The following is a 115,343-nucleotide window of genomic DNA, read 5'->3' as shown; positions in this document are numbered from 1 at the left end:
CCGAAAATACACCTGAATTCAAATCAACTTGGGCACAGATTGAAAGCCTGTGCCGGGAAAAGTTCGAAGTGTGACACGCCAAAAGCCGGCCCCTTAGACAGCTACTATTGTGAGCGAGCCGGGGGCCGATGCGACCGTCAACGCAGCTGAGGTCGACGCGCGTGTCGATCTGTCATCGGGAACGTTCGATCCGGACAACGTGAACAGCTAGCCCGCAAAAAACGGCTTTTGTCTGCCCATGCAAAATTCCGAGGGCTAAATTTCACAAATCAGTTACATCTTTTTGGGTTTAAAATGATCCAAGTCAAAGTCCTGTTTGATTTTGCTTTGCACATTTCACGCAACAGCTTGCAACGAACCTGGCCGGACTGAACGGAAGATCATCGGGCACGCAGGCAGCTTAGCTTTCATTCTCGGTATTTTCAGAGGATCGTTCAAATGAAGTTCAAGTTCCCTACTGCATACACCATTCTCTTTGCTTTGATCGCAGTGGTTGCGATCGCCACTTGGTTCGTGCCCGCCGGTCAGTATGACCGAGTCGCAAATGAACAGCTGGGCAAGGATGTCCCGGTTCCAGGCAGCTATCAGGTAGTTGACCCGCAGCCGCAGGGCTTTTTCGACGTGGTTCTGGCACCGATTGCGGGGTTCTACAATCCCGCCACCTATGAGGCTCAGGCCATCGACGTTGCGCTGTTTGTTCTTGTGATTGGAGGCTTTCTGGGGATCGTGGCCCATACCGGAGCCATTGACGCAGGCATCGCCAAAGCGATGGCAAGGATGGAGGGGCATGAAAAGTGGATGATCCCCATCCTGATGGCGTTGTTTGCTGCAGGCGGCACCATCTATGGCATGGCTGAGGAGTCGCTGGCCTTCTACACCCTGATCATTCCGGTGATGATTGCGGCGGGTTATGACGCCGCAGTAGGTGTGGCGATCATCATGCTGGGCGCGGGCGTGGGTACGCTGGGGTCCACCATCAACCCCTTTGCCACCGTGATCGCTTCGGACGCGGCGGGGGTGCCGTTCACCAATGGGATCATGCTGCGCTTTGGACTGCTTGCGGTCTGCTGGCTGGCCTGTGTCGCGTTTGTCATGCGCTACGCGGCGCGGGTCAAAGCCGACCCTCAGCTGTCGATCGTCGCCGACAAACGCGAAAGCAATGAAACACATTTCCTCAAAGGCAAACGCGAGGGCGATGCGCCTGTCACCTTTACGGGCACCCATGGTGTAATCCTTGTGATCTTTGCAGCCAGCTTCGGCGTGATGATCTGGGGCGTATCCGTCGGAGGTTGGTGGATGGCCGAGATGTCGGGCCTGTTTCTTGTGGCCGCCATCGTCGTCGGGCTGATCGCACGGATGGGAGAAGAAGAGTTCACTTCGACTTTCGTGGATGGCGCGCGTGATCTGTTGGGCGTGGCGCTGGTGATCGGGATTGCACGTGGCATCGTTATCGTGATGGATGCTGGCAGTATAACCGACACGATCCTGTATTGGGCCGAGGGTGCAGTGAACGGGTTGGGTCAGGTGGCTTTCATCAATACCATGTTCGGGCTGCAGGGGCTGTTGTCTTTCTTGGTGCCGTCCTCATCGGGTCTGGCGGTTCTGACCATGCCGATCATGGCGCCACTGGCGGATTTTTCGAACGTGGACCGTTCTTTGGTCGTCACGGCCTATCAGTCCGCTAGCGGTCTGGTGAACCTGATCACGCCGACCTCGGCTGTGGTGATGGGTGGCTTGGCGTTGGGACGTGTGCCCTATGAACGGTGGTTGAAATTCACCCTTCCGCTGCTGGGTGTACTGATCGTGATCATCATGGTCGGTCTCAGCCTGTCGGCAATTGCGTAAGGCTGTCCGATGACCTCTTCTGATACCCCACACGCTCTTGGGTTTTGGATGTGTACCGCCTTGGTGGTGGGCAATATGATCGGGTCGGGAATTTTCCTGCTGCCGTCGTCTCTTGCAGCGTTTGGGCCGATCTCGATGGCGGGATGGGTTCTGACCGCCGGAGGAGCCATCGTCCTAGCGCTGATCTTCGGACGGCTGGCGCGCCTGTCTTCTGATACCGGTGGGCCATATGCCTATGCCCGCGAAGGCTTTGGGGATTTTGCAGGGTTCATCATCGCGTGGGGCTATTGGATCGCCCTTTGGTCGGGAAATGCCGCCGTGGCCGTGGCCTTTGCTGGATATCTCAGCGTTATGGTCCCTGCCGTGGGCCAAAGCGCATTGGCCGGGTTGGCCGCGGCACTGGGGTCGATGTGGTTGCTGACTTGGATCAACGTGCGCGGCGTGCGTGAAGCGGGGATCATTCAGGTCGTGACCACCGTGATGAAACTGGCTCCGCTGCTGGTGCTGATCGTTTTGGGCTTTGCATATGTAGACAGCGCTAATTTCAAACCGGTGAATGTCAGCGGAATGTCCAACATCTCGGCGATTTCAACTTGTGCTGCGCTGACACTGTGGGCCTTTGTGGGGCTGGAATCGGCGACCGTCCCGGCAGGTGAGGTCAAAGATCCCAAGCGCACCATTCCCCGCGCCACGATCCTTGGCACATGCGTGGCGGCTTTGATCTATATCGCGACAACCTATGTGGCGCTCGGTGTCGTGTCCTCGTCACTTTTGGCGGGAAGCAATGCGCCGCTTGCCGATGTCGCCACGGTCATGTGGGGCTTCGGTGGCGCTGTCTTTATCGCCATCGGGGCCTGTATCTCAACCTTTGGGACGCTGAACGGTTTTGTTCTTCTGACTGGGCAGGTGCCCCTAGGCGCGGCCCGCGACGGGTTGTTCCCGGCCTATTTCGCGCGCCTGTCCCGCTCAGGTACACCGGCCTTTGGGTTGATCGTGTCCAGCCTTCTGGCCAGTGCCCTCATTGCCATGAATTACACACGGTCGCTGGCCGAGCAGTTCGAATTCATCATCCTGCTGGCCACGCTGTCGACCCTGATCCCCTATCTGCTATGTGCCATGGCCGAGATCATGATCCGTGCGCGTCGGGGCGATCACATCCGGCTGTCACCCAACATCCTTATCCTTGCCACGTTGGGCTTTGCCTACGCGCTCTGGGCGATCTACGGCGCGGGTGAGGATGTGGTTTTCTGGGGCGTTCTGCTGCTTTTGGCAGGTCTGCCCATCCATGTCTGGCTGCGCTGGCAGTCCGGCAAAGCAACACCGAAGGAGACATCATGACTGGATTTGGAGCCCATTCCGAGATTGGCAAACTTCGCAAGGTGATGGTGTGCGAACCGGGCCTTGCCCATTCCCGCCTGACCCCGGGCAACGCAGCCGAGCTTTTGTATGATGACGTTCTATGGGTGCACAAAGCCCGTGCCGATCACGCTGATTTCCGCATGAAAATGGAAGAGCGCGGGGTCGAAGTGCTGGAATTCCACGCTTTGCTAGAGACGACACTCAAGGACAAAGATGCCCGCAACTGGGTGCTGGAACGGCGGATCACGGAAAATCAGGTTGGCGTCGGCATGCTGACTGAGTTGCGCGGATGGCTTGATGAAATGCCGGCCAAAGAACTGGCCAGGTACCTGATCGGCGGCATCGCGGTCGAGGATATGCCCTTCAAGCCCTCGGGCATGTTCGGCAGCTACCTTGGCCCTCTGGGATTTGTGATCCCCCCAATCCCCAACACGCAGTTCACCCGCGACAACAGCTGCTGGATCTACGGCGGTGTGACGGTGAACCCGATGTATTGGCCCGCGCGGCGGCCTGAAACGCTGCTGGTCACCGCGATTTACAAGTTCCACCCTGATTTCAAGAACGGGGATTTCGAAATCTGGTGGGGCGACCCCGACGAAGATCATGGCGCGGCCACGGTCGAGGGCGGCGATGTCATGCCCTGGGGCAATGGCAGCGTGTTGATCGGTATGGGCGAACGCACCAGCCCGCAGGCGGTGGGTCAGGTGGCACGCGCGCTGTTCGCCAAGGGAGCGGCGGAACGGGTTGTGGCCTGCCAGATGCCACGCAGCCGGGCGGCCATGCATCTGGATACGGTGTTTAGCCATTGCGACCGCGAAACCGCGACCGCTTTTGTGGATGTCTGTAACGAGATCCAGTGTATCAGCCTGCATCCGGGCAACAAAGAGGGCTCGATCGAGTTCCGGCGTGAGGACAAACACCTGTTTGATGTCGCGGCAGAGTGCCTTGGCATCAAATCGCTAAACATCGTGCAGACCGGTGGTGATGCGTTCAATCAGGAGCGCGAGCAATGGGACGATGGCAACAACGTGGTCGCGCTAGAGCCCGGCGTGGTCGTGGCCTATGACCGCAACACCTATACCAACACGCTGCTGCGTAAGGCGGGTGTCGAGGTGATCACCATTTCCGGGTCCGAACTGGGCCGTGGACGTGGCGGAGGGCATTGCATGACCTGCCCGATCTGGCGCGACCCCGTAGATTATTGAGACTGATGACGAAAAGGAGACGAAGACGATGGCATTTAACCTCAAGGGCCGCAGCTTCCTCAAACTGCTCGACTTCAACCAGCGCGAACTGCGCTATCTTTTGGACCTGTCACGCGACCTGAAACGTGCGAAATACGCCGGATCCGAGATTCAGCACCTGAAGGGCAAGAATATCTGCCTGATCTTCGAGAAAACCTCGACCCGGACCATGTGCGCCTTTGAAGTGGCGGCGATGGATCAGGGCGCTGGCGTCACCTACCTCGGCCCCTCGGGGTCGCAGATCGGGCATAAGGAAAGCATGAAAGACACCGCCCGCGTTTTGGGTCGGATGTTCGACGGGATCGAATACCGTGGCTTTGGTCAGAATCTGGCTGAGACGCTGGCCGACTATGCGGGCGTGCCGGTTTACAACGGTCTGACGGATGAATTCCACCCGACCCAGATGCTGGCCGACCTTTTGACCATGCAGGAATATGGCGAAAAACCCTTGCATGACATCAAATATGCCTATGTTGGTGACGGGCGCTCGAACATGGGTCATTCGCTGATGATCGCGGGCTGCATGATGGGTATGGACGTGCGCATCGGCGCCCCGAAAGAGCTGTGGCCCTCGGACGAATTCCGAGGTCCTGCCGAAGAGGCCGCCGCGCGCTATGGCGCCAAGCTGACCATCACCGACGATCCGAAAGAGGCGGTGGACGGCGTGGACTTTATCCATACCGATGTCTGGGTCTCGATGGGTGAGGCAGCCGAGGTCTGGGAAAGCCGGATCAAGGAGCTGACACCTTATCAGGTCAACAGCGATCTGATGGCGGCGGCGAACAATCCGAACGTCAAATTCATGCATTGCCTGCCCGCTTTCCACAACACGGAAACCAAGGTGGGCGAGGACATTCATCAGAAATTCGGCATCACCGAAATGGAAGTGACCGAAGAGGTGTTCGAAAGCCCCGCCGGGATCCAGTTCGAGCAGGCGGAAAACCGGATGCACACCATCAAGGCGGTTCTGGTCGCCACATTAGGGAGCTGAGCCATGCGCATTGTCGTCGCCCTTGGGGGCAATGCGCTGCTGCGCCGCGGTCAGGCCTTGACCGCGGAGAACCAGCGCGAAAACACCGCCATCGCCGCCGAGGCGCTGGCCACCATCGCCGAAGGCAACGAGCTGATCGTGACCCATGGCAATGGCCCACAGGTCGGCCTGCTGGCGCTGCAAGGCAATGCTTACAAACCGGACGAAGCCTACCCGCTGGACGTGTTGGGGGCCGAGACCGAAGGCATGATCGGGTACATGGTCGAACAGGAGCTGGGCAACCGCCTGCCGCAGGAAACCCCTCTGGCCACGCTGCTGACCATGATCGAGGTCGACGCCAAGGACCCCGCCTTTGACAACCCGACCAAGTTCATCGGGCCTGTTTATGAAAAGGCCGAGGCCGAACGGCTGGCCTCTGACAAGGGTTGGGACATCCGCGCCGATGGCGACAAATGGCGGCGGGTGGTCGCCTCACCCCTGCCCAAGCGGATTTTCCAGATCCGGCCGATCAAATGGTTGTTGGAGAAACAGACCGTGGTGATCTGCGCCGGTGGCGGCGGAATCCCCACCGTCTATAACGACGCGGGTACGCTGGAGGGGATCGAAGCGGTGATCGACAAGGATCTGGCCTCGGAACTGCTGGCTCGCGAAGTGGGGGCGGACCTGTTCATTTCAGCCACCGATGCGGACAGCGTCTATTTGGACTGGGGCACAGATGATCAACGTGGCATCAAGACGGCAACACCTGATGCGATCGACGCCTATGATTTCGCCGCAGGCTCAATGGGTCCAAAGGTGGATGCAGCGGTTCAGTTCGCCCGCTTGACCGGCAAATCCGCCGCCATCGGCGCCCTGGCTGATCTGGCTGGGATCGTGGCCGGTACCAAGGGAACGACCATCCGCGACGACGCTGGTGAAACCGTGTTTCACTAACAGGGAGACGTCGCAAGCAAAGCAGAACGGGCCGTCGTGCCCGTCAATTGGCGTCCGAGTGTTTCGGCACATTCGGGTTTTCTTGCCAACCCGCGGCTTTCAATTGCGACAGCACAGCGCTCGCGTGATCGGAATTGATGTATAGCCTGTTCAGCGCGACAGAAGGATGAAAATCGGGCCAAATCTGTGCCAGTTCTGAAAGAAGCACTTTTGCCATATCTGTCTGACCATCAGCTTGATAGGAGGCGGCTTTGAAAAGCAGTGTCAACTCACTGACGGGACCTCCGGAAGCAATGGCCGTATCAAAGGCGGAGATAGCGGCTTCGTAGTTGCCCAAATGGAAACTCGCGACGCCAAAAATGTTTTGATGTGCGTGATGCAATCCCGCAGCTCTGCGTGGCTGTTCCGGGTCAGAAATCATCTGAGCGGATTTAAAATCACCTGTCAGTAAAAAGATCACCGCGCTGAAATCCAAAACCCGCGCATCCATGTCGCTGAGTTTGAAAGCCCGATCCGCTAATTCTTTTGCGGTTTCCAAGTCGCCCGAAGCAAAAGCCAGCCATGCTTGAGACGAGATTGACCAACCATTCGTCGGGTCAAGATCGACCGCCTTTTGTGACATCTGCGACGCTTCGCGAAGCATCGCCTGCCGCCGGGTTTCTTCCGGGGACAGAATAGCCAGAGTTGGCAGGCTGTGCGCAGCACCTGCATAGCCGCCTGAATACTCGGGATCGATGCGGATGGCCTCTTTGAACATTTGCGTGGCCGAATTCTGATGATCTGTATCCGCTATGGGAAACAAAAGTTCGCTGGCCTTTTGCGACATGTTGGCAGCCTGCAATGTTGCCATTGATTTTGCCGCCAGAGCCAGCCGTTCCTGCGCAGCATTGCTTGCGTTTTCTGTTTCTGAGGGTTGCGGCGTTTCCTTAAAAGACATCCAGAATACAACTGCCAAACTGACGATCGCGCCGACCATCAGAATGGGCCAGAGCGCTGACATTCGTCTTCCCTGAGCACGCGCATGTTGTGGTCCTGGCCGATCTGCCTGCGACCGTGCTTCGAACCGCGGCGTATAGTGGCCTTTGTCGATATGGATATGCACTGGGTCATCCGCACCATCCGCGCCATAATATTCCGCGAGCGCCCGTCGCAACCTACGCGCATCAACCCGAACAACGTTGTCGCTGCCCTTGGTGGGGTCGCGCCCATAAACATCCTGCGCGATAATTTTGCCGACAATGGCTTGCCCCCGACCGTGCAGGCTTTCGTCGACAACGTAAGTCAGAAAGTCCTGCAACCGCGCCGAGGCTGACAACTGCGGGCTGTTGAGAACTCTGGCCAACGCCCCTCGGATCTGGGCTTCGGTCAAAGGCTCGTCACGCTTTTCCATATTCGATGCGCCGCTCATCTCAGAGTCGCTTAAGTCAACAAAAACAAGTTTCTAAACCGGTATGAAGTCACGGTTTCACGTCGTATTTCACCGTATAACCCCTATCGGGTCCTTTCAACCGCGCTCATGCTGCCATGCATGGCTCTGCATATTGACAGATCGGAACTATACCCTTCGACGGTCGAATTGTACCTGCCGGACCGGCAGGTGCTTATCACGCAGCTTCGGCAATCCAACGTAGTCTTCGCCGAAATCTGCCGCGACTACGAGCTGCTGGCCGGTGACCTGAACGCTCTGATCCGATGCCGTCCCAGCTCGCATCCGGGAACACAGGCCGAACGCGACCTTCTGCTTGAAAGCCTGCAGGGGCTGGTCCGCGAAATCGAAACCGTACTTGAACGCAATCTTGGGGGCTGAACGCCAGCCGCGCGTATCCGATCAACTTATTGGAAACAGCACAGAGGAAAGGGAAACTGAAATGAAATTTAGTCTGGCAATCTGTGGCGCAGCGGTAACTGTGCTTTCGTCGGATGTGGCGGCTCAGCCCATCATCCACGACGCCGAACATTACATCCTTCATGCTCAGCACGGCGAGCGGTGGGCGACCGAAGATGCCGCGCTTCAGGAAAAACTCGATGCGCTTGCGGCTGAACACGGCACCAAACCCAACATCATCCACATCATGTGGGACGACACCGCCGTGGGCGAGGTTGGCATCCCCGAAATTCAGGCCGTGCGTGGGTTCGAGACCCCCAATATGAACCAGATGGCGGATGAAGGGATCAACTTCATGCGCATGTATACCGAACCCGCTTGCACCCCCACGCGGGCAGCATTTCAGACCGGCCGCTACGCCGTGCGCAGCGGGATGCACACAGTGTCCTTCCCCGTTGAATATTCAGGCATGGATGCTGAGGAGGTGACCATTGCCGAGGTTCTCTCGGGTGCCGGGTACAACACCGCGTTTTACGGCAAGTGGCACCTGGGGGATACCGAGTTCTCATACGCCCACAACCAGGGTTATGACGAGGCCTTGTTTACCCCCTACAATCAGGTTCCGTCGATGTGGATACCGCAGGCCGAGGTCGGCAACGTGATCACCGGCCTCTATCCGGACTTCTATGGTGAAGACAAATATGACATCGACAACTCCTGGCAGCCGTTGGGTCAGGTCTGGACGCTTGAGGGAACCAAAGGCGGCGAGACGCTGGAATGGGGCCCGCCGCCCAATATCGAGAATTATTGGGATATCGAAACAGAAGCGCAGCGCCGGACACTGGCGTTCATCGACAAGAGTGTCGAGGAGCAAAAGCCTTTTTTCATCGCTTATCACCCGATCCTGGCGGCATTTTTTCCTGATCCGCGCAAGACGCAGAAAGACACGGCCAACAAGAACCTTGCGCAAGAAGGTCTGGTTGCAATCGATCAATTCGTGGGAGAGTTGTTTGACTATCTCGAGGCCAAGGGCATCGCTGAAAACACGCTGGTGATCGTGATGGCCGACAATGGCCCATTCATTCACTACGGGCCGCGTGGCATGGTCGAGACGCTGTATACAGGCGGTAAGGGTGACTTTACCGAAGGCGGTGTGCGGGTTCCGGCAATCGCGAAGTGGCCGGGTGTGATTGAGCCCGATCAGATCGTGGGGGACATCTTGCATGTCAGCGACCTTTTCACCACCTTCGCGCGCCTTGGAGGTGCGATGGATGCCATCCCAACCGACCGGGTGATCGACGGTGTCGATCAGACCTCGCTGTTGCTGAACGGAGACGGCTTCAGCCGCCGCGACTATGTCATGATCTATCAGGGTCCCAACCTGTCGGCTGGCGTCAAGGGCCGGTTCAAGCGGGATTGGAAAAACGCAACTCCCGGCCTGTCGAAGAACGAGTTCTATGATCTCTATACCGACCCGCGCGAGAAAACCGGCGAGATGATCGAGCAGTTCCACATCAAGTCGATGTTCAATCGCCAACGCGCTCGGCACGAGCTGTGGATGGACCAATATCCGAACCGTCCCGATCCAACTCCGGGGCCTGCCCTGACGGGTATCGCAAACGAACGGCCCGAGACGCGGCAGCTTTATACCGCTCCAGTCGAGGTCGAGAATTTGCCCTTCACGCCCGAGCAGATCAACAACTATCCGCGTCCGTTCTCGGATAGTGACATGTAACGCCGCTGGTACGGGTCAGAGCCCCTTGGGGCTCTGACCTTTTCAAGCTGGAAACAGGTTTCTCAACGTGATTTTGCAACTCAGCACCCCTGGAGTTCTATCGCTTTTTATAAACGATCATCCGGCGCTTGCTGAAATCAGTCATCAGTTTCATCGAGTGAGATTTTGCAGGCATGTTGCAGGGCACCTTTGTGCTGACCCAGTACTTTTTGTATCCCACCCGGCTATTTCCAACTTAACTCTGGTGAATTTGTATTTGTGTGTCCGTCGATATGGATTTTGAAAACCCTGACGTCGTGCCCGTTGCTTGCAGCGGGCCTCGACAATTCGAGATTGAACCCATCGCTGGGTGATCGAAAACGTCAGATCCTCAAGGATTTTCATCTGGTTGCGGTCGGCTGGACCAGAGGATCAACAGCAGGAAGGAAATGTTGAGGGCAACGTTTAAGGGCGCTCCGACCAAGACCGAGCCAGTGCTGTCGGTGCAAAACCAGACCCATGCGGTGATCTGTGCCACTTTGGCTGCGGCGGCAGGGGATATCGGCACAACGTAGGTTCCCAACGCCCATTGCATCGCGCCTAGCCCGGCCGTCAGACCGCCAACAATTGCAAGCAACAATGGCGCTGGGACGGTGATATCGGCTGCAACCGAGTGGATCGGCCAATACGCCACTGTCAGAAAGATATGCGCCAGACTGTGCAAGGCAGGCAGTGCGGTCAATGTAAATAGAACTCCGGTGGCGACCAATGCCGTGCCCGACCGTCGCATTGCGATGTGTTGTGGGGTCATGACGCCCTCCTTTCGATGGTGTCCTTCATGCGGTCGGGGCGGGTCGAGATCAATTACGTCAGAGGTAAGTGATTTCTACCTGCAGGGTCACTAAGGTGGCACCATGACCCCGTATTCCAGTTTGCTGAAAGAATGGCGGAAGCTTCGGCGGATGAGCCAGCTTGACCTGGCGACCGAAGCCAATGTCAGTGCGCGACATATATCCTTTCTCGAAACCGGTCGGTCCCGGCCCAGCCCAGATATGATCCTTCATCTTTCGGACGTTATGGATGTACCTGTCGACGCCAGAAACCAGATGCTGCAGGCAGAAGGTTTCGCCGCCCGTTTTGCCAAAACTCCCTTTGATGACGCCGCCATGGCCCCGATCCGCGATGCTGTTGAATGGACACTGAAACAGCATGACCCCTACCCGGGGATTGTGTTGGATCGGGTTTGGAGGATCGTCAGATTGAACAAAGCGGCCGAGCTTCTGTTTACACCGCTTGGGATCGAAACCGGGCAAAGCCTGTTGGCGCTTGTTACAAGCCCGGTCATGGCCGAGCTAGTAGAAAACTGGCCCGAGGTTGCGCATCATACAATGCTGCGTTTGCGCTCGGAAAGCGCGAATGCCGGCGGGTTGCCCGAATTGGACGCTGCGACCAAGGCGCTTGCGCCCTATGCAAGCATCCACAGGGATATGGTTCCCGGTCCAACGGTTCCGGCGATCTATCGTTTTGGGGAGCAACGGGTGTCGATGTTTGGGACTGTTGCGCAATTCAGCACCGTGACGGATGTCACTCTGGATGACTTGAAGATCGAACTGTTCTTTCCATCCGACGAAGCAAGCGCAAGTTTTCTGAGGGAAATCTCAAGTCCGAGACATGGCGGGTAGAATACGGTCGAGCGTCTTGACGGCGCACCCCTGATCAAATGATCATCGGTTCACTGTCATGGGGTGCCCTGAAGGAAAACCGATGGAAGTGTTTGGTAGTGAAGCCCAGCGACATATGTCCACCACGGGCGAGCATCTTTTGCATCTGCTGGGGGACGACCCTCGGTTCTGTAGCCATGGGCGGGGTATTCAGGTTTCCAATGAGTATAGCGGGGCATTGGATGATGCCTATGCAATGGCCCGGATCCTTGGCGTGACCGCGATAGAGAGCATACCACGTCCTGAGGTTGCGAAAACGCTGGCAAAAATTGAAAGCCAGGGTTTCAAAACAGATACGATAGCCTGCTATCTGGGAGGTCTGAATTGCGTTGACGTCGCGCGCCACGTTGTCGAGACGCGGGCGCTGCCCGAAGATTTGACCGTGCGCGTGATTGATCGCGACTCTCCGCCGGAATGGCTGGAAGCTTTTGCCGAAGTTGCATTGAGCCACGGAGTTTTGCCGCCGATCGGACCGGTTATGCGTGGAGTGTCCCGGCCCGGGTTTGCCATGGTCGCCGTTGACAGGTCGGGTGCACCGGTTGCAACTGCGGGCTCGGTTCTGTGTCATCCACCCAGCAGCCCGTTGCATCGTCGCGCGCAATGGGGTCAGCTTTCGACCAAACCCCAGCGTATGGGCGAGGGGATTGCGACAATCTTGGGTGCAATGGCTCTGATACACTCTCATGATCAGCTTGGCGCCACCGGGTTCAAGACGGGCATTGCGCCCGGCAATGTTGCGTCTGCCTATTTGTGTGAAAGGCTTGGATTGCAGGACAGCGGCAGCGACATTGTCGCGATCATTGACCCTAAGCTTTTCGCAGAAGACCGGTTGACCAAATGAGCCGTGCAAAAGGGAAATGCCGTATTCTGTCACCAACACGTGAAAGGGCCCGGCTGAAACGTTTTTGAAAAACAATGTGGGGCGCAAAATTGTTGCACTGGCAAAGCTTATGAACCTTGGGCCCGCACCTGTGATGCCGCAGAAATCAAACCCGACAGGTCAGGCCTGAGTGTACGAACCCCGGAGTCGCAAAATGTCAAAGTCCAATCAGATTAAGAAAATTCAAACGCAGGGTGTGCACCACATCACGATCAACGGAGCGGACCGACAGACGTCGATTGATTTCTGGGAAGGGGTTCTGGGAATGCCGTTCATTTTTGATCAGCCGAATCTCGACAATCCTAACGAGGGGCATCTGTATTTTGACCCCGGCGATGGGCGCCTCATCACAATTTTTACCAATGAAGACCGGAAACCGGATGCGACCCCTGTACCAGAGGCCATCGGGTCTTTGCATCATCTCGCTTTCAACGTCAGCCAAGCCACATTCTGGCAAGTGGCAGCGCGTTTGGATGCGCGGGGCGTTGATAACACGGGTCCCGTCGATCGGGGCTTCATGGATTCGATCTATTTCCGCGATCCGCTGGGGCTCCGGCTTGAAATCGCAAGCTATAGGTTCGAACCGCCCGAAGGCTGTCGCCATGCCGATGTACTGCTAAAAGCGCATAAACTTCGCGTCGCGCGCGGGGATCATCACATCAACCGGGAGCATCTGGCAGATGCAATCGAAATGCTGGTTGAACAGAGTCAAAATTCGCTGTCGGCGGATCGCTCTGTGCGCAAGGGATACTGAAGATCTTTGGCCTTTCGCACTAAAGAGTGAGGCGGTGATCCGGTAGGGTTCTGAAGCCGCCAGAATTGGAAAGAAAAGACCGGGCTTGCGTTGAAGCCCGGTCTTTTCTTTGGTGCCGCGGGGTCAGATCCTGCCCGATAAGGTCAGGAAATCTCGCCCATGCAGAGGTATTTGATCTCGAGGAAATCCTCGGTCCCGTATTTCGAGCCTTCGCGGCCCAGACCGGATTGTTTGACACCGCCGAAGGGCGCGACCTCGGTCGAGATCAGACCGGTGTTGATGCCCACCATGCCCGATTCCAGCCCTTCGGCCACGCGCCAGACGCGCGCCAGATCACGGCTGTAGAAATACGAGGCCAGACCGAATTCGCTGTCGTTGGCCATGGCGACGACGTCGTCCTCGTCCTCGAACTTGAACAGGGGCGCGACAGGGCCGAAGGTTTCATCCTTTGCGACCACCATGTCGCGGGTCACACCGGTCAGAACGGTGGGTTCAAAGAACGTGCCGCCAAGGTCCGAGCGTTTGCCGCCCAGCGTGACCGTTGCGCCCTTGGACACCGCGTCCGAGATATGTTCCTCGACCTTGGCGACGGCCGCGTCATTGATCAGCGGGCCGGTGGTGACACCGTCACCGAAACCGTCGCCCACGTTCAGGGCTTTGGTCTTCTCGGCCAGCTTGGCGGCGAATTCGTCATAGACGCCCGCCTGCACATAGATGCGGTTGGCGCAGACGCAGGTTTGGCCGTTGTTGCGGAATTTGGCGATCATTGCACCATCCACGGCAGCGTCCACGTCGGCGTCGTCGAACACGATGAACGGCGCGTTGCCACCCAGTTCGAGGCTCATCTTTTTGATCGTGCCTGCCGCCTGACGCATCAGGATCTGGCCAACACGGGTCGACCCGGTGAAGGTGATCTTGGCCACCTTGTCATTGGTGCACATCTCATTGCCCACGCCCGAGCTGTCTGTGCCGGGGATGACGTTGAACACACCTGCCGGGATGCCCGCACGTTCGCCCAGAACAGCCATCGCCAGCGCAGACAGAGGCGTCAGCGTTGCCGGACGGGCCACAAAGGTACAGCCTACAGCCAGTGCCGGACCAACCTTGCGGGCAATCATGGCGTTGGGAAAGTTCCACGGGGTGATCGAACCGACCACGCCCACAGGCTGTTTCAGAACGACAATGCGTTTGTCACGCTGATGGCCGGGGATGACGTCGCCGTAGACCCGCTTGGCCTCTTCCGAGAACCACTCGATGAAAGACGCCCCGTACAGGATCTCGCCCCGCGCTTCGGCCCAGGGTTTGCCCATCTCGGCGGTCAGGATCGTGGCTAGATCGTCGGCGTTTTCCACCATCAGATCGAACCATTTGCGCAGGATTGCGGCGCGCTCCTTGCCGGTTTGCGCGGCCCATTCTTTCTTTGCCGCATAGGCCGCGTCCACGGTTCGCGCGGTGCCTTCGATGCTGACATCGGTCACATTGGCGATCAGATCGCCGGTTGCAGGGTTGTAAACGGGAAAGGTCGCTTCACCCTCAACCCATGTGCCGTTGATATAGGCGCGGGTTTCCAGAAGGCTGGGATCTTTCAGCTCCAGCTTGGTCACTTTGGTATCCAGCATGTTCAGGCTCCTTTGGCAGCGTCGACCGAGGCTTCGAGGATATCCATCGCCTCGGCGAAGATCTCATCCTGCACCGTCAGCGGTGCGAGGAAGCGGATTACGTTCCCATATACGCCACATGTCAGCAGGATCAATCCGCGCTTAAGCGCCTCGGCCCGCACGGCGTTGGCCATCTCGGGGTTTGGTGCGCTACCGTCGGTGGTGTTGAACTCGGTCGCGATCATGAAACCGGGGCCACGAATGTCGACGATCTCGGGTGTACGGGCGCGGATCGATTCCAGACGTTGTTTCAGACGCGAGCCCAGCTCGTTTGCGCGGGCGCACAGGTCCTCTTCTTCGATCACGTCCATCACCGCATGGGCGGCGGCGATGCCCAGCGGGTTGCCGCCATAGGTGCCGCCCAGACCGCCGGGTTGCGCCGCATCCATCAGGTCGGCGCGACCCGTGACCGCGGCCAACGGCAGACCGCCCGCCAGACCTTTGGCCATGGTGGTGATGTCGGCGGCCACGTCATAGGCTTCCATCGCGAACAAATTGCCGGTGCGGGCAAAACCCGTCTGCACTTCGTCTGCGATCATAACGATGCCGTGTTCGTCGCACAGGGCGCGCAAGCCGCGCATCAGTTCGGCCGGGGCGGGGTAAAAGCCACCTTCACCCTGAACCGGCTCGATGATGATGGCAGCAACGCGGCCCGGGTCCAGATCGGCCTTGAACAGTTTGGTCAGCGCGCCCAGCGAATCCTCGGTCGAGGTGCCGTGCAGTTCAACCGGGAAAGGGACGTGATAGGTGTCGGGCATCATCGCGCCGAAGCCGGCCTTGTAGGGCTGCACCTTGCCGGTCAGCGACATGCCCATGAAGGTGCGGCCATGGAAGCCGCCACCAAAGGCGATCACGGCGGGGCGGCCGGTGGCTGCACGGGCGATTTTGACGGCGTTCTCCACCGCTTCGGCACCGGTGGTCACAAAGACGGTCTTCTTGGTGAAATCACCCGGCACCTTTTCGTTCAGACGCTCGGCCAGACGGATGTAGTTTTCGTAAGGCAGAACCTGATGGCAGGTATGAGTAAAGTTCGCGGCCTGCGTCGTGACCGCCTCCATAACCTTGGGGTGGCAATGCCCGGTATTCACAACGGCTATGCCTGCGGCGAAATCGATGTAACGCTTGCCTTCGACGTCCCACACCTCGGAGTTCGCAGCGCGGTCCACATAGACCTGCGTCTGCATTCCCACGCCTTGCGCGATCGATGTGTTGCGGCGTTCAGCAATCTGAGCATTCAGCATATTGCGTCCTTTCGGGTTGTCGGGCGCGCGCCCGTAAATCTGATCGCGTGACTGTAGTAGCCACAGGTTTGAGCGAAAGCCTGTTTCTTGCCAACCATAAGCCCTTGATTTACGGTTCCTGCACCCCTCAAGTGATGCGGATAGTGAACATGAAGAACGCCAATCAGGATGATCTGACCCTTGGATTGCGCCTGCGCGCCCTGCGTGAACGCGCGGGTCTGTCGCAGCGGGCGTTGGCCAAAAAGTCGGATGTGCCGAACTCGACCATCTCGCTGATCGAGTCGGGCAAGATGAACCCCTCGGTCGGAGCGTTGCGGCGGATTTTGCAGGGTATTCCGATCGGCATGTCCGACTTTTTCTCGTTCGAGATCGAGGCCGAGCAGACCGTGTTCTATGCTGCAGAAGACCTGACCGAGATCGGCAAGGGCGGGCTGTCGCTGCGGCAGGTGGGATCCAACTTGCACGGGCGCGCGATGATGATCTTGCAGGAAACCTATGATCTGGGCGCGGATACCGGCCGTGTAATGTATGGCCACGAGGCCGAAGAGGGCGGCGTGGTGGTCTCGGGCCGGGTCGAGGTTACGGTGGGCGATCAACGCAAGGTGCTGGGGCCGGGGGACGCTTATTATTTCGACAGCCGCACCCCGCACCGGTTCCGTCAGGTTGGACCGGAAAAATGCCGGATCGTCAGCGCCTGTACCCCGCCGACTTTCTGACCGTCATCGCGGATGTATCCGCACTATGAACCATAGTGTTGCAATGAGTGACCAGTTGATCCACAGTATGATTCATACTGCGGGATTTTCCCGCATGTCTCATCGGGCGCTCCCCCGCCCAATTCGGAGATTTGAGATATGAAAAAGAAGCCTGCCACCCTACCGCGCGGCTATCGCACCTGTACGGCATCGCTGGCTGTTGCGGACGTGCCTGCGGCGCTGGCCTTTTACGAAAAAGCCTTTGACGCCAAGATTCAGGCCTTTGATGCGGATGAGGCCCCCGGCTTTGCCGCCATAAAGATCGGCAACTCGATGCTGTTCGTCACTGCGGGTTGGGGCGCACATGTTCCGACAGTTGCGGGCACCGTTACCCCGGTGGGCCACCACATGTATGTCGAAGACGCGGATGCCGCGCTGGAGGCCGCTTTGGAAAACGGCGCAACCCTGATGGCCGAGGCAATCGACACCTATTGGGGCGAACGTTGCGCCACGGTTGCCGACCCGTTTGGCCATATCTGGACACTGGCGACGCGGATCGAAAATCTGAAGTCTGAAGATATCAGCGAGCGCCGCAGGGCCCTGTTCCGAGCCATTCAGGATCAGGATGCTGAAGCTGTGGTCGAGACCACTGAGCCGGCAAACCAGACCGTGGCCGCGTGATCCGTCATATGCTGATCTACAGACGGATCGTGGGGTGCCGGAATGGGTGTGTTCATTAACAGGCTAATCATGAACGACGTTCCCTTTCCCACTTTCACGATCCGCCAGAACGACTTGGCCATCCTTGCCGCTGAGAACCGGATCGGAGACTATCCTGTCGCCGTGCGCACTGCGCGCGAGGTGGTTAGCGGCGGCTTTGCCAACCACTCGGCGCATCCCAACACCTGGACGGTCTATTTTTTGGTCGACGGTCAGTGGGCGCTGGTGGAATCCACGCGCGGTCTGCGGCGGGAATGGTCCAGTCTGGACCGGTTGGAGAAATGGCTGCGTAGTTGCGGGTTCCGGTTCTTTTGGGTGCGCAACGATATCGACTTTGTGGAATCCCCCGGCGAGGAGGAGGCCGACTAAATCACCCCCTTGCGGATCGTGGGCTTGCACCAATCCGTGCTTTCATGTTCCGATGAAGAACGCCGGACCACCTCGGCGGTCGCAATCGGCAAGAAGAAGAGACAAACAAGATGACCCCTTTTGCGATAACCGGAATTCAGATGCATGTGGGCGCGTTGCAGTCGAATGTAGATGCGATGCTGCACCGGATCGACATAATGATGGCGCGGTTTCCCTGGACCCAGATGGCGCTGTTCAGCGAGTTGGCCCCCTATGGTCCGCTCGACCGGTTTGCCCAGCCTTTTCCCAATGACGATCTGTCACGTTTTCAGGACGCTGCGCGTCGCTATGGAATTTGGCTGATCCCCGGCTCGATGTTCGAAAAGCGCGAGGACGGGCGGATTTTCAACACCTCGGTGGTGATCAACCCCGAGGGTGAGATCGTTTCGAAATACTCGAAGATGTTCCCGTTCAAACCCTACGAACAGAGCATTTCATCCGGCACGGAATTCTGCATTTTTGACGTCCCGGATGTGGGTCGGTTCGGCCTGTCGATCTGCTATGACATCTGGTTCCCCGAAACCACTCGCCACCTGACCAGCCAGGGGGTCGAGGTTCTGCTGCATCCGGTGTTGACCGGCACCACTGACCGTGAGGCCGAATTGTCGATTGCAAAGGCCACCGCGGCGCAGTTCCAGTGTTACGTGTTCGACGTGAACGGTCTGGCCGCTGGCGGGGTGGGGCGGTCGCTGGTGGTTGATCCCTCGGCCACAGTGCTGCACCAATCGGCGGGGCAAGAGGACATCTTCCCCATCGAGATCGATCTGGATCAGGTCCGCCGCCAGCGCGAGGTCGGGCTGAAAGGTCTGGGTCAGGTCCTCAAAAGCTTCCGCGACCGCGAGGCGGATTTCCCGGTTTATGACCGGGCCAGCGGAGCTGATGCCTATTTGCACACGCTGGGGCCGCTGCGCATCCCGCAAAAGGGCGATGTTGCCGGTGTTGCCGCTTCCGACCCCAGAACAGCGCTGGGATACAACGAAGATACCTCGACCAAGCCCGATAATCTTTATCTCTACAAAGGGCGCTCAGGCACAGACTGATACCAGCGCAGCTTTTCGGGAATTGCAGAAAGGACATTGATCTCATGCACGGCTTATCCGACAGCGAAAAGCTCCACACCATCTCGGACTATTACAGCGCCTCGCAATTGCGGGCGGACAGGTGGAGCGCGCTGCGGGAAACAGCCGAATCTCTGGATCAAAACGCCGGTGATTCTGATCGGGACAGGGCGCGCCGTCTGCTTCAGGCACTGGCCCCTATCGAGGTTTATTTCGCGTTTCCTGGCGCGTCGGCCTTTGACTATTTGCGCAGGTTGCTGGACCATGGCAATTTCGGCGATTTCTCGACCGCCGTGCGCCGGGTCTCGCGCGCGCTGACATCGGGGGCGTATCGGCGTCGCTCGATCCCTCTGATCGCGGATGAGACCGAGGGCGACGAGTTCGAGGATGAAGCGGCTCAAAGCCACGAAGCCCGTGCGCTGGGGCGACCCTATTTCGAGGTAATGATCGTCGACAATGTCAACGAACATCAGGAACGGTTCCTGCAATCCAGCCTGCAACGGATGCGCCGCAGCGAAGACCCGTTCATTTATGAGACCGTCGTGGTGCCCAGCGTCGAGGATGCGTTGATTGGCGTTCTGTTCAACCAGAATGTGCAGGCCGTGATCGTTCGTCCGGGTCTTAGCCTGAAGTCCAAGAACGAAACCAACGTGTTGGGGCGCTATATCAGCCTTTACGGCGAAGGCGCAGATCTTGATGCGCTGTCCCCTTCGGAATACGGGCCGGAAACCTGTCGCCGGATTGGAATGCTGCGCCCTGAGCTGGATGCCTATCTGATCACCGACCGCTCGGCCGAGGATATCGCCGGGCTTGATCTGGGCCTGTGCCGACGGGTGTTCTATAATCAGGAAGATTTTCTGGAACTGCATCTGAACATCCTGCGCGGGGTGCAGCGGCGGTTCAAAACCCCGTTCTTCACCGCGCTGAAAGAATATTCCAAGCAACCCACCGGCGTTTTCCACGCCATGCCGATCAGCCGCGGCAAGTCGATCAGCCGTAGCCATTGGATTCAGGATATGGGGGCGTTCTACGGGTCGAACATCTTTATGGCCGAAACCTCGGCCACATCGGGCGGGCTGGATTCTCTGCTGGAGCCACGCGGCCCCATCAAGGAAGCGCAAGAGGCCGCCGCCCGTGCGTTCGGATCAAAACAGACCTTCTTTGCTACCAACGGCACCTCGACCTGCAACAAGATCGTGGTTCAGGCGCTGGTGCGCCCTGGCGATATCGTTCTGGTCGACCGTGACTGCCACAAATCGCACCATTACGGCATGGTGCTGGCGGGGGCGAGCGTAGTCTATATGGACAGCTACCCTCTGCACGACTACTCGATGTACGGTGCGGTGCCGATCCGCGAGATCAAGCACAAGCTGCTGGCCCTGAAAGCCGAGGGCAAGCTGGATCAGGTGCGTATGGTGCTGCTGACCAACTGCACCTTTGATGGCATCGTCTACAACGTTCAGCGGGTGATGCAGGAATGTCTGGCGATCAAGAAAGACCTTGTGTTCCTGTGGGATGAAGCCTGGTTCGGTTATGCCCGTTTCGCACCCAACACGCGCGTGCGAACGGCGATGCGCTCGGCCAATATCCTGCGTGAACAGTTCCGCTCCGCAGACCATTCCGAAGCCTATGCAGCCCAACAGGTCGAGCTGGAGGGCGCGGATGATGAGACCCTGCTGAACACCCGTCTGATCGCCCCGCCGGACGCACGGGTGCGTGTCTATGCCACGCAATCCACACACAAGACGCTGACCGCGCTGCGGCAGGGCTCGATGATCCACGTCAACGACCAACAGTTCAAAGGCGCTGTGGAAGAAGCGTTTCACGAAGCCTACATGACGCACACCTCGACCTCGCCCAACTATCAGATCATCGCTTCGTTGGATGTTGGCCGCAGGCAGGTCGAGATCGAAGGTTATGAGTTCGTCCAGCGTCAGGTCGAAAGCGCCATGGCGATCCGCCGGGCGGTCACGACGCATCCGCTGCTGAAGAAATACTTCAAACTGGTCACTGCAGGCGACATGATCCCCGAGGAGTACCGCGAAAGCGGTATGACCAGCTATTTCGATCCCGATCAGGGCTGGGCGGACGTTTGGGATTGCTGGGCGAAGGATGAATTTGTTCTGGATGCCACCCGGATTACGCTGCATGTGGGCGCAACGGGCTGGGACGGTGATACGTTCAAGACCAAGATCCTGATGGACAAATACGGCATCCAGATCAACAAGACCTCGCGCAATACCGTGCTGTTCATGACCAATATCGGCACCACGCGCAGCTCGGTCGCCTATCTGATCGAGGTGCTGGTCGAGATCGCCAAGGAGCTGGACGATCTGATGGACGATGCGTCCAAGATGGAAAAGCGCGCCTTCGACAAGCGTGTCCGCAACCTGAGCGAACACGTCCCGCCACTGCCCGACTTCAGCCGCTTCCATGATGCGTTCCGCTGTGTTGAAGGCACCGAAGCGGGTGATATCCGCACCGCGTTCTTCCTGTCCTATGACGAGGACAATTGTGACTACGTGGAACCCGATCATGACATGCTGGACCGGCTGGAGGCGGGCGAAGAAATGGTTTCGGCCACCTTCGTGATCCCGTACCCGCCCGGCTTTCCTATTCTGGTACCGGGGCAGGTGATCAGCCCGGAAATTCTTAAATTCATGCAGGAACTGGACGTGTCGGAGATCCACGGTTTCCGCGCCGATCTGGGCCTGCGCATTTTTACCGAAGACGCTTTGAAATCAGTCAAGAAAACATAAGGGACTGGGAGGACCATATGCCTAAGAAGGTGCTGAAGAACATTTCGGAAATCCGCCGGTATTTCCACACCAACAAGGACCCGATCTATTTTGTGTCGGCGACCAATTTCAACTTGTTGGGGTTGGATGAGTGGGTGATGAACTTCACCTATATCTGCTACATGGATTGCTTTGACGGGCGGCATCCTAACGTGTTCGTGCCATCTGAGATGCCGCATGACGAATTCCAGTCGATCGAAGACATCAACAACTATCTGCTACAGCACAAAGAGGTCATCGACCTGGTCAAGCGGCGCGGTGGCAAGCCCAAATTTGTGTTCCTGATGTTCGATGAGACGACCGAGAAACTGGTCAAGGAACTGGGTGGTCAGCTGTGGTTCCCCAAAGCCAAGCTGCGCACCAAATGCGACAACAAGATCGAAACGGTCCGCATCGGCAACAAGGCGGGTGTGCCGTCGGTGCCCAATACGCTGAGCGTGGTCAAAAGCTATGATCACCTGAAGAAAATTTGCGACAAAGCCGGGTTGGGGCATGATCTGGTGCTACAATCGGCCTTTGGCGACAGCGGCCACACCACTTTCTTCATCAAATCCGAGGCGGATTTCAACAAACACAAGGATGAGATCGTAGGCGAGGGCGAGATCAAGATCATGAAGCGGATCGATTGTCGCGGTGCGGCGATCGAGGCCTGCGCGACGTCCGAAGGCACTATTGTGGGACCGCTGATGACCGAGCTCGTGGGCTTCAACGAACTCACCCCCTATCGCGGCGGTTGGTGCGGGAACGAGATATTCTCGACTGCGTTCCCACCCAAGGCGCGCGAACAGGCGCGGCAGCTGACCTTCCAGTTCGGCGAGGAACTGCGCAAATCCGGTTATCGTGGCTATTTCGAACTGGATTTCCTGATCGACAAGAAAACCGATGAGCTATGGCTGGGTGAGCTGAACCCGCGTATCACTGGGGCCAGTTCGATGACCAACCATGCGGCTTTTGCCCATGCCGACGCGCCGCTGTTCCTGTTCCACCTTCTGGAATTTTCGAAGAAGCCCTTCGAGTTGGATGTCGAGGAACTGAACGCCCGTTGGGCCGACCCTGACATGATCGACAGCTGGTCGCAGATGGTGATCAAGCATACCGATGACAGCGTCGACCGCATCACGCAGGCCCCGCAATCGGGCATCTACAAGATGCTCGAAGATGGCCGTGTGGTGTTTGACCGCTTCGACTATCACCGCCGCGCAGTGGGAGAGAATGAGGCGTTCTTTCTGCGCATCTCGAATGTCGGCGACTACCGCTATGAAGGGGCCGATCTGGGCATTCTGGTGACGCGGGGACGGTCAATGACCAAGGGGTTCAAGCTGACGGACAAGTCGAAAAAGTGGATTCACGGCATTACGTCGGCCTACGCCGCCGAACCGCTGCCAGCCGCGCAGCCGATGGAAGATCCTGCGTTCAAAATCATGTAGAAGGCCTCATGGCGCTTGTTTTTCGCTCAATCGACGAGGAACAGCCCGGTCCCAAGCTGGCCGGGCTGTTTGCCGAATACTGGCCCGCCTACCATAAATGGTGGGTGCAAGAGGGGTATTCGGCGCGGCCCACCTATCGCGAATGCTTGCGAGCGTTGCAAACGCACATGCCCGAGATCCTGCCGCTATATGAAGAGGTGGTTGAACTGGTGGGCGGCAGCGACAGTCAGGCGCGGTTTCTCAGCTTTTATTGCCCGCCCAAATATCTGTCGGGGTGTAGCCAGGCGATCTGGCGTGGCAAGACACCCATTTTGGTGCGCAACTACGACTACCACCCCAAAACCTTTGACGCTGCATTGTTGAAAACCCGCTGGGGCGGGCGCGGCGTGATCGGGATGAGCGATGGCATTCTGGGCCTGCTGGATGGCATCAACGATACCGGCCTTACGGTCTCATTGACTTTTGGCGGTCGGCGCGAGGTGGGCGACGGCTTCGGCGTGCCGCTGATCTTGCGCTATGTGTTGCAGACCTGTGAGACCACGGCACAAGCGGTAGATGCGCTCTGCCGCATTCCCTGCCACATGAGCTATAACGTCACCGTACTGGACGCGAAATACAATCACAGCACGGTCTATCTTGCCCCTGACCGGCACCCTCAAATCTCAGATGTGCCGGTGGCGACAAACCATCAGGGGCAGGTTGAGTGGTCCAAACATGCGCGGTTTACCGCAACGGTCGAACGGGAACGGTTTCTGCTGAACCGCCTGAACCAGCACCCCGAAAGCGAAAAGCGTTTCATCGACGCGTTCCTGCGCCCGCCGCTTTATTCCACCGCCTTCAAATCCGGGTTCGGGACGCTTTATACAGCCGTCTACCGGCCCGCGAAGAAACAGCTGCAACTTCTGTGGCCCGGCGCTGCATGGGACGTGTCTTTTGACCTGTTTGCGGAAGATAATCTGACCTTGTTGCTGCCCGATGCGGCTGAAGCGGTGGTTTGACGTCAGGTTTACGGGCCGTATCCTCAGGGAAGACACTGTGTGTTTCGACATTAAGTGCCAGTAATTCCCGGGCTAGATTCGCGTTCTGGCTCGATCCGTTACAATCGGATGCGCTTCCTTTTCCGGAACTGCAATTTCACCCAGGCGAATGCGATCGGGTTTAGCTGAGCAACGTAGCCAGCCCTCCACCGGCTGCCTTTCGCATTTCGGTAATGGGATTTGCGTTCGCCAACGCGGGTCAGGCTTTCTCCGGTGGTATCGCCCACACCTGAAAATATGCGGACCTTGTTGAAGCGGGCGGCATCGTGGCGGTGCGGTTTGCTTAGAAACTGTCGAAGATCCTTTTCGTCCCTTGGATCGGCATATTTGGCGAGCACATCGATGGGTATGGCCGAAGTGACCGACTTGATGGCACGCAGCGCGCCATCCTGAATCTTTTTGGCGCGGTGGAGGTTTTCAGCTTCTGCCTTACTGACGTCAGACATCTTCCAAGCGATCTCGCCCTGCGGTTTTTCCTGTAGACCCAGAACGCTGCCATGATCGGCAGAAAAGAAGAATTCTACGATATCGCGGAAGTCTTCGACCCAAGGATACATGAACAGAGGAAGGCCATTGGAGGCGGCGAAACTTTCGTACTCCAGCCCATTTCGGCGCAGAATAGAGGCAGCCTGAGCGCTCGTGCCAAAATAAAGACCCAGAACATGTGCGTCCTTGCCGATAATCTCATCAATAGACCGCTGTAAACTGCCGCGCCACCCGACGTCGAAGATGGCTGTATGTGTGCCTTCAGGGAAGACCGAGCGGTAGTAGTTGGACAGGACCTCCTTTTCATGCGCGAAAGATTGATAGAAAGCGTCAGGGTTTTCACGCAACAGGTTCAGGATGGTGCGGCGGCGCTCTTTTGTCAGTTCGTCCGTGCCGGATAGGCCGGCGTCTGTAAATAGAGATTTCAACAGCGGGCCTGCGGAAATCTTCCCGAGAAACGCGTCGAGCGTTTGCGAACCCTCAAGCGTGGCATGCAACATTCCCGCGATTGTATCAGGGTCTAACTCGGTAAAAGGAAGGGTCAACAAACGCCGGGAAGCAGCAACATATTGAGTTTCATATCCTCGCGGCCAAAGCAGATCGAAAACAGCTTTTGGAAACATCCCATCTCGTGCCAGAAACGCGAGCCGCGAAATGCCCTGTTTGTCCATTTCCCGCTTTATCCAAATCAACAGCGATGTAATGAGCGGAGCAATCATCAAGGCGCCAAACGCTTCAAGATACTGGTCGTCGGACAGTTTTCGAAAGTCGACATTTTCCGAGTCGTAGTGATGTGTTTCCAAGTAGTTGGCGGTAAAAATCTGTGAGATCGGCTGCGTTCCATTCAGCAGACTAGTGTGTCGCCGGGGTTTTGGAGATCGCGTTGGCAGGTCTTTGCTAGCCAGTAGCACATGCGATATGAACCCTGCCTGCGTCGCCATTTTCCCGTCTGCATGGCGGTTGTCGCCAATGTGGAGGATCTGGTTGCGGGGTACATCAAAATGCGCTGCGACGTCGTCAAACAGGCTGCCCGTGTGCTTGGTCTTACCCTGTTCACCGGAGACGAAGACGCGCTCCCATCCGGTTATACCCTTTTGCGTCAGGAGATCTTCCAACTCGTCTTTCGGCAGGTACATGTCCGAGGTGATCACCCAACGCGACTTACTGTCCTGAATACGTGTCAGAAGTTTTCTACCCAGGCTCGTCACATGCAACAGATCGCGTTCAGTCCGAAGTTCCAGCTGTTTGATCTTGTCAGCCTGATCTTTTGTGCAATTTGTCAGTTGCGCGAAACAGGCATAGATCTGATCCAGCGTCACGTCTTCGATCCGCTGTGCGGAAGCATCCTCTCGCGCCATTGCCTCGGCGCCAGTGCGATAGTCTTTGAAATGTTGGGTAGCTAGGAGGACCTCAGGGTGGTCCGCCATGAATTCGAACAGATCAACAGGAGACTTGCAGTGGCGGAACAGAAGCGTGTCGAAAATATCGACCGATAGAAAATCAAAGGAATCGACGCGTTCGAGCAGTTGATCGCTTGGAGCCAAGTTGTTCATACCTGTTATTTAAGTTCGAGCCCTGTTGAAGGTGGCAACCAATTGAAACCGGGATCTGACCACCGCATTTTATCGCGGAAATGCGCCGGCCTTCAATGTATCGGTCCGCTCAGGTGCCGAGCCCAAGTGGTTTTTCCGCAGGCTCGTAGGTTAGTTGAACCTGCGGGAATTATCTTATTTTGGACGACAGACCACTGCATCATGCACATGCCCGAAGCCTTTAGGAATAATCTCGACGACTTCCACGAATTTTGACCAGTGGTTTTGAATGTACTGGGGTGTATGGCCAATATCGCGATAATATTCCGGGTCGGTTACGTCTGCGATGTCTGGGTTCGGGTCGGGTGCGTCTACGATGCCTTGCAACATGTAGTGTTCGACCGCGTAGGGGTTTTTCGACCACTCGGCGGTAGACACGCTATACGGGCCGTGAACAGACAGACCCATCAAGCCACGGGTTATGCGCGACAATTCTTTGAGCCAGTGATTTTGGTCAGGTTCTGCAAGATGGGTCAGCACACTATGAGAGTAGACCAGATCGAATTGATCGTCATCGTAAGGTGTTGCGCTGTATGGATCGAGCACTGTGTAGTCCCCGAACGGCATGTTCTCCTTGCAATAGGCAATATTGACAGGGTCAACGTCAGCGCCAAACAAATTTGGTTTCAATATGTCGGGGATATGTCTGGCGATGCGTCCGCAACCGACGCCCCAATCAAGTGTAACGGTGTCCTTGGTTAGCGGCAGTCCCATAACCTCGCTGATGTTCATGACAACGGTTATGTCTTCTATGCCGCCTGAAATAAACGACTTATTCAGCGCATCCGGTTCAGATCCATCTGTGCCCACGACACAGGGATTATACTTACCCTGTATCCTGCCAATATTGTCGCGCGACGGTATGGGGGTTTCGTAGTCAGGAGCAATGTCGACATTGGGTGTCCGAGCCAGCGGCCATGTAGCAGCAACCGCGCTCCAGTTCCCTACGATCGCCTTGTGTAGATTCAATGCAAGTTCCGCAGGTTGCGCTGGATAAAGCGAACCGTCACCTGTCAGCGCCTGTTTTAGCTCGCTAACTTGTGCGATCAATTCGTCAACGCTGCGCTTGATGTGTTTGTTTCGAATCCGCGATTTCATAGGGTTTTTCACCTTACGGTGCCTTCCGTGTGCTCTACCGGCTATGCCACAACATTCTTAGTATCAAAATCGGGTAACTTCCGAAGCTGACCTACAGAAATCCTGGGCCAGTTTCCGCAAATTACTCAGTTTCTTTTACTGCATGGGTCGATCTGACCAGATCGTTCCACGTTTGGTCTTTCTGCGAAACTTCCTGAGCTGCCATAGGCCAATTGATGCCGATCGCCGGATCATCCCAACGCAGACCACGCTCACTTCCCGGCGCGTATGCCGCGCTTACCGGATAGATAATTTCCGTGTCATCAGTAAGGCTCATGAAGCCGTGGGCAAAGCCTTTCGGCACATACATCATCTTGCGGTTCTCAGCGGTAAGTTCAGCGCCGAACCATTGACCGAACGTCTTTGACCCATCCCGAAGATCGACGATGACATCGAAGATCGCACCTTTTACGCAGCGCATCAGCTTGACCTCGGCGTGGGGGGGAAGTTGATAATGCATACCACGCACTGTGCCCTTCGACATGGTCAATGAATTGTTGATCTGCACGAACTTTCCGACAAGGCCATGTGCTTTGAACTCGTCCTCGCAGAACATTCGGGCAAAGAAGCCGCGGTCATCGCCGCGTTTTTCCAGCTCGATCAGGTAAGCCCCTTCAAGCGGGGTCGGGGTGAACAGCATTTACAGCGACCCCCAGCGAAGATCACGCGACAAACGTCCGCTGTCGATATGCGCACGCAGTGCGTTCAGGCGGATGAAAGACGAACTGCGGAAATCAGTGTCGCCAAAGCCGAAATGTTCCAGCCCTGCGCGCAGACGTTCGATGGATTGCTCGAGTGTCACTTGCGGGATGGACTCGGGGGCCAGCGATTTGAACAGCGCGAAGTCAACCTGGTACGAGCGTTTGTCGGGCGGCGCGTCGGTATTGATCTCGACCACGGTGCCGGGGAATTGTGCTTTGACCTTTTCGGCCAGCTCAGAGATACGCACATTGCTTTCGTCACGTCCGGCATTCACGGCCAGGAATTTACCGCCATTCGACGTTTCGCGCAGAGCTGCCCATTCAATGGCGCGAGCCATGTCCTCGACATCGATCAAGGGCCGCCACGGCGTTCCGTCGCTGAGAACGACGATCTTGTTGGTAGCCATGGCGCAGGCCACGAAGTCGTTCAGCACTAGATCCAGACGCAGCCTGTCGGACATGCCGCAGGCAGTTGCGAACCGCAAAGAGGTCAGGGTCATGTCGCCCAGATCGGCCTCTTGCAGGTCAAGCTCGGTGCCTATTTTGGACCGGGCATAGGCGGTTTGCGGGGCGGTAGCGTCGGTTTCCTTGCGCGGGCCGCCCTCGGCCGCGCCGTACATGGAACAGGAGGAGGCAAAGACGAAATTCGATACGCCACATTCGGCGGCAAGCTTGGCCAGCCGAACGCTTGCGGCGCGGTTGATGTCATGGGTGACTGTTTCGAATTCTTTGCCCATGGGGTCGTTGGAAACGGCGGCCAGATGGACCACCGCGTCGCAGCCCGCAAGATGGTCAGCGGTGATGTCGCGTGTGTCGCCATAGTGCTGTGTGTCATACACGATTTCGGGCAGGAAATCGGACCCGGTCAGCGAATGCGAGAAAAAGCCCGCGTCGTACCCGACCAGATGCAGGTCCGCGTGTCGCTGTTTCAGAAAACGCCCCAGAACGGGGCCGACATAACCTGTGTTTCCGGTCACTAGGATTTTCTTAGACATGCTACGTCACCACACTTTCCATTTTGCTTCGTTGTTGGACCAAAGACGGTTCAAATGCTCTTTGTCCCGCAGGGTATCCATGGGTTGCCAGAAACCATGGTGGTACCAAGCCCGCAACTGATCGTCATTTGCAAGGTTTTCCAGAGGTTCGCGCTCCCAAACCGTGAAGTCATCGTCGATATAGTCCACGATTTTCGGAGAAACGATGAAATATCCGCCATTGATCCAGCCGCCGTCGCCAACCGGCTTTTCCTGAAACCCGAGCACCTTCTCGTCTTGAAGGTCCAGTGCGCCAAACCGCCCCGGAGGCTGAACGGCGGTGACGGTAGCCAGTTTTCCGTGTTGTTTATGGAATTCGATGGCAGCAGTGATGTTAACGTCAGCGACGCCGTCCCCATAGGTGATGCACACGGCCTCGTCATCTTTGAAATACCGCGAAGCCCGCTTGATCCGGCCGCCAATCTGAGAGTTTTCGCCGGTTTCAACCAGTGTAACGGTCCAAGGCTCGGCTCGCATTTCATGGACGGTCATGCTGTTTTGTTTGATGTCAAAAGTGACGTCGGCATTGTGCAAGAAATAGTTTTGGAAATACTCTTTGATAAAGTAGCCCTTATATCCCAGGCAAATAACGAAATCATTGATGCCATGGTGGGAATAGGTTTTCATGATATCCCACAAGATCGGTTTGCCGCCTATTTCAACCATCGGCTTAGGGCGCAATCCGGTTTCTTCTGCAAGGCGCGTACCGAACCCGCCGGCAAGAATAACAGCCTTCATTTTTCTATCTTTCAGTTCCTGGGTGTTTGGATTTATTGAACGCAAATAATTTCTTCGAGTATTTATTGTGGTTTACGCTTCCCAAATGCTGCTGCCCTTTGCAACAAGTATTCCATTCCTACTTTTGTTGCGTTGGCGCGTCCTTTTGATTGACGGCCGAGTTCAGACGATCCAGAGCGTCAGCGATTTCCTTTTGCTGTATATCTATCTTCGAAAGCTGGTCGACAGCCACCGCCTGCCGCTCGATCAGATAACTTTGTCCGGCTAACATGTGCCTCATCCGCATTCGGTTGCGTTTTCGGCTCTGGGTGAGGCGTCTCCAAGTTCTGACAAACCAGTTTTTATGCCGTTCCTGAGCATGGTGCAGCGTAGGTGTTGCCGAAAAATCTGGCTGATCGGCAATGCTTGCATCCCACATGACATGGTCTTTTTCAGGGCGCGCGGGCAAACGCTCGAGCTTTTCGATCAGGCGGCCATAGGTTTGTTGGCTATCATATTCAGCTGCAATTTCGCGCATCATGGCTGATTTTTCGCTGACAAGCTCCGGGCGATCCGTAATTTGCCGGAATATGGTTTTATACGATTCTGTATCTTTGGGTTTGCAAACGAACAACGCGTCGGGATGCCTGGTCGAAAAATCATCCCCGGACGTGTTGATCACTGGAATGCCGAAATACATGTAGTCCAGAAAGCGCATTCTGTAGCTTTGCCACGCCTCGAGCGTGTCCTGGCTGACATTGATCCCAACATCGGCGATGCTCAGATAGTCTTGGACATGTTTACCGCCCTCGTCCCAGTCTTCAAACAGGACAAGGTGTTTACCCAGCTTATCCCGGTACTTGTCCAGAATGGCACGGAATTGCGCGACGTATTCGTCGTGATCGCGGTTAAAGGGCTGTACAATTCCCATCATGTAGAGCCGCAGCCTATGAGACGGGTTTTCGACAGTGAATTCGCAGAACGCCTGGAAAAAAGTGTTGAAGTCTGTCCATTTCCAAATGCCGCCGGAATTCAGAACCATGATGTCATCGGGTTCTAGTCCCAGTTTCTGCCGCAGTTCCTGCCGATCAGGGGCCTGTCGCTTGACCTCATCCACGATCCCTTGGGGTGCGACCAGGATACGATCTTCGTAAGGAAACCGCGCCAGCAGGTGCAGCAAGGAAAACAGCACCTGCTTCATACGGATATTTTGGGTGACGTAATAGTCCACATGATAGTGGGCCGCGGTAATCACCCGCCGCAAGTAGTCGTGCGTAAACAAGCCAGGATCTTCAACCCAATGCAAAGCGGGCGTAATGGCGATGATCTTGGCACTGGGAAATGTCGGCTTGATGTTGAGAGCGTCGGGGAAAACGCTCACGACAAAATCGACGTCCTTGTTGTTAATATCTGCGGTTTCGCACACATAGTTGGGGTAGGCGCTGACTACCTTCACGCGGAATTTCGGGTCCGTAGGTTCCTGCGCTGAGGCCAAGAATACAGTGTGACCGCGTCTGAGCGCTTCGTGCACAAATTGAAACAAGGTTCTTGTCGTGGCTGTAGTTCAAGGCAAGCGGTTTGCCGTTTTCCAGCTTTGGAAACTGGATGTTGTCCAGCAGCGCGAGAGTTGTGAACGTGTGTTTTTGCGACATTTACTTTGCCAGTCTCAATGCGTTGCGTTTTGATTCCCACACTCTTTCAAGACCTTTACGAAGACTGACGCGAGGGGACCACCCCGGAACGCGCGCCAATTTGCGATTGGGCTCCATTATTTCATTCGGACGATAAGGGCGTTCACCCCATTGGATGGGGGGTGCTGCCTCCGCGATCTCGCCGATCAATGCTTCGAGATCGCGAAGCGAGTGATGCTCTCCTGAAGACACACCATAGACTTCCAATTGGTCCAGCGGGTCGCCTACCGCGCGCTCGGTCGCGGCGACAATCGCAGCCGCAGCATCTTCGACGTAGACGAGGTCCATTTTCTGAAACCCCGGCGACATTTTCAGGGGCTCTTGCGCGACGACTGCGTTAAAAACAAGATCGACGACTTTGTTGCGCCAATCTGATGGGCCGTAGTTGTCAAACATTCTAAGGGAAATGACATTCAGCCCGTTCTTTGCGAAAGGAACCAGAATATCTTCGGCGGCCTGCTTTGTCGCTGCGTAGTAGTTGAACGGGTCATAGATGTTTTCTGGCGACGAAGTTTGCCAGCTTGTGCCGCATACCACCATGCCCTTCGCCCCGCAGCGCGCCGCGCTCTGGGCCAGAAGCGACGGCAATAGCGTGTTGACCTCGAGCATCGCGCGTATGCCCTCTTCGTCTTCCTTGGCCCGAGAAACGGCCGCGATATGCACGATTACATCAGGCGAAAAGGCTTCGACCTGCGCGCAAATATCCTTCAGTTCTGGTTTCAGGATCAGTGTCTCAACGGTCGCGGAGCCATCTGCGAGAAGGTCGTCAACAGAGGTAGATGATGCCCGTTGCAAGCTGCCTATGTGAAAAGGTTTCTCCGCCAATTGGCGTAAGACTGCTTGCCCCAGAAAACCGGTTCCACCCGTCACCAATACTCTCATCCTGAGCCTCATTCCGCATTCGTCGGGTAGGTCACTCGCACACTAAAGTGACATTTACCAGACACTAGCACATTGGATTTGAACAGGGGCAAATGCAGTGGAGCGGGACAAGCGGAAAATCGCCAGTTTCGAATGGGTTATTTAAGGGGTCATTGCTTGTGTTTATGTCGATTGACTTCTAGCGTGCGGGCTGACTTAACCGCACACAACAGCTATTTTGGGCCGTGAGCTTTTTTGGCCTCCGACGCCTCACTAAGGATCGCATTTGATGGAAGTATTTTCGACAAGCCCAGATTATATGACCTTCGAGGCCAGGGATAGAACAGCGCGTTTCGTCCGGGTTTCTCAAAATCAGGATATGCACTTCCATGCCGCATTTTTCCGCCTAGACCAGGTTCTTGACCTGTCAGGCGGAAAACAGTGGGTTGAAGTGTCGTTCTCATGATTTGGGCGCCATGATCAAAGCGGCGACATGCCGCCTGTTTTCGAAGCTTATTTGGAGCACGGCGCCCCTGAAAATCGAAATTTCAACGCGGCTTCTCACCCGCGGTTACTGGATCATGCTTGGGGCCGCGAGACCTTGGTTTTCGAGCTGGATGGGTCCGAAGTGGATCCGATCATTGGCCTTCGGTTCAGCGACCCGCGTATAACCCTGATGACGTTCAAAGCGTTAAATCTAACGGTGCAATCCAGTCCTCAGGCACCGACGCCGCAGCAGTTGCAAACGCAGTATGCTCCGTTTGTAAAAGACGGCTGGTTTCCTGATCCCTTCATGCAGGCGCTGCATGATGTTGTCCGGCTATATTATACGCCGGTGCTTGAACGCGGCGGTGACGCTATCGACATCGGGGCAAACAAAGGGTTTCACACCCATGCCATGCGCAATGCCTTTCGCCGACCGGACCAGAAGCTGATTGCAGTCGAACCGCACCCGACGCTGCATCGCGCGTTGCAGCAGGATTTTGCGGGCGACCCGCAGGTCGACATTACCAATGTGCTTATCGGGTCTCGGGCGGCCAGCGATGTCAGTTTTACCTATTCCGAAACTCATCACGAGCTTGGCTCCGCGCGCCCAAATTACATTGAAGAGTTCTTCCCTGATATCGAGGATGATTTTGAAACCATCCGTATGGATATGCTGAACGTTGATGTGCTAGTCGATCAGTTCGGCCTGACACCTGGTTTCATCAAAATCGACGTGGAAGGGTTCGAGCTTGAGGTCCTGCACGGTGCTCACAAAACGTTCGAAAACTTCCGACCCGTTGTAGCGTTTGAGTTCAATGTCACGAGTTCACCCAATAACAGCTATCTGCTAGCCGATATGTTTGACCATTTCGACTATGTGATTTTTGATTGCTTTGGCAACCGGCTGGGGGCCACGACCTGGTGCAATCCCAGTATCGCTCCGATTGACCGCGTCGCCATTCCCGCTGAACAGGCCGAGGCCGTGATGGCTGCAGTACAGGGGCCTTTGGACCAGCATTGGCGAGAGTGGCAGCAGGCGCAGAAATCACCCGGCTAACGCAGTTCGGCCTCAGTGTTGCCGCCATCGACGGTAAGGACGTGGCCGGTCGTACGCTCGGACAGTGCAAGGGTCACGAAACCGTCGGCGACGTGGTGAGCCTGAACTTCGCGGCCCAGAAGATTTCCGCCCATATAGGTGTCTTCGCTGACACCACGGGCGGAGGCGCGTTCCTTGATGAAATCGTCCGTTAACAGGCCCGAGCGGATGCGGTCGGCATTCACCCCGTTCACGCGAATGCCCGCACCGGCCAGTTCCAAAGTCAACTGGCGCATCAGGAACATGGTGGCCGCTTTCGGCGTGCCATAGGCCCCGAAATTCTTGCCGGGATTGACCGCCTGTTTTGAGATGTTGAACAGAATCTGCCCGCCGCGTCCCTGCGCCTGTATCACGCGGGCGGCGGCGGTGGCAAAATTCTTGTGGGCAAAGAAATTCAATTCGAACGCCTGCCGGAAGGCCGCATCGTCCAGATCCAGCAAAGCCCCCGACGTGGCTGTGCCTGCGTTTGAGATCAGGATGTCTAAGCCGCCAAAGGCGAGGATCGCTGCGTCCATCGCCCGCTGGGCCGCACCGTCCGAAGTGATGTCGTCGGCATGTGCGACGTGCCACCGCCCAAGCTGGTCCAGTGCCTGATCCAAGGCCTGCGGGTCCTTGTCGATCAGCACCAGGTTGGCCCCCTTGGCGGCAAAGGCTTTGGCCGTGGCCAGCCCGATCGCGCCCGCACCGCCCGTGATCATGACGACTTTGCCCTGAAACGGCGGTGGCGTTCCCTTGCCCAGCTTGGCCTGTTCCAGCGACCAATACTCGCAGTCGAACATGTCCTTTTCGCTGATTGGATAGAACCCGCCCGCATCTTCGCCAACGGCGCGCACGCGGATATTTTGCTCGGCCAGATCGGCCGCTGCTGCTGCTGCTTTGGCGTTTCCGCCCATGCCGACGATGCCGATCCCTTCGATCCAGGCATGTTTGGGATCAGGGGTCAGCAGGGTTTTGGGTTCCTTGGCGTGCGGAGCCTGACGGTTGAAATAGGCGCGATACTCGTCGGCAAAACCTTCGACCTTGGCTTTGATGGTCTCGCGGTTGGCTAGATCGGCGCGGCGCAGCACCAGCGGGCGGCCCTTGGTGCGGATCACGTGATCGGGTGAGGCCATCCCACGTGTGGCCAGCGCGTCGATATCGGGGCGGGCCATGAAGGTATGGGTATGATCGCCGTTGCGCAGATCAAAGATGGGCATCGCGTCGTCGCGCTCGGCATTCACCTCGGCGATGACACCGCGCAGCATAGGCAGAACCTGCAAACCCTCAGCTGGACGGCGTTCGCCGATAGGGGTGACGCCCGTCAGGCCCAGATAGGCGGCGACCTCATTGCTGTGGCTGACGATCTTGTCATAGCTTTCCTGCGCCGTGTCACCGAAGGCAAAATGCCCGTGTTGCAGCAGCAAGAGCCCCTCGACGGCAGGGTTGGCGTCGTAGACATCAGCGGCCGCTTTGGCCAGATCGAAGCCGGGCATGATATAGGGTACAATGCCCAAACGATCGCCGAAGATCTCGCGGCAGATCTCGGCTGCGTTAGGCAGGTTAGCAAGGATCAGGAACGGAGTCGCATGGGTGTGGTCGACAAATTTATGGGGCAGGAACGCATGCAGCAGCGTTTCGACCGACGGGTTGGGCGAGGTCGAATCCAGCAAGTTCGAGCGCTGGTAGTTGACCATGTCTTCGTCGGAAAGGGTTTCAAGTTGCCGGGCCTTCAGCAAAGGATCAAGCCAGACCCCTGGCAGACCCGGTGCCTCGATCGTGTCCAGATCCCAGCCCGAGCCTTTGACATGCAGCACCTGGCGCTGGTCGCCGAACAGATCAGGACGCTCCAGTTTAACCGAAGTATTGCCGCCACCATGCATCAACAGGTCGGGGTTCTGGCCGATCAGGCGCGAGGTATAGACACGTTCTGCCAGTTCCTGATCGGCAGGGTCATCGCCCGCCGCCGCGCGCCATTCCTGTGCTTTTGCCGCGTCGTACCAGTTTTCAATCATCGGTGTTCTTTCGGTTTGCAGTCTGTGGGCTTTCAATGGGCTTTGTCGGGGAATAGGCCGGCCAGGCCTTGGGTGCTGGCGTCGCAGATGCCACGTTCGGTGATCAGCCCCGTGACCAGACGGTTGGGGGTGACGTCAAAGGCCGGATTGCCGCCTGATGTGCCCTGTGGCGTGACCAGAACCTCGCCGATCTGACCCTGATTCAGACCCTGAATAAGGGTAATCTCGGCCTCGGGGCGATCCTCGATGGGGATTTCGGCGACCCCGTCTTGCAGCGACCAGTCTATTGTGGGCGAGGGTAGGGCGACATAGAACGGCACCTCGTTGTCATGGGCCGCCAGCGCCTTGAGATAGGTGCCGATCTTGTTGCACACATCGCCGCGTGCGGTGGTGCGATCGGTGCCGGTGATGACCAGATCGACCAGCCCGCGCTGCATCAGATGCCCGCCTGCATTGTCCACCACATAGGTGTGCGGGATGCCATGTTCGCCCAGCTCCCACGCGGTCAGGGCCCCTTGGTTGCGGGGGCGGGTTTCGTCGACCCAGACATGGATCGGAATCCCTTCGTTATAGGCGTGGTACATCGGGCTGGTGGCCGTGCCCCAATCGACCGTCGCCAGCCAGCCGGCGTTGCAATGGGTCAGAAGGTTCACTGGCTCGCCTGCGGGCTTCTTCGCGGCGATCTCTCTGATCAGGGCCAGGCCGTTTTCACCAATGCGGCGGTTGATTTCGATATCTTCCTCGAACACCTCCTGGGCCAGCGCCCAGGCAGCGTCCGCCCGGTTTTCAGGGGGCAGCGGCAACAGAGTCGCACGGCACCGCGCCAGTGCCCATGCTAGATTGACCGCAGTGGGCCGCGTCGCGTTCAAAACGGTGCTGGTGTGTTCGAAATTCACGTCCGAGGGGTCCCGCGTCATCGCCTCGGCCATGCCATAGGCGGCGGTCGCCCCGATCAGAGGCGCCCCGCGCACCCACATGTCGCGGATTGCGACTTCGAAATCTTCCAATGCGGACAAGGTGACGACTTTGAATTCATGCGGCAGCCAGCGTTGATCAATGATCCGCACTGCGCCGCTTTGCGCATCGCGCCAGATCGACCGATAGTGAACGCCGCCGACTTTCATTGCCTATCCTCCTGGTTGTGTCGCGCCCCCGAGGGCCGTGTCCCTGCCGCAACAGGCCCAAAACGCGCCAGCCCTTCGAAATGAGGATTGTAAACCACGGGCGCAGCGGGTCGGTTGACGAAATGAGACATGCAAGTTGTTGGCGATTGGCCCGGCAATGTCAAACCCTTGCAAGGTGAAGAGATCGGTGGATTTCAGCAGCCTATGGTTGTATCGCCACAATTCCGGGGCAGATTGGGTTGCACATCTTAGCTATCCGGTCTCTGCTACGGCAAACCGATTTGTAGGAGAGCACCATGCCCCAATCCCCCGACACAAACCGCCGTATTGTTCTGGCCGAACGCCCCAAGGGCCAGCCAGACGAGAACACTCTGCGGTTAGAGACAACCGATGTCCCGACGCCCGGGGCAGATGAAATGCTAGTGCGCACGGTCTTTCTGTCCTTGGACCCCTATATGCGTGGACGCATGAATGATGCAAAATCCTATGCCGAGCCGGTGGCGATCGGCGGTGTTATGACTGCGCAGGTCGTGGGACGGGTCGAGCAGTCGAACCTTCAGGGCTTTGCGGTTGGCGATTATGTCCTGAACATGAGCGGCTGGCAGGATTATGCGATCTCGGACGGGGTGCAGGTGGTCAATCTTGGTCAATCACCAGACAACCCGTCCTGGGCGCTGGGGATTTTGGGGATGCCGGGCTATACGGCCTATGCCGGGCTGCTGAAAATCGGTGAGCCAAAACCCGGTGAGACCGTTGTTGTCGCCGCAGCCTCAGGCCCGGTAGGGGCGACTGTGGGTCAGATTGCCAAGCTGAAAGGCTGCCGGGTGGTCGGCATTGCGGGTGGGCCCGAGAAATGCGCGCATGTGGTGCAAAATCTGGGATTTGATGCTTGTCTGGATCATCGCTCGGATGATCTGGCCGGACAACTGCGTGATGCCTGCCCGGATGGCATCGACGTTTATTTCGAGAATGTCGGCGGCAAGGTGCTGTATGCCGTACTGCCTTTGTTAAACCCGTTTGCGCGCGTTCCGGTTTGCGGCGTCATGGCCTGGTACAACCTGCCCGGTCTGCCCGAGGGGCCGGATATGGGCCCGGTGATCATGGGGACGTTGTTGCGGATGAAGGTACGCATGCAGGGTTTCATCATTTTCGACAATTTCGGCCCCGAAGTGTATCAGGAGTTCGTTCGCGATATGACCGGCTGGCTAAAAGACGGCTCGGTCACTTACAAAGAACACTTGGTCGAGGGGCTGGAAAACGCGCCTGAAGCGTTCAATCAGCTATTGGCCGGGGGAAATTTTGGTAAAATGGTCGTAAAGGTGGGCTGATCTGACAGCCTCTCATTTTTGCGCACCGCCCCGGACAAATCGGTCTGCCGGGGCGGTCGCGGGTTAACTTGCTGCCGCCAAAAGCGAGGCGTTGCCACCGGCGGCGGTGGTGTCAATACACACGTGACGCTCAAGCTGGCAGCGATCGCCAAAATCTGCGTCATTGATCAGCGGGATCAAAGCACCGGCTCGCTGCGCCAAGGCCGTGCGGATGGCGCGAAGCTGCGCCTCTTCTCCCCAACAGACAACCGCATCGAAGCCCGAAATCGAGCCTAACACAGCGGGTTCCAGTACACCGTCCACCGTGTTCGGACCGCTCGCCGCAGGCGCAACGACGACGGCGGAACAGCCATGCGCCACAGCGATTTCGCGCTGCGCCTGCGCGGCCTCAAGCGATGGGCCAAGACACAGGATGATGCCACGGCCATAGGTCGACAGCGTGTTCGACTCGCCCGTCGGTCCTGGTAGCTGTTGCCGTTTCAACGCGATACGCGGCGGGCGTTTGGTTGCCGTCAGGACAGCCTGAACCGTGGCCTGATCGGCGGCCTGCCCCGTGGCCGCGGTAAGGCCATGCGTCGCGGGTTTGGTGAAACGCTTGACGTAAGACGGACCGCCCGCCTTGGGCCCGGTGCCCGACAATCCCTCACCCCCGAAGGGTTGGGACCCCACGATCGCGCCAATCTGGTTGCGGTTGATATACATGTTGCCGACGTACAGTTGCGACGTAACCTGTTCGATCCGGTCGTCGATGCGCGAGTGCATTCCGAAGGTCAGGCCAAAGCCGGTGGCATTTATCGCAGCGACCACCGCGTCCAGTTCCGACGCCTTGTAGGTGGCCACATGCATGACCGGGCCGAACACCTCTTTTTCCAGATCAGCAATACCCGATACACGCAGGACGGTTGGGGCCACGAAAGTGCCGTCTGTCGGAGTATCCAGTTGTTTCAACACGCGTCCCTGCGCGCGGGCGCCTTCGACATAGGCTAGAATTTCACCCTGCGCGCCGTCACTGATCACTGGCCCGACATCTGTGCGCAAGTCCCATGGGTTGCCCACGACCATCTCATCCATCGCTCCGTATAGCATCTCGAGGAATGGTTCGGCCACGTCCTCTTGCACGTAGAGCAGCCGTAGCGCAGAACAGCGCTGACCGGCGGATTGGAAGGCCGAGGCGACGATATCCTTGATCGCCTGTTCCGGCAGCGCCGTGGAGTCCACGATCATCGCGTTCAGCCCACCAGTTTCGGCGATCAAAGGGGCCTCGGGGGCGATCTGATCAACCATGGCGCGGTTGATCGTCTGCGCCGTGTGGGTCGAGCCGGTAAAGCACACCCCTTTGATCCTTGGGTCCGACGTCAGCCGTGCGCCCACGACCGAGCCGCGGCCCGGCAGCAGTTGCAACGCCGTCTTCGGAACCCCGGCTTCATGCATCAGGTTGACGGCGACCCAGGCGGTGATGGCCGTTGGGTCCGCCGGTTTGGCTAGGACACCATTGCCAGCGGCCAGCGCGGCGGCGATCTGCCCGGTGAAGATGGCCAGCGGGAAGTTCCACGGTGAAATGCAAGCCATCACACCGCGCGCAGGTCGCGTAACTTCGATACCGCGCACGGCGTAGTAGCGCAGGAAATCGACCGCCTCGCGCAGCTCGGCGATGGCGTCCATCGGGGTCTTGCCCGCTTCGCGGGTGAGGATGGCAAACAGCTCTCCGAAGTTCTGCTCATATAGCTCGGCGGCGCGAAACAGGGTCTGGCGACGCGTTTCAGCATCTGCGTTCCACTGGGCCGCCGCGCCAAGTGCCGTTTCGACATCCTCTACCGATGACTCAGCCACCACACCCACTTTGTCCGCGTGATCGGCGGGATTGAGGACAGGGCGGTCTGTGGTGTTTTGCGACGTGCCCTCCAAAAGCGGCCCAACCTGCCAGAACTTTGCGCGAAATGGCACGCGGGCCTGTTCGATCTCGGCCAGATCCTCTGTGTCGTGCAAGTCCCAGCCCCGCGAATTCGGGCGCTCGGTTCCATAAAGGTTGGCAGGCAGCAGAACAGCCGCGTTCGAGCCTGAGTCGAGCGCGTCGAACGGGTCGGCGGCGACGATTTCCGGGGCCACGGATTGGTCCACGATCTGATTCACGAACGAAGAGTTCGCCCCGTTTTCCAGCAAGCGCCGCACCAGATAGGCCAGAAGATCCCGATGCGCCCCGACCGGCGCGTAAATCCGGCACCGGGTGCCGCTGCCCTTCAGGACCAGATCATGCAGGCTTTCGCCCATGCCATGCAGGCGCTGGAACTCAAAGCTGCGTGTGTCTGTGGCCATGTCGAGGATCGCGGCCACTGTATGGGCGTTATGGGTGGCAAATTGCGGATAAATTCGATCTGTCATGCCCAGCAGTTTCTGGGCGCAGCAGATATACGAGATATCGGTGGCCGCCTTGCGAGTGAAAACCGGGAAGCCGCGCAGCCCTTCGACCTGCGCGCGCTTGATCTCGGTATCCCAATAGGCACCTTTTACCAGACGCACCATGATTTTACGGTCCAATTCAGCGGCGAGCGCATGCAGCCAATCCAGAACATAGGCTGCGCGCTTGCCATAGGCCTGCACGACCACGCCGAACCCGTCCCAGCCCGCAAGCGACGGGTCGCGCAGAACAGCTTCGATCACGTCAAGGGACAGATCCAGCCGATCCGCCTCTTCCGCGTCGATATTCAGGCCCATATTGGCGGCCTTGGCCTGTTGTGCAAGTTGCAACGTCAGGGGCACCAGCTCGGCCATCACCCGGTCTTTTTGCCCGACCTCATAGCGGGGATGCAGCGCCGAGAGCTTGATCGAAATGCCGGGGTTTTCCCGAATGTCTTGCGCGTCGCATTCCCTGGCCAGCTTGGCGATGGCGTCCGAATACGCGGCCAGAAACGCCTTGGCGTCGTGGGCTGTCAAAGCAGCCTCGCCCAGCATGTCGTACGAATAGGTGTAACCCTCGGCTTCTTGTTTCTTGCCGCGTTCTAGTGCTTCTTCGATGGTTTCACCCAGCACGAACTGCGCGCCCATTTCCTTCATCGCCCGCGCCACCGCGACCCGGATCACCGGTTCCCCCAGCCGTTTCACCGCCCCTTTCAGGGTCGCAGCAATGCCGGTACCATCCTGCAGAACCTTGCCCGTCAGCATCAATGCCCAGGTGGAGGCGTTGACCAGAGACGACGACGATTGCCCTAGATGCTGCCCCCAGGCCGAAGGTGCGATCTTGTCCTCGATCAGCGCGTCAATCGTATCTGCGTCGGGCACCCGTAGCAGTGCCTCGGCCAGACACATCAGGGCCACGCCTTCATTGGTGGACAGGCCATATTCGGCCAGAAAGACTTCCATCAGGCCGGGGCGGCTGTCGTTGCGGATCGCGCGTACAAGATCAGCCGCGCGATTCTGGACCACCGCCCGCCTTGCTGCGTCAATCGGATTGCGGCTTGTCAGGTCCCGCAATACCTTGGATTCTGCCCGCAGGTGGTTGTGTCGAAGGTTCAGACGAATATCATGTAGCCCAGTCATGTTCTTTCCAATCCGCGTTCGATTTAAATAATCTTACCAAATCGCCGAAAGTTATGTTGACTAAAGCTTCAAAATAGGCGTGTTTATTGACCAAATTTTCTATTTAGTTTTGGCGATTGAGACCGTGTTAATAGAGAAAAATAGTCAACTAGACCGACATGACCTGAAAATCCTACGTATTCTGAGCCGTGAAGGACGTATTCCGGTGACGGAATTGTCGGCGCGGGTCGGATTATCAAAGACACCTTGTCAGGTGCGGATGAAACGTCTGATCTCGGAAGGGTATATACAGGGGTTTCGCGCGATTCTGGACCCTTCGAAGCTGGGGGTCGAACAGGTGGTCTTTGTCGAGGTTAGCCTGAAAATCACCACCGAAGCGGCTTTGACTGAGTTCAATGAAGCTGTGCAACGAGCGCCCGAGGTCGAACAATGCCACATGATTGCGGGTGCCTTTGACTATCTGCTGAAACTGCGCACCAAGGATATGCGCAGTTACCGTGAGATTTTGGGCCGTGTCGTGTCCACGCTCCCGCATGTGGACAGCACCTCGACCCATGTGTCGATGCAATCGGTGAAAGACTGAGCCGCCCGACAGCGTTCATTGATGCAGTGCATCAATGATCTGTCGTGGCATTACCAGATCGCGGAAGGCGCGATGGATGGTTTCATCCGCTTCACTCAGCGGGGCACCACCAAGGTTGAAGCTGAGAAACCCGTGGGGAAGGCTGAGCGCCAGATAGAATTTCTTGCCCGAAAATGCCGCTGAGCAATAGTCGCGCCCACCTTGGTAGCGTTTGGCGATCTCGCTCAGCGTATAAGCGAATTCGGGTTTGACGTATTGTTCCAGCTGGTGCGGGTCGTCGGTAAAAACCTCAAAGATCTTCTCGGCATCCTCTAGGCCAAGATCCCAGCGATGTTGGGGCAAGACGTTGCGGCTTGCCCAGCTATACAGCTTGTTTAGGGTCTCACCGAAATCCTTGACGAAGACCGTGCGTGGCAATGCGGCCGGGCAGTCGATTTCCAGCACGATGCCCGAGAACAGGGTTCTGGTCTTTCGTTTGTTGTCGCTGTCTCTGTAAGTGTCCGAGCAGCTCATTTGCAGCAGTTTGTAATTAGTGTCCCGCCAGGTGCCGCTGATCGCGTGATTTTCGCGCACGCGTTCGGATTCAGGTATGATTTGCAATGAAACCAAGCGCCCAATCGGAAGGAAGCTCATAGGTACGTCCGAGTGCAGCTCCATATGCCCTAGGAATTTGCACAGGATGGGGCGAATGTATTTCGAAACATCGGAACTGACTTTTCCGCCTCGTTCCAGATAAAGGATCAAGGCCGCGGCCCCGCCGAAAGCAAGTGGAAAAATCGCAAAAAGAGGATGAATGTAGTACCCGCCTAATCCGGCCAGTACGACGGCAACAACGCCAGAGAACTTGATCCAGAACATACTGCGCGAGACGGCGGCCTGACGTTCAACTTCTTTCTCGCGTAGGAATGGGGCGATCTGCTGGTCAAAGATCCGGGAAAACCCGGTCTCAAACGGGGCAGATTCGACAAACTGGTATTCTGACATCGTTAAATCCTGACCAACAAACTACGAGTTTGGCGCAGATGCTAGCGATCCCTTGTCCGCCAGAATATCCCCAGACGTGTATCATTTGTATCGGATGTGTCCGTCTTAGCCATGTTCGCGCAGGCGACGCCATTTTCGACACAGAGAAGCGCCTCGCTGGACATCGAGGCGCGATCTGATGCGCTATCGCAGGCCCAGTTTGGACAATAGCCGGTTGCGTTTCATCAGCCACCATCCGGCCTCGACGGGCCATAGGGCATGGTTCTGGTCGGCCCCTAGTGCAGCGGCGCTGCGCAGGGGCCAGTTCGGGTCGTCCAGCAATTCGCGGGCCACGGCGATCATGTCGGCGTCGCCCTTTTGAATCACCGCGTCGCACACCTTGGGGTCCCACAGGAAACCGACTGCCATTGTCGGCATATCCGCCCAGGACCGGACTTGTGATGCAAACGGCACCTGAAAGCCTTGTTCGATGGTCATCCGCTGTGGGCGATCCTTGCCGCCGATCCCGCCCGAGCTGCAATCGATCATGTCCACCCCGGCAGCTTTGAGCGCCTTGGCGATGTCAACGGTGTCTTCGACGGTCAGGCCACCGTCCACCCAATCCGACGCCGATAACCGAAAAGCCAGAGGATAGTCCTCGGGCCAGTTTCGTCGGATTTCACGTGCGATCTCGACGGCAAAGCGCACCCGGTTCTGCGCGCTTCCGCCCCAATGGTCCGCCCGCTGGTTGGTGATCGGAGACAGGAATTGATGCACCAGAAAACCATGGGCTGCATAGACCTCGATCATCTTGAACCCGGCCGCCTGTGACCGTCTGGCCGCTGCACCGAAGGCGGCGATGACGTCTTCGATATCGGCCTGGGTCATTTCGCGCGGGGTCGGCCAGCCCTCGGCATAGGGCAGGGCAGAGGGTGCCATTGCAGGCCAAGCCGCTTCCTTGCGCTGCGTGGCGTCTTCATCATTCAGCGGAGTTTCGCCGTGCCAGGGACGCCGCTCCGAGGCTTTGCGCCCCGCATGACTCAGCTGAATGCCCGGCACCGCGCCTTCGCGGGTGATGAAATCGGCGATGGGTTTCAGCGGGGCAATCTGGGCGTCTTCCCACAAACCCAGATCGCCGGGCGTGCGCCGCCCGTCACGGGTGACGGCGGTCGCTTCGGCATAGATCAGCCCCGCACCGCCCATGGCAAACCGGCCCAGATGCACCAGATGCCAATCATTGGCGCGGCCTTCATTCGCCCGATACTGGCTCATCGGTGAGACCGCGATACGGTTCTTGAACGACACAGATCGCAGGTCAAATGGACTGAACAATGAGGGCATTCTGGTCTCTCCGACTGTGATTTTCCGTCAACCTAGCGAAACCGAGCACGCAACCCAAATAGATAATCTGTTAACGACGCCCGCGCCCAGTTTGACCGGCCCCGCCATCCTTGCGCATGGACAGGCCGATGCGTTTGCGTTTGACGTCCACTTCCACGACTGAGACTCTGACGATCTGACCGGTCTTTACGACCTCATGCGGATCTTTGACGAAGCGGTCGGCCAGTTGACTGATATGCACCAGCCCGTCCTGATGCACGCCGATATCCACAAATGCGCCGAAAGCCGCGACATTGGTGACGGTGCCCTCAAGCCGCATACCAGGTTTCAGGTCGGTGATCTCATTGACCCCTTCCGCGAAAGAGGCGGTCTTGAAACTGGGTCGCGGATCGCGGCCGGGCTTTTCAAGCTCGGTAAAGATGTCCATCACGGTGGGCAGGCCAAAGGCATCGTCGACAAAACGCCGGGCTTGCAGCCCTTTCAGGGCGTCTTTCTGCCCCATGATTTGACGAATGTCGCGCCCGCAGGCGGCCACGATGCGGCGCGCCACGCCATAGGCCTCGGGGTGGACCGAAGAGGCGTCCAACGGCTCTGATCCGTCTCTAATCCGAAGGAATCCGGCGCATTGCTCGAATGCGCGTGGGCCAAGGCGCGCGACGTTCAGCAGGTCTTCGCGGCGGTCAAACGCGCCGTTCACGTCCCGATGTGCCACGATCGCGTCGGCCAAACCCGGACCCAAACCCGATACGCGCGACAGCAAGGGGGCCGAGGCGGTGTTCAGATCGACACCGACCGCGTTCACCACATCCTCGATCACAGTATCCAGCGATTGCGACAGACGGTGCTGGTCGACATCGTGCTGGTATTGCCCGACGCCGATGGACTTGGGTTCGATCTTGACCAGTTCCGCCAGCGGGTCTTGCAAACGGCGCGCGATTGAAACCGCGCCGCGCAGGGACACGTCCAAATCGGGAAACTCGCGCGCGGCCAGTTCCGAGGCGGAATAGACAGACGCGCCCGCCTCTGAGACGATCACCGTGGTCGGGGCTTTCACCGAGCTTGGCAGCAGTTTCAGAGTATCGGCGACAAAGCTTTCAGTCTCGCGGCTGGCGGTGCCGTTGCCGATTGCGATCAGGTCAATGTCATGGGTCGAGATCAGCTTGAGAATGGCGGCTTGCGCGCCGCGCAGATCGTTTTTGGGCTGGAACGGATACAAGGTGTCGGTGGCGACCAGCTTGCCGGTGGGATCGACCACCGCCGCTTTGACACCAGTACGAATACCGGGGTCCAGTCCCAGCGTTGCCTTGGCCCCGGCGGGGGCGGAAAACAGCAGATCTTTCAGGTTGCGGGCGAAGACCTGAATCGCCTCGTCCTGGGCGCGGCTTCTGAGATCGGCCATCAACTCGACCATCATCGACAGAGACAGTTTGACCCGCCATGTCCAGCCCGCCACCTTGCGAAGCCAAAGATCGCCGGGTAAATTGGTCCGCGTGCCTAGATGGGCGGCGACCATCGCCTCGGCCCTTGCGGCGCCGGTTTCGGGGTCGGGGGCAATATCGAGCGTCACGATCCCCTCTTTCGAGGCGCGCAGCATCGCCAGCGCCCGGTGCGAGGGTGTATCGGCCCAGCGTTCGCTGTGGTCGAAATAATCGCTGAACTTGGCCCCTTCGGTCTGCTTGCCGTCGATTACTTTTGCGGTCAGCAGGGCCTCGCGTTGCATGAAGCTGCGCAACTCACCCAGCAGGACGGCGTTTTCGGTCAAATGTTCGGTGATGATGTCGCGGGCACCGTTCAGGGCATCTTTGGTGGTGGGTACTGCGTCCGAGACATAGCCCCCGGCCAGCGCTTCGGGATCGGCAGAGCGGTCGGCCAATATCGCCTCTGCCAGCGGCTCCAGCCCGTTTTCGCGCGCGATCATCGCCTTGGTGCGCCGCTTTGGCTTGTAGGGCAGATAGATGTCTTCCAACTGCGCTTTTGTCTCGGCCCCGGCGATGGACTTGGCCAGGTCGTCGGTCAGTTTGCCCTGATCGCGGATTGAATTCAGGATCGTGTCACGGCGGGCATCGAGTTCGCGCAGATAGTCCAGTCGCTCAGACAGGGTGCGTAGCTGGCTGTCATCCAGCCCGCCGGTCGCCTCTTTCCGGTAGCGGGCGACAAATGGGACTGTGGCCCCCTCGTCCAGAAGTCTGACCGCAGCGCCTACCTGATCGGGGCGGGCGTTGATCTCGGCGGCGATGGTGCGTGCGATGCGGTCCAAGGGGGTCTCCTTCAACTGGGTCGGAGGGTCTTCTTAGCCACAGGCACCGGCAAGGGAAAGAGGTCGAATTCTAACGGACCAGAGCCAGCAGATCGTCGTGCAGCGTTTTTGAGATTTCTGCATAGCCCCGCGCCCTGTTGCGCGCACGCGCGGCATAGCGCCGTTGCGAGGGCAGGCGCGCGCCCTGACCCGTGATATCGGCAAACAGCCGCTCGGCGCGGGCATCGTTTTCGTCCACGCGGCCGCCGCTGAACTGGGCGGGGTCGAAGGCCAGGATGATCTCGCCATGATAAGGTGCGCTGCTGGTGCCGTCGGCATAGGCCAAGCTTTCCAGACTGGTCAGATCGTCGATCAAGGGCCCAGCCAAAAGCTCGATCATGATCGACAAAGCTGACCCCTTATAGCCGCCGAAGGTCAGCATCGCGCCTTCCATCGCAGCGTGCGGGTCGGTTGTTGGGTTGCCCTCCTTGTCGAGCGCTACGCCGTCGGGCAGGGGCCTGCCTGCGCGGCGGTAAAGCTCGATCTCTCCCCGCGCAAAGGCGCTGGTGGCAAAGTCGAAGGTGAATGGATCCTGACCATGACGCGGCCAGCTAAAGGCCAGCGGGTTGGTGCCAAGTGACCCGCGTGTACCTCCGGCTGGGGCGACCCAGGAATGGCTGGGCACCATCGCCATCGCGGCCAGCCCAGCCGAGGACAATTGTTCAACCTCGGGCCAGAGGGCTGAGAAATGGAAACACCGGTTGATCGCCATTGCGGCGATGCCGTGCGTGCGCGTTTTCTCGATCAGGTGGGGAAGGGCCTCATGAAAGGCCAGCAAGGAGATCCCGCCGCGTGCATCGACACGGACAATGGCATTGTCTGAGGGGGTGATGACTGGCGCGACATGGCCGTCGACCTTGCCCGCGTCCATCGTTTCTGCGCACATGAGCAGGCGAAACAGTCCGTGCGAGTGGCAATCGTCGATCTGGCAGGTGGTCAGCAAATCCGCGATGGCGGTGGCATGGTCCGGGCCATAGCCCGCGTTTTTTAGGATGGTCAGGCTTAGCCCGTGGATCTCATCCAAAGTCAGTTTGACCGTTTCGCTCATGCCCCGCCTTCCTTTTCCATGTTGCCATGGACAGGAATAGCGCGGCGGGGCAGGCGAAGGAACAGCTTTCCGGCGTTAGCCTTCCGATTCTGATTGCAGATAGGCAATGACGTTGGTGATGTCCTCATCCTTCTTCAAGCCGGCGAACTGCATCTTGTTGCCGGGCAGAGTGCCCTTGGGGTCAGCCAGAAAAGTGGTCAGGGTCTCGACATCCCAAACAATGCCCGAGCTTTTCAGCGCGTCCGAGTATTTGAACCCATCCGCTTGGGCAGCCGACGCGCCAACGATGCCGTACAGCGAGGGGCCTACACCGTTCTTGCCCTCTTTAATCTGATGGCACGCCTTGCACTTGCGATAAACTTTTTTGCCCGCCTTGATATCCCCTTCAACTGCGGCAACAGCGGCGACCTCAACCGGAGCAGCGGTCCCAGCGTCGGCTTTTTGCTCGTCCATGTTGAAGAATAGGCGTGCGGTGATGGGCACGGTCCGGGTGATGCCGGGAAGGCTGGCCAGCTCCATCAGCTTGTCGACCCCGGCATTTACGCCCGCGTCTTCCGTGCTGAGAAACACCATGTCGTTGGTCGAGACCATCACGGATTTCTCAGAAACCCGCAGGACGAACATTTCAGTATCAAACTCAACATCCGTGCCGATCAGCGACAGTGCCGCTTCGACATCAACGACTGCTGTTTGACCGACGGCCAGCGCCTTCACCTCGTCCATATCGATCTGGGCGGTCAAAGTCGCCGTGCCTGCATTGCGAAAGACATGCTCGATCATGCGCTCGTTGCGGATGTCTATATTCGTCTCGACCGAGGACAGGTCGATCTCGATCTCGGCCTTGCCATCGGGGCTGACATGGCCCGACAGGTTGGTGAAGGAATTGACTTCGCCCACGGTGTCTTTCTTGATGGTGCCATAGGCCAGGTGCGAGCCTTCGGGCGACAAGGTCCAATGTTCAGCCAAGGCCGGGGTTGCAATAATTGCCGACGCAATCGTGACTGCTTTCAACATAAGTTTCATTTCATTCCTCCACAGGTTATGACATTCCTGACCTCGCGGGCCCGATCCGTGAATGTCAAACACACACAGGTCACTATTTATTCAATGGGTGGTGAAATTAGTTCCGAACAGGCCGTGCGCGGCGCGATACAGACGCATTCGAAACGCGTCTGGCGCTTTGGGCTTGCCTTGTCCGGAGCCTCTGATGTGGCGGATGACCTGCTGCAATCCACGTGCCTGCGTGCGTTGGAGCGTCACCATCAGGTGACTTCGCATGATCGATTGGACAGTTGGCTGATGACGATCTGCCGCTCGATCTGGTTGAATGAGGTGCGCTCGCGCTCGGTCCGCAAGGCGCAGGCGTTGTCGGTGACGCCCGAGGCGGAATTAATTTCACATGATTCCGATTCCGAAACGAATATTTTCGCGGCTGAGGTGTTTACCCAAGTGATGCAACTGCCAGAAGCGCAGCGCGAAACGGTAATGCTGGTCTTTGTCGAAGGCTACAGTTACCGCGAAGCGGCGGCGATGCTGGACGTTCCCATTGGTACGATTATGAGCCGGTTGTCCAACGCCCGGCAGAAACTTAAAACCGTGATGCAGCAGGATGCTGCAAGCGCCGTTCGACGGAGTGGCAAATGAAGTTTTCCGATGAGACGCTGACAGCGTATCTGGAAGGCAATGTGGATGAGGCTGAGGCAAACGCGATTGAAACCGCGGTTGCGGCCGACCCCGAGCTGGAAGCGCGCCTGATGGCGCTGGATCCGTTTGCACCGGTTGTGCAGGCGGTGTTTGAAAACGTGCCCGCCGAGGCACCGCAGGTCGATCTGCCTGAACCGCAGTCGGCTGTTTCTGTTCACCATTCCGGAAGCCCGTGGCGTTTGGTGGCTGTCGCCGCTTCGGTCGCGGTGCTGGCGGTGTCGGCAACCTTCTGGAGCACCCGGCCCGAGCCGCTGGGCTGGGCTGAACAGGCGGCGATCTACCAGTCGCTTTATGTGCCCGATACGATTGCCTCGCTGGACAATTCGGCTCAGGCGCTGGACACGCAGTTCGAATTGGCCGAGGCCGAGCTGGGCCGGTCGCTGAACCGCGACACGCTGGAAGCCCTGCCGGGGATGGAGCTAAAGCGCGCGCAGGTTCTGTCGTTCAACGGCAAGCCGTTGATTCAGGTCGTGTTCGCAGATGAACAGGGTCAGCCCTTTGCCTTCTGCATCATCCGTCAGGGCGAAGGCGCCCCCAGCAAAGATGTGAACCTTACTGAGCTGAGCGGCCTTGCAACCGCGACATGGTCTGAAGGTGGATATGGGTACATGCTGATCGGCAGCAGCCCGCAAACACCGTTGCAGGGGCAGCTGGATATTCTGACGACAAGTTTCGCCAGCTGATCCCTAAGCGGCAGAATCGTCTTGTGAACTGGTGGAAATACTCGAAATATGTCGGGTATGACCACCAAACCTGTCATTCCCGATCCCGATGAGGACGACGATACGCTGGGCCCCGGCAGTATCTATGATGTCGATCCGCCCGAGGATGACGATCTGTGGTTTCTGCCTCCCGATGAAGAACCCGAGGAGGACTTTTTCCTGCCCGGGCCAAAGGCGGATCGCAGGCTGTTGTTCGATCCTCGGGATTGGCGGGCGGCGCAGGCCGAGCTGTCCCTAGAACTGGCAGATCTGGCGGCCACATTCGGTGCCTTGGATGAAAGGCTACGGGCTGGTCCCAAAGGCTGGACGCATCGTCTGGCATTGATGGATGTGTCTGATCTGGGTTGGTGGACTGGTGATCGGATCGGTGTGGATCGCTTGGCGCTGTGGACCGGGTTGCGGATCGGCGCGACCGGTGATGACGTGCAGGCTTTGTTTCGGTCCGGCTGGGCCGTGCGGCGTCTGACATCAGGTGCAGGACCGTCCGAGGGCGGATGGGCCACCGGGGTGACAGCCTTTCTTGACCGGATGGCGCAGGGGATCGACGAAGTGCCCGAGGCCATTGCCGACCTGGCCGAGGTGATGGGGCATGCAGACGGGCTGCACCCGGTCACGCAAGCCGCGATTGCTTTTCATGCGTGGCGTGCGGTTTCACCCGGCGTCGGGCACGACACCGAAGCAGCCATCATCGCAGCACGCCATGCGGCCACGATGGGTCGGGGCGGCGCGCTTTTCATGCCATTGGCCCTGTCTGGCCCTGGCGCTTTGCGCGGCATGGGTGATACCGGGGAAAAGCTGGGCGCGTGGTATCGGGGTCTTGGGCAGGCCGCCTTGGCCGCCTTGTTGCATCTGGACCGTGTCAGCGCCTGGGACACTCGTGCCCGCGCCGCGACCGATGACCTGAGCGGACGCACCCCGCCCAAACTGATCGAAGCGCTGACAGCCTGGCCCATGGTGTCGGCCCCGCTGGCCGAAGAGTTGACGGGTGCCTCGCGCGCGGCGGTTCAGCGCAATATCGACCGGTTTTCGGATCGCGGCCTGATCCGTGAAGTGACCGGGCAGGGGCGTTACCGCGTCTGGACTGCCGCGCTGTGATCCATGATCCAGTCCCGAAACCGCCGTGCCGGAGGGCGCAGAGTTCGGCGCGACGGGTAGATCAGGTGATAAGCCTCTTGCCCCGGCACCTCGATCCCGTCGAGGCATGGAACCAAGCCTGACAGAGCTACAATACGGTCTGACGCGGGCGCACGGGCAAGCGCAATGCCCGCGCCTGCCGCCGAAAGCTCGGCCGCGATAAGAGAGTTGTCGGCAAAGAAATACCGCGCCTGGCCCGCAGGCAGGCGTAGCGTTTCGAACAGATGTGGCCAGCTTGCCCGGTGGGTCGAGACCTCGATCAGGGTGAAGTTGAACAAATCCTGCGGCGTGTCGATCTGCGCAGCCAATTCGGGCGGGGCCACGGGATACAGCCTTTCACGCACCAGTTCATCGCTTTCCGTGCCAAAGAGGTTTGGATTGCCAAACACGATCTGAAGATCGGTGAAACGATTGCTGAAATCAGCGTCCAGATTGCCGGTCGACAGCGACAGGTTGATATGGGGATTTTGCGTGTGAAAATCGGGCAGACTCCCGGCCAAAACCCCATGAGCGAACAGAAGAACCGACTGCACGTAAAGCCGCTGTTCGCGTGTTTCGCCGAACAATCCGGTCGTTGCGGTTTCCAGCATCAGCAGTGATTGCTGCACCGATGGCAGATAGGCGCGTCCGGTCTCGGTCAGGGTGACGGAATGCGCATGGCGGTGAAACAGAGGGGTGCCCAATTGCGTCTCGAGAGCCTTGACCTGTTGGCTGACGGCGGCGGCGGACATGTTTAATTGGGCTGCCGCGCGCGCAAAGCTTTCGGTTCGCGCGGCGGCCTCGAACACGCGCAGCCAGTTCAGCGATGGGATACGGCCTGCCATGGCAGTTAGACTAAGCTGAACTTAGCCTGACGGGCAAGAACCTGTGCTCTGCCATTAATGACGCATCAACTAGGCTGCAATCACATGCAGTAAGGAGGAGCGCGCATGTCTGACCCTGTCTCAATGGCTCAAACCGCCCTGACGCCCGAACAATCCGCTCAGTATTGGGAGGATGGGTATTTGTTTCCCCTGACCGTTTTCACGGGCACGGAAACGGCCGCCCTGCGGGCCGAGTTCGAACAGATTGAGCGGGAATGGCTGGATGCCGATCTGCCTTTGCCGTTGAACACCTATAAGCGGGTCAATTCGCATCTTGTAATGCCTTTGGCCGCCCGCGTTGCCATGGACCCCCGTGTTCTGGATCTGGTCGAGGGCGTTTTGGGCCCCGATATCATGATCTGGTCAGCCGAATTTTTCGTCAAGGAACCGCGGACAGCGCACACGGTCGGTATGCATCAGGACCTGACCTATTGGGGTATGGGCGAGACGCCGGATCAGGTTACGGCCTGGATCGCGCTGTCGCCTGCGACGCCTGAAAGCGGCTGCATGGATTTTGTGCAGGGCAGCCATAAGAACCCGATCCTGCCGCATAACGACACCTATTCTGACACGAACCTTCTGTCACGCGGGCAAGAGATCGCCGTGGAGGTGCTGGAGGAGGACAAAACCCGGATAGAGCTGTCGCCGGGGCAAATGTCGCTGCATCACGGTTTAACGATCCACGGGTCAGGACCGAACAGCTCGGACGACCGGCGCATCGGGTTGGCGATCCGGTATCTGAACCCCAATGCCAAACAATTGGTGGCCGAAAAGGACTATGCCATGCTGGCGCGTGGGCGCGACGGGCAGAGCAATTTTGTTCCCGTTCCCCCGCCCAACAGTTTGTTTTCAGCAGAATCGCTGGCTCTGTACGACCAGGTGCGGCGCGACCAGAGCAAGGCTTTGGCCGAGGGCGCGCAGGCGGATGTGCCGCTGTACGGTTAGCGACCGACCCCGGAATAGCTCTCGAACCCGGCCTTCAGGGCCATGTCGCGGGAATAGATGTTGCGCAGGTCGACCATTCTGGCCGAGGTCATCGAGGCCGCCATATCGCCGAGGTTCAGGGCGCGGAACTCGTTCCACTCGGTCAGCAGCACGACCGCATCCGCATCCTTTGCGGCGGCATAAGGATCGTCGAACCAGTCGACACCGGGCAGCAGGGCCTCGCCTTCGGCGCGGCCTTGCGGATCGACGACGCGGACACGGGCACCGCCCCCGATCAGGGCGGGCACGATGGTCAATGAGGGCGCGTCGCGCATGTCGTCGGTGTTGGGTTTGAAGGTCACGCCCAGCACCGCGATGGTCTTGCCATTGAAACTGTCGTCGCAGGCATCCCGGATCTTGTCGATCATCCGGTTTTTTACACCGTCATTGACCCGAATGACCGTCTCGGTGATTTGCATCGGATAGGCGTGATCCTGTCCGATCCGCGCCAGCGCGTTGGTATCCTTTGGAAAGCATGATCCGCCATAACCGGGGCCAGCATGCAGGAATTTGTTACCGATCCGACCATCCAGACCGATACCGCGAGCCACCTCTTTGACATCGCCGCCAACACGTTCGCACAGGCCGGCGATTTCGTTGATAAAGGTGATCTTGGTCGCCAGAAACGCATTGGCCGCGTATTTGATCATCTCGGCGCTTTCCAGATCGGTTGTCAGGATCGGAAAATCGCGCAAGTAGAGTGGGCGGTAGATATCGGCCATCACCCCGGCGGCCCGGTCGTTTTCGACACCGACAACCACCCGGTCGGGCCGCATGAAATCATCAATGGCGGCCCCTTCGCGCAGGAATTCCGGGTTCGAGGCGACATCGAATTCGGCCTGCGGGTTGGCGGCGGCGACCACCTGTTGAACTTGACGGTTGGTGCCCACGGGAACAGTGGATTTCGTGACAATCACGGTATACCCGGTCAGCGCATTGGCGATCTCTTCGGCGGCGGCCATCACATAGGTCAGGTCTGCATGCCCGTCGCCGCGGCGGGTCGGGGTGCCCACCGCAATGAACACTGCGTCCGCCCCATCTACGGCAGCGGCGAGGTCGGTGGTGAAACTCAACCGTCCCGAGGCGACGTTCTTGGCCATCAGCACGTCCAGACCGGGCTCATAGATCGGAACTTCGCCCGTCTGAAGCATCTCGATCTTGCCTTCGGCCTTGTCTACGCAAATGACGTCATGGCCAAAATCCGAAAAACAGACCCCCGACACGAGCCCCACGTACCCTGTGCCGATCATTGCAATACGCATGTATCAATATCCTTCTTCGGAAACCGCCTTGTGGCGCATTCATTCAGGAAAGTTTCGCCGGTTTCAATGCCCAGCCGTGACCTTGGGTTGCATTCCGGGGTATCTTGCTGTTTCTGAGTCTGCGATCAAGCAGATAGAATGTGTGGAATGGACCGATGACAAAAACAGCATTAATTACCGGCATCACTGGGCAGGATGGCTCTTACTTGGCCGAGTTTTTGCTGGAAAAAGGATATGAGGTGCATGGTATCAAGCGCCGTGCCTCGTCATTTAACACGCAGCGGATCGACCACATCTATCAGGACCCGCACGTGCCGAATCCACGCCTTCATCTGCACTATGGCGATCTGAGCGACACGTCGAACCTGACCCGGATCATCCAGCAGGTGCAACCGGATGAGGTTTATAACCTGGGAGCGCAATCCCACGTGGCGGTCAGCTTTGAGTCGCCGGAATACACTGCCGATGTGGACGCCATCGGAACCCTGCGCCTGTTGGAAGCGATCCGCTTTCTGGGGCTGGAGGAGAAAACCCGGTTCTATCAGGCCTCGACTTCGGAGCTTTACGGTCTGGTTCAGGAAATTCCGCAGCGTGAGACAACGCCGTTCCATCCGCGCTCACCCTATGCGGTGGCCAAGCTTTATTCTTATTGGATCACGGTGAACTACCGCGAAGCCTATGGAATGTATGCCTGCAACGGAATCCTCTTCAATCACGAAAGCCCACGCCGGGGCGAGACGTTTGTCACCCGCAAGATCACGCGGGGGTTGGCCAATATCGCGCAGGGTCTGGAAGAGTGTCTGTATATGGGCAATATCGACAGCCTGCGGGATTGGGGTCACGCCAAGGACTATGTGCGTATGCAGTGGCTGATGTTGCAGCAGGATACACCAGAGGATTTCGTGATCGCAACCGGGGTGCAGTATTCGGTGCGTCAGTTCATCGAATGGTCAGCGGCCGAACTGGGCGTGACGCTGGCGTTTTCGGGCGACGGCGTGGATGAGATTGCCACTGTGGTCTCGGTCGAAGGCGCGGATGCGCCTGCATTGAAGGCCGGGGACGTTGTGATGCGGATCGACCCGCAATATTTCCGCCCGGCTGAAGTGGAAACTCTGTTGGGCGATCCGTCAAATGCCAAAAACAAACTGGGGTGGGAACCCGAGTTGACCGTTCAGGAAATGTGCGCCGAAATGGTGCGTGAGGATTTGAAGACCGCCAAACGCCATGCCTTGTTGAAAGAGCACGGGTATGACTTGCCGGTCAGTCTGGAAAATGGCTGAGGAGCGGGGCATGCGAAAGATCTATGTTGCCGGACATCGCGGCATGGTCGGTGGCGCGATCCTGCGTCGGTTGCAAGGCCGTAAAAAAGCAGGTGAAGCGCTTGAGCTCATCACCCGCACCCATGCCGAGCTTGATCTGACCGATCAGGCGGCAGTTCGCGACTTCATGCAATCCGAACGCCCCGATGTGGTGGTGCTGGCCGCCGCCAAGGTTGGGGGCATTCATGCCAACAACGCCTATCCAGCCGATTTCATTTACGAAAATCTGATGATCGAGTGCAATGTGATCCATCAGGCTTTTGCTGCAGGGGTTCAGACCCTATTGCAATTGGGCAGTTCCTGCATCTACCCGCGCGCGGTTCCGCAACCCATGCGCGAAGATGCCCTGCTAACTGGCGTGTTGGAGCCGACAAATGAACCCTATGCAGTCGCCAAGATCGCGGGGATCAAGCTGTGCGAAAGTTACAACCGGCAGCATGGGGTCGACTACCGCTCGGTCATGCCGACGAACCTTTATGGTCCGGGTGACAATTTCCACCCCGAGAACAGCCATGTGCTGCCCGCCCTAATCCGCCGCTTTCACGAGGCCAAGCGCGACGGGCTGGATGAGGTGGTGATCTGGGGCACTGGCAAGCCCCGGCGCGAATTCCTGCATGTGGACGATATGGCCGAGGCCTCGTTGTTCGTGCTCGACCTGCCGCGCGATATTTACGAGGCCAATACCCAGCCGATGCTGAGCCATATCAATGTGGGCTGTGGTGAAGATATCTCGATCGCGGAACTTGCCGCATTGGTGGCGCGGACCGTGGGGTATGACGGGCGGATTTCACAGGATAGCAGCAAGCCGGACGGGACGATGCGCAAGTTGATGGATGTCTCGCGGCTGGCCGACATGGGATGGCGCGCGCGGGTCGGGCTGGATGACGGTATTCGCGAAACCTATGCGTGGTTTCTGGACCAGTCTCAGGCGCAAATCCGCGCGAAGTAGCCGCCCGACATATTGCCGGGCGTCCTAAGATCAGAACCAGCGACCGATGGCGACAGCGCCGGGGGCGACCATGGCGGCGTCCGAGGTGAACGATTGCACCTTGTAGGCAACCTGCGCCGCGCTTGGGGTGCCCCATGCAGCAAAGCGGATTGTGGTGCCGCCATCACCGGACAGTGCTGGGACAGAACCCGCTGCAAAGGGCATCGGGAAGGTCCAGGTGGCTTCGGCGCTGGTAAACCCCGCGCCTGTCGCCGTGGTGCAATCCGTCGGGCTTAGCCGGGCTGTGCAAATTTGGGTGCCATCTGCAAAACGGACATAGTCGCCATTCACGTTTGAACCCCGTTCGATCACTGCGCCCGTCGGGGTGCCTGCGTTTTCTTGGACCGAGCCCAAAAGGTTGCCGGGCCCATAACCGTAATCCGCCCGCATCAAACGGCCGGTTGTGGTGTCACTGGCGTTTTGCTGGATCGCAGTACCTGATGCAGTGCCGGTTGCGGGGTCAAAAGCCAACGCGTCGCTCCAGTTGCTGCCATCCGGGGATACTTTGATCGTAAACCCAGTGGTTCCGGTCAAACCCATCTCGGCATGACCGGTCCATTCCGACTGGAACAGCAGCGATGCGGTCTCGCCCGCCGCCGCCTTGTTGATCTTCATCTGATGACCAGCGCCATCATGGCTCAGCAGTGTTGCAGCTGCCCGCACCGCAAGTTTGTTGGTATCGTCATACGAAGTTCCTATGCCTACGCCGTTCAGATTCTGCGTACCGGCGGGGGGGCTATCCAGCTCGACCCGTCCCACGATTTGAGGATGCCATCACCCTGATCCCAGGCACGCCATCCCAAGCTTGGGTCAAAAAACACCCAGCCATTGTCCAGCCATGCAGCCAGCTTCCCGCCCTGTCCCGCCCAATCGCCGGTGGGCGCGGCACCCAAAGCGTGGATGTCACCCTGCGCGGGCGTCGCAGGCGGGGTAACAGCATCGGTTGCGATAAGGCTGAGTTGCACGACCAGATCCAGATGGCGCAGAGCTTCGTTGTGGGTGACATGCTTTTGCGCCTGCGATGGCTGGATAAATGGCAGGTTCAAACGGGGTGAGTTCTGTGACATTGGGCGCGCCCTCCTGTGGTTGTCGGTCCGGCATTCACTGCGCGCCACAATGAGATTAAGCGCATGAATCCCGTGTGACCGGCACGCACGGCGGCGAAACCAGCTGGTAACTTCCAGTTTGCAAGCAGATGTTGGTTAGTCGCGGGCGTAGATGTCTTCGTATCGGATGATGTCGTCCTCACCCAGATACGAGCCTGTCTGCACCTCGATCAGAACCATCGGAACCTTGCCCGGGTTCTCCATCCGATGGACCGCGCCCAGCGGGATGTAGACCGATTGGTTTTCCGAGACCAGACGCACCTCGTCATCAATCGTGACTTTCGCCGTTCCTTCCACAACGATCCAGTGCTCGGACCGATGGTGATGCGATTGCAAGCTTAGCGCGGCGCCGGGATGCACGTGGATGCGTTTGACCTGAAAGCGGTCGCCGATCACCAGGCTTTCGAACCAGCCCCAGGGGCGATGATCCACCGGCAGGGATTCTGCCTGCTTCGCGCCCTTTTCCTTCAGGGCGGCAACAGCTTTCTTCACGTCCTGCGCCCGATCCATACTGGCCACAAGAACGGCGTCTGGCATTGCAATGGCGATCATGTCTTGTACCCCCAACGCGACTACTTCCTGCGCCGAGGATTCCGAGCGGATCAGCACGTTCTGACAGTCGATAGCGGTCGCCTCGCCTGCAGTTGCGACCCCTTGCGCGTCTGGTTCTCCCAACTCGTGAACAGCGGACCAGCTGCCGACATCGGACCAGCCTGCGGCATAGGGCACGACGCTCAGGTTCGGGGCTTTTTCCATGACGGCGTAGTCGATCGAGATATCCTCGACCTGCGACCAAGCCTCGGGGTCAAGGCGCAAGAAACCAAGGTCCGTTTTGGCGTTCGAGACTGCGGCGCGCACAGGGTCCATCAATTGGGCCGCATGGCCTTCAAAGGCTGCGATGATATCGCGGACCGCAAACAAGAAGATGCCCGAATTCCACAGATAGCTGCCATCCTCCAACATGGATTGTGCGCGGGCCAGGTCGGGCTTTTCAACAAACCGTTCCAGTGGAACAGCTTGGCCCTCACCGGTCGGTGCATGGCTGAGTTTCAAATAGCCATAGCCGGTTTCGGGGCGGTCGGGCTGAATACCGAATGTGACCAAATCACTGCGAGTGGTGATGGCGTCCACACCGGCTGCAACGGCCGTATGAAATGCCAGTTTGTCCGGAACCACATGATCGGACGGGGCGACCAGCATCACCGCATTGGGGTCGCTGGCGTGCAGATAGAGCGCGGCGGCCAGAACCGCCGGGGCAGTGTTGCGCCCTTCGGGTTCGATCAGAATGGGGCCGGGATCAATGCCGATTTCCGCCAGTTGTTCGGGCACCACAAAGCGAAAAGCATCATTGGTCAGAATCAATGGCTTGGCATAAGGGGCATCCGCAGGGCCACGCATCCGCTCGGCACAATCCTGCAACAGGCTTGTCGCGCCGATCAGCGGCACGAATTGCTTGGGATAGCTCTTGCGCGACAAGGGCCACAGTCGAGTCCCCGCCCCACCGCAAAGAATCACGGGATAAATCGTAGTCATCAATATCTGCCTATTAGCGCGTCGCGCCTATATTGCGCGTCTTGCGATCAAAGGAAAGAGTGGCCGATTACTGGGCCGCCTGATCCGTCGCAACAATGTCATGCAGATATTCGCGCAGATCGTCGCGCAGATCCGGGCGGGCCAGAGCAAAGGCCACGGTGGCTTGCAGGAACCCGGACTTGGAACCGCAGTCGAACCGCTGGCCTTCAAACTTGTAGCCAAAGACGGGAACTCCGTTGCCGATATCTTCTGCAATGGCGTCAGTCAGCTGGATCTCACCGCCGCTGCCTTTCTTCTTTTGGTTGAGGTTGTAGAGAACCGACGGCCCAAGAATATAGCGCCCGATCACAGCCAGATTCGACGGGGCTTCTTCGGGTTTTGGTTTCTCTACCATGCCGCGCGCGCGCACAACCGATCCGATGTTTTCACCGACATCCAGAACACCGTAAGATTTTGTTTTCTCTTGCGGAACTTCCATCGCGGCAACCATATTGCCGCCGGTTTCCTCATAGGCTTCGACCATCTGTTGAAGGCAAGGTTTGTCCCCCGCAATCACATCGTCGGGCAGCATAACGGCAAAGGGCTCATCCCCGATCAGGCGGCGGGCGCACCAGACTGCGTGCCCAAGACCAAGTGCTTTGTGCTGACGAATATAGGCAATCGCGCCGCTTTCCATATTGGTGGCATTCAGCGCTTCCAGCAGGTCATCCTTACCCTTGGCTTTCAATTCCTGTTCGAGGATGTGGTTGTGATCAAAGTAGTCTTCGAGGGCGGATTTCCCGCGTGACGTGACAAAGATGAATTCCGTAATTCCGGCTGCCCGGGCTTCGTCGATCGCGTATTGAACCAGCGGGCGATCCACCAGAGTCATGATCTCTTTTGGGACGGATTTCGTCGCAGGCAAAAAGCGGGTACCAAGTCCCGCGACCGGGAAAATTGCTTTGGTGACCTTGCGTGCCATAGTACCTCTCAAGTTCAATCTATAGTGCCGGAAATTCCGTCAGGTGCCCACGGCGTGTTCATAGGCGGTGCGGCCGGAATGTACAACGTCAACACTCGTATCAAATAACCAATCGCCGACAAGCGTGCCACTCAGACGGCAGGAAGTCAAAACGATCCGATGTCAAAGGTGCGCGCCGGGCGAATGAGTTCCAACGGTTTGGAAACAATCTTACTTATTTGAGTTAAACTAGTGCTGAATTATTAGTTAATCTTGCCTGCAAATTAAGCAGGGTTTGAATACGCCCGAAGTCAGCATTCTGACTTCGGGCCGGGTATCACCCATTGGCCATGATGGCATCCAACGGGTCGTGTTCGGCGACAAAGTGGTCAGGACGAACTTCGCTGAGGCTTGGAACATAGTCGGTCTCACCGGCAGACAACCGGCTGGGCAAAAAGCGCAGCGCGGCTTTGGGGTCCATGGGTGAGGGCAGCTCTCCTGGCAGCTTCAGCCGCTGACGGGTGCGTTCCACATCCGGGTCAGGGATCGGAACAGCCGAGATCAGCGACTTGGTGTAAGGATGGATCGGGTCCGAGCAGATTACCTCGCCATCGCCCAGCTCCACGATCCGACCCAGATACAACACCATGATCCGGTTCGACACGGCGCGTACCACCGACAGATCGTGGCTGATGAAGATCATCGACAGACCGAACTCCTGCTGCAACTCGCGCAGCAATTCAACGATTTGCGCCTGAATGGACACGTCCAAGGCCGAGACTGCCTCGTCGCAGATGATCAGCTTGGGTTTGTTGATCATCGCGCGCGCGATGCCGACCCGTTGGTTCTGACCGCCTGACAACTCGTGCGGATAACGGTTGATCATGTTGGCATTCAGGCCCACACGCTCCATCATTTCGCTGACCATCTGCTTGCGCTCGCGGTCCGTCAGATCGGGGCGATAGGTCTTGAGCGGCTCGGCGATTGAGGCCGAGATTGTCATGCGCGGATCGAGGCTGGCCAGTGGGTCTTGAAAGACGATCTGCAAGTCCTTGCGGTACTTGTTCAGCTCGGCGCGTTTCAGACCCACAATGGGATGGCCCAACCAACTGACATTTCCACCGCTGGGTTCGATCAGTTGTAATACGGCGCGCGCCAGCGTGGACTTGCCGCAGCCGGATTCGCCCACAACACCCAGAGTTTCACCCTTGCGGATGTCAAAGCTGACGCCATCGACAGCCTTGAGCGGCACTTTGCGGCCGAACAACCCGCCTTTGACGTTGATCGGGAAATGCACCTTGACGTCATCGACCTTGAGCAGCGGTTCTTCGACCTTCTCCAACGCCTTGGGCGCATCGCCCGCATCAATGCGCGGCATCGCATCGAGGAGGGTGCGGGTATAGTCGTGCTGCGGGTCGCGGAAGATTTCGCGGGTGTCTCCGGCTTCGACAAATTCGCCCATGCGCATGACTTGAATGCGGTCGCACATACGGGCGACTACGCCCATATCATGGGTGATCAGGGCAATGGCGGTGCCTTCGTCTTTTTGCAGGCGCACCATCAGGTCCAGAATGTCGGCCTGAACGGTCACGTCCAGCGCCGTGGTGGGCTCATCCGCGATCAGCAGCTTGGGATTGCACAGCATCGACATGGCGATCATCACGCGTTGGCGCATCCCGCCGGACAGTTCGTGGGGGAACTGGTCCAGTCGCCGCGCGGCCTCAGAGATACGGACGCGGTTCAGCCAGTCCAGGCAGCGGGCCCGCGCCTTCGCGCCTTGCAACCCTTCATGCACCTGCAGAACCTCGCGCATTTGCTGGCCTATCCGAAGATGCGGGGTAAGTGCCGTCAACGGGTCCTGAAAGATCATGCCCACGTCAGAGCCACGGATCTTGTTCAGGCGGTTGATCGGCAGGTTCAGGATTTCGGTGCCGTTCAGAGTGGCCGACCCCAGCGCCCGTCCTGCGGGTGGTAGCAAGCCCATCGCGGCCATGAAGGTCTGGCTTTTGCCCGACCCGCTTTCGCCCACGATGCCAAGGCATTCGCCGGGGTTGATGTCGAAGCTGATGCCTTTGACGGCCTCGACCGCGCCATCGGGGGTGTCGAACTGGACCTTCAGGTCTTTTACGGAAAACAGGCTCATATCAGCGATCCTTCGGGTCCAGAGCGTCACGCAGACCATCCCCGATGAAGAACATCGTGATGATGATGGCGACGTAGAAAGTCAGCGGGAACATCAATTGCCACAGGGTGCCATACCCCATGGTTCCCGCCCCTTCCGCGATGAGACGACCCAGCGAGGTGTACGGTTCTGAAATCCCCAGCCCAAGGAACGAGATAAAGCTCTCGGTCAGGATCATTTCGGGCACCAGAAGCGAGGCATAGACGATCACAACGCCCAGCAAGTTGGGCAGGATATGGCGGTACATGATGGTAAATTCGCTGACACCTGCGGCGCGGGCGGCCTCGATAAACTCGCGGTTCTTCAGGGTCAGGGTCTGACCCCGTACGATCCGCGCCATGGTCAGCCAACCAACCGCGCCAAGGGCGATGAACAGCATGAAGAAGGATCGACCCGCCACGACAAGCAGCAGAATAATCACCAGAGTTGCCGGGATCGCCAGCAAGATGTCGACAAAGCGCATCATGACGCTGTCGGTCCGGCCACCGATATAGCCGGCGGCGATGCCATAGCAGGTGCCAACGATCAGCGCTGTCGCTGCACCGATCAGACCGACCAGCAGCGATGTGGTGGTGGCCTGAATGACGCGGCTGTACAGATCGCGCCCCAAGTCATCGACGCCAAAGAAATGGCCGGTTTCGACTGAGGGCATACCCATGCCCTGCACGTCACCCATAACGTTCCAGTCGATCTCTTCATTGTTCCAGACCGCGAAGTAGGGCCCGATAAGGGTGAACAGAACGATCAGCGCCAGAATGATTACGCTGGCCATCGCGGCCTTGTTGCGCACAAAACGCATCCGTGCGTCTTGCCACAGTGAACGCCCCTGAATGACCGTGTAATCGGTGATATCTTCGGCCAGATGGGCGGCTTTTTGAGATTTTCCAAGCATGTTTCGCCCCTTAGTACCGGATTTTCGGATCGAACCAGGCATAGGCTAGGTCGGTCAAAAGGTTCACGATTACGGTCAGCGCGCCATAGAGGATCGTGACCCCCAAGAGCACCGCATAGTCACGCGAGAGGGCCGAGCCGACATAGGCTTGCCCCAGACCGCCGGTCGAGAAATAGATGTCAACGAAGACCGAACCCGTCAGAACATAGACGAAGACCGGTCCCAGATAGGACACCACCGGCAAAAGCGTCGGTTTCAGCGCATGGCGCCAGATCACGGTTCTGGTCGGCAGTCCTTTGGCCCGCGCGGTGCGGATGAAGTTCGAGTTCAGAACCTCGAGCATAGACGATCGTGTGATCCGCGCGATCGAGCCGATATATGAGGTCGCGAGCGCGATAACGGGCATGATCAGATATGGCCATTGCCCTCCGTTCCAGCCACCGCCCGGCAGCCAACCCAGCCAAAGGGTGAAGGTCAGGATCAGGATCGGGCCCATGATGAAGTTCGGCAGCGCCTGAGCTGCAATGCCCAGACCGACAGCGAAATAGTCGATCCAGCTATTGTGCTTGATGGCCGCCGCAATCCCCAGCCCCACACCAATCGTGGTGGCAAACAGGAACGACAGGGACCCATAGGTCAGTGAGATCGGGAAACCTTGGGCGATGATATCATTCACATCGCGATCCTTGAATTTGAAGGATGGCCCGAAATCGAAATGCACCACGATGTTATACAGATAGTCCCAAAGCTGCTTCCACAGCGGCTGGTCCAGCCCATAGCGTGCCTCGATATTGGCCAGTACCGCGGGCGGCAGAGGCCGTTCCGAGGTAAAGGGCCCACCGGGCGCGAAGTGCATCAGAAAGAAACTGGCGACGATCAGCAAAAGGATCGTCGGAACGGCGACCAATAGCCGCCGGATAATATAGGCAAGCATTTCATGCCCCCAATTATTGGCTGTGCCCCAAAGCGGTCCTTGGGGCACAGCGGGATCTAAAGGTGATTACTCGGCTGTTTTGTAGAGGTTTTTGGAGTACCAGTTCTGCTCTACGTTATTGACCGGCCAGTTCCCCACATCGCTGTCCATCATATAGACGCCAGCATAGTGATAGATCGGGATGACGGGGGTCTCTTGCGCGATGATACGCTCGACCTCGGTATAAAGCGGCGCGGCATCGTCTGCGGTTTTGGCAGAGGCCAGCAGTTCATCAACTTTGGCGTTGTTGTACTTGCCGTCGTTATAGCCCGAATCGGACTGCAACAGGTCCAAGAAGGTCGAGGCTTCGTTATAGTCGCCACACCATGCGCCACGGGCCAGATCGAAGTTCTGGTTGCCGCGCTCTTCCAGGAACACTTTCCATTCCATGTTGGCCAGCTCGGCGTTCACGCCCAGTTTCTGTTTCCACATCTGGCTCAGCGCCACGGCAACTTTCTTGTGCGCTTCTGACGTGTTGTAGACCATCTCGAAGCTCAGCGGATTGTCTGCGCCATAACCAGCCTCGGCCAGCAGTTCTTTGGCCAGTTCGTCCCGTTCGGCTTGCGACATCGACGCCATTTCGACGTCCGGAACGGTGAAGCCTGCGGTTGCTTCGGGTGCGAAAGTATATGCCTGCGGCTGACCGCCTGCCATGATGTTCTCGGTGATGATCTTACGATCGACAGCAAGCGACAGGGCCTGACGGACATTCGGGTCTTTGAACGCTTCCGGACCACCTTCGGACAGGTTGAACGTGTAATAATAGTTGCACAGACGCGGGAAGCTGATCGCCTCTTCCGGGTGCTCTTTTTGCAGGCGCGGGAACTGGCCTGCGGGCACTTCGGTGCGGTCCAGTTCACCGGCCAGATAGCGGGTCAGGGCCACGTTTTCGTCGTTAATGACCAAGGCCACGACTTTTTCGATAATCGTGTTGTCGTTGTCCCAGTACATCTCGTTGCGCTCGCGAACCGAGCGTTCCTGCGGCAGATGCTCGGTCAGAACATAAGCACCGTTCGACACGATGTTGCCGGGCTTGGTCCAGGCGTCGCCGAACTCCTCAATCACTTTCTGCGGGGCAGGGAAGGTGGTCGCATGCGTGGTCATCTGCGGGAAATAGGACAGCGGCGCGCTAAGCTTTACTTCCAGCGTGTGGTCGTCGATGGCTTTGACGGCCAGATCGTCAACCGGCTTTTCGCCTGCGATAATTTCAGACGCGTTCTCGATCGACATCAGCTCCATGTACCACGCATAGGGCGAGGACAGCGCGGGATCAACGGCACGTTTCCAGGCGTAAACGAAATCGCCAGCTGTAACCGGATCTCCATTGGACCACTTGGCATTGTCGCGCAGGGTGAAGGTATAGACGTCCTTGGCATCATTGGTGGTGAAGCTGGTGGCAACACCCGGCACCAGATTACCGTCTTCGTCCTGGTTCATCAGACCTTCGAACAGATCGCGGACGATCTCGGCGCCCGAAACATCCTCAACTACCTGCGGATCGACCGAGCTGTGCTCGTCCAGAATGCGATAGGTGAACGTCTGGTCATCGGCCAGCGCTTCGCCCGTGGTTGGGTGGGTTCCGGCGGCAAAAGCCGCGCCGGTGATCATAGTCGAGGTCAGCAGGCCTGCTAGAGATGTCCGAATATACTTGTTCATATTGTTAACTCCCGTTTTTTGAAGGCAAGGCGCACGCAGCCGATCAGGGTGGCCCGTTGCCACCTTGATTGCCCGACCAGAAAGCGGCCCGGAACAGGTTCAGATTTTGCTTTGTCAGATCGCAATGAACACCGCGTCACTGGGTTTCGGTTTGCAGTCAGGAATGTTGTTGCGAAAGTCGCCTTTCACTGGGGCAGACGTTGGCATTATTTCAAAAAAGGTTAAAGCCTTTGCCTGCAAATTAGGCAACCTTAGGTGGATTGTGAATGAAACCGAGAGGTCGCAGGCAATAAAATGGCGAAACTTCACGTGTTCTTGACACTTTCGTGAAGCATGAGGCTTGGACTTGACCTGAAGTCTTTGTGTTTCCCTCACGTCACCTGATCCAAAAATGCGATCGCTCCTGAATCCATCTGTCCGTCTTGTGATCCGGCAATCAGGCGCTTGGGCCTTGGCACCGCGCACGACAGAGTATAACAGGGCGCATCCCGGTCGCAGCCTACCCGGGTATCAAAACAAGGGTTCAAAATATGAAAACGATCGTAATCTGCTCGGGCGGGCTGGATTCGGTATCTTTGGCGCATATGGTTGCGCAGAATCACGAATTGGCGGGCCTGATCTCTTTCGACTATGGCCAGCGCCACCGCAAAGAGCTGGACTATGCCGCGCTGTGCGCGCAGCGCCTTGACGTGCCCCATGACATTATCGACCTGCGCCCAGTTGGGGCGGTGCTGACCGGTTCGGCCCTGACCGATGATGTGGATGTGCCCGACGGGCACTATGCCGAAGACAGCATGAAGGTGACCGTGGTGCCCAACCGCAACGCCATCATGCTGACCGTTGCATTCGGTGCTGCGGCCGCATGTGGGGCGGATGCTGTTGCCACCGCCGTCCATGGCGGGGATCACTTTATCTATCCCGATTGCCGCCCTGCCTTCACCGAAGCCTTTGAGGCAATGCAGAAGCTGGCGCTGGACGGCTATGCCGACGTCTCGCTGTTCACGCCGTTCGTGCATCGCAGCAAAGCCGATATCGTGACCGAGGGCGCGCGTGTGAACACCCCCTTTGCCCAAACATGGTCCTGCTACAAAGGCGGAGACAACCATTGCGGGCGCTGCGGTACCTGTGTCGAGCGGCGAGAGGCCTTCCATCTGGCCGGTATCCCTGACCCTACAACCTATGACGACCCTGATTTCTGGGTGGCAGCCACGACACAGAAGGAAAGCGCCTGATGTATCGGATCACCAAGGAATTCCACTTTTCTGCCTCGCACCAACTGACCCATCTGCCCGACGATCACCAATGCGCGCGGATGCACGGGCATAATTATGTGGTCGAGGTCGAACTGGCCGCCAAGGACCTGAACGCTGACGGGTTTGTCCGCGATTATGGCGAGCTGAAGCCGCTCAAGACCTATATCGACGAGACGTTTGATCATCGCCATCTGAACGATGTGATGAACATCCTGACCACGGCCGAGAATATGGCGCGTCATTTCTATGACTGGTGTGCTGCCCGTTGGCCGGAAACCGCTGCCGTGCGGGTCAGCGAAACTCCTAAAACATGGGCCGAGTATCGCCCATGACCCGCCTGCGCATTGCCGAGATTTTCGGCCCCACGATTCAGGGCGAAGGCGCGCTGATCGGGGAACCTACTGTATTCGTGCGCACCGGCGGATGTGATTACCGGTGCAGCTGGTGCGACAGCCTACACGCGGTTGATACTGCCTATCGTCATGACTGGGCGGCGATGACCACGGATGCGGTTTGGAGCCGAGTGCGCGACCTGTCAGGCGGGCGGCCTTTGACCGTGTCGCTGTCGGGTGGCAATCCTGCCATTCAGGATTTTGCCCCTCTGATCGCCAAGGGAAAGGTCGAAGGCTATCGGTTCGCCTGCGAGACGCAAGGTTCTATCGCAAAGCCGTGGTTCAGCGATCTGGATACGCTGGTCCTAAGCCCTAAACCGCCCTCGAGCGGGGAGTCGGTGGATTGGGTCGCGTTCGACGCCTGTCTGACGGCTGCTGGAAACGGCCCCAAAACGGTGATGAAAATCGTGATCTTTGATGAGCGTGACTACGCTTGGGCCCGTGCCGCGGCGGATCGCTATCCGGCGCTGCCACTGTATCTACAGCCGGGTAATGAGACGGTCGACCCCACGCAGCCCGTCGATCCGCAAACCCTGTCGGATCGGCTGCTATGGCTGGTCGAGAAAGTCACCGCAGATGGCTGGTTCACCCCTCGGGTGTTGCCGCAACTGCATGTCCTATTGTGGGGCAACAAACGCGGGGTCTAAAACCCCATCAGGAGAAGACAATGGAAACCATCTACAGCGACCTGACCCAATTGGGCGGCAAAACCGAACTGCCCACCTCTCCCGAAACCGCCGAGCTGGAACGGGTGCAAAACCCGCAGGCCGATATCGACTATTGCGTGCGGTTCACCGCGCCCGAGTTCACCTCGCTGTGCCCGATGACGGGGCAGCCGGATTTTGCACATCTGATGATCGACTATGTGCCCGGCGAATGGTTGGTGGAATCGAAGTCGCTCAAGCTGTTTCTGGGCTCGTTCCGCAATCACGGCGCGTTTCACGAAGATTGCACCGTGTCCATCGCGCGCCGTCTGGTCGATTTTCTTGACCCGCGCTGGCTGCGGATCGGCGGGTACTGGTATCCGAGGGGCGGTATTCCGATTGATGTTTTCTGGCAGACGGGGGCCATACCCGAGCATGTCTGGATTCCCGATCAGGGCGTGCCGCCCTATCGTGGGCGCGGCTGACACCGCTCGCTTGGGTCGGGCGAAAATCCGACCCGAAAAAGCCTTGAGTAATCGTGTGACTCTGCCGATAGTTGACCCAGATATCGGTATAAGGGCTTTTGGGTGTGAGGTATTTCAATTGGTCGCGGGTGCTCGTGCTGGTTGTGCTTGCACTTGTGTCCGCGCAATCCGTTTTTGCCAGCGACAGTTTTCTGGACCCGCAGGGGCCGATTGCGGCCGTGCAGAAGACCCATCTGCTGCGCGCAACGGCTCTGATCCTGATTGCGGTGATCCCGGTGTTGGTGCTGGTACCCCTGATCGCCTACCGCTATCGCCGTCGCCCCGACACCTCTGCCACTTACCGACCCAAATGGGATTTCTCGGGGCCTCTGGAATTTGCTATGTGGGGTGTGCCGGTACTGATCGTGGCCATCCTGTCGTTCTACTTGTGGAAAGCGACGCATCGGCTTGATCCCTATGCCGCCCCGTTTGGAGACCAACCCGCCCTGAACGTGCAGGTTGTGGGGCTCGACTGGAAATGGCTGTTCATCTACCCCGATCATGGCATCGCCAGCGTGGGAGAGTTCGGCATACCCGTGAACCAGCAGGTGGCCCTGACCTTGACGACCGATACGGTCATGCAATCCTTCATGATCCCGGCGCTGGCAGGGCAGATTTACGCGATGCCCGGCATGACAACCAAATTGCATCTGGTGGCCGACACCCCCCGGACCATGCAGGGCGAAAACACCCAATATAACGGCCGTGGGTTCACCAAGCAGAAATTCGTGACGCAAGCGATGCAACCGGGCGATTTTGAGGCCTGGGTCAACAGCGTCCGCACCCATGGCATTCCGCTGACCGATGAGACCTATCAAACATTGGCCATGCGCACCGATCGCGATGAGGTACAGGCCGCGTTGGGTACGCCGCTCATGCCGCTCAACGCGCTGTATTTCACGATTGAGGAGGGGGATTTGTTCCACTCGATCCTGCACCGATATCACGGTGGGCAACCGCTACCGACAGATCAGCAACCCGGAACTGCAACCTATGGGCAGGAGGGTGCGCAATGACGTCGGAAGCAGGAGGGCTGATCGGGCGGTTAAGCTGGGATGCGTTCCCGATCGTAGGTCTGATCCAGACGCCAAACGCCAATGAGATCGTGGCCAATGCCGCCGCCGCCGTTGTTCTGGTCGGGGTGGTTGCCGTTGTAGGGCTGCTGACATGGTTCCGCCTGTGGGGGCCCTTGTGGCGTGATTGGCTGACCAGTGCGGATCACAAGAAAATCGGTATCATGTACATCGTCTTTGCGATCGTCATGCTGGCGCGTGGGGTGCTGGAAGGCGTCGTTATGCGCGCCCAGCAGGCTGCGGGGCCTGGGGACGGGTTCCTTGAAGCCGAACATTTCGCCGAGCTTTTCAGCACCCATGGCACGATCATGGTGTTCTTTGTGGCGGTGCCCTTTGTATTTGGGGTCGCGAACTTTCTGATCCCCCTGATGATCGGCGCGCGTGATGTTGCCTTTCCGGTCATGAACCAGATCGGCTTGGGCCTGACGGTTTCTGCCGGGATGATGTTGATGGTTTCGCTGGTGGTGGGCGCGTTCTCGACCGGAGGGTGGACGGCCTATCCGCCCTATACCGGCGCCGCGTTCAACCCAGGGGTCGGGCCGGATTACTGGATTTGGGCGATTGTCGTATCGGGGATCGGCACCACCCTGACAGGAATCAACTTTGCGGTGACGATCTACAAGCTGCGGGCGCCGGGTATGACCTTCATGCGGCTGCCGATGTATTGCTGGACGATCATTTGCAGCTCGATCCTGATCATCTTTGCAATGCCGCCTTTGGGTGTGGCCGCCTTGATGTTGGCGGCTGACCGGTATCTGGATTTCCACTTTTTCACCAATGACCTTGGCGGCAACATGATGAACTACGCCAATCTGTTCTGGCTGTTCGGCCACCCCGAGGTCTACTTGTTGGTTCTGCCCGCCTACGGGATCTATTCCGAGATTTTCGCCACCTTTTCGGCCAAACGGCTTTACGGTTACAACTCGCTGGTTATTGCGACCATGTCGATTGCGATACTGTCCTTTACCGTCTGGCTGCACCATTTTTCACCATGGGGCAAAGCGCGCTGATCAATGCGGTTTTCGGGATCGCCACGATGCTGATTGCCATCCCGACCGGTGTGAAAGTCTATGACTGGACGGCAACGCTGTTTCGCGGGCGCATCCGGTTTTCGGTGCCGATGCTTTACGGTTTGGCCTTCCTGATGCTCTTTGTGATCGGAGGGCTGTCGGGTGTCATTCTTGCCAATCCGACCATCGACTATCAGGTGCACAATACTCTGTTCTTGGTGGCGCATTTCCACAATGTGCTACTGCCGGGGGTGCTGTTCGGGCTGTTGGCCGGGTATAACTATTGGTTCCCCAAGGCCTTCGGATTTCGCCTGAACGAAACATGGGGCCGGATCTCGGTGGTCCTGTGGACGGTCGGGTTCATGCTGACCTTCCTGCCGCTTTATTTCGTGGGGCTGATGGGGATGCCGCGCCGGTCGTTCAGTTGGGAAGACCCCAGCTTTCATCCTTATATGATCGTGGCTGCACTGGGCTCGCTGGTCATTCTTGCCGCACTTCTGTCGGTTGTCGCGCAGTTGTGGGTCAGTATCAAACAGCGTGAAACCACACGCGTTCCTGTCGGGGACCCATGGGACGCGCGCACGTTGGAATGGTCCATCCCGGCCCCGCCGCCGCCCTATAATTTCGCCGTTATCCCGCAGGTGACAGACCGTGACGACTTTGCCGAAGCGAAAGAGCGCGGCGCGGCCTATCCAACGCCGGATGCCTACGAGGATATCCTGCTGCCGCGCAACACAAGCATCGGTTTCATCCTCTGCGTGCTCAGCGGGGTGTGGATGTTCGCACTTGTCTGGTGGATCTGGTGGCTGGCGGCGCTGACTACCGTTCTGATGCTCGTGTCCTTCATCGCCTGGACGTTCAGAACCGATACCGAAGAAGTTATCTCAGCCGAACAGGTGCGCAAGGAACACGAGGCCTGGCTGGATCTGGTCCGCGCAGCGACCCCCGTTGACCGCGATCACGAATATGCGTCGGAAAACCGCGGTCTCGCTCGCCCCGATCTGGAGGTGGCGACATGAAACGCGCGCCCACTCACAGCTATCCGGGCCTGAATCTTGGTCGCCGCCACCCCGGCGCGGACAAGGCCAGTGAGGTCGTCTCGTTCGGGTTCTGGGTCTTTCTGATGAGCGATCTGGTTTATTTCGGCCTGATGTTCGCCATCTACATCACCATGATCGACGCGCAGGCCGGTGGCCCCGGTCCGCATGAGCTGTTCGATCTGACCAGTATTTTCGCCCAGACGCTGATCCTGCTGACCAGCAGCCTGACGGTCGGGCTGGCAATGCTGGCGCTGAAATACAACCTGCCCCGATCCCGCATCGTGATGTGGTTCGGGATAACGCTGGTCCTTGGCCTCAGCTTTCTGGTGCTGGAACTGCGCGACTTTATGGCCATGGCAGAGAAGGGCGGAGTACCCCAGCGCAGCGGCTTCCTGTCGGCATTCTACGGGTTAGTCCCGCTACACGGGCTGCATGTTGCGGCGGGGTGTCTGTGGTTGGTCGTGCTGGGCATACAGCTGCGCGTCTTTGGCCTGACTGATGTGCTGATGTCCCGCGTTGTGCGTCTGGCGCTGTTCTGGCACTTTCTCGACCTGATCTGGATCGGCATCATCACTATCGTCTACTTCGGAGGGCTGACCTATGGATAACCTCACCGAGATGCACCGGCGCGAACGCAGACGCTATGTTGTCGGTTACGGCGGTTCATTGGTGCTGACGCTGATCGTTTTCATCATTGCCTATGTGTTCGGCATTAAAACCACGGGCGTCTACCTGACGATTGGTCTGTTGGGCCTGGCCCAACTGATCGTGCAACTGGTGTATTTCCTGCATATTGATCGCCGCCGCAGCAGCCGCGAGGATTTGGACCTCGTGCTGTTTTCAACGCTTGTCCTGTTGATCATCATCGTGGGCACGGTCTGGATCATGGGCAATCTGTCGGTGCGGATGCATACCTATCCGATGTAGCTTGCCGGGGCTGCGATCAGTCACTGCGTCAGCCACATTCCCAGTACTACCGCCCCCCAGCACAGGGCAAGGCTGAACGCGATGTTGCCAGCGGCCAACACAAGGGTGCGTTCTCGTTTCAGGTCCAGCGTTTGATAGGCAAAGCTAGAAAACGTGGTGAAGCCGCCGCAGAATCCGAATACCAGTCGCCGCGCCTCCTCCCCCATCTCGACTGGCCCGCCGAGAACCCCTATCCAAAGCCCCAGCAACAGGCTGCCCAGCACGTTCACAAACAGCGTTGCAATCGGCAGATTGTGCCGCAGCCACAAGGCGATCCAATGGCGCAGAACCGCTCCCAACCCTCCGCCGAGGCCAAAGATGGCGTGCAGATAGGCTTCGGTCATCTGGCCCCCTTCACGCCGTGAACGCGCCGCCCGACTGCCTCACCCAACAGGGCTGCGGCAAGGCCAAAGACAATCTCGGACGTGGCAGCATAGACCGCGCCCCATGGGCTAGTTGAGGCGATCGCGGCCAGATCGGCCACGAAAGAGGAAAAGGTGGACAGCCCGCCGCAAAACCCCACAGCTCCCAGATGCAATACATGCGCATGAACCCGGTGCCGGATGGAATAGAGCCAGCCTAGAACGAAACAGGCAAGAACATTGATCCCGAAGGTCGTCGTTACGGCCAAGATACTGGGCAGCGGGACCGACAACCCTTCACGCAGCAGCGAACCTGCCGCGCCGCCGACAAAAACGGCAAGGAACATGCGCCCAATGTTGGGTTGAAGTTTGCTATCAGTCACAGACCCTGCCCAGTTCTTTGTGCCTTTCGGCATACCCACTGGCTGGGGACGGATCAACCATCGACCGCCACTATCACGAATCCGCTGGAACAGGTGACAAATGGCATAAACGCTTGCAACAAAAGATCGAATTGCCCAACTTCCGATGTAACGCAGGCCAGTTCAGGAGAGCCCCAATGATAGTCCGCCGACTCTATTACTTTCTAAGCTGTGTTTGCCTGCCGCTGACCCTGATCCTTGGGTTTGTCTGGTCTCCGATCCATTGGCTGTTGATCTTGCTGATCCCCTACGCAGTGATCGGTCTGTACGACATACTGACGACGAAGCACAATGTTCTGAACAATTACCCGGTGCTTGGGCATTTTCGCTATATGCTGGAGTTTGTCAGCCCCGAAATCCGCCAGTATTTCGTAGAAACGAACGAAAGTGGCCGCCCCTATAACCGAATTGTTCGCGGGTTGGTCTATTCCCGCGCGAAAGGTCAGGTGGACACGCAGGCTTTTGGGACGCAGTACGATATCAATTCCGTGGGTTATCACCGCACCAATCACTCACTCGCCCCCAAACATGTGGACGAAAGCGAAGAGCGCGTTTTGCTTGGCGGTCCGCAATGCTCCCAGCCTTACAATGCTTCGCGCCTGAACGTGTCGGCGATGAGCTTTGGCGCGCTTAGTGCAAATGCGATCAGGGCTCTGAACGGCGGTGCCAAGGATGGAGGATTTGCTCATAACACTGGCGAGGGCGGTTTGTCTCCGCATCATCTGGCCGAGGGTGGGGATATCATCTGGCAGATCGGAACCGGCTATTTTGGATGCCGCTCAGCGGATGGCGGGTTCGACAAGGACAAATTCGCCGAAAAGGCCAAAAAGGACGTTGTAAAGGCAATTGAGATCAAACTGTCGCAGGGGGCCAAGCCCTCGCATGGGGGGGTGTTGCCTGCCGCCAAGGTTGATGAGGAGATTGCTGAAATTCGTGGCGTTCCGGTGCACCAGGACGTCATTTCGCCCCCCACGCACTCCGCCTTTGAGGGTCCGACCGGATTGATGCAGTTCGTTCAGCATCTGCGTGAGATGTCGGGTGGTAAGCCGGTTGGCTTCAAGCTATGCATCGGTCGCCCGTCGGAATTCATGGCAATCTGCAAAGCGATGCTTGAGACAGGCATTCTGCCGGATTTCATCACTATTGACGGGTCCGAAGGGGGCACTGGCGCTGCTCCGGTCGAGTTCACCAACCGTCTGGGCATGCCTCTGAACGAGGCATTGATCTTTGTGAACAATTGCCTGCGTGGCGCAGGGTTGCGCGACAAGATCCGGGTGATTTGTTCGGGCAAAGTGGCCACCGGTTATGACATGATCGAGAAATTCGCGCTTGGTGCGGATATGTGTAACGCGGCAAGGGCGATGATGTTTGCCATTGGCTGTATTCAAGCGCTGCATTGCAACACCAACCGCTGCCCATCCGGCGTCGCCACGCAGGATCCGATCCGGGGACGTGCGGTGAACGTACCGCAAAAACGCCAGCGGGTTCATCGCTATCACGACGCCACGCTGGAAAGTTTCCGCGAAATTCTGGGGGCCATGGGCAAAGAGAAAGTGTCCGAACTTAACCCCTCGGATATCCGGCGTCGTACAGCGGATGAGCGAGAGCACTCTTACGCAGAACTGTACGATATCGTGGAAGAGGGCGCGTTCCTGGGCGATGCCGTCCCGGATGAGTTCGCAGCCGATTGGAAAATCGCCTCGGCCCAGCATTTCTGATTTTTTTCACGCGCGCGCCAAGGATTGACCTTTTCCATCCGTCTTACTCATCGTGATGCGTATGGAAACATCGGATGAGGATCTGGCCCGGGCGGCGGCAAAAGGCGACGCGGACGCGTTCGCTTCTCTTTTGCGGCGCCACTATGACCGGATTTTCCGGCTGTGTTTCCGGCTGACCGGGCGGGCGGATCAGGCTGAGGACCTGACGCAGGATATCTGCGCGGCGCTTCCTTTGAAGGTTCAGGCCTTTCAGGCGCGGGCCAAGTTCACCACATGGCTTTATCGTGTGGTGGTCAATGCAGCCGAGGATGCGCGTCGCCGCGCCACTTCTCACAGTCGCGCCGCAGCAGGGTGGGGCGACGTCGAACAGATGCGCCGGGCCGAAGCGACCGAGGCCGCCGAGGCCGTGGATTGGTTGCAAAGGGCAATGCGCAGCCTGCCGCAGGATTTGCAGGAGACGCTTGCCCTGACCCTTGAGGAAGAGATGACCCACGCGCAGGCGGCTGAGGTTCTGGGCGTGTCTGAAGGGACGGTCTCGTGGCGTATGTCGGACATCCGAAAGCGCTTGCGGGCCATGCGGCAAGAGGAATTGGACCAATGACCGACGATCTTGACCATCTCAAATCGCTGATGGATGCGGCAACACCCGCCCCCGACAGCGCACGCCGGGCGAATAATCTGGACCGGGCACGAAAATCTTTTGCGCGTGCCCAAGGATCTCGCGTCGGCGCACGTCCCACTGTCAAGCGTGGCCCAGTAGCCCGCCTGACAGAAGGAGCGATTTTCATGCTGAATTCCCTGACTTCCCGTGGTGTTTTGACCGCTACAACAGCCCTTGGGGCTATCGCATTGGTGCTTATTGTCCCGCAGATGCAAACTGGCCCGCTGCGCGTGACGGACCAGATCGAAAGCCGGGTTGTTGAACCGGCAACTATCCCTCAGCCGTTGCCACAAGCCGAGGAAAAATTTGCCGACGCTATCGCCGCTGCCCCGCAGGCGCTGAGCAAGCGCGCGGAAGGTGCAAACAGCGAGCCGACGGTTCGCCTCGGTCGAGATAATGTCGCCGAGGTTGCCCGGATCGCCCCGGCTGCACCCGACGTCGTAGTCGCATCAACTCCGAACACAGAAGCCTTCGCAAACGCCGATAGCAATCCACTGAAAGTCACGGCCGAGGACCCAGTTTCGACCTTCTCGATCGACGTGGACACGGCATCCTATGCAATTGTCCGGTCCTCGTTGTTGAATGGTCAGATGCCGCCGAAAGACGCGGTGCGGGTGGAAGAGATGGTGAATTACTTCCCCTACGCCTATCCGGCACCCGATGGTGAGGCCCCGTTTCGTCCGACGATCACGGTCAGCCCGACGCCTTGGAACGCGGGAACGCAGCTTGTGCATATCGGTATTCAGGGCGCGCTGCCCCAGATTGCCGAACGTCCGCCCCTGAATCTTGTGTTTTTGATCGACAGTTCAGGCTCGATGCAGGATGCAAACAAGCTGCCGCTTCTTAAACAGTCTTTCCGGCTATTGCTGTCGGAACTTGGGCCTCAAGATCAGGTCTCAATCGTGACCTATGCGGGCAATACAGGGCAGGTGCTGGAACCGACCCCGGCCACCGAGCGGAGTCAGATTTTGGCGGCGCTGGATAAGCTCGAGGCTGGAGGCGGGACCGCCGGACAAGCCGGGTTGCAACAGGCCTATCAGGTGGCCGAGGAGGTTGCGTCGGATGGCGAGGTGACGCGGGTCATTCTTGCAACAGACGGTGATTTCAATGTGGGGCTGTCGGATCCGGAGGCTTTGAAGGACTTCATCGCTCGGAAACGCGACAGCGGAACTTATCTGAGCGTTTTGGGCTTTGGACGCGGCAAACTGGATGATGCCACGATGCAGGCCTTAGCGCAGAACGGGAACGGGCAGGCGGCCTATATCGACACGTTGGGCGAGGCGCGTAAAGTGCTGGTCGATCAATTGACCGGCGTGCTGTTTCCGATTGCCAACGACGTCAAAATTCAGGTCGAGTTCAACCCCGCGCAAATCGCCGAATATCGCTTGATTGGCTATGAGACGCGGGCACTTCGGCGTCAGGACTTTGACAATGATGCAATCGATGCAGGCGATATCGGGGCAGGGCACAGTGTGACTGCGATTTACGAAGTCACACCTGTCGGCTCCGACGCGATCCGCAATGGTCCCTTGCGCTATGGCGCGTCTCAGGTGGTCGCGGATACGGACGAGGAGATCGGATATTTCAAATTGCGCTACAAGCAACCCGGATCGGACCGCAGCCAGTTGATCGAAAACCCTATTCGTTTCGACCAGGGCGTTGTGACGGACGATGTCGCGTTTTCCCACGCGATTGCGGGATACGCCCAGGCGCTGCGGGGCGATGAATATCTGGGCAATTGGTCTTATCCGCAAGCCATCGATATGGCCACGGCGGCACGGGGGGACGATCCGTTTGGATACAGGGCCGAGGCAATCATGTTGATGCGCCTGGCCCAGGCCTTGGCCGATTAGAACGACCTTGGGTTATTGGTCGAGTGTGTGTGTATTCTTCGAACGCTCCACTCGACCGCGTCGCGCATGGTTTTGCCCAGGGCGATATCGAAAGCGTTGACCAGATCCGGGGTTTGTTCACTTTCGGCAATCACGGCTTCTTGAAACGAACCCGACGCTATGATCTTGTCTTCGAACTCGTCGATTATCTTGATGTTCATGCGCACTTCTATGCGAACGGTCGACTCGCCATCGGTGCCGCTGACGACTATGCCCTGAAACTCGCGCAGATCGGGGACGATGACATAATCTGCTCGAAGGCCAACAGTGGACCGTCCAACCGCGGCCACTTTGCCGCTGTTTTCATAGCTTTCAACCATTAGCGCCTGCACGATCAGGGGAGCTCGGTCGACCCAACGCGCGCGGGACAGGTACTGTACTTGCAGATGCGAAGGCTGGATCGCAATCTGATCCGTATTGACCGCCGCCGTTGCGGTCGGCTCTTCTACAACGATCTGTTTCTGTACGCGTGGCAGCGACGATGAAAACGTGCTTTTAGGCGTCAGCAGATACAGGTCGTTGGGCTTTGACGCCTGTTGCAACGTACCCAGCCCGGTGCATCCAGCAAGAACCACTGCCGCCAGAACGAAAGGAAGAAACCTGATCATTGGCGAAACTCCGATGCTTGAGTGCCCAGCAGAAACCGCGCTGGGTCACGTTCAACCTTATCGACCAGCCGATCCAAAGTGACCACCAATCGTTGGGATTGTTCGATGAACCGGGTGAATTGGGGCAGGCCAACGCGCATGAAATCCGAAATCTGACGACGATTTTCCTGGACGATTCCGTCAATCGTTCCCAACAGGTTCGAGGCCGATTCCGACGCGCTGAGGATATCCTTGGAAATCTCGTCCAGCCTGTCGGTGACGCTAGTGACAGTGGTTGCTACCTGATTGGCGGCGTTGCGGATGTCGGCCATGACAGCGCCCACGTCTTCGTTGATCACGCGATTGGCTGAATCAAAGGCGCTCTCGGCAGATGTCAGCGTGCCTTTTGCGGTGTCCATTGCACCGGTGATAGAGCCCAGTGTTTCGTTGGCATTCAGGAAGGTTTCCGTGGCAGTCGCAAGCGCCACGCTGCCTTCATCTGACAGGCCGGACAGATTTTCTGCCAGAGATGAGGCGCGGTCAATAAACGGCCTCAGATCCTGCTGGATAACCTGGTCTGCGGTCTCAAAAGTCGTCTTGGCGCTATCCAGCGCGGCGGCAGCGGATTCAGAGGCCGTCTTGACGCTATTCAGTGTGTCGGTTCCGGTGGTCAGAGTGGTCTCGGCCGTATCGGCGAGCTGATCCAGGCGTTTGGAGAAGTCCGAAATCTCTCGGGCAGCGCCGCCCAGATCGGCCGAGAGGGATTCGAAATCTGACAGAGTCTTGTCTAGCCGCCCGGTGGCCGAGGCGACGTTGGCCAGAATATCGGACACGGCCTGCCGGTTTTTATCGTCTACAACCTCGTTGATGTCTTCAAGCAGGGTGATGGCTTTCTCCATCAACAAAGGCGCGCCTTCGAAGAGGGACTGAATGGCGCTGCGTTTGCTTTGGATCAGGCTGTTCTGCGGTAGGCGTTCTGCGGTTGACGATCCACCGGTCAGTTCCACGAAACTAACGCCGGTCACCCCAAGTGATTGCAATTGCGCAATAGTTTCGGATGTCACCGGGATTTCCGCGTCCACCTCAAGACGGACTCGTACTTTCGAAGGATCGTCCTCATCCAGCTCCAGCGAAATGACCTGTCCGACGGGCAACCCGTTATAGCTGACCCCACCGGCGGCGGAGAGGCCCGAGACATTGTCGAACAGCACCTCATAATACGCGTATTGGCGCGAGATTTCGAATTTGGCGAGCCAAAGGAAGAACCCGAACGCACCAAGAATGCCCGCAAGCGTGAAGGCACCGATCAGGATATAATTTGCTCGGGTCTCCATTGCCTTTACCTGCCTAGCCCTTTTTCTTGTGCCGCGCGTGCCCTTGGGCCGGTGAAATATTCTTGCACCCAAGGATGATCGACTTTGGTCATTTCTTCAATCGGACCTTCAACCAGGACGCGTTTTTCTGCAAGTACGGCAATCCGGTCACAGATGGCATAAAGGCTGTCCAGATCATGAGTTACCATGAAAACGGTCAGCCCAAGCGCGTGTTGCAACTCGCCGATCAGATCGTCATAGGCGGCGGCCCCGATCGGGTCCAAACCGGCGGTGGGTTCGTCCAGAAAGACAATCTCGGGGTCCAGCGCCAGCGCACGTGCAAGGGCGGCGCGTTTACGCATCCCTCCGGACAATTCGGACGGAAACTTGCTGCAGCTAAATTGTGGCAGGCCGACAAGGCTGATCTTGAGGTTTCCTAATGCGCACATCAGACTTTCACTAAGGCCCGTGTGTTCGCGAAGCGGCGCCATGATGTTTTGCAACACGGTCAGAGAGGAAAACAGCGCGCCATCCTGAAACGCAACGCCCCAGCGCTGTTCAATCCGGCGGCGTTCCTGTTCGGGGCCGTTCACAACATCGACGCCCAAAACCTCGATACTGCCAGCGGCCGGTTTGTTTAGCCCGACGATCGTGCGCAGCAGAACGGATTTCCCGGTGCCTGATCCGCCAACGATGCCCAGAACTTCACCACGCCAGACATCTAAATCCAGATTTTGATGCACGATCTGAGGGCCGAATTGGTTGGTCAGGTTGCGCACGCGGATAACAGCTTCGCGCTGTGTGTCCGTCTTTTGGCTGTGCTGCGGCAAAGTCCCGTCCATGTCAGACACCCATCACCGAAAAGAAGATGGAAAACAAGGCGTCCAACGCGATCACCATAAAAATGGATTGAACCACAGACGCCGTTGTACGCTGCCCAACGCTTTGGGCCGAGCCCTTGACCTGTAACGCCTGCCAGCAGGCAATCACCCCGATCACAAGCGCAAAGAAAGGGGCCTTGATCATGCCGATGGCAAATTGCCAGATGCCGGTGTTTTCTTTCAGACGCGTGGCGAACATGCCGGGGCTGACGCCCAGATCAATCCAGCTCATCAATCCGCCGCCGATCAGGGCCGCCATATTGGCAATGAACCCCAGAATGGGCAGCATGACCAGCAATGCCATGACGCGGGGTATGACCAGAACTTCGATCGGATCCAGGCCGAGGGTCCTCATCGCGTCAATCTCTTCTTGCACTTTCATCGACCCGATCGAGGCCGTAAAGGCCGAGCCAGAGCGGCCGGCCACGATGATGGCCGTGAGCAAAATGCCCAGTTCCCGAAGGACCGAGATCGAGATCAACTCGACCACGAAGATCTCGGCTCCGAATTGCTTCAGCTGGGTTGCGCCCTGAAACGCCAGAACCACCCCGATCAGAAAGCCCATCAGCGCGACTATTGGAATGGCGCGAAAGCCGGTTTCCTCCATTTGCGACACAAGCGCGGCACCGCGCAGTCGTCGAGGCATCATTAGGGTGCGCATCAACCGGTGCAGGGTCATCCCAAGGAATTCCAGCATCGACAGCGTGTCTTTCCACCCTCCTGCAGTCCGCTTGCCCAGACTTTCGATCCAATCTGCGAAACTGCGACTAGTGTCTTCTGATTCCGGATCCTCGGGGATGTTGCGTGTGACCGTCTCGATCAGGTCGGAATACGCGGGCAACGCCCCTTGAAACCGCACCTCGGCTCCGGCCAGTTTCGCCCTATGCGCAAGGTCGGCAACCACCCAAGCCCCACTGGTGTCCAGCGCCTGGATTCCAGACAGATCAATGATCAGATTGCTATCGTCAGGCTTATACGCAGCAAAGCTCTGTTCGACGCTACTGAGTGTCTGAGTCAGCAAGTCTCCGGACACCCGAAGGTAAACGCCGTCGGCGCTTGTTTCCGAATTCAGGCTAGGTCGCGTCATGGCTGTATGTGATGTAAAACTGTGTGGGGCTGCAATGTAATTTTTTGGGAAGAAGCAATTTTGTCCCTGCATCATGTCGTGAATGCGACAAGCCCCAAAGCCTGATTGCGCATGGTCTATACCTATTGCTCAATTCACCTGTTCAGGACAGTGTGGCCGCAGGTTAAATTCGGGTTTGAGAGAATTGACATGCCGCAGTCGGGGAATGTCCTTTTCATTGTCATTGATCAGCTTCGGGCAGATTGTCTGAGCGGCGCTCTGGCGGATTGTATCGAGCTGCCGAATCTCAGGGCGTTGATAGCTGATGCCGTCCGCTTTGACCGCCATTTTTCAGTCACCAATCCCTGTGGGCCGTCGCGGGCATCTATCCTGACTGGGCAATATGCGATGAACCACCGGTCTGTGCGCAACGGAACGCCCCTGCGGCATGACACGCCCAGCATCGCATCGGAAATGCGAAAGGCGGGGTATCGCCCGATGTTGTTCGGCTATACCGATACTTCGGCGGACCCAAGGGCCTATGATGCGTCAGACCCGATCCTCAAATCTTATGAGCATCCGATGCCTGGTTTTGATGAAGTGCTGGAGATGCGGTTGGAGGAGTCCTATCCTTGGCGCGCCCATCTGATGCAAAAGGGCTATGCGTTTCAGGACTATTGGGATATTCACAAGCCAACCGCACCCGACGGTGGCGCGCCAAGGCTGAACGATCCCGCACCTTATCGGGCCGAGGACAGCGACACAGCCTTTCTGACGGACAGCTTCCTGAACCATATGGCGCCGATGGTTGGTCAGGGCTGGTTTGCGCATTTGACCTATATCCGGCCGCATCCGCCGCTGGTGGCCCCGTCGCCCTATAACGACATGTATGATCCCGCCGCGTTGCCTTTGCCGATCCGGCACGCAGACGAGGCGAAAGATCGCGCCATGCACCCGTTCTTTGAGCCGACCATAGATCGCCATAGCGCAGGTGACGTTGTGTTGGGGTTCGATGAAGTCGAACCGAGTGATCAGAATATTCAGACATTGCGGTCCGTCTATCTGGGCCTGACCACAGAGGTCGATCACCATATTGGGCGAGTTATCCAGTTTTTGAAAGACAGTGGCCAGTATGAGCAGACGCTTATCGTAGTGACCGCAGACCATGGCGAGATGCTGGGCGATCATCATAGCTGGGGCAAAATGACGGTGTTTGACGCCGCCTATCATACGCCACTGATCATTCGGGTGCCGGGCAATCAGGCACAGGCCGGTCAGGTTGTGACCGTTCCGACCGAGTCCATTGATATCGCGCCCACCATCCTCGACTGGGTTGGCCGGACGCCGCCCAATGCGATGGACGGACGGTCATTGCTGCCCTTGCTGACGGGGGACGCGCCCGAAGATTGGCGCAATTATACCTACAGCGAACTGGATTTCGGAGATCCGCAAGCAAAAACTCTATGGCAACAGCGGCTTGGAACCGGCCATAGCGACTCGAACCTGTCCATCTTGCGCGACGCGCGGTTTACTTTGGTCGAATTTGCCGCCGACCTGCCGCCCATTCTATTCGATCACCAACAGTCCGGTGAAATGCAAAACGTAGCCAACGACCCCGCATTTGCGATCGATCTGGCCCGTTTGGGGCGGCAGATGCTACGTCACCGGATGCGCAATACGGATCATACGCTGTCCTTGCACTCCATCACCTCGGATGGACCGAAGGTGCAAACCCGCTATTGACGCGCACCGGCGCGAATGTCGCGCCTGTGCCCTCTACACCTGTGAAAGATCCGGTGCTACGCATATGTCGGGGAGGACGGGTTTGGACTTAACTGACAAGAACATAAAGGCCATGACGACCGCAGGCCTAAACCTGATTGGTCAGGGGCTGTCGATCTATGACAGCCAGTTGCGGATGGTCGTCAGTAATCGTCCGTTTCAGGAAATGTTCGATTTGCCGGATCGCTTGGTCCAGCCAGGCGCGTTCTTTCATGACACGATCCGATATCTTGCCGAACTTGGCGAATATGGCGACGTAGCCGATGTCGATACAATCGTTGAACAGCGTGTCCAACAGGCACTTGCTTTCGAACCCCACTATATGGAACGCGTGCGGGCCAATGGGCAGGTGATCTCGGTAGAGGGGGCACCGCTTCCTAAAGGTGGCTGGGTCGCCGTTTATACCGACATAACCAACACCAAACAGGCTGAGGCCCTGTTGCGTGCCCGATCCGAGGAATTGTCCGAACAACTTCTGGACCGGGCCGAAGAATTGACAGCAACAAACCGGAAACTGGCTGCGACGATCTCGGCGCTAGAGGAAGCCAAGCGACAGTTGACCGAGATCGAAGCCCGTACCCGGATGACGACAGAAATGATGCCAGCCCATATCGCGCATCTGGATTCTGAGGGACGCTATGACTACTCGAACCGCCGTCTGAGCACCGTACTGCCTGGCCGGCCGTCCGATATACTTGGGATGCATATTTCGCAAGCGTTGGGATCGGCCACATATCTCCGGGTCGAAGCGCATTTGCAAAATGCCTATGGCGGAGAACCTTCGGTTTTTGAGTTTAACGAGGATCAGGATTCTCGTCGCATTCGGGTCTCGTTCACGCCAGATGGCGAAGGAGGCGTCTATGTCATGTCGGTGGACATAACCGAAGAAACGCAGGCCAGAGTCGCGCTGCAACAAACACGTCGTCGGGCGATGGCCGCGCAGATGACCAGCGGGCTGGCGCATGATTTCTCGAACCTGTTGACGATCATTCTGGGCATACAGTCGCGGTTGCAAAAGATGGATCTGCCCGAAAGCGCCCGAGAACTTGTGGCTGCTACGCAACAGACGGCGCGCCGGGGCGGCCAGCTTCTAAACCGGATCGCTGACATGACCGGCAGCAGAACTCCGCAGCCCAAGGCAACCGATATGCGAGGTTTATTAGAGGATTTGCGTATCCTTGCCTCACCCTCCCTGCCACGCGGCGTGGGTCTTTCGGTGGTGAATACTTTGCCCGATGAGGCGCTGATGCTGGATCCGGGCATGGTGCAGGACGCATTGTTGAACTTGGTTCTGAATGCGCGCGATGCCTGTGGCGGCTCGGGGCAGGTGACGATCAGCGCACATACGATCGGGACGATCTGGATCGAAATTGCGGTGTCCGATACAGGCCCCGGTTTCTCGCCCGAGGCGCTGGACAAGGCGCTGAACCCGTTCTTTACCACCAAGGGCGACAAAGGATCGGGCCTGGGGCTGCCAATGGTCTATGACACGGTGAAACTGGCAGGCGGCGATCTGAGCCTGCGCAACACGCCGTCCGGTGCATCCGTCGTCCTGCGCCTGCCCTATCGTCCCGCGCCGCCGGTGCAGGAAGGGTTGGTCTTGTTGGTCGAAGATAGCGATGCCTTGCGCCAGAACTTTCGCGATATGCTGATTGATCTGGGGTTCACTGTAATCGAAGCCACCTCTGCCGATGAAGCGCTGGCTTTGACCAGTGACCTGAACGACATCGCGTTGGTTTTGTCAGATATTCGGCTTGAAGGGGATGCAACCGGTTTGGACTTGCTGACACGGATGCGGTCACGTTTACCAACAATCCTGATGACATCCCTGCCATATTCCGACCCGTTACACCGCGAAGCTCTGACGCGCGCCCCTGTTCTGCGCAAACCCTTTACGCGGGCACAACTTTCCGCCCTTCTCCGATCCGAGGTCGCTTGATGACACAGCCATTGGTCACCATCGTCGATGACGAACCTGAAATCCGCCGCATCCTGACCGATGCCCTGGAAGATGCCGGGTTCCGGACTCAAAGCTTCGCCCGAGCCCGCGAATTCGAGGCGTCGCTAAAACGCGCCACACCCGATGTCTGCCTTGTGGATCTGTCTCTGCCCGACACGGACGGCTTGGCGCTGGTGCACCGGTTGGCGTTGGAGCAAGGCGCGGCAGTCATCATCATTTCCGGCCGAGCGCAAGTTCAGGACCGCGTCACAGGGCTTGAATTGGGGGCCGATGACTATATCACCAAACCCTTTGATCCTGCCGAAGTTGTTGCGCGTATCCGCGCCCGATTGCGATCGCCGCGGGTACAGGCCGTGCAGTCGGATACGGCCCGCTTTAACGGCTGGTCGGCTTATTTCGATCGCTACATCCTTGAGAACGAGGATGGTGCAGAAACTTCGTTCAGCCATGCGGAAGGCGAAGTTCTACGACTGTTTCTTGAAAGTCCTAAACGCTTGATCAGCCGCGCTCAGATGCAAGAGGCGCTGGGTGGGGGAGCCGGTGACAGTTTTGACAGGGCCATGGATGTGCGCATATCTCGGCTGCGGACGAAGCTGGGTGAAGACCCTAAAAATCCGCGTCTGATCAAGACGATTTATGGCGCAGGCTATATTTTTCTGGGGGATGTTGAGTGGGCCTGATCGGACGGTCTCATAGTCGTCGAGACCCCGCTGCCCAGTTTGTACATGAGATGCGGAGGCTTTCAGACGGGACTATTCGCGAAACGCTTGGTCTTTGACTTTGACGACGGGACGCAAAACGTAGTCCAGCACGGTTTTCTTGCCCGACAAAATATCCACTTCTGCGATCATGCCTGGGATGATTTCCACTTCTACACCATTGGCATCCAAAATCGAGTGTTTGGTCTGAATTTCGACGACAAAAACCTCTTCGTCATTTCGCTCGGACCGGGTGATGGTGTTGGCTCCAATCCGCGTGATCTGGCCATCCAATGCACCATAACGGGCAAAGTCGTAGGCCGTAATCTTTACTTTGACCGGCTGCCCTGCGCGCAGAAAGGCGATATCTTCCGGTTTTACATAGGCTTCGACCAGCAAGCGATCGTCGAGAGGGATAATCTCGATCAACTCTTCTCCGCTTCTGGCCAGCCCTCCGATCGTAGTACGGTAGATCCGATTAACCACGCCGCGCATTGGGGATTTGACTTGGGCACGTTCGGCACGATCCTTAAGGGCCGGTAAAAGAGGTTGTAGGGTCGCAAGTTCTGCCGTAGTGATCGCCAAATCGGTCAATGCTGCGCTTCGAAACCGGCTTTGCGCTGCTAAAATCCGATCGTCAATTTCATCCAGCCCGGTTTTCAAGCGATGCGTGATCGCAACAGCCCGTGTAAGCCGCCCCTCCCATTCGGCCTCATTTCGTCGCAACGTCAGCAGTGTCGTCGCGGGTTCCATGCGCTGTTCGACCAATGGTGTCATGATGGCGCGTTCCTCTGCCAGGATTTGCAAGGTTTCGTCGGCAGTTACCTGATCAACCAAGCTTTCCTCGTATTCCCGGTGACGTTGTTGTCGTTGTCGCTCCAGGATCGCGATCTCAGATCTCAACTCGGATTGCCGGGCGTCAAATAGGGCCGCTTCCGATCTGACGACTTCCGGCGCGCCTTCGACCAGCCTTGGCGCAAATCGCAATTCGGTTTCGTTTATTTCCGCCTGCAACCGGTGGACTCTGGCCATCAAGCCAAAAGCCCTTTGTTGTTCCTGATTGAGTTGGCTGTCTATTTGCGTGGTGTCGAACTCCATCAACAAAGTGCCCTCATCCACGATTTGGCCTTCTTTGACGTGCAGCGATCGCAATACGCCGGATTCTGTGGCGTCGATGAGTTGAACATTGGCTGATGGAACGATGCGCCCGTCCACGCGTGTGACGTCGTCCAACTCAGTAAAATACGCCCAGAACCCTACTGTCAGCAGGCAAGCCAGAATTGCAAACAACAACACAGAACCGCGCCAAGGAGATTGCCCCCTTATTTCATTGGCCAATGATGCAAAGTCAGGATGCTGCGACATTCAGATGCCTCCCATTGGGGCGTGGCTGCCGTGTCAAAATCGATTTTGGCCCATCTGCGGCAACCTGTCCGTTTTCGATCACGATAATCCGGTCAACAAGCGCCAGAAGGCTGGTGCGATGGGTCACGATAATCATCGTGTCGCGTTTGGTAGCGCTATACAGGCGCTTTATGACCTCAGCCTCGGTTTTCACATCCATCGCGCTCGTGGGTTCGTCCAGTAAAAGTACCGGAGGACGGCCAATCAAAGCCCGTGCCAAGGCAATGGCTTGGCGTTGCCCGCCGGACAATCCCTCGCCACGTTCGGCAAGAGGCTGGTCATAACCGCCAGGATGGTCGGCGATGAAATCTTCCACTCCGGCAACTTGCCCTGCGTCAATTAGGTCCTGATCTTGCGGCCTGATCGTGCCACTGGCAATGTTCTCACGGATCGTTCCCGAAAACAGCCATATGTCCTGAAGCACTGAACCAATGTTGCGCCGCAGGTCGCCTGGATCAATTTGTCGGATGTCTACACCATCCAGCATCACTGACCCTGCGCGGGGCTGGTAGAGACCCAGCAATAGCCGCGAGATAGTGCTTTTGCCCGACCCGATGGGGCCTAGAATTGCGACTTTTTCGCCAGTTTCAATTTCGAAGGACACATCGCTGAGGGTGTCACGGGTTTGACCAGGGTAAGAAAACGAGACGTTCTTAAATGCGATACGTCCTTCAATAGTGCCACGGGTGATCCATGTCCTCCCTTGGGGACGCTCGCTTTCTGCTTCCATCAGCGCGTTCAGATTGCGGTACGCGCTGCGCGCCTGATTTGCGCGTGTCAACGTTTGCGCGAGTTGCCCCAAAGGGGCGAGAGCCCGACCGGTTAACATGACCGAGGCGACAAGGGCACCCATACTGGTCGCCCCTTCGGTGATCAGAAAGACACCATAGAACACGATCAAGACCTGGGCTGCTTGCTGAGTGAACCCTGTCAGGTTAAGAGCCAATTGAGTAATAGCTCGACTTTTTACACTGTGTGATGCCTGCCGTTCGACCGCACCTTCCCACCGGCAACGCATCTGATTGGCAGCGGCCGTCGTTTTGATGGTTTCAAGTCCCGAAACCGTTTCGACCAAAACGGATTGTTTGGATTGCCCTCCGGAAAAGTTTTGTTCGGCCAACCGGGACAAAAACGGTTGCACGGCCAGCCCCGAAAGCAACACGATTGGCACTGCCATGGCTGGTATTATGGCAAGAGGGCCACCAACAAGGTGGATGGTGAATACGAACAAAGCGACAAAAGGCAGATCAACGACAGCAACCAAGGTTGCCGAGGTGAAAAACTCGCGCAGCGTTTCAAACTCGCGAACTGTGCTGGCCATAGCGCCCGTCGATCCGGTTCTGGATTTCATCTGAATGTTGAGAAGGTGGTCGAAAATGCGTCGTCCCATCATCCTGTCCGATTTTTGACCTGCTCGGTCGATAAACCCGGCGCGCAACAGTTTCAGGAAGAAGTCGAATACCAGTGCTAGACCGACACCAAGGGTCAATGCGATCAGCGATTCAGTTGCTTCATTGGGTAGCACTCGATCATAGACCACCATGATAAAGACAGATGTGGAAAGCCCGAGCAAATTTGCCACCGCAGCCGCAAGCGCAACTTGCGCGTAGGACCAGCGGTTTGAACCAATGGCCGACCAAAACCAATGACCGGTCTCGGGTCTGAATGTCCTGTTGTGATCTTCGTTGTGCACGCGCCGAAACAATATCGCGTAGCCAGTGTAGATCGTTGCCAACTTAGCCCCTTCGATCTCGGTTATTTCGTTTCCCATCTTTGGGTCAAAAATCAGGAGATCGCCGTTTTCCGAAAAACCGTGAAAGACGACGGCGTGTTGATCTGTCAGAAGTAAAATTGCGGGCGTAAAACTACTGTCCAAATCCCCGAGCGCCCAACGCCCATAACCGGCTTGCAACCCAGCATTCTGAGCCACCTCGAGCAGGTCGTGAATGGTCAGCCCGCCGCCGTCTCCGGTTAGTGCGGCATTCAATGCAGCGCTTGTAAGTGGACGATCGAGATGAGCTGCAACATGCAAAAAACACGTTTCAAGCCCAGACGTTTTGGACGGCCCAATCAGAATTTGTTGTTGTGTCATTGTCTTGCCCCCTGGGTCACGACCTCAAGGCCGAGAAGGTCCAAAATGTCACCTGTCAAACTGAGCGCAGCATAGTTCGTCAAAAAGAAATTCTGATCTGCCAGGATCAGCCTTTCCTGAGCGTTTACATAGTCACGTTGGGCGTCGAGAATTTCGATGAGACTACGCCGACCTATGGTGAATTGCGCCTGCGCTGCCTCCACGCTGTCTTCGTTTGCCTTCGCGGCGATCTTGGCAGCTTGCAGTCGCTTGGCGCCGGCTTGCTGGTCAGAGCGAATAAAGTCAAGCTCGCGCCGGATATCTCGTATCAGCGTCTCGCGCGCGAATTCGGCTTCGCTTACTCTGGCTTCAGCGGCAGAAATCGAAGCGCGGCGCTGGCCGGTGCTATCCAGCTCATAGTTCACGGACAGGTCAATTCCGAAATCTGTATCATCGTCATCGTCGCGGTCTGCAAAGGCAGCCAATTCAACGCCCGGACGACGGCGTGCCAAAGCCGCTGTCAAATCTGCCTTAGCGGCCAATAAGGCCGCGTCTGCTCGTCTGACCTGAGGGCTGTTCACTACAATTTCCGTGTCTGTTCGCGTCAGCTTCGGCGCCTTTGCCGGCTTCGATAGATCCCCGGCCTGTTGGCCGAAGATGTCGCGGAATTGCGCTTCGGCACGGTCGATTCTGGCGCGTGCATCTGCGAGGCGTGTCTGCGCATCCGCCATTCGAGATCGCGCCGCCATGACATCCGCCGTTGATCCGGCACCAAGAGAGGACCTTTCAGTGATCTGGTGCAGGATATCTTCGTGAACTTCGACGTTTCGAACTGAAATGTCGAAAATCTCACGACGGCTGAGAACCGAAACGTATGCTTCGATTGCTGCAAGAGCTATTGCGGACCCTGTTTGCAGTTGGTCTCCCCTGCTTTCAAGGACGCGCGCTTTTGCTGCGATTAGCTCACTGGAGGCGACCCCGCCATCATAGACGAGTTGGGAAATACGAACGTAGGGCGTGAAATTCGCAAGGTCGGAATCGGACCGTTGCGATCGAGCGCTGAGACCGAGATTTACTTGGGGAAGAAAAGCTCCACGTGCCGCTTCTTCGGTTGCGGTAGCTCTTTTATAGCGGCTTTCACTTTCCGCAAGGCTCGGGTTGTCCTCGACCGCCTGCTTAACGCGTTGCCCAAAAGACGTTCGAAGCAGGGTCAGTGAAGGAGCAGTGGCCCCGCGACCGACTGCACCAGCGGAAAGAGACGAGTCGACATAAGATAAATTCGGTCCGAAAGCGCAAGCGGTAAGCCAGCCTGAGAGGATGAAGTAAAGGACCAGTCTTCTAGGGGATAGCCGCATTTAATAACTACCGTTTTGTTGAATTTCGTTCCATTGGGCGAGGGCCATTGCGCCGAGGAAACCCGATAGATCTGAATTTTCGGTGTACGAGGTTTGGACTTGACAAGTTGTCAGATTTCGCTCGGCGCTTGCCAGCCAAGCGCAATGAGACAACGACACTTGATGGGCGTGAACCAGCCGCAGCGTTCCATCATTGATCAGCGCCAGTTTGTCTTTGTCGGTCAGGGCTGCCAGCTTTCCAGAATCTACGATAAGAATACCTTCGGGAAATTCGATTCCTTCGTGCATTCCGGCGGATTGCAGCAAGTCAAACGTATCCAATTTATTGCAAATCGCTGCGGTTTTCTGTTCGTTTTGAGCCCGCATTTTTAAGAAGCCAAAGACCTGGCGCAGTTCAGGCGTTAGATCACCGCTGGCATTGAAGAAGGGTTCTCCTTCCTGACCTACAAACCCCAGTGACTCGTCGACCAAAAGCCCCTCTGCGTTCAAGTCCTGCTTGGCTGGATCTTGACTGGCGCGCCAGCGAAAAGGAGGACAGCGCAAATCGGATGGAACATAGCCTGCCAACCATCGCCCATCATCTGAGACGAAAGGGGTGCGGGCGCCGCTTAGACTCAGCAAAGCAAAGGGGTGAATTTCAGTGCCCGCGCGCCGAAACACGATCGGAAAAGCCGCCGCAACCTGACGAATCTCTTTCTCGACGATCGGACATTCCGTGAGGTTTTGCGCAAAGCGAAAAGAGGTAAAACGTTTCCAGTATTTTCCTTGGTACCTCGAAAACGTCAGTGGAAACTGACCGTTCTGTGCCATATTCACCTCATGCGGATATAAGACACCGCCGATTTTCAAATTCGGCGGTGTCGTTGGATCAGGCGGATGCGCCAGTTGGGTCGGTGTGCAGGATATTGTCGGGGGACAAACCGCTTAGGTCGTCCAGCCCTGTGAATTCTGCAACTGTTTCAACCGATGCTGCATTTGGTGCGCTGTATTCGACATGGACCAACACGCTGTCATCGCCATCTGTGGCCATGACATAGATTTCGTCACCCGCTTGCAGATCGCTCAAACTCTCGACAGCGTTTTCAATTGTGCCTGCGCTCAAATCTACCAAAACGGTCGTAAGACCCACGAAACCAGTATTTGTGCCAACGGCGTCTCCCAGTTCCAGGGTTTCGAAATTAGTTCCGTCTCCCCGCAGTGTGGTACTGTCGAACCCATTGAACATAATCGCATCTGTGACCTCAGCCTTTGCGCCGAGCGTAAAGCCCGTAATGGTATCCACGCCGTTGGCTGCTGGCGTAGCTTCGAAGACCACGACATCCCGCCCTGCGTTCGATACGTCTATGGTGTCGTTTCCTCCGAAACCTTGCAGGAAATTGTCGACGGCGTTTGCGGTGAGCGTATCGTCTCCTCCACTGCCCAATTGGTAGACCGAAGGACCACCGTCGGGCGTGTCTATGGTCAGAATGATTGGTTTGGAAGGATCAACGACAGCCGCGGTAAATGTCACAACGGGTTGTGACAGGTCCGAATAGGTCGTTGCGACCCCCGCGATGTTGACAGCTGATGCTCCGACTGGATTGGTCAGGAAAAGCCCGAAATCACTGTTCTCGGAAATGGAGGTAGGGTTGATTGTGACAACGGCCGGATCAAATCCGATTTCTGCTGTGACGGCCAGCCCGCCCGAAATATCGCGGTTCAGGTCGGCGTGAATTTGGAATATCACTGAAGAACCATCGTTGCTGACTTCCGAGATTGTGTATGCGGCGGGTAAATACGCGGTTGTTGTATCCGTTGTAGGTGCGGGATCCGGCCCACCCGTAACTGTTGCCTGAACTTGAAAAGTGAGGTCGTCACCAGCGTTTAGACCAGCAAAGTCGCTTGAAGAGACCGGCAAAGACCATGTCCCGTCTGCGCCAACCGAGGCTGTCCCCACAGGTGTTCCGTTCAGGGTTACACTAACAGTCTGTCCAGCTGTAAGACCTATCGAACTTCCAGAGACTGTGAGTCCCGTACTCTGCGCGTCTGCGAGCAAGACCGCTCCGTTGGTACCCGTGGAATTCAAGGATAGTATCGGGCGGAAATCCGTCGTTATCGCTGCCGTCGCCGGTGTCGCCGGATTGCCTGCCAAATCAGCGACATTTGCGCTTATGGTGAAGGCTGTTGTGTCTGCCAGGCTGCCGAGATCTCCAGAAGAGATGGTCGCGCTCCAACTTCCCGAAGCAACCGTGGCGACATAGTCCTGACCGTTCAGAGAGACCGTAACAGTTTGCCCATCCTCAGCGGTCGTGGTGCCGGATACCGTCAGGTCCGAGCCCCTTTCCGCGATGTCCAGCGTAGATCCGACAGCTAATGGGTCAATCGCTATGACAGGCGCTGAAAAATCGGTATCGAAAGTGCTGATGTCGGATGCGGTATTGCCTGCCGTGTCGGAAACAGAGGCGGATACGGTGTAGGATTCCGTGTCTTGTAATTCAGTCAGGTCAGAAGGTGGCGCGGTAAACGACCAGCTTCCCGAATTCACAGTGGCGGTCCCTGCGACGTCTACGGTGCCATCCCCCCGGACAATTTGGACGGAAACGACAGCTCCGTCGCCCGCATCGGAGGTGCCGGAAACCACGAGGTTGGTACTAAGTTCTGCGAAGTTCAGAACAGGCCCGTCCGAAAGTGAAGTCACGTTGATTGAGGGTGCGGAAAAGTCGGTGTCAAAGCTGCTTGTGGCTCGTACAGCTGGGTTTCCGGCCTCGTCGGAAACATCAGCGGTGACGGCGATGGTTGCGCCGTCCGATAGGGCGGCTACGTCACTCGCAGGAGCAGTTGCTGTCCATGCGCCGCCAGATACCGTAGCGATGTAGGATTGGCCTCCGAGATTGACGGTGACCGTTTGCCCGTCTTCGGCGTTGGTGGTGCCAGTGATTGTCAGATCCGTACCCCTCTCGGATGCATTCATGACAGCGCCAGCCGAAAAACTGTCGATGCTAAGGGTCGGCGCGGTGACGTCCTTGACGATGGCCGTGCTGGCTTGCGGTGCTATCAATCCATCCGTGTCAGACACATCTGCTGTGATGGAAAATGTTTCGCCATCGGTCAATGCGCCGAGATCGGATGCAGGGATAGTAACGTTCCATACTCCACTTGTGACCGTACCTGTATAGGTCTGGCCGTCCAGTGTGACGGTTACGGTTTGACCATCCTGAACATTTGCCGTCGTCCCGGAAATTGTCAGGTCTGATGTCACTTCCGCCGTGTTCAGTGCGTCGCCAACGGGGAGGGTTGCGATCGAGATCGATGGCCCGGTCAAGTCGACCGGAATAGATGCGTTGACCAAGGTAGAAATGTTGCCAGCCGCATCTGCTACTGAAACGCCAATTGCGACAGGTGTGCCGGTCGACAGTCCGCTTAGGTCCGCGGCGGGGATTGTGACAGTCCAGTTTCCTCCGGATGCGGTGCCCGTGTAGACCTGCATATTGAAGTCAAGCGAGACTATTTCGCCATCGGCAGCCGTGGTCGTCCCGGTAATATTAAGGTCACTCCCTACGTCAATCAGGTCGATGGATCCGCCAGCTACCGGATTGAGGGTCAACGTGGGCGCGGTGAAATCCGTTTCAAAGCTGCCTGTTGCCTGTGGCGCAGGGTTGCCCGCAGCGTCTGTCACATCTGCTGTTACCGAAATAGTTGTTCCATCTGGCAAAGCTGACAGGTCTGCCGCTGGTATTGTCGCTGTCCATAGGCCTGCGTTCACCGTGGCTGAATAGACTTGTCCGTTGACGGACACCGTGATGGTTTGCCCGTTTTCAGCGTCCGAAGTTCCGGATACGGTAAGGTCGTTTCCTTGCTCAATGGCGTTCACAACCGCGCCGTGCGAGAAATCGGTTATTGCCAGCGTCGGAGCAATTGTATCGACATTGAAGGTCACGTTTTCGACCGCCAGTTCGTTCCCCTCGCCGTCAAGATGACGGATCGTAACGGTGTTGACACCTTGGGGAAGGTTTGCCGCTTGGTCGGGTGTCAGTGCAACGTTCCAGCTTCCGTCTGGTTCGGGCACCACCGATACGGAAACGGATCCGATCGACACTTCGATATCTGTTGTCCCATCGGGCGTGACCGAATTTAGTGCGGTGCTGCTCAGCGCGTTGGATTGGGCTCCTGCCAAATTCAGGTGGGGATATGTTGGTGCCGGAGCGGGATCATCGCCCCCGCCTCCGCCCCCGCCGCCTGCAGCAGCGGCCGCCCCGGCCAAACCAAGTCCACCTAGTGCGGCAGCGCCAACCCCACTGATGCCACTTGCGGCAGCCGCGCCGCCCGCTTCTGCGGCCAGGCTGAACTGCGCAATCTCAGCCACGATATCTTCCGCGATCATGATTGCACCACTATCGAGAATCTGGATGTTCTCTGACGCCACGATCATCGATTTCCCGTTCGCCAATTTAACCAGGACATCGCCATCTTTCAGCAGTTTGACCGATCTGACACCTGGGATGGTTTCGGCGAATTGAAAGGCGTAAAGCTCTTCGATCGTAGCTTGCCCCAGAGCAGGCAGCGCCATCAGCGTTGAGCCCAACCCACCTGCAAGACCCCGACCTGCCCAGCGGCGCATTTTGTCATCAAGCCAACGACGAATCTGCGCTTTGTCCTCGACCCCGGTCACGGGGTTGTTCGCGTGGCGATTGGAATCGTGGTCTTTGGTCATCTTACCCTCACATGTGGTGTCCGCGTCCGCCCAAGGGGTACAGCTCTTGTTCATCTGTCTTGCCCTCCAGTGACTCATGGGGTCGGACCAGAAAAAATTGAGTTAAACTGATGCCGAACTTCACGTTTTCACCACATTTGTGCTTTGGTTTCGGACCGGGCATCAGATCATCCTGTCATTGAAGCCAAGTGTGGCACGGGGTGATTTGACATGATGCTTCAGTTCGAAGGTGTGGTTGCAACGGGAAGCGTAGCGCTCGATTCAGGTATCAGCGACACGGCTTTAAAAACGTTTAACGGGGACACGTTTCTATACAGCGTGACGGGCCCTGGAGGCGGCATCACGGTTTGGAAGCTGCTAGAAGGCATTGTTCCGCAACAGCAAGACATTCAATATTACAGCGGGACGATTTCGCAACAAATAGGCAATAGTGCCGAGCTCGTGACGCTTGCCGGTAGTGACCAACTGATTCTGGATGTCGATTTGGCCACGGGATTGGTAGGATACACACTTAATCCAGATGGAACTGTCGGAACGTTACAGACTATCGACAGTCTGATCGGGGGCGGAGATGTTTCCGCGCTTGTGCAATACTCGGTTGAGACGGGTGGAGTGCTGGCCTTGGCCCATGAAGATACGGGTCAAATCTCGACCTATCTAGTGAATCCGGACGGAAGTCTGACGGTGTCGGGATCCATCGCCGGTCGCGCCGACTCGATGGAGGTCATTCAATTTGGCAGTGAGAATGTCGTGGTGGCCTCTGATGCAGAGACGGATTCCATCGCGATTTACACAGTGGATTCCGCCACGGGGGGACTGTCAGAAGTTGATAACAGCGATGCGCTGAACCAACTGGGCATTGCAGTGCCTACCGCGGTTGACGTGGTGCAAGCGTACGGTCAGTCATGGGTCGTCGTCGCCGGGGCGCAGAGCAATTCCATCAGCTTGATGAAGCTGGATGCCTCGGGTTCGCTTGTACCCACGGATCACGTGTTGGATTCGTTGCACACGCGGTTCGAAACCCTTCAGGACATGTCCGTCATCGAGGTGGACGGCCATGTGTTCTTAGTGGCTGGGGGAGGCGATGACGGGGTCACACTTTTCACGATGACACCGGGCGGGCAACTGGTTTACCTGGACAGTTTTGCCGACACGTTGGACACCGGACTACAGAATGTTGAGACGGTGATCACGGCTCATGTCGGGGATGAGTTGCAAATATTTGCCTCCTCACAACATGATGGTGGTCTGACGCAATTGACAGTCGACCTCTCTGATCTGGGGATCGTGCAGGAAGGGTTTGGCGCGATCACTGGCACAGATCAAAACGACATTCTTAACGGAGGTATTCTCGACACGAGTTTGTCGGGTGGGGTGGGAGATGACATCCTGATCGCCGGTGCCGGAGCCACAGAGATGACCGGTGGGGCCGGAGCGGATATTTTCGTCATGCAGCATGGCAGCGCCCCTGTGATCATTACTGATTTCGAGGCGGGTACAGACCGTCTGGACATGTTCGATTTCCCACTGCTGCGCACGCCGGATCAACTTACATTCACGGCTACAGGTCAGGGGGCCTTGATAGAGTTTCTGGACACTACGGTCGAACTCATATCCGCTGCGGGAGGTCCATTGTCCGAGCAACAGATATTCGGCGCGGGCTTTGGTGGCCCCGATCATATACCCGTGGACCTGGGGACTTTGGGGGGCCTGGACCCCGGTAGCTCGGATGGTGTTCTGGGCGATATCTCGATCGATTCCCAAACGCAGAATCCGGCTTTGGCGAATGCAGAAATCCAGTTAGCGCTCGAAGGCGGGGGCATTTTGACCGTGCGCGCGGACGAGAATGGTGTATTCGACTTTGACCTCCCTCCTGGGATGTTCTCGGGTGAGTTTGACGTGATCAAGGGCTATTCAACGGCAAGTGCCGATATCAATGCTCTAGACGCGCTTCAGGTTTTGAGTATTTCCGTCGGGCTTGAACCAACATGGGGACCGGCCTCGGCCGAGAATCTGATTGCGGCCGACATCACGCAAGACGGCACTGTAAATGCGTTGGACGCGCTGGCGATTTTGCAGGTTTCTGTTGGGCAATCTACCCCACATTCGCCGGAATGGGTGTTCTTGGACGATGATGCGGATCTCAGCGGCATCACGCCGAACAATGTGTCCTACGAAACAGGGGTCGATATCGTTGCCGTAGACAACGTGATCACCGCAGATATGACCACTATCCTGCTTGGCAATATTGAACAGGCCTAGCCGCTCTATTCCCGGAACGCCCTGTTGAAATAGTCCGACAATGGTTTGACCAGGTAGGACAGAGGCGTACGCTCATCTGTTTTAATCATGGTTTCGACGGGCATTCCGGGGAGCAGTTCCTGACCGTTCAGACGGCCAAGCTGTCCTTCATTTGGTACAACTTCGGCGCGATAAAAGGTCAGCCCGGTGTTGTCATCGGTAAAAGCATCAGCCGAAACGTTGATGACTTGCCCTTCGATTTCTGGTGTTTCACGCTGATTGAACGCGGTGAATCGCAGCAGGACAGGCTGTCCCACGTGCAGCTGATCGACATGAATGGCGTCCACGCGCGAGGCTACCAGCAAAGGTGTGTCCAAGGGCACCACATACATCATAGGCTCGGCGGGTTGGACCACGGATTGCAACGCGAAAACCTGACTGCCATAGACGACCCCTGTCACCGGTGCGCGAATATCCAGCCTTGACAGACGCACGGTCAGGGACAGGCGTCGCTCGGCCAGTTCAGCGATCTGTGCTTGAACATCGCGCAGGGTCGATATCGCCTCTTCTCGGCGGGCAGCTTTCAGCTCGACAATCTGGATCTCGGTTGCCGCGATCTGCCCGCGCAAACGGGCGATATTGGCCTCTAACCGGCCGATATCCCCGGTCAGGCTGGCCTCTTCCCGCAACAGCGCCGAGACCCTGCTGGCCTGTGTCAGGCCCCGATCGAACAAGCTCTGCTGATCTTCCAGCTCCTCCCGGATCAACTCGACTTGACGGCGCAGAGAGATAAGCTGAGCCTCCGTACCTTCAATCTCGCTTTCCGTCTGAATGCGTTGCTTCCCGAGCTGCTCGGCTTGTTGACTTAATGTGTCCAACCGGGCCTCGAACAAACGTTGCTGGCCGCCGACTAGTTCGGGTTCGATGGCCTCTTGCCGTTCCAATTCGTCCAGACGTGCGCGCAACTCCTGTGCCGGGATGCCGTCACGTTCCGCTTCCAGTCGGGCTTTGCGGGCCAAAAGCTCGAATAGTTGAGTTTCTACGATGATTTTCTCAGATTTCAGAAAAGTACCGTCCAACCGGATTAACAGATCGCCCTGCTGAACCTCGTCACCGTCGCGCACGAAAATCTCTCCGACCACGCCGCCGTCGGGGTGCTGAACGACCTGCCGGTTGCTTTGAACTTCGATCGTCCCCTGCGAAATGATAGCGCCTGCAAGTCGGGTTTGAACGGCCCAGTTCCCCAAACCGCCAACCAGAATGGCTAAGGCGACAAATCCCACCATCGCCGGAAATGTGATGCGCCAAACAGGACGAGTATCAGAGCTGCTTTTTTGCATCATTCCCCCGCCTGACTGAGGCCGCGTTTGATCGCACCCGCGTTTTGGACCGTGGCTCCCAGCACCTCGTCGCGAGCACCGGACTTGATGATCTGTCCACGTTCGACAACGATCAGGTTTTCACATTCCGAAATTGCCTGCGGACGATGCGTCATGATTATCGCGGATTTCCCAGCTGCCTTGAAGCCGCGCACTGCAGTGTTCAGTGCCTCTGTCCCATCGGCGTCCAAGGCCGAGTTCGGTTCGTCCAAAATCAAAAGTACCGGGTCTCCGTAGAGGGCGCGCGCCAGAGCGATCCGCTGTTTTTGACCACCTGAAAGCTGGCTATCGTTGCCTTCAAGAAACGTGTCATAGCCTTTTGGCAGCGTCAGGATCAGCTCATGCGCGTTCGCTTTTCGGGCAGCTTCAACCACGGCCTCGGCGTCCGGGTTTTCCGACATTCGTGCGATGTTTTCCGCAACAGTGCCATTGAACAGGGTCACGGTCTGCGGCAGATAGCCGATATGCTGGCCCAGATCGGTCGGGTCGTATTGATCCAACGTCGCACCGCCCAAGCGGATTTCGCCGACCGCCGGATGCCACAATCCCAGCAAGGCTTTGGCTAGTGTCGATTTGCCCGAACCACTGCGCCCGATCACGCCCAGAGCGCTGCCCGGTGCCAGGTTTAGGGAAATGTTGCGCAAAGTTGGTTTTTCCGCACCCGGTGGAATGACGGTTAGTCCCTTGGCCGTCAACCGGGCCTCGGGAACAGGCAGCTTGGTACGAGGCGTTTCAGGTGGAGTTGAATCCAGAAACTCGTTCAGAGACCCCCAGGCTGTTCGGGCACGTTCGATCATCGCCCATTGGCCAATCGTCTGCTCGATCGGAGCAAGCGCGCGACCCAGCAGAATAGAGCCAGCAATCATCGCGCCCGGTGTCAACTCGTTGCGCAGAACCAGCCAGGCTCCCAAGGCCAGCATAGCGGATTGCAGGAACAGTCGCAGTGATTTGGTCAGTGAGGTAAAACTGCCAGTCCAGTCGCTGGCTGCGATTGTCTGGTGCAATGCATTGGTGCGTTGTTTTTGCCAACGCTGAATGATGTCCTTCTGCATCCCTTGAGAGCGTACAATTTCCGCCGCTTGCCGCGCGTGTTCGGAAAAGGAATTCGCCTGTGCCGAAGCCGATTGCGCCGTGGCCACCTTGCGCCGTGTCAGCGCTTGGTTCAGCAATGCTATAGTCACCAGAAATGCTCCGCCGCCTACGGCAAGCCATCCCAGCATCGGGTGGAACAGGAAGATGGCAGCCATGAAAACCGGTGTCCACGGAATGTCCATCACAGCCAACAATACCGGCGATGAGCAGAGGTTTTGAATGGCTTCCAAATCCCGCAAACCTGTTGAAGGCGCAGCCCGGACCTGAGGATTCAAAGATCGTTGTAACGTCGCCTCGAACACACGTTCGTCCAGGGTTGACTGGAACCGGGCACCAAAACGGGCCACGATACGGCCCCTGGCATAGTCTAGCATTGCCATCAACCCGTACAAAAGCGCCACTAACAGGAAAAGAGCAGTCAATGTTTCGACCGCGCGCGACCCCAGAACGCGGTCGTAAACCTGCAGCATGAACAACGGTCCGGTCAGCATCAGCAGATTCACGAAGATGCTGAACAGGAAGGCGAGCGTCAGAAAGGCTGATCCCTGATTGCGAACTTTGCGCAACTCGTGTTGTGGAGGTTGAGAGAAACGGCTTGCTGGCTTCACGAATAGGACTTTCGACGACAATGCTGTTTTGACTCTAACGCACCACAAAGGCAGTTAAAATGCATGGGTTGCGAGATAGAGCGGAACACTGCCGCAAAAGCTACATCAAACACACAGTGATGGGAATGATCGGACCGCCGCGGATCAGACGCCGTTGCTCCCCTGACAATTCCGGAATTGCGGCGATAATGTCTCACGACGCCCTCGGGCCGTTTCGGCCAGTTGAATAGCGGTGCAATCGGCGTCTACGATGAATCGGAACAAATTGATTAGTTTTTAAGTTCCGGTATACGGAGATGAGAGAACTCGACTACACGTATCACTATGCGGGCCGGTCATCTCTGACCGGAATGTCATCTCAGCAGAAGCTGAGTCTGGTGGCTGATCAGTCCGATCCAGATGCTTCTCAGGATTTCCTGATCGCACACGCCAAACACCCTCTGATCACGGCTAGGTCTTTGCGCGCGGTTTCCGATATCGTCGGCAGCCGCTTTTACGTCCCACCCGCGATGCTGGCCCGGATTCTGCGCGAAGCGGACCCAGTGGTCACAGTAGGGCACGAAACCGTGCGGTTTGAGGGGTTTTCAGCTTGTTGCAGCACCTATGCCCGTCTGGACATAGATGAGGCCGCGCTAGACGCCGAACAGCGTCGCACAGGGACAACCAATGTGGATTTTGGCCCCAACTTGAGGGCTATGCTGGCCCAGGTTTCGCCCGACAGCCAGTTGCAGATCTCGATTGGGCCCAAAGCCGTGGCCCTGACACATGATGAAAACCGACTCGTCGAACGAAAAGTACCGCTTCCCTTGCGCTGGTTGAAGGGATTTGCCGAGGTGCAGAGCCATATGGCTGGTATGGTACCCGCTCTTTCATTGGCCCCGACACCAGCACAGAAATTTTTGCGCAGTTTGCCGCGATCGAAATCGGATCATCTGGTTTGGGTATCGGCTCAGGGGCAGCGGGTCAGAGCAACAACCCGAGCTTCGCTGGGTAGCGTGCCGTTGCGCGGTGGTCATCGGTTAAACGTGTTGCTGTCTCTGGCTCCCAAGGCGAAGACACTGCGAGTTTTTGTCAACGATGGTCTGAAAAGTTCAGCCTGGGTTTTGGATTTTGCTGGGCAGCGTTTGTGTCTGGTCTTGAATGCAGATCCTTGGCGCGGGTTTTCAGGCGACGGGCAGTTGCTCTCTGACCTCACGACCGAGGCCGAGAAAACGGCTGCAGTAACCGCGCAATTGAACTGGCAGGACCGGCTTGATCCCAATATCCTGGCACCCCTCATCAACGCCTCACCGCACGAGGTGCACATCGCGCTGTGCCAATTGGCTGCGTTGGGTCGTGTAGGTTATGATCTTTGGTCGCAAACCTGGTTTCACCGAGAACTCCCCTTTGGCTTCGAGCGCGTCAGATCTTTGAATCCAAGGCTGAAAGCCGCCGCAAACCTGGCGGACAACGGAGCGGTCGCATTGTCCCAAAACTATGCGGATGTGAAAAGTGGCGATGTTACGCATCGGGTTCGCTTTGCCGAGGACGGGCACAGCTGCACATGCCCGTGGTTTGCTGCCAATGGCCATACGCGTGGTCCCTGCAAACACATTTTAGCCGTCGAACTGATGATGGAGCGCCAAGCGTGACTGAACAGGAGTTTCTGACCCTGATTACAACGCGCACTGCGCGCTATGTTCTAAAGGCCCTCGCAAAGATGTCGGAGGCGGATCGAAGGCCATTTGCCCGGCATGCGCTGAAGACGCAAAAAGCTTATGAAAAGGTCTGGTGGGAAGCGCAGATGAAAGGCCAAAAGCCGCTCAAAGCATTTACCAAAGACGGCGAAGCATTGGGGATCGCCGTGATTGCCACCGCCAGACCCTCGGAATATGCCTGTGGGGATTGGCGTATCTTGCCGCAATCCCTTCCTTTGGACGAAGTGTTTGCGCAGCTTAAGCTCAGTTGGATCGACGCCTGGGCCGAGGCTGCGGTTGAAGACAATCCCCGCCTGATCGACGCGGTACATTTGTTGAACCGAAAAGGGTTGTGCTCAATCCCTCAGACGGACGCCTATATTCTTGGCTACTACGCCATTCAGGCGGGCGTTCCCGACAACGCGCGGGATCAGTTTTTGTCTCAGGATGTCTGGCGGTTCTTCGAGGTTGAAGGCGGTGGTGATCTCAGTCTTGCTGCGCATGACAAATATTCAGGACCCCGCGCAGGATGGGCGGATGTTTTGCGAGCTCTGAGCGAAATCGGTGACCTGGACCGACAGCGCTTGTTGGATAGCTCACTAGAGGCCCTGAAGCGGGATTTTGCGCAGTTTCGCGCGGGTTGGTACTCGCGGTTTCATACAGCGCTAGAACCGAGCGATGCTGAAATCGTTGAGCGCGTCGATCAGTACCTCGGCCTCCTCAATAGTGCGGTTCCCCCGACAGTGGCGATTGCGGTCAAGGCGCTGAAGCGCGCCGACAAATGTGGTGAACTTGATGCCAAAGCCCTGCTCGACGCGATTGAACCTGCTTTGCAAAGCCGCCAGAAATCGACGGCTTTGAATGCGTTAGGTCTATTGAAATCCTGCGCCAAACGCACTCCGGATAGGGTGGCCGAAATTGCCGAAACCGCCACCTCGTCTTTGATATCAGAGGTTGGGGATGTGCAAACGCGGGCGGTGGATCGATAGAAAGCCTCGGTCAGATGCATAATGCCGGGGTTCAGACGGCGATGGCGGACTATCTGGATGTGGTGACGCCGACGGTCCGCGCGCGGCTTGCTGACACCGCACCTTTGGCCAAAGCGGAAATCACCGACTTTCCCGTTCCTAGACCTGAGCCGTTTGAGCCTGTTTCCTCCGTAGATGAGGCGGTTTCGGCATATCTGGCCCTCCTGGAGGATTGCCATGACCCCTTCCTGATCGAGCAGGCATTTGATGGAATAGCGCGGTTCGGAGCCGAGGCTGACCCGCTACTTGGCCCTCTAAAAAAGCGGGCAAATCAGATCAGAACGCGCGATCTCGAGGGCGGTTTTAGTCCGGGTAAGTATTTTCAGCGACCTATTTCGGTTGCGGGATTGAGCTGGGCCAACGGGTCCTATTTCGATGCCGAACTGCAACCCTATCTAGAGCCACGATATTCCGGTCACCAACCCTTGGGTATTTCGCCCCATAGTTTCGAAGGGATATTCGCGGCGCGCGCCAAAGAGCTGTTGTCTTTCGTTCAGGCGGGCCATTCGGTTCCGATGCTCTCGGCCCCTTCCGACAATCGCGGATGTGTTGACCCATTGCGTTTGATTGACAGGCTGGAACATTACCGTGGCCTGGGTGTTCGGCCGGGGGCCATGGATTTCAGGCTTGCGATCCTGCGGCTGGGGTCGGAAGGGCGCGAAAAGGCGTTGGCGGCTCTAAACCCGCGGACCGAAGCAGAGCGTGCGTTGGGATATGCCTTGGGCGGTGAGTTCAGGCCTGAAACAGATTGCCAACTCTGGGCTATGGCCTGGCAGGGGCGCCGACCGATTGAGGCCGACCCCAATATCCAGCGTTTGGTTGGGGGTATTATTCCCGGTCTGGGTACTCCTGCAGAGTATCGTTTCACGGCCAAAATCCGGCGTATCGACGAATATTTCTGGCCGCAGCCCAGCGTCTCTATTTTACCGAAAATGCCGGGTGATGTTGATCCGAGTTTGGGTTTTGTCCTGCCTGCGAAATTCGAACACAGCTATGGAAGCGATCCTGGTGCCAGCTGGCTGCTAGGACTGAACCCGTGGGCAGTATTGATGAACCCATCGCAGCCAGAGTTGTATTTCGTTGCCGGTATTTTCGATCTGGAACTGGATCAAAAGCTGACGCGGCACCATTGCCTGACCTATCTGGACCCGTTTTTTCGCCCCGGATTGCAGCCGGGTAAAATGGCCCATGCGATGTTGGCGTGGTATCTGGCAAGTGCGGATGAAGGTATCGGAATGACCACCAGTGACGCAATCGCAACCTTGATTGCGCAGGGCAGATTTCAATCCGAAGAATTTGCCGACGCCGCGCGCGAGTTGGTCTTTTTCGGAGCGCTCCCCCTGCGGCGCTGGACCAAACGCATGGCGCAAGTCTCTGAGCTATCCAAAATGCACGCGCATGAGATTCAAAAAGCTTTGTCAGCGATGCTGTATGACTTGCCCGACACGCTTCCGCGCGATTTGGGCGGAATTCTGGAACTGCTCCATGAGCTTTGTGTGCTGTCAGGGTCTGGTTTGACAGCACCAAAGTCTACAGCAGCTTTGGCGGCGATCAAAGCTGGCGGAAAGACCGGTAAGTTTGCAAAGAAACTGTTGAAGCTTCATAGCCTATAGGGCCTTGAGCCCGTCAGGCCGCGGCGGAATTGACGAAGATCGAATAGACAGAGGTCGAGGCCGTGATGAACAGCATGTTCCCGCGCGTGCCCCCGAATGTTAGGTTCGCAACCGTTTCGGGCACTAGGATCTTACCCAGCAAATCTCCTGCCTTCGAAAAGACATGCACCCCGTCTGCTGCCGAGCACCAGATATTGTCGTAGCGATCCACCCGCAACCCATCCGGCAATCCGTTGTCGATGGTTGCAAACTCCTGACCGCCGCTCAGACTGCCATCCGTGTCTACGTCGAACGCTCGTAGCACTGAAGGAACTTCAGGGTCGTGGCTGCTGCCTGACTCCGCAATATAGAGCCGGTTTTCGTCGACCGAAAAGGCAAGTCCGTTGGGCTGAACGAAATCGGTGACAACCGCCGAAAGTGCCTGCCCATCCGGGCTGGCGCGATAGACAAAGCTGCCCTCTTGTTCCGGGGTGGCCTGATGCCCTTCCAGATCGGACAGAATGCCATAGGTCGGGTCCGTGAACCAGATGGACCCGTCCGAGCGAACCACCACGTCGTTAGGAGAATTCAGGCGCTTGCCCATGTAACTTTCGGCAATCACCTGCCGTGTGCCGTCATGTTCCGTGCGCACAACCGAGCGGCTTCCATGGTGGCAAGTAACAAGGCGACCGTTTGGATCGCGGGTGTTGCCATTAGAATATTCGGACTGCTGACGATACACACTTGCCCCACCACCTTCGGTCCATTGGTAGATGCGGGCATGGGGTATATCTGAAAACAGCAACAGGTTATGTGCGGGAAACCAGACCGGCCCTTCTGTCCAGCGGTGCCCCGATGAGAGGCGCGCAAGGCCCATATTGCTATGGATCAGATCGCGGAACTCGGGCCGGATGATGTCGTAGGTCTGCGAAAAATCATACGTCATATCCTTTACGGCTGGCCAATGCGACGACTCCGACGATGACAAGCCCGGTCAAAATAAGCCGGACGCCAGCCCCCAAACCGTAGGAGTTCAGCATTGAGACGATGAGAAACATAAACAAAGCGGCGCCCCAGATACCGGGCACGTTGGAATTGCCGCCACCAATGGAAGATCCGCCGATCACGACGACCGCAATGGACATCAACATGTATTCAGTCCCCATATTCAGGTTTGCACCCCCCGAAAAGCTGGCCAGAAGAAACCCCGCCAGCGCAGCACAGACAGCCGAATTGACATAGACGCCAAAGCGGACCGCGTTGACAGGAACTCCGCTGAGTCGGGCAGCGCGCAGGTTCTGGCCGATGGCCGATATCCACCGTCCCGCGATCGACCGTTCCAAAAGTACCCAAGCGCAAATCGCCAGAAGGATACCGATCACGGCGACGTTGGGAATTCCAATCGCGCCACCGGTTGCGAAATCGGCCAGCGGCTCAGGCGGTTTGATACGCAGCCCTCGGTTCGACCAGATGGCCAGTGATTGATAGAGGAAAGAGGCAGACAGGGTCGCGATGATTGGTGGAATACGCAGCAACAGGATCAAGGCGAAATTCACCAGGCCGCAGCCAATGCCGACGCCGATTGCAACCAATAGACCGGGTATGATCAGCGCGGTTTCCGAGTCCATGAACTTCAGGGCCAGCGTCGCCGACAATGTCATTGATGCGGGGATCGAAAGGTCGACATTGCCGGGACCCAAGGTGATCACCAGCATCTGCCCGATCCCGACGATGGCGGAAAAAGCAGCAAATGTCAGGGCGGCATAGAACAGCGACCCAGCACCGGAACCGGCGATCAGACTGGTTGCCGCAAAAGTCAGGGCGGCGGCCACAAAGGCCCAGATCCAGGGTTTTGAGAACAAGATCCGTACAGGATTCACCGGCCCTTCGGTGGATGAGGTATTATCGGTCACGCCGCAGCCTCCTTCCGAACGAAGAGCAGCCGCACCGCCAGAACAAGGATCAGGATCGCCCCTTGCGCTCCGATCTGCCAGTCAGGCGACAGGCGCAAGAAGGACAGGAAACTGGCTGCAAGGGTCAGGGTAAGCGCGCCGATCACCGCCCCAAACGGAGAGATGCGTCCACCGACAAACTCGCCCCCGCCCAGAATGACACCGGCAATGGACAGCAGAGTGTATCGCAGCGCAATGTTGGCATCTGCCGCTGTTGTCAGACCGACAAGGCACATTCCGGCCAGAACGCCGAACAACCCGGCCAGCCCATAGGCGGACGCGCGCAGTTTGACCAGAGACCACCCTGCGCGCTCCATCGCGCGGTCATTGCCGCCGACCCCTTGCAGGATCACGCCGACCCAGGATCGTTTGATCAGCAGGTGTACCACCAACGCGATAACTAAAGGTGCGACCACAGCAATGGGGACCAGAGGTGTCTTGTAACTCATCAACGTCTTGAGCCATTCCGGCGATGCGCCACCGGGCGAAGGCAGGATCAAAACGGCCAGCCCGCCCCAGACAAAAGACATACCCAAAGTTACGACAATGGCAGGCAACCCTCGGAATTGGATCAGCGCGCCCAAACAAGCATAAGCCAGAATAGCCGTCGCCAGGATGGCATAGCCGATCAGTGGTGTGTCGTGAACGAACGTAGCAGTCACGCAGGCGCAGAAGCTGACAAATGTACCAATCGACAGGTCGATATCGTTGACCATGATGATCATCATCTGGGCGATGGTCGCTAAGGCGACCGGAATCGCCAGATTGAACAGCAGGTTCAGACCGAAATAACTCATCGCGCGCGGTTGCAGGTAGAAGACAGCTCCCAAAAGCACGGCCAGCGACAAAACGGGCAGGGCGAGACGCAGACGATCCCCGGTCATTCTGCGGCCTCCTGCATTTCGAATGAGGCGGCAAGAATGTTCTCTTCGGTGATGTCATCCCCGCTGAGTTCCGCTGCAATGTGTCCGGTGCGGAAGACAAACACTCGGTCGCATTCTAGAATCTCGTCCGTCTCGGTGGAGTACCACAAGAAACTGCGTCCCTTGGCGGCTTCGTCGCGGATCATTTGATAGACTTCCTTCTTGGTGCCCACATCGACACCGCGCATGGGGTCGTCCATCACCACAATCGGCGCGGATGAGGCCAAGGCCCGTGCGAACAAAACTTTTTGCTGGTTCCCCCCGGACAGAGACAGGATGGGGTTCGATACGTTGTCGGTGCGAATTCCAATCCTCTGTTTCCAGTTCTGAACCAGATCGGATTCCTTTCCGCGATCCACCAAAATTCGGCTGCTGAATTCGGACAGGGTGGTCAAAGACAAGTTTCTGAGGATCGACCAAAGCGGCATAACCCCGTCCCGGGTACGGTCACCCGCGACGAAGACCACCTCGGGATCTCCCGAGGATTTCCAGACCGATGAATGGTCGAAAAAGATCTGTGCGAGCGCCTCGGCCTGACCATGACCGGCCAGCCCGGCCAAGCCCACGATCTCGCCTTGACGGGCGTTCAGGCCATTCTCGGCGCGCACAACCTCGGCACCCAGCGTTTTGGTGGCGCGGGTTTCGCTGGTATCGGTGTCGTCTGGTGCCACGTGGCCCATAGCGTCCACAATGCTTTCGCGGGTGAAATTTCGGGCCGGTTGGTCATCCACGATCTGACCATCCTTCATGATCACGATCCGGGTCGACACATCGAAAATCTCACCCATCATGTGCGAGATGAACAGAACCGCGCCACCCTCGGTGCAAAAACGTTTGATATGATCCAGCAACTGCTGCGCGATGGCCGCATCAAGTGATGAGGTCGGCTCATCCAAAATAACAAGGCTGGGTTCGCTGTCGCGGTCTGCGAAGGCAATGGCAATTTCGACCATCTGGCGTTCGGCAATGGTCAGGTTGCCGACAGTGGCACTTGGTTTGATGCCGTGGCCGGGAAAAACCAGATCCAGCGCGTCCTGCATTTTCTGCCGCGCCACGCGTCGCCAATTCTTGCGTGGCATGGTGCGAAATGGAATGCGTAGGTTTTCCAGCACGGTCAGGTTCGGGCAAAGCGACAATTCCTGAAACACGCTGCGCACGCCGGATGCCTGCGCTTTTTGTCCATTGGTCAACGTGGCATCCCCGGCGCGGTAGGTCACAGCGCCCTGAGTGGGGGACAGCCGCCCGTTGATTACATTGGCCAGTGTCGACTTGCCCGCGCCATTGTGGCCGACCAATCCGATACACTCGCCCGCGGCAATTTCCAGCGTCGCTGCGCGCAACGCGTGAACGGGCCCAAAAGACATATGGGCCGCGTCCAGAGAGACAACCGGCGCAGAAACTGCGCCGGGTATCGTGTGTAAATCGCTCATTGACTACTGAGCCGACGAAATCACGGTTTTGGCCTGTTCCAACGTATATTCAACGTTGGCGACCGACCCTTTGGGTGTGGTTTTCAGCGACTCTTCCAATTCGTCCTGGGTGATGGTCAGGAAAGGCACGGTCAGGTCCTTGGGCACGTCGTTTCCGTCCAGAATCTGTTGCGCGACCCAGAAAGCAAGCGTGCTGACGCCCGGAGCAATGGACAGCGACGTGGTTTCATACCCGTTGGCGGCTTTTTCGTCGGCCCACCACTGCAATTCGTCCTGACGGTTGCCCATGACGATGGTTGGCATCGAGCGGTCGGTGGCTCCAATGGCCTGTGCGGCGCCATAGCCGTCACCACCTTGGGTCACGACACCGACGATTTCCGGCAGGCTTGGCAGAATGCCCGCAACGGCCTTTTGCGCAACGTCCTGCGCCCAGTCGCCATGAACCGAACCTACGATCTCAAAGTTGGAGTTCTTTACCTCGTCATGAATACCCGCGCTGATTTCATCATCGACGAAGACACCGGCCAGCCCACGGATTTCCAAAAGGTTGCCGCCATCGGGATAGCGCTCGGCCAGGTATTTCACTTGTTCGCGGCCCATCTGTTGGAAGTCGACGGCGATGCGCCATGCGCAGGGCTCCTGCACGATCCCGTCAAACGAGACAACGGTGATGCCCGCGTCACATGCAGCTTTGACCGCGCCATTGATTGCCGTGGGCGAGGCTGCGTTAATGACGATGGCGTCATAGCCCTGCAGGATCATGTTCTGAATCTGGGCAGCTTGTTCGGTCGCCTGATTTTCAGAGGTGGTGAAGGCATCCGCTGCGGCAACCAAGCCTTCGGCCACGGCTGCATCCCCATTTTTCTGCCAGCTTTCCAGCATGGCCTGACGCCATGAGTTTCCGGCATAGTTGTTGGACAGCGCGATGCGTTTGTCGGATGTGTCTGCGGTGGCACCGGTGGCCGCCATTACGGTAATCCCGGCGACAGCGCCAAGCATGATTGCCTTGAGTGTCATAGTTTCCTCCCTGGGCGGCCCCTCCGCCGCACGTTCATCGGGCCCGCTCAATCCGGCAGGCAGCGAGAGGATTCCGCGCAATGGGCAAAAGTGTAAGAGTAGGATGCGCGCAAAGATTGCGGGTTCCCGCAAAACTATTGCGGTGATCCGCATGACAGGGTGGGGTCGGACTTCTATACTGTGTTGTGCCGGTCGCCGCGGACCGGTTTTTCGAAAGTGCGTCCATGGCCGATCTTGCCTATTACCTGCGGATTTCCAATCACCTGGCAGGCAACCTCGACATCAAGTCCGCTTTGCGCTCGGTCAAGTCCGAGATCGACCGCATTTTGCAGGTTGATCACCTTGACGTGTGCCTGGTTGACGACAAGGGAAACTGGAACACCAGCTACGAGGTCGGTCTGCGCACCAGTTGGAGCCGCACGCGCGCGCCTGTCGAGGTTTCTCCGGTGCGCGATATCCTGCGGGGGGAATGCGACAGCATGTTGACCGGCAACGCGCTGGAAGACCCGCGATATGTGTTCGAAGGGGCCGATTGCGAGCCGATCATCAAACATCAGATGCGCAGTCGCGTTAACGTGGCGATGAAAGTGCTGGGACGCACGATCGGTGCCTTGAACTGCTCGTCGCAGAAGCTGGATTTCTACGATGACCAGGCGGTCGAACAGGTTCGCAACATCGCCGATATTCTTGCCCCCTATTTCTATGCGCTGCGAGCCAACGAACAATCGCGGCGCGAAGCGATCATGCGCGCGGAATTGCAGGCGCGTGAAGAAGGGTTGCGTCTGGGTGCATTGAGCCTGACCGACGCGCTTGAGCTTGAGCGGCAGAGGATCGGTATGGATCTGCACGACCAGACGCTGGCCGACATGACCCGGATCAGCCGAGAGCTTGAGCGCTGCAAAACTCAGAAAGATATCGAAGCTGTGCGCGGGTCGATGCAAACCTGCATCCAGGGGCTGCGCGAGATTATCGACACTTCGATCCCGTCCCTGCTGGAGCTGTTCGGGTTCCAGCACGCCGTGCGCACGCATCTTGAGCGCGCGGTCGGAACGGATCAGGAGATCGACATTGACGTGCGCGACCTGTCCGACGGGCTGATCGATGATCTGCCACAGACCAAACGGATTGCGCTCTTTCGTATCGCGCAGGAGGCAATCAATAATGCAGTACGCCACGCTCAGGCCTCGTCCATTTTGGTCGAGATCGAATGCCGGGATGGGCTGCATCTATCAGTGCGTGACGATGGGGGCAGCTCAGCAGCGATCGAAACTGGGAAAGTCTCGGGCGGTTTGACCCATATGCGAACGCGTGCCCGGCTTATCGCGGCACAGTTTGATATCCGCTACGCCGAAGGAACTGAAATCAGCGTCAGGCTCCCGGTGTCGGAATGCCGCGGCAGAGAGGAGGTGGCATGAAGGTTCTTCTGGTCGAAGATGATGCCATGCACGCCAACTACCTCAAAGAGTTGGTACTGGAGGCTTTGCCCGAAGCGTCGGAAATCAGCCTAGCCTCTAACGGGCGCGAGGGTGAGGTCAAGGCCCGAGAAGATGGTGTCGACGCCATCGTCATGGACCTGCGCATGAAAGAGCGCAACGGGATCGAGGCGGCCCGCACCATTTGGTCCGAGCGACCGGAAACGCGCATCTTGTTCTGGTCGAACTATTCAGACGAAGCGTATCTGCGCGGCATCGCCCGGATCGTCCCGAAAGAGGCCGCGTATGGCTATGTTCTGAAAACCGCCAGTCCATCGCGCATGCATTTGGCGTTAAGGGCAGTCCTGCTGGAAGCCCAGATCATGGTCGACCGTGAGATTCACCAAATTCAGCGGGATCAAAGCCGGTCGGGCGAGGCGCTGACCGAGGTCGAACTGGCGATCCTGACCGATCTTGCGCTAGGTCTTCCAGACAAGGCCATTGCCGTGCGCAGAAAACTGGCGCTGCGCACTATCCAGAACCGTTTGCTGTCGATCTACGAAAAACTGGACGTCAACGACTTGCTGATCGAAGCCGGAGATATTGCGATCAACAAACGCGTGCGCGCCGTGTCCAAGGCGATGACCTCGCAGATTTTGAACAACGAAGCCATCGTCGCTGCTGAAAAGGACCTGAGCGCGTGGCTGGCGCGCTCGGCCTTGTCGCTCTGAAATCTGCGCTCAGGTTGGCACGATATTGTGGTTGATCCGAAACAGGTTCTGCGGGTCGTATTGTCCTTTGATCTGACCCAGTTTTGCGCCATTGGAACCATAGGCTCCAGCCATGTGATTGGCCTCATCTTCGGGCATGAAGTTCACATAGGCGCTGCCTGTGGCGTGAGGTGCCATCTGATCGTACAACGCCCGCGCCCAACTGATGCAGGTAGCGTCTTTTGAGGGATCTTCCCATCGGGTGTGAACGTTCATGATGAAATGAGCGCTGCGCTCGGGATAGGCCGTTGCATCCGCGGGTACCCGCGCCATGGCACCGCCTACATGTGCGATGAACACTTCGCAAGCCGGATCAGGTAGCGTGGCGATTGCGGCAAGCAGGTCGGATGTCGCGTGGGATGTCAGCGTGCTGAAATCGTGGCTTTTCCAGTAATTGCGCGCGCCGGGCGTCAGAAGCCCATCAAAGGCCGCTTGCCAGTCCACGAATGCATGGGGCGAGATGACATCTGCAATCGGATCACCAAGACCGCGCAAGCCGGCCATAGCTTTTTCGCCGTCGGCCATTGGTCCGGCATAACACGCGGCAAAGATTAAGACCTCGCGCCCATGCCATTCCTCGGGCAAGAAGGGCAGAGGCGGGGCCTTGCGCATCACGGTCCAGACCGTCAGTTCATCTGGCGCGGAATCCGCGATTGTCACGTATTCCGGCAGTAGGTCGGGGGCCGCTTCGATCGGGTGAACGACCAAACCTGACAAGACATCGGGGCCCAGCGGATGCAGTTGGAATTCGAACGATGTGACGACGCCAAAGTTGCCACCTCCGCCCGCAGGGCCCAAAACAGGTCAGGGTGACTTTTGGCAGATGCGGTGACGATTTCGCCGTCGGCGGTTACAACCTGGGCAGAGATCAGGTTGTCGATGGTCATCCCGAATTTCCGGGTGATCCAGCCAAAGCCGCCACCCAGTGTCAAACCAGCCGTTCCGGTGGTCGAGTTGATGCCCAATGGGACCACCAGCGCATGGGCTTGTGTCTCGCGGTCGACATCGCCCAATACGGCGCCGGGTTCTACGCGCGCAGTTCGGTTGACCGGGTCCACATGTACCGAACGCATCTGCGACAGGTCCAACATAACCGCATCGTCGGCGACAGCATGGCCCGCGATCTGGTGACCACCCGACCGAATGGACATGGTCAACCCGGCCTCGCGCACGAAATTCACCGCTTTTTGCACGTCACTGGACCCAAGCGCGCGGATCACGAAACTTGGGTGCCGCTCCACGATGCTATTCCAGGTTGTGCGGGCCTGATCATACTCGGGACTGCCGGGCAAATGGACGCCGCCGCGCAGCGTTGCGTCCAGTGTCCAAGGCAGCGCGCTCGATCCGAGCGGCGCTGCCGTCCAATGTCTTGACGTCAAACATCTTAAATTCCTTCCTGGTTCAAGGAAGGTTTCTTGCCCCCTGCCCCGCCTGTTGTCCGGCGGGTACGCGCCTTTCGTCGTTTGCGAAAACTCAGGCAAAACGCCGGGGTCGATGCGATCTACCGGAGTAATCACATCTGCCGGAATATTCAGCCGTTTGGCGGCCTGTCTCAGGCTTTCTTCGTCAGGGGCCTCGTAAAGGCAATAAGTCTTGCGCTTGTCCGCGCTGAGGAAAGAAAAGATCCATTCGATCCCTTCTTCGTCATTTATTTCTTTAATATGTGCTTTGTCGCCTTCGGTCAGGTTTACCTGTTCGGCGAATTGGCGTTCAATAATATACCTTGGCATATTTCCCCCCCAGGAAATGAAAACAGGGTTCAGCTTGCAGTTCCTTCAAGCCTTCTAAGGGAAACCATACTCAATTTCTGAGCTGTTGCCAACGCCTCGGCCTCGAGATGGATGGCCTGTTCAAGGTTGTCCTTGCCGCCAAGCCTGCGCAGAG

The 115,343-nt window shown here is 57.6% G+C and carries 98 protein-coding genes and 1 pseudogene (1 of these 99 running past the window's edge); 49 read left to right on the top strand and 50 right to left on the bottom strand.

What is annotated here, in order from left to right; all coding sequences use genetic code 11:
• The 6 genes from ACR3E7_RS21495 to arcC form a co-directional block, all read left to right on the top strand.
• Positions 1-74: the end of a V-type ATP synthase subunit A gene (locus ACR3E7_RS21495; protein ID WP_170789894.1), read on the top strand. Its footprint begins 1,768 nt before the window's first position; the window shows 74 of its 1,842 coding nt (coding positions 1,769-1,842); its start codon lies beyond the left edge, outside the window; the stop codon is at positions 72-74.
• Between the two features lie 364 nt (positions 75-438).
• Positions 439-1,845, top strand: coding sequence for a YfcC family protein (locus tag ACR3E7_RS21490; RefSeq protein ID WP_170773236.1), 1,407 nt, complete (start codon positions 439-441; stop codon positions 1,843-1,845).
• Positions 1,846-1,854: 9 nt separating this feature from the next.
• Positions 1,855-3,183, top strand: a complete 1,329-nt coding sequence (locus tag ACR3E7_RS21485; protein ID WP_480503659.1) for an amino acid permease — start codon at positions 1,855-1,857, stop codon at positions 3,181-3,183.
• The gene (locus ACR3E7_RS21480; RefSeq protein ID WP_170789896.1) at positions 3,180-4,409 is read left to right on the top strand and encodes an arginine deiminase; all 1,230 of its coding nucleotides are present in this window, start codon (positions 3,180-3,182) and stop codon (positions 4,407-4,409) included. The genes ACR3E7_RS21485 and ACR3E7_RS21480 overlap by 4 nt, the downstream gene beginning before the upstream one ends.
• Positions 4,410-4,437: 28 nt before the next feature.
• Positions 4,438-5,439 (top strand): ornithine carbamoyltransferase, encoded by a 1,002-nt coding sequence (argF, locus tag ACR3E7_RS21475; protein ID WP_480503661.1) that lies wholly within the window; start codon positions 4,438-4,440, stop codon positions 5,437-5,439.
• Between the two features lie 3 nt (positions 5,440-5,442).
• Positions 5,443-6,372 carry a carbamate kinase gene (arcC, locus tag ACR3E7_RS21470; RefSeq protein WP_480503663.1) on the top strand — a complete coding sequence of 310 codons (930 nt, stop codon included), beginning with the start codon at positions 5,443-5,445 and terminating at the stop codon, positions 6,370-6,372.
• A 43-nt stretch (positions 6,373-6,415) separates the two neighbouring features.
• On the opposite strand, the gene ACR3E7_RS21465 is transcribed toward arcC, so the two are convergent.
• Positions 6,416-7,372 carry a tetratricopeptide repeat protein gene (locus tag ACR3E7_RS21465; protein WP_480503665.1) on the bottom strand — a complete coding sequence of 319 codons (957 nt, stop codon included), beginning with the start codon at positions 7,370-7,372 and terminating at the stop codon, positions 6,416-6,418.
• Between the two features lie 21 nt (positions 7,373-7,393).
• Between ACR3E7_RS21465 and ACR3E7_RS21460 the strand changes: the two genes are divergently transcribed.
• The 3 genes from ACR3E7_RS21460 to ACR3E7_RS21450 all read left to right on the top strand — a co-directional run bounded on the left by ACR3E7_RS21460 (position 7,394) and on the right by ACR3E7_RS21450 (position 9,932).
• Positions 7,394-7,684: a hypothetical protein gene (locus ACR3E7_RS21460; RefSeq protein WP_170773247.1), complete on the top strand. Its 291-nt coding sequence runs from the start codon at positions 7,394-7,396 to the stop codon at positions 7,682-7,684.
• A 216-nt stretch (positions 7,685-7,900) separates the two neighbouring features.
• Positions 7,901-8,179 (top strand): hypothetical protein, encoded by a 279-nt coding sequence (locus ACR3E7_RS21455; protein WP_170789900.1) that lies wholly within the window; start codon positions 7,901-7,903, stop codon positions 8,177-8,179.
• Positions 8,180-8,240: 61 nt separating this feature from the next.
• On the top strand, positions 8,241-9,932 hold the full coding sequence (locus tag ACR3E7_RS21450; RefSeq protein WP_480503666.1) for a sulfatase-like hydrolase/transferase: 1,692 nt from the start codon (positions 8,241-8,243) through the stop codon (positions 9,930-9,932).
• Between the two features lie 370 nt (positions 9,933-10,302).
• On the opposite strand, the gene ACR3E7_RS21445 is transcribed toward ACR3E7_RS21450, so the two are convergent.
• Positions 10,303-10,722, bottom strand: coding sequence for a hypothetical protein (locus ACR3E7_RS21445; protein WP_170773252.1), 420 nt, complete (start codon positions 10,720-10,722; stop codon positions 10,303-10,305).
• A gap of 103 nt (positions 10,723-10,825) precedes the next feature.
• Here ACR3E7_RS21445 and ACR3E7_RS21440 point away from each other — a divergent pair, with 103 nt between their 5' ends.
• The 3 genes from ACR3E7_RS21440 to ACR3E7_RS21430 all read left to right on the top strand — a co-directional run bounded on the left by ACR3E7_RS21440 (position 10,826) and on the right by ACR3E7_RS21430 (position 13,266).
• Positions 10,826-11,593 carry a helix-turn-helix domain-containing protein gene (locus tag ACR3E7_RS21440; protein ID WP_480503668.1) on the top strand — a complete coding sequence of 256 codons (768 nt, stop codon included), beginning with the start codon at positions 10,826-10,828 and terminating at the stop codon, positions 11,591-11,593.
• 82 nt (positions 11,594-11,675) lie between these two features.
• Complete coding sequence (locus ACR3E7_RS21435; protein ID WP_480503669.1) at positions 11,676-12,473, top strand: hypothetical protein; 798 nt, start codon at positions 11,676-11,678, stop codon at positions 12,471-12,473.
• Between the two features lie 211 nt (positions 12,474-12,684).
• On the top strand, positions 12,685-13,266 hold the full coding sequence (locus ACR3E7_RS21430) for a VOC family protein (protein WP_170773595.1): 582 nt from the start codon (positions 12,685-12,687) through the stop codon (positions 13,264-13,266).
• A 143-nt stretch (positions 13,267-13,409) separates the two neighbouring features.
• Here the strand turns inward: ACR3E7_RS21430 and ACR3E7_RS21425 are convergent, their stop codons facing one another.
• Together ACR3E7_RS21425 and ACR3E7_RS21420 are read right to left on the bottom strand one after the other, a co-directional pair.
• Positions 13,410-14,885, bottom strand: a complete 1,476-nt coding sequence (locus ACR3E7_RS21425) for an NAD-dependent succinate-semialdehyde dehydrogenase (protein WP_237215846.1) — start codon at positions 14,883-14,885, stop codon at positions 13,410-13,412.
• A 2-nt stretch (positions 14,886-14,887) separates the two neighbouring features.
• The gene (locus ACR3E7_RS21420) at positions 14,888-16,165 is read right to left on the bottom strand and encodes a 4-aminobutyrate--2-oxoglutarate transaminase (protein ID WP_170773259.1); all 1,278 of its coding nucleotides are present in this window, start codon (positions 16,163-16,165) and stop codon (positions 14,888-14,890) included.
• A 149-nt stretch (positions 16,166-16,314) separates the two neighbouring features.
• On the opposite strand from ACR3E7_RS21420, the gene ACR3E7_RS21415 reads away from it, so the two are divergent.
• The 7 genes from ACR3E7_RS21415 (at position 16,315) to ACR3E7_RS21385 (ending at position 24,269) form a co-directional block, all read left to right on the top strand.
• A complete protein-coding gene (locus ACR3E7_RS21415; protein WP_480503670.1) occupies positions 16,315-16,881 on the top strand; it encodes a cupin domain-containing protein in 567 nt (188 codons plus the stop codon).
• Between the two features lie 138 nt (positions 16,882-17,019).
• The gene (locus tag ACR3E7_RS21410) at positions 17,020-17,541 is read left to right on the top strand and encodes a VOC family protein (RefSeq protein ID WP_170789906.1); all 522 of its coding nucleotides are present in this window, start codon (positions 17,020-17,022) and stop codon (positions 17,539-17,541) included.
• Between the two features lie 69 nt (positions 17,542-17,610).
• Complete coding sequence (locus ACR3E7_RS21405) at positions 17,611-17,949, top strand: hypothetical protein (protein ID WP_170789907.1); 339 nt, start codon at positions 17,611-17,613, stop codon at positions 17,947-17,949.
• A 110-nt stretch (positions 17,950-18,059) separates the two neighbouring features.
• Positions 18,060-19,028, top strand: coding sequence for a carbon-nitrogen hydrolase family protein (locus ACR3E7_RS21400; RefSeq protein WP_170773267.1), 969 nt, complete (start codon positions 18,060-18,062; stop codon positions 19,026-19,028).
• Positions 19,029-19,072: 44 nt separating this feature from the next.
• The gene (locus ACR3E7_RS21395) at positions 19,073-21,805 is read left to right on the top strand and encodes an aminotransferase class I/II-fold pyridoxal phosphate-dependent enzyme (RefSeq protein ID WP_170785719.1); all 2,733 of its coding nucleotides are present in this window, start codon (positions 19,073-19,075) and stop codon (positions 21,803-21,805) included.
• A gap of 17 nt (positions 21,806-21,822) precedes the next feature.
• Positions 21,823-23,271: a biotin carboxylase gene (locus ACR3E7_RS21390; RefSeq protein WP_170785722.1), complete on the top strand. Its 1,449-nt coding sequence runs from the start codon at positions 21,823-21,825 to the stop codon at positions 23,269-23,271.
• An 8-nt stretch (positions 23,272-23,279) separates the two neighbouring features.
• Positions 23,280-24,269: a C45 family autoproteolytic acyltransferase/hydolase gene (locus ACR3E7_RS21385; protein ID WP_480503673.1), complete on the top strand. Its 990-nt coding sequence runs from the start codon at positions 23,280-23,282 to the stop codon at positions 24,267-24,269.
• A gap of 98 nt (positions 24,270-24,367) precedes the next feature.
• Here the strand turns inward: ACR3E7_RS21385 and ACR3E7_RS21380 are convergent, their stop codons facing one another.
• The 7 genes from ACR3E7_RS21380 to ACR3E7_RS21350 all read right to left on the bottom strand — a co-directional run bounded on the left by ACR3E7_RS21380 (position 24,368) and on the right by ACR3E7_RS21350 (position 32,548).
• A complete protein-coding gene (locus tag ACR3E7_RS21380) occupies positions 24,368-26,347 on the bottom strand; it encodes an HAD-IA family hydrolase (RefSeq protein WP_480503674.1) in 1,980 nt (659 codons plus the stop codon).
• A 174-nt stretch (positions 26,348-26,521) separates the two neighbouring features.
• On the bottom strand, positions 26,522-27,484 hold the full coding sequence (locus ACR3E7_RS21375) for a class I SAM-dependent methyltransferase (RefSeq protein ID WP_480503675.1): 963 nt from the start codon (positions 27,482-27,484) through the stop codon (positions 26,522-26,524).
• A gap of 121 nt (positions 27,485-27,605) precedes the next feature.
• On the bottom strand, positions 27,606-28,163 hold the full coding sequence (gene rfbC / locus ACR3E7_RS21370) for a dTDP-4-dehydrorhamnose 3,5-epimerase (RefSeq protein ID WP_480503676.1): 558 nt from the start codon (positions 28,161-28,163) through the stop codon (positions 27,606-27,608).
• Positions 28,164-29,219 carry an NAD-dependent epimerase/dehydratase family protein gene (locus ACR3E7_RS21365; protein ID WP_170773282.1) on the bottom strand — a complete coding sequence of 352 codons (1,056 nt, stop codon included), beginning with the start codon at positions 29,217-29,219 and terminating at the stop codon, positions 28,164-28,166.
• 6 nt (positions 29,220-29,225) lie between these two features.
• Positions 29,226-29,996 carry a glucose-1-phosphate cytidylyltransferase gene (gene rfbF / locus ACR3E7_RS21360; protein ID WP_480503678.1) on the bottom strand — a complete coding sequence of 257 codons (771 nt, stop codon included), beginning with the start codon at positions 29,994-29,996 and terminating at the stop codon, positions 29,226-29,228.
• Between the two features lie 118 nt (positions 29,997-30,114).
• The gene (locus ACR3E7_RS21355; RefSeq protein WP_480503679.1) at positions 30,115-31,431 is read right to left on the bottom strand and encodes a glycosyltransferase family protein; all 1,317 of its coding nucleotides are present in this window, start codon (positions 31,429-31,431) and stop codon (positions 30,115-30,117) included.
• Positions 31,432-31,627: 196 nt separating this feature from the next.
• Positions 31,628-32,548: an NAD-dependent epimerase/dehydratase family protein gene (locus tag ACR3E7_RS21350; protein WP_480503680.1), complete on the bottom strand. Its 921-nt coding sequence runs from the start codon at positions 32,546-32,548 to the stop codon at positions 31,628-31,630.
• Between the two features lie 268 nt (positions 32,549-32,816).
• On the opposite strand from ACR3E7_RS21350, the gene ACR3E7_RS21345 reads away from it, so the two are divergent.
• Positions 32,817-32,993: a hypothetical protein gene (locus ACR3E7_RS21345; RefSeq protein WP_480503681.1), complete on the top strand. Its 177-nt coding sequence runs from the start codon at positions 32,817-32,819 to the stop codon at positions 32,991-32,993.
• 27 nt (positions 32,994-33,020) lie between these two features.
• A complete protein-coding gene (locus tag ACR3E7_RS21340) occupies positions 33,021-34,070 on the top strand; it encodes an FkbM family methyltransferase (RefSeq protein ID WP_480503683.1) in 1,050 nt (349 codons plus the stop codon).
• On the opposite strand, the gene ACR3E7_RS21335 is transcribed toward ACR3E7_RS21340, so the two are convergent.
• Positions 34,067-36,100 carry a bifunctional aldolase/short-chain dehydrogenase gene (locus ACR3E7_RS21335; RefSeq protein WP_480503685.1) on the bottom strand — a complete coding sequence of 678 codons (2,034 nt, stop codon included), beginning with the start codon at positions 36,098-36,100 and terminating at the stop codon, positions 34,067-34,069. The two genes, ACR3E7_RS21340 and ACR3E7_RS21335, sit on opposite strands and share 4 nt — an antisense overlap.
• Before the next feature lie 32 nt (positions 36,101-36,132).
• The gene (gene mtnA / locus ACR3E7_RS21330; protein WP_480503686.1) at positions 36,133-37,224 is read right to left on the bottom strand and encodes an S-methyl-5-thioribose-1-phosphate isomerase; all 1,092 of its coding nucleotides are present in this window, start codon (positions 37,222-37,224) and stop codon (positions 36,133-36,135) included.
• 296 nt (positions 37,225-37,520) lie between these two features.
• Between mtnA and ACR3E7_RS21325 the strand changes: the two genes are divergently transcribed.
• Complete coding sequence (locus ACR3E7_RS21325) at positions 37,521-38,552, top strand: NADP-dependent oxidoreductase (RefSeq protein ID WP_480503687.1); 1,032 nt, start codon at positions 37,521-37,523, stop codon at positions 38,550-38,552.
• A 63-nt stretch (positions 38,553-38,615) separates the two neighbouring features.
• Here ACR3E7_RS21325 and putA read toward each other — a convergent pair whose 3' ends face one another.
• On the bottom strand, positions 38,616-42,086 hold the full coding sequence (putA, locus tag ACR3E7_RS21320; RefSeq protein ID WP_480503688.1) for a bifunctional proline dehydrogenase/L-glutamate gamma-semialdehyde dehydrogenase PutA: 3,471 nt from the start codon (positions 42,084-42,086) through the stop codon (positions 38,616-38,618).
• A 79-nt stretch (positions 42,087-42,165) separates the two neighbouring features.
• Here putA and ACR3E7_RS21315 point away from each other — a divergent pair, with 79 nt between their 5' ends.
• The gene (locus ACR3E7_RS21315; protein ID WP_480506612.1) at positions 42,166-42,669 is read left to right on the top strand and encodes an Lrp/AsnC family transcriptional regulator; all 504 of its coding nucleotides are present in this window, start codon (positions 42,166-42,168) and stop codon (positions 42,667-42,669) included.
• A gap of 15 nt (positions 42,670-42,684) precedes the next feature.
• On the opposite strand, the gene ACR3E7_RS21310 is transcribed toward ACR3E7_RS21315, so the two are convergent.
• The 5 genes from ACR3E7_RS21310 to ACR3E7_RS21290 form a co-directional block, all read right to left on the bottom strand.
• Entirely contained in the window at positions 42,685-43,653 is a 969-nt protein-coding gene (locus ACR3E7_RS21310) for a DUF3137 domain-containing protein (RefSeq protein WP_170789919.1), read from the bottom strand.
• Positions 43,654-43,836: 183 nt separating this feature from the next.
• The gene (locus ACR3E7_RS21305; RefSeq protein ID WP_480503689.1) at positions 43,837-44,973 is read right to left on the bottom strand and encodes an NADH:flavin oxidoreductase/NADH oxidase; all 1,137 of its coding nucleotides are present in this window, start codon (positions 44,971-44,973) and stop codon (positions 43,837-43,839) included.
• A 70-nt stretch (positions 44,974-45,043) separates the two neighbouring features.
• Entirely contained in the window at positions 45,044-47,230 is a 2,187-nt protein-coding gene (locus ACR3E7_RS21300; RefSeq protein WP_480503690.1) for a Tex family protein, read from the bottom strand.
• 70 nt (positions 47,231-47,300) lie between these two features.
• A complete protein-coding gene (locus tag ACR3E7_RS21295) occupies positions 47,301-48,317 on the bottom strand; it encodes an Ldh family oxidoreductase (protein ID WP_480503691.1) in 1,017 nt (338 codons plus the stop codon).
• 75 nt (positions 48,318-48,392) lie between these two features.
• Positions 48,393-49,340, bottom strand: a complete 948-nt coding sequence (locus ACR3E7_RS21290) for a c-type cytochrome (RefSeq protein WP_480503692.1) — start codon at positions 49,338-49,340, stop codon at positions 48,393-48,395.
• Positions 49,341-49,424: 84 nt separating this feature from the next.
• On the opposite strand from ACR3E7_RS21290, the gene ACR3E7_RS21285 reads away from it, so the two are divergent.
• The 3 genes from ACR3E7_RS21285 to ACR3E7_RS21275 are packed head-to-tail and all read left to right on the top strand — an operon-like array spanning position 49,425 to position 51,838.
• Positions 49,425-49,961 carry an RNA polymerase sigma factor gene (locus ACR3E7_RS21285; protein ID WP_170789923.1) on the top strand — a complete coding sequence of 179 codons (537 nt, stop codon included), beginning with the start codon at positions 49,425-49,427 and terminating at the stop codon, positions 49,959-49,961.
• Positions 49,958-50,704 carry a hypothetical protein gene (locus ACR3E7_RS21280; RefSeq protein ID WP_480503695.1) on the top strand — a complete coding sequence of 249 codons (747 nt, stop codon included), beginning with the start codon at positions 49,958-49,960 and terminating at the stop codon, positions 50,702-50,704. The genes ACR3E7_RS21285 and ACR3E7_RS21280 overlap by 4 nt, the downstream gene beginning before the upstream one ends.
• A 48-nt stretch (positions 50,705-50,752) precedes the next feature.
• On the top strand, positions 50,753-51,838 hold the full coding sequence (locus tag ACR3E7_RS21275; protein ID WP_480537186.1) for a helix-turn-helix domain-containing protein: 1,086 nt from the start codon (positions 50,753-50,755) through the stop codon (positions 51,836-51,838).
• On the opposite strand, the gene ACR3E7_RS21270 is transcribed toward ACR3E7_RS21275, so the two are convergent.
• Complete coding sequence (locus ACR3E7_RS21270) at positions 51,811-52,701, bottom strand: LysR substrate-binding domain-containing protein (RefSeq protein ID WP_480503698.1); 891 nt, start codon at positions 52,699-52,701, stop codon at positions 51,811-51,813. The genes ACR3E7_RS21275 and ACR3E7_RS21270 overlap by 28 nt on opposite strands.
• A gap of 105 nt (positions 52,702-52,806) precedes the next feature.
• On the opposite strand from ACR3E7_RS21270, the gene ACR3E7_RS21265 reads away from it, so the two are divergent.
• A complete protein-coding gene (locus tag ACR3E7_RS21265) occupies positions 52,807-53,685 on the top strand; it encodes a phytanoyl-CoA dioxygenase family protein (protein WP_170789927.1) in 879 nt (292 codons plus the stop codon).
• On the opposite strand, the gene ACR3E7_RS21260 is transcribed toward ACR3E7_RS21265, so the two are convergent.
• On the bottom strand, positions 53,682-54,986 hold the full coding sequence (locus ACR3E7_RS21260) for a UDP-glucose dehydrogenase family protein (RefSeq protein ID WP_170789928.1): 1,305 nt from the start codon (positions 54,984-54,986) through the stop codon (positions 53,682-53,684). The two genes, ACR3E7_RS21265 and ACR3E7_RS21260, sit on opposite strands and share 4 nt — an antisense overlap.
• A gap of 155 nt (positions 54,987-55,141) precedes the next feature.
• Between ACR3E7_RS21260 and gmd the strand changes: the two genes are divergently transcribed.
• Together gmd and fcl are read left to right on the top strand one after the other, a co-directional pair.
• Entirely contained in the window at positions 55,142-56,266 is a 1,125-nt protein-coding gene (gmd, locus tag ACR3E7_RS21255) for a GDP-mannose 4,6-dehydratase (protein WP_170773314.1), read from the top strand.
• Positions 56,267-56,276: 10 nt separating this feature from the next.
• The gene (fcl, locus tag ACR3E7_RS21250; RefSeq protein WP_480503699.1) at positions 56,277-57,254 is read left to right on the top strand and encodes a GDP-L-fucose synthase; all 978 of its coding nucleotides are present in this window, start codon (positions 56,277-56,279) and stop codon (positions 57,252-57,254) included.
• 30 nt (positions 57,255-57,284) lie between these two features.
• Here the strand turns inward: fcl and ACR3E7_RS21245 are convergent, their stop codons facing one another.
• The 8 genes from ACR3E7_RS21245 to ACR3E7_RS21210 all read right to left on the bottom strand — a co-directional run bounded on the left by ACR3E7_RS21245 (position 57,285) and on the right by ACR3E7_RS21210 (position 66,575).
• The gene (locus tag ACR3E7_RS21245) at positions 57,285-57,908 is read right to left on the bottom strand and encodes a hypothetical protein (RefSeq protein WP_480503701.1); all 624 of its coding nucleotides are present in this window, start codon (positions 57,906-57,908) and stop codon (positions 57,285-57,287) included.
• Between the two features lie 95 nt (positions 57,909-58,003).
• The gene (locus tag ACR3E7_RS21240) at positions 58,004-58,360 is read right to left on the bottom strand and encodes a DUF2793 domain-containing protein (RefSeq protein ID WP_480503703.1); all 357 of its coding nucleotides are present in this window, start codon (positions 58,358-58,360) and stop codon (positions 58,004-58,006) included.
• Positions 58,361-58,495: 135 nt separating this feature from the next.
• Positions 58,496-59,932 carry a mannose-1-phosphate guanylyltransferase/mannose-6-phosphate isomerase gene (locus ACR3E7_RS21235; RefSeq protein ID WP_480503704.1) on the bottom strand — a complete coding sequence of 479 codons (1,437 nt, stop codon included), beginning with the start codon at positions 59,930-59,932 and terminating at the stop codon, positions 58,496-58,498.
• 67 nt (positions 59,933-59,999) lie between these two features.
• Entirely contained in the window at positions 60,000-60,893 is an 894-nt protein-coding gene (gene galU / locus ACR3E7_RS21230) for a UTP--glucose-1-phosphate uridylyltransferase GalU (RefSeq protein WP_170773319.1), read from the bottom strand.
• A gap of 316 nt (positions 60,894-61,209) precedes the next feature.
• Positions 61,210-63,015, bottom strand: a complete 1,806-nt coding sequence (locus ACR3E7_RS21225) for an ABC transporter ATP-binding protein (protein WP_480503706.1) — start codon at positions 63,013-63,015, stop codon at positions 61,210-61,212.
• 1 nt (position 63,016) lies between these two features.
• Positions 63,017-63,946, bottom strand: coding sequence for an ABC transporter permease subunit (locus tag ACR3E7_RS21220; RefSeq protein WP_170773324.1), 930 nt, complete (start codon positions 63,944-63,946; stop codon positions 63,017-63,019).
• 10 nt (positions 63,947-63,956) lie between these two features.
• Positions 63,957-64,880: an oligopeptide ABC transporter permease OppB gene (gene oppB / locus ACR3E7_RS21215; protein WP_170773326.1), complete on the bottom strand. Its 924-nt coding sequence runs from the start codon at positions 64,878-64,880 to the stop codon at positions 63,957-63,959.
• Between the two features lie 66 nt (positions 64,881-64,946).
• Positions 64,947-66,575: a peptide ABC transporter substrate-binding protein gene (locus tag ACR3E7_RS21210; protein ID WP_170773328.1), complete on the bottom strand. Its 1,629-nt coding sequence runs from the start codon at positions 66,573-66,575 to the stop codon at positions 64,947-64,949.
• A gap of 530 nt (positions 66,576-67,105) precedes the next feature.
• Here ACR3E7_RS21210 and queC point away from each other — a divergent pair.
• From queC to ACR3E7_RS21170, 8 genes and pseudogenes are all read left to right on the top strand, one after another.
• Entirely contained in the window at positions 67,106-67,807 is a 702-nt protein-coding gene (queC, locus tag ACR3E7_RS21205; RefSeq protein WP_480503709.1) for a 7-cyano-7-deazaguanine synthase QueC, read from the top strand.
• Entirely contained in the window at positions 67,807-68,160 is a 354-nt protein-coding gene (queD, locus tag ACR3E7_RS21200; protein WP_170773332.1) for a 6-carboxytetrahydropterin synthase QueD, read from the top strand. The genes queC and queD overlap by 1 nt, the downstream gene beginning before the upstream one ends.
• A complete protein-coding gene (gene queE, locus ACR3E7_RS21195; RefSeq protein ID WP_480503711.1) occupies positions 68,157-68,867 on the top strand; it encodes a 7-carboxy-7-deazaguanine synthase QueE in 711 nt (236 codons plus the stop codon). Before queD ends, queE begins: the two co-directional genes overlap by 4 nt.
• Before the next feature lie 20 nt (positions 68,868-68,887).
• Complete coding sequence (queF, locus tag ACR3E7_RS21190; protein WP_480503712.1) at positions 68,888-69,349, top strand: preQ(1) synthase; 462 nt, start codon at positions 68,888-68,890, stop codon at positions 69,347-69,349.
• A gap of 134 nt (positions 69,350-69,483) precedes the next feature.
• Positions 69,484-70,404, top strand: coding sequence for a cytochrome ubiquinol oxidase subunit II (locus tag ACR3E7_RS21185; RefSeq protein WP_480503713.1), 921 nt, complete (start codon positions 69,484-69,486; stop codon positions 70,402-70,404).
• Positions 70,401-72,490 (top strand): annotated as a pseudogene (locus tag ACR3E7_RS21180) (cbb3-type cytochrome c oxidase subunit I). Before ACR3E7_RS21185 ends, ACR3E7_RS21180 begins: the two are co-directional and overlap by 4 nt.
• Entirely contained in the window at positions 72,487-73,119 is a 633-nt protein-coding gene (locus ACR3E7_RS21175; RefSeq protein WP_170789937.1) for a cytochrome c oxidase subunit 3, read from the top strand. Before ACR3E7_RS21180 ends, ACR3E7_RS21175 begins: the two are co-directional and overlap by 4 nt.
• Complete coding sequence (locus ACR3E7_RS21170) at positions 73,112-73,438, top strand: cytochrome o ubiquinol oxidase subunit IV (protein WP_237217442.1); 327 nt, start codon at positions 73,112-73,114, stop codon at positions 73,436-73,438. Before ACR3E7_RS21175 ends, ACR3E7_RS21170 begins: the two co-directional genes overlap by 8 nt.
• Positions 73,439-73,458: 20 nt before the next feature.
• Here the strand turns inward: ACR3E7_RS21170 and ACR3E7_RS21165 are convergent, their stop codons facing one another.
• Both ACR3E7_RS21165 and ACR3E7_RS21160 read right to left on the bottom strand, forming a co-directional pair.
• Positions 73,459-73,821, bottom strand: a complete 363-nt coding sequence (locus tag ACR3E7_RS21165; RefSeq protein ID WP_480503716.1) for a fluoride efflux transporter FluC — start codon at positions 73,819-73,821, stop codon at positions 73,459-73,461.
• Positions 73,818-74,222, bottom strand: coding sequence for a fluoride efflux transporter FluC (locus ACR3E7_RS21160; protein ID WP_331252561.1), 405 nt, complete (start codon positions 74,220-74,222; stop codon positions 73,818-73,820). The genes ACR3E7_RS21165 and ACR3E7_RS21160 overlap by 4 nt, the downstream gene beginning before the upstream one ends.
• 176 nt (positions 74,223-74,398) lie before the next feature.
• On the opposite strand from ACR3E7_RS21160, the gene ACR3E7_RS21155 reads away from it, so the two are divergent.
• The 3 genes from ACR3E7_RS21155 (at position 74,399) to ACR3E7_RS21145 (ending at position 78,493) form a co-directional block, all read left to right on the top strand.
• Positions 74,399-75,979, top strand: coding sequence for an FMN-binding glutamate synthase family protein (locus tag ACR3E7_RS21155; protein WP_480503718.1), 1,581 nt, complete (start codon positions 74,399-74,401; stop codon positions 75,977-75,979).
• 61 nt (positions 75,980-76,040) lie between these two features.
• Complete coding sequence (locus tag ACR3E7_RS21150) at positions 76,041-76,580, top strand: RNA polymerase sigma factor (RefSeq protein ID WP_170773347.1); 540 nt, start codon at positions 76,041-76,043, stop codon at positions 76,578-76,580.
• Positions 76,577-78,493: a vWA domain-containing protein gene (locus ACR3E7_RS21145; RefSeq protein ID WP_480503719.1), complete on the top strand. Its 1,917-nt coding sequence runs from the start codon at positions 76,577-76,579 to the stop codon at positions 78,491-78,493. The genes ACR3E7_RS21150 and ACR3E7_RS21145 overlap by 4 nt, the downstream gene beginning before the upstream one ends.
• Here the strand turns inward: ACR3E7_RS21145 and ACR3E7_RS21140 are convergent.
• The 5 genes from ACR3E7_RS21140 to ACR3E7_RS21120 all read right to left on the bottom strand — a co-directional run bounded on the left by ACR3E7_RS21140 (position 78,490) and on the right by ACR3E7_RS21120 (position 82,727).
• The gene (locus ACR3E7_RS21140; protein WP_170785788.1) at positions 78,490-79,140 is read right to left on the bottom strand and encodes an ABC-type transport auxiliary lipoprotein family protein; all 651 of its coding nucleotides are present in this window, start codon (positions 79,138-79,140) and stop codon (positions 78,490-78,492) included. The genes ACR3E7_RS21145 and ACR3E7_RS21140 overlap by 4 nt on opposite strands.
• A complete protein-coding gene (locus ACR3E7_RS21135; RefSeq protein ID WP_170789940.1) occupies positions 79,137-80,453 on the bottom strand; it encodes an MlaD family protein in 1,317 nt (438 codons plus the stop codon). Before ACR3E7_RS21135 ends, ACR3E7_RS21140 begins: the two co-directional genes overlap by 4 nt.
• A 5-nt stretch (positions 80,454-80,458) precedes the next feature.
• Positions 80,459-81,274, bottom strand: coding sequence for an ABC transporter ATP-binding protein (locus ACR3E7_RS21130; RefSeq protein WP_480503720.1), 816 nt, complete (start codon positions 81,272-81,274; stop codon positions 80,459-80,461).
• A gap of 1 nt (position 81,275) precedes the next feature.
• Positions 81,276-82,400: an ABC transporter permease gene (locus ACR3E7_RS21125; RefSeq protein WP_170785795.1), complete on the bottom strand. Its 1,125-nt coding sequence runs from the start codon at positions 82,398-82,400 to the stop codon at positions 81,276-81,278.
• Between the two features lie 129 nt (positions 82,401-82,529).
• The gene (locus ACR3E7_RS21120; protein WP_480503831.1) at positions 82,530-82,727 is read right to left on the bottom strand and encodes a hypothetical protein; all 198 of its coding nucleotides are present in this window, start codon (positions 82,725-82,727) and stop codon (positions 82,530-82,532) included.
• On the opposite strand from ACR3E7_RS21120, the gene ACR3E7_RS21115 reads away from it, so the two are divergent.
• The 3 genes from ACR3E7_RS21115 to ACR3E7_RS21105 all read left to right on the top strand — a co-directional run bounded on the left by ACR3E7_RS21115 (position 82,647) and on the right by ACR3E7_RS21105 (position 86,801).
• Entirely contained in the window at positions 82,647-84,122 is a 1,476-nt protein-coding gene (locus ACR3E7_RS21115; RefSeq protein WP_480503827.1) for a sulfatase-like hydrolase/transferase, read from the top strand. The two genes, ACR3E7_RS21120 and ACR3E7_RS21115, sit on opposite strands and share 81 nt — an antisense overlap.
• Before the next feature lie 112 nt (positions 84,123-84,234).
• Entirely contained in the window at positions 84,235-86,100 is a 1,866-nt protein-coding gene (locus ACR3E7_RS21110; RefSeq protein ID WP_480503722.1) for a PAS-domain containing protein, read from the top strand.
• A complete protein-coding gene (locus tag ACR3E7_RS21105; RefSeq protein ID WP_170785802.1) occupies positions 86,100-86,801 on the top strand; it encodes a response regulator transcription factor in 702 nt (233 codons plus the stop codon). The genes ACR3E7_RS21110 and ACR3E7_RS21105 overlap by 1 nt, the downstream gene beginning before the upstream one ends.
• A gap of 72 nt (positions 86,802-86,873) precedes the next feature.
• Here ACR3E7_RS21105 and ACR3E7_RS21100 read toward each other — a convergent pair whose 3' ends face one another.
• Genes ACR3E7_RS21100 through ACR3E7_RS21080 form a run of 5 tightly spaced genes read right to left on the bottom strand, consistent with a single transcriptional unit; the run spans position 86,874 to position 96,339 of the window.
• Positions 86,874-88,184 carry an HlyD family type I secretion periplasmic adaptor subunit gene (locus ACR3E7_RS21100; RefSeq protein WP_170773358.1) on the bottom strand — a complete coding sequence of 437 codons (1,311 nt, stop codon included), beginning with the start codon at positions 88,182-88,184 and terminating at the stop codon, positions 86,874-86,876.
• A complete protein-coding gene (locus tag ACR3E7_RS21095) occupies positions 88,168-90,315 on the bottom strand; it encodes a type I secretion system permease/ATPase (protein ID WP_480503724.1) in 2,148 nt (715 codons plus the stop codon). Before ACR3E7_RS21095 ends, ACR3E7_RS21100 begins: the two co-directional genes overlap by 17 nt.
• Positions 90,312-91,649 (bottom strand): TolC family protein, encoded by a 1,338-nt coding sequence (locus tag ACR3E7_RS21090; RefSeq protein ID WP_480503725.1) that lies wholly within the window; start codon positions 91,647-91,649, stop codon positions 90,312-90,314. The genes ACR3E7_RS21095 and ACR3E7_RS21090 overlap by 4 nt, the downstream gene beginning before the upstream one ends.
• Positions 91,650-92,459 carry a SapC family protein gene (locus ACR3E7_RS21085; protein ID WP_480503726.1) on the bottom strand — a complete coding sequence of 270 codons (810 nt, stop codon included), beginning with the start codon at positions 92,457-92,459 and terminating at the stop codon, positions 91,650-91,652.
• A gap of 58 nt (positions 92,460-92,517) precedes the next feature.
• A complete protein-coding gene (locus ACR3E7_RS21080; RefSeq protein ID WP_480503727.1) occupies positions 92,518-96,339 on the bottom strand; it encodes a beta strand repeat-containing protein in 3,822 nt (1,273 codons plus the stop codon).
• A gap of 210 nt (positions 96,340-96,549) precedes the next feature.
• Here ACR3E7_RS21080 and ACR3E7_RS21075 point away from each other — a divergent pair, with 210 nt between their 5' ends.
• Positions 96,550-98,601: a hcalcium-binding protein gene (locus ACR3E7_RS21075; RefSeq protein WP_480503728.1), complete on the top strand. Its 2,052-nt coding sequence runs from the start codon at positions 96,550-96,552 to the stop codon at positions 98,599-98,601.
• Between the two features lie 5 nt (positions 98,602-98,606).
• Here the strand turns inward: ACR3E7_RS21075 and ACR3E7_RS21070 are convergent, their stop codons facing one another.
• On the bottom strand, positions 98,607-99,923 hold the full coding sequence (locus ACR3E7_RS21070; RefSeq protein ID WP_480503729.1) for an HlyD family type I secretion periplasmic adaptor subunit: 1,317 nt from the start codon (positions 99,921-99,923) through the stop codon (positions 98,607-98,609).
• A complete protein-coding gene (locus ACR3E7_RS21065; RefSeq protein ID WP_480503730.1) occupies positions 99,920-101,659 on the bottom strand; it encodes a type I secretion system permease/ATPase in 1,740 nt (579 codons plus the stop codon). The genes ACR3E7_RS21070 and ACR3E7_RS21065 overlap by 4 nt, the downstream gene beginning before the upstream one ends.
• Positions 101,660-101,955: 296 nt before the next feature.
• Between ACR3E7_RS21065 and ACR3E7_RS21060 the strand changes: the two genes are divergently transcribed.
• The 3 genes from ACR3E7_RS21060 to ACR3E7_RS21050 are packed head-to-tail and all read left to right on the top strand — an operon-like array spanning position 101,956 to position 105,976.
• Positions 101,956-103,290, top strand: coding sequence for an SWIM zinc finger family protein (locus ACR3E7_RS21060; protein ID WP_480503731.1), 1,335 nt, complete (start codon positions 101,956-101,958; stop codon positions 103,288-103,290).
• Complete coding sequence (locus ACR3E7_RS21055) at positions 103,287-104,324, top strand: DUF6493 family protein (protein ID WP_480719544.1); 1,038 nt, start codon at positions 103,287-103,289, stop codon at positions 104,322-104,324. The genes ACR3E7_RS21060 and ACR3E7_RS21055 overlap by 4 nt, the downstream gene beginning before the upstream one ends.
• A gap of 14 nt (positions 104,325-104,338) precedes the next feature.
• Complete coding sequence (locus ACR3E7_RS21050; protein ID WP_480719543.1) at positions 104,339-105,976, top strand: DUF7824 domain-containing protein; 1,638 nt, start codon at positions 104,339-104,341, stop codon at positions 105,974-105,976.
• 13 nt (positions 105,977-105,989) lie between these two features.
• On the opposite strand, the gene ACR3E7_RS21045 is transcribed toward ACR3E7_RS21050, so the two are convergent.
• Genes ACR3E7_RS21045 through ACR3E7_RS21025 form a run of 5 tightly spaced genes read right to left on the bottom strand, consistent with a single transcriptional unit; the run spans position 105,990 to position 111,277 of the window.
• Positions 105,990-106,901 carry an SMP-30/gluconolactonase/LRE family protein gene (locus tag ACR3E7_RS21045; protein WP_480719540.1) on the bottom strand — a complete coding sequence of 304 codons (912 nt, stop codon included), beginning with the start codon at positions 106,899-106,901 and terminating at the stop codon, positions 105,990-105,992.
• Positions 106,891-107,868, bottom strand: coding sequence for an ABC transporter permease (locus tag ACR3E7_RS21040; RefSeq protein ID WP_480503733.1), 978 nt, complete (start codon positions 107,866-107,868; stop codon positions 106,891-106,893). Before ACR3E7_RS21040 ends, ACR3E7_RS21045 begins: the two co-directional genes overlap by 11 nt.
• Positions 107,865-108,791, bottom strand: coding sequence for an ABC transporter permease (locus ACR3E7_RS21035; protein WP_170773368.1), 927 nt, complete (start codon positions 108,789-108,791; stop codon positions 107,865-107,867). Before ACR3E7_RS21035 ends, ACR3E7_RS21040 begins: the two co-directional genes overlap by 4 nt.
• Positions 108,788-110,260, bottom strand: a complete 1,473-nt coding sequence (locus ACR3E7_RS21030; protein ID WP_480503734.1) for a sugar ABC transporter ATP-binding protein — start codon at positions 110,258-110,260, stop codon at positions 108,788-108,790. Before ACR3E7_RS21030 ends, ACR3E7_RS21035 begins: the two co-directional genes overlap by 4 nt.
• A 3-nt stretch (positions 110,261-110,263) precedes the next feature.
• Positions 110,264-111,277 (bottom strand): substrate-binding domain-containing protein, encoded by a 1,014-nt coding sequence (locus ACR3E7_RS21025; protein WP_480503735.1) that lies wholly within the window; start codon positions 111,275-111,277, stop codon positions 110,264-110,266.
• Positions 111,278-111,501: 224 nt separating this feature from the next.
• On the opposite strand from ACR3E7_RS21025, the gene ACR3E7_RS21020 reads away from it, so the two are divergent.
• Entirely contained in the window at positions 111,502-112,692 is a 1,191-nt protein-coding gene (locus ACR3E7_RS21020) for a GAF domain-containing sensor histidine kinase (protein ID WP_480503736.1), read from the top strand.
• Positions 112,689-113,420: a response regulator transcription factor gene (locus tag ACR3E7_RS21015; RefSeq protein WP_170789956.1), complete on the top strand. Its 732-nt coding sequence runs from the start codon at positions 112,689-112,691 to the stop codon at positions 113,418-113,420. The genes ACR3E7_RS21020 and ACR3E7_RS21015 overlap by 4 nt, the downstream gene beginning before the upstream one ends.
• 9 nt (positions 113,421-113,429) lie before the next feature.
• Here the strand turns inward: ACR3E7_RS21015 and ACR3E7_RS21010 are convergent, their stop codons facing one another.
• Both ACR3E7_RS21010 and ACR3E7_RS21005 read right to left on the bottom strand, forming a co-directional pair.
• Positions 113,430-114,176 carry an FAD-binding oxidoreductase gene (locus tag ACR3E7_RS21010; protein WP_480719538.1) on the bottom strand — a complete coding sequence of 249 codons (747 nt, stop codon included), beginning with the start codon at positions 114,174-114,176 and terminating at the stop codon, positions 113,430-113,432.
• On the bottom strand, positions 114,116-115,189 hold the full coding sequence (locus tag ACR3E7_RS21005) for a nickel-binding protein (protein WP_480719535.1): 1,074 nt from the start codon (positions 115,187-115,189) through the stop codon (positions 114,116-114,118). Before ACR3E7_RS21005 ends, ACR3E7_RS21010 begins: the two co-directional genes overlap by 61 nt.
• Between the last annotated feature and the right edge of the window lie 154 nt (positions 115,190-115,343).

The sequence above is a fragment of the Ruegeria sp. BK1 genome, assembly GCF_056535645.1.
This window is presented reverse-complemented; position numbering and strand designations above follow the sequence as displayed.

Excerpts from the sequence above, each read along its gene's own strand:
- ACR3E7_RS21450 (WP_480503666.1), top strand. The coding sequence starts at position 8,241 with ATGAAATTTAGTCTGGCAATCTGTGGCGCAGCGGTAACTGTGCTTTCG.
- ACR3E7_RS21340 (WP_480503683.1), top strand. The coding sequence starts at position 33,021 with ATGCCGCCTGTTTTCGAAGCTTATTTGGAGCACGGCGCCCCTGAAAAT.
- ACR3E7_RS21100 (WP_170773358.1), bottom strand. The coding sequence starts at position 88,184 with ATGTCGCAGCATCCTGACTTTGCATCATTGGCCAATGAAATAAGGGGG.
- putA (WP_480503688.1), bottom strand. The coding sequence starts at position 42,086 with ATGACTGGGCTACATGATATTCGTCTGAACCTTCGACACAACCACCTG.
- ACR3E7_RS21380 (WP_480503674.1), bottom strand. The coding sequence starts at position 26,347 with ATGAACAACTTGGCTCCAAGCGATCAACTGCTCGAACGCGTCGATTCC.
- ACR3E7_RS21030 (WP_480503734.1), bottom strand. The coding sequence starts at position 110,260 with ATGAGCGATTTACACACGATACCCGGCGCAGTTTCTGCGCCGGTTGTC.
- ACR3E7_RS21175 (WP_170789937.1), top strand. The coding sequence starts at position 72,487 with ATGAAACGCGCGCCCACTCACAGCTATCCGGGCCTGAATCTTGGTCGC.
- mtnA (WP_480503686.1), bottom strand. The coding sequence starts at position 37,224 with ATGAAAGTCGGCGGCGTTCACTATCGGTCGATCTGGCGCGATGCGCAA.
- ACR3E7_RS21390 (WP_170785722.1), top strand. The coding sequence starts at position 21,823 with ATGCCTAAGAAGGTGCTGAAGAACATTTCGGAAATCCGCCGGTATTTC.
- ACR3E7_RS21125 (WP_170785795.1), bottom strand. The coding sequence starts at position 82,400 with ATGACGCGACCTAGCCTGAATTCGGAAACAAGCGCCGACGGCGTTTAC.
- ACR3E7_RS21020 (WP_480503736.1), top strand. The coding sequence starts at position 111,502 with ATGGCCGATCTTGCCTATTACCTGCGGATTTCCAATCACCTGGCAGGC.
- ACR3E7_RS21400 (WP_170773267.1), top strand. The coding sequence starts at position 18,060 with ATGACCCCTTTTGCGATAACCGGAATTCAGATGCATGTGGGCGCGTTG.
- ACR3E7_RS21060 (WP_480503731.1), top strand. The coding sequence starts at position 101,956 with ATGAGAGAACTCGACTACACGTATCACTATGCGGGCCGGTCATCTCTG.
- ACR3E7_RS21335 (WP_480503685.1), bottom strand. The coding sequence starts at position 36,100 with ATGATTGAAAACTGGTACGACGCGGCAAAAGCACAGGAATGGCGCGCG.
- ACR3E7_RS21465 (WP_480503665.1), bottom strand. The coding sequence starts at position 7,372 with ATGTCAGCGCTCTGGCCCATTCTGATGGTCGGCGCGATCGTCAGTTTG.
- ACR3E7_RS21280 (WP_480503695.1), top strand. The coding sequence starts at position 49,958 with ATGAAGTTTTCCGATGAGACGCTGACAGCGTATCTGGAAGGCAATGTG.
- ACR3E7_RS21210 (WP_170773328.1), bottom strand. The coding sequence starts at position 66,575 with ATGAACAAGTATATTCGGACATCTCTAGCAGGCCTGCTGACCTCGACT.
- ACR3E7_RS21410 (WP_170789906.1), top strand. The coding sequence starts at position 17,020 with ATGAAAAAGAAGCCTGCCACCCTACCGCGCGGCTATCGCACCTGTACG.
- ACR3E7_RS21050 (WP_480719543.1), top strand. The coding sequence starts at position 104,339 with ATGCATAATGCCGGGGTTCAGACGGCGATGGCGGACTATCTGGATGTG.
- ACR3E7_RS21265 (WP_170789927.1), top strand. The coding sequence starts at position 52,807 with ATGTCTGACCCTGTCTCAATGGCTCAAACCGCCCTGACGCCCGAACAA.
- ACR3E7_RS21440 (WP_480503668.1), top strand. The coding sequence starts at position 10,826 with ATGACCCCGTATTCCAGTTTGCTGAAAGAATGGCGGAAGCTTCGGCGG.
- ACR3E7_RS21150 (WP_170773347.1), top strand. The coding sequence starts at position 76,041 with ATGGAAACATCGGATGAGGATCTGGCCCGGGCGGCGGCAAAAGGCGAC.
- ACR3E7_RS21275 (WP_480537186.1), top strand. The coding sequence starts at position 50,753 with ATGTCGGGTATGACCACCAAACCTGTCATTCCCGATCCCGATGAGGAC.
- ACR3E7_RS21435 (WP_480503669.1), top strand. The coding sequence starts at position 11,676 with ATGGAAGTGTTTGGTAGTGAAGCCCAGCGACATATGTCCACCACGGGC.
- galU (WP_170773319.1), bottom strand. The coding sequence starts at position 60,893 with ATGGCACGCAAGGTCACCAAAGCAATTTTCCCGGTCGCGGGACTTGGT.
- ACR3E7_RS21070 (WP_480503729.1), bottom strand. The coding sequence starts at position 99,923 with ATGATGCAAAAAAGCAGCTCTGATACTCGTCCTGTTTGGCGCATCACA.
- queD (WP_170773332.1), top strand. The coding sequence starts at position 67,807 with ATGTATCGGATCACCAAGGAATTCCACTTTTCTGCCTCGCACCAACTG.
- argF (WP_480503661.1), top strand. The coding sequence starts at position 4,438 with ATGGCATTTAACCTCAAGGGCCGCAGCTTCCTCAAACTGCTCGACTTC.
- ACR3E7_RS21295 (WP_480503691.1), bottom strand. The coding sequence starts at position 48,317 with ATGAGCGAAACGGTCAAACTGACTTTGGATGAGATCCACGGGCTAAGC.
- queF (WP_480503712.1), top strand. The coding sequence starts at position 68,888 with ATGGAAACCATCTACAGCGACCTGACCCAATTGGGCGGCAAAACCGAA.
- ACR3E7_RS21235 (WP_480503704.1), bottom strand. The coding sequence starts at position 59,932 with ATGACTACGATTTATCCCGTGATTCTTTGCGGTGGGGCGGGGACTCGA.
- ACR3E7_RS21305 (WP_480503689.1), bottom strand. The coding sequence starts at position 44,973 with ATGCCCTCATTGTTCAGTCCATTTGACCTGCGATCTGTGTCGTTCAAG.
- ACR3E7_RS21455 (WP_170789900.1), top strand. The coding sequence starts at position 7,901 with ATGGCTCTGCATATTGACAGATCGGAACTATACCCTTCGACGGTCGAA.
- ACR3E7_RS21425 (WP_237215846.1), bottom strand. The coding sequence starts at position 14,885 with ATGCTGGATACCAAAGTGACCAAGCTGGAGCTGAAAGATCCCAGCCTT.
- ACR3E7_RS21095 (WP_480503724.1), bottom strand. The coding sequence starts at position 90,315 with ATGACACAACAACAAATTCTGATTGGGCCGTCCAAAACGTCTGGGCTT.
- ACR3E7_RS21260 (WP_170789928.1), bottom strand. The coding sequence starts at position 54,986 with ATGCGTATTGCAATGATCGGCACAGGGTACGTGGGGCTCGTGTCGGGG.
- oppB (WP_170773326.1), bottom strand. The coding sequence starts at position 64,880 with ATGCTTGCCTATATTATCCGGCGGCTATTGGTCGCCGTTCCGACGATC.
- ACR3E7_RS21135 (WP_170789940.1), bottom strand. The coding sequence starts at position 80,453 with ATGGAGACCCGAGCAAATTATATCCTGATCGGTGCCTTCACGCTTGCG.
- ACR3E7_RS21035 (WP_170773368.1), bottom strand. The coding sequence starts at position 108,791 with ATGACCGGGGATCGTCTGCGTCTCGCCCTGCCCGTTTTGTCGCTGGCC.
- ACR3E7_RS21385 (WP_480503673.1), top strand. The coding sequence starts at position 23,280 with ATGGCGCTTGTTTTTCGCTCAATCGACGAGGAACAGCCCGGTCCCAAG.
- queE (WP_480503711.1), top strand. The coding sequence starts at position 68,157 with ATGACCCGCCTGCGCATTGCCGAGATTTTCGGCCCCACGATTCAGGGC.
- ACR3E7_RS21345 (WP_480503681.1), top strand. The coding sequence starts at position 32,817 with ATGGAAGTATTTTCGACAAGCCCAGATTATATGACCTTCGAGGCCAGG.
- ACR3E7_RS21110 (WP_480503722.1), top strand. The coding sequence starts at position 84,235 with ATGACGACCGCAGGCCTAAACCTGATTGGTCAGGGGCTGTCGATCTAT.
- ACR3E7_RS21165 (WP_480503716.1), bottom strand. The coding sequence starts at position 73,821 with ATGACCGAAGCCTATCTGCACGCCATCTTTGGCCTCGGCGGAGGGTTG.
- ACR3E7_RS21145 (WP_480503719.1), top strand. The coding sequence starts at position 76,577 with ATGACCGACGATCTTGACCATCTCAAATCGCTGATGGATGCGGCAACA.
- arcC (WP_480503663.1), top strand. The coding sequence starts at position 5,443 with ATGCGCATTGTCGTCGCCCTTGGGGGCAATGCGCTGCTGCGCCGCGGT.
- ACR3E7_RS21120 (WP_480503831.1), bottom strand. The coding sequence starts at position 82,727 with ATGGCGGTCAAAGCGGACGGCATCAGCTATCAACGCCCTGAGATTCGG.
- ACR3E7_RS21075 (WP_480503728.1), top strand. The coding sequence starts at position 96,550 with ATGATGCTTCAGTTCGAAGGTGTGGTTGCAACGGGAAGCGTAGCGCTC.
- ACR3E7_RS21325 (WP_480503687.1), top strand. The coding sequence starts at position 37,521 with ATGCCCCAATCCCCCGACACAAACCGCCGTATTGTTCTGGCCGAACGC.
- ACR3E7_RS21170 (WP_237217442.1), top strand. The coding sequence starts at position 73,112 with ATGGATAACCTCACCGAGATGCACCGGCGCGAACGCAGACGCTATGTT.
- ACR3E7_RS21285 (WP_170789923.1), top strand. The coding sequence starts at position 49,425 with ATGGGTGGTGAAATTAGTTCCGAACAGGCCGTGCGCGGCGCGATACAG.
- ACR3E7_RS21155 (WP_480503718.1), top strand. The coding sequence starts at position 74,399 with ATGATAGTCCGCCGACTCTATTACTTTCTAAGCTGTGTTTGCCTGCCG.
- ACR3E7_RS21005 (WP_480719535.1), bottom strand. The coding sequence starts at position 115,189 with ATGCCAAGGTATATTATTGAACGCCAATTCGCCGAACAGGTAAACCTG.
- ACR3E7_RS21420 (WP_170773259.1), bottom strand. The coding sequence starts at position 16,165 with ATGCTGAATGCTCAGATTGCTGAACGCCGCAACACATCGATCGCGCAA.
- ACR3E7_RS21225 (WP_480503706.1), bottom strand. The coding sequence starts at position 63,015 with ATGAGCCTGTTTTCCGTAAAAGACCTGAAGGTCCAGTTCGACACCCCC.
- ACR3E7_RS21480 (WP_170789896.1), top strand. The coding sequence starts at position 3,180 with ATGACTGGATTTGGAGCCCATTCCGAGATTGGCAAACTTCGCAAGGTG.
- ACR3E7_RS21270 (WP_480503698.1), bottom strand. The coding sequence starts at position 52,701 with ATGGCAGGCCGTATCCCATCGCTGAACTGGCTGCGCGTGTTCGAGGCC.
- fcl (WP_480503699.1), top strand. The coding sequence starts at position 56,277 with ATGCGAAAGATCTATGTTGCCGGACATCGCGGCATGGTCGGTGGCGCG.
- gmd (WP_170773314.1), top strand. The coding sequence starts at position 55,142 with ATGACAAAAACAGCATTAATTACCGGCATCACTGGGCAGGATGGCTCT.
- ACR3E7_RS21375 (WP_480503675.1), bottom strand. The coding sequence starts at position 27,484 with ATGAAATCGCGGATTCGAAACAAACACATCAAGCGCAGCGTTGACGAA.
- ACR3E7_RS21395 (WP_170785719.1), top strand. The coding sequence starts at position 19,073 with ATGCACGGCTTATCCGACAGCGAAAAGCTCCACACCATCTCGGACTAT.
- ACR3E7_RS21080 (WP_480503727.1), bottom strand. The coding sequence starts at position 96,339 with ATGACCAAAGACCACGATTCCAATCGCCACGCGAACAACCCCGTGACC.
- ACR3E7_RS21290 (WP_480503692.1), bottom strand. The coding sequence starts at position 49,340 with ATGAAACTTATGTTGAAAGCAGTCACGATTGCGTCGGCAATTATTGCA.
- ACR3E7_RS21245 (WP_480503701.1), bottom strand. The coding sequence starts at position 57,908 with ATGAAGATCAACAAGGCGGCGGCGGGCGAGACCGCATCGCTGCTGTTC.
- ACR3E7_RS21140 (WP_170785788.1), bottom strand. The coding sequence starts at position 79,140 with ATGATCAGGTTTCTTCCTTTCGTTCTGGCGGCAGTGGTTCTTGCTGGA.
- ACR3E7_RS21015 (WP_170789956.1), top strand. The coding sequence starts at position 112,689 with ATGAAGGTTCTTCTGGTCGAAGATGATGCCATGCACGCCAACTACCTC.
- ACR3E7_RS21085 (WP_480503726.1), bottom strand. The coding sequence starts at position 92,459 with ATGGCACAGAACGGTCAGTTTCCACTGACGTTTTCGAGGTACCAAGGA.
- ACR3E7_RS21415 (WP_480503670.1), top strand. The coding sequence starts at position 16,315 with ATGAAGAACGCCAATCAGGATGATCTGACCCTTGGATTGCGCCTGCGC.
- ACR3E7_RS21490 (WP_170773236.1), top strand. The coding sequence starts at position 439 with ATGAAGTTCAAGTTCCCTACTGCATACACCATTCTCTTTGCTTTGATC.
- ACR3E7_RS21045 (WP_480719540.1), bottom strand. The coding sequence starts at position 106,901 with ATGACGTATGATTTTTCGCAGACCTACGACATCATCCGGCCCGAGTTC.
- ACR3E7_RS21220 (WP_170773324.1), bottom strand. The coding sequence starts at position 63,946 with ATGCTTGGAAAATCTCAAAAAGCCGCCCATCTGGCCGAAGATATCACC.
- ACR3E7_RS21365 (WP_170773282.1), bottom strand. The coding sequence starts at position 29,219 with ATGTCTAAGAAAATCCTAGTGACCGGAAACACAGGTTATGTCGGCCCC.
- ACR3E7_RS21460 (WP_170773247.1), top strand. The coding sequence starts at position 7,394 with ATGTTGTGGTCCTGGCCGATCTGCCTGCGACCGTGCTTCGAACCGCGG.
- ACR3E7_RS21105 (WP_170785802.1), top strand. The coding sequence starts at position 86,100 with ATGACACAGCCATTGGTCACCATCGTCGATGACGAACCTGAAATCCGC.
- ACR3E7_RS21405 (WP_170789907.1), top strand. The coding sequence starts at position 17,611 with ATGAACGACGTTCCCTTTCCCACTTTCACGATCCGCCAGAACGACTTG.
- ACR3E7_RS21240 (WP_480503703.1), bottom strand. The coding sequence starts at position 58,360 with ATGTCACAGAACTCACCCCGTTTGAACCTGCCATTTATCCAGCCATCG.
- ACR3E7_RS21310 (WP_170789919.1), bottom strand. The coding sequence starts at position 43,653 with ATGTCAGAATACCAGTTTGTCGAATCTGCCCCGTTTGAGACCGGGTTT.
- ACR3E7_RS21025 (WP_480503735.1), bottom strand. The coding sequence starts at position 111,277 with ATGACACTCAAGGCAATCATGCTTGGCGCTGTCGCCGGGATTACCGTA.
- rfbC (WP_480503676.1), bottom strand. The coding sequence starts at position 28,163 with ATGCTGTTCACCCCGACCCCGCTTGAAGGGGCTTACCTGATCGAGCTG.
- ACR3E7_RS21350 (WP_480503680.1), bottom strand. The coding sequence starts at position 32,548 with ATGAGAGTATTGGTGACGGGTGGAACCGGTTTTCTGGGGCAAGCAGTC.
- ACR3E7_RS21130 (WP_480503720.1), bottom strand. The coding sequence starts at position 81,274 with ATGGACGGGACTTTGCCGCAGCACAGCCAAAAGACGGACACACAGCGC.
- queC (WP_480503709.1), top strand. The coding sequence starts at position 67,106 with ATGAAAACGATCGTAATCTGCTCGGGCGGGCTGGATTCGGTATCTTTG.
- ACR3E7_RS21445 (WP_170773252.1), bottom strand. The coding sequence starts at position 10,722 with ATGACCCCACAACACATCGCAATGCGACGGTCGGGCACGGCATTGGTC.
- rfbF (WP_480503678.1), bottom strand. The coding sequence starts at position 29,996 with ATGAAGGCTGTTATTCTTGCCGGCGGGTTCGGTACGCGCCTTGCAGAA.
- ACR3E7_RS21485 (WP_480503659.1), top strand. The coding sequence starts at position 1,855 with ATGACCTCTTCTGATACCCCACACGCTCTTGGGTTTTGGATGTGTACC.
- ACR3E7_RS21090 (WP_480503725.1), bottom strand. The coding sequence starts at position 91,649 with ATGCGGCTATCCCCTAGAAGACTGGTCCTTTACTTCATCCTCTCAGGC.